The sequence below is a fragment of the Flavivirga rizhaonensis genome (assembly GCF_004791695.1).
In the GTDB taxonomy this organism is placed as follows: Bacteria; Bacteroidota; Bacteroidia; order Flavobacteriales; family Flavobacteriaceae; genus Flavivirga; species Flavivirga rizhaonensis.
In genome coordinates, this window is sequence record NZ_SRSO01000003.1 from 1 (window position 1) to 115,343 (window position 115,343).

Genomic DNA, 115,343 nt, shown 5'->3' on the forward strand with positions numbered 1-115,343 from the left:
CACCTTGTCCCCATTAAGCCCAATAGATCTAATCATAGAAATAAAACAAAACGAATCACCAAAAAGCATAAAGTAACTAAAAATCAACGAGATGCTATTTGATGAATCCTTAACTTAATAGCATTGAGCCTAAGTTACGGTTTCTTTTTCTATTGAAGTAGAAGGTGAAAAAGGGTGTTTTATTACGGTTATTTCATATGAGAATTGGTATAATGTGGTTCACAATTAATCTTGACAATTAGTCTTGATCCTTGATCCTTCACTTCTCATTGCTTTCTTCTTAAAACAAAAAAATCCTAAAGCAAATACTTTAGGATTTTGTGGGCGCGAAGGGATTCGAACCCCTGACCCCTTGGGTGTAAACCAAGTGCTCTGAACCAACTGAGCTACGCGCCCTCGTAATTGGACTGCAAATATAAAGGAGTTTTTAAAACTGCAAAAACTTTTTCAATAAAAATTTAAATTATTTCTGCTACAACAAATGTACTACCTCCAATAAAGATAAAATCATTCTTATTAGACTTTTTAAGAGCATTTTTATACGCCTCATTAACAGAACTGTAAACCTCCCCTATCAATCTATACTTAGAAAAAAGGCGTTTTAACACATTAGCATTTAAACCTCGTGGAATATTAGGTTTACAAAAATAATAAGTAGCTTTTTTGGGAAATAAGTCTATAATAGTACTTAAATCTTTATCATTAACAACACCTAAGACAATATGTAGGTCATTATATTTCTCATTATGTATTTGATTTATAACATAACTCAAGCCTTCTCTATTATGTCCTGTATCACAAACTACCTTAGGAGTTTCATTTATTACTTGCCATCTACCTAATAGCCCCGTATTATTAACTGTTTTGAGCAAACCCTCTTTTAAGCATTGTTCAGAGACTTTAAACTCTTTAATTCTTAATTCTTTAATAGCTTGAATAACCGTTTTAACATTTTTAGATTGATACATTCCTAATAGGTCGGTATCATACACTTTAATAATCTCTTGGTCTGCAAATACAATCTTAGAATTGTTCTTACGTGCCAAACCTTTAAAAACAGAAGCCGTTTCCTCCTGAGTTTCTCCAATTACAACAGGTATATTACGCTTTATAATACCTCCTTTTTCAAATGCAATAGCTTCGAGCGTATTTCCTAAAAACTGCGTATGATCTAATCCTATATTAGTAATTACTGAAACTTCCGGAATTATAATATTTGTGGAATCTAAACGACCACCCAAACCAACTTCTATAACAGCAATATCAACTTTTTCTCTTGAAAAATATTCAAAAGCCATGCCTACGGTCATTTCAAAAAACGATAAAGAATTCACCTCAAAGAATACTTTATTTCGCTTTATGAAGCCCGTTACAAATTGTTTACTTACAACATTGCCATTGATTCTAATACGCTCTCGAAAGTCTTTTAAATGTGGAGATGTATACAAGCCAACTTTATACCCTGCTTCCTCTAAAACGGATGCTAGCATATGACTTGTAGAACCTTTTCCATTGGTCCCCGCAACATGAATAGATTTAAAACGCCGCTCTGGATTATTTAAATAATCTGCTAATATTAAAGTATTCGATAAATCTTCTTTGAATGCTGCTTTACCTTGCCGCTGATACATTGGTAGTTGAGAAAACATCCAATCTAGTGTATCTTGATACGTCATTTGCTACTGCCCTAGTTTGAAGTTTACTTTCACAAAACCGATCTGCTTTGCTGGTGCCTTAGAATCTGATCGCCACTTATGGGATAACGCTATTTTTTTTGCAGGTTCTAATAAACATGATGCTGTATTAGTAGTGCCTTTAACACCTGGAACCGCTTGAATAACATTTCCACTTTGATTAACAATAATCTTAACTATAACAAGCCCAGATTCATTACAATCTTGTTTAAGTTTTTTATATGATGCCGTACCTCGTCCATTTAAACCATAACCAACACCCCCGCTACCGGTTCCTCGTCCTCCAAAATAACTTGGAGCATAAGGATTACCATCTAACTGACCTTTATCTCCTGCTCTATCATCGTTGCCTTCACTACCAGTCTCACTTCCTTCAGATTTACTGACACCTCCTATTAAAGCATCTAACTTTCTTTTTTTCTCTTCTTGTTCTCGCTTTGCTTTTGCAATCCTTTCTGCTTCTGCCTTTGCCTTAGCTTCTGCAATAGCATCTGCTTTAGCTTTGGCATCTGCAACGGCTTTCGCTTTTGCCTCCGCTTCTTTTTGTTTTTTAATAGCTATAGATTCATCATTATCTTGAGTCAAGACCTCTTCTTTTGTTTCAGAAGCTTTTGCTTTTGTAGGCTCGGCTTTAGAAACATCCGGTTGATCTGGTTGATCTATTTTTCGAGGTTCCGATTTAACGGGCTTTAAAGGCTGTACTTTCCCTTTGCCAAAATTTGTATTTCCAAAATTTACAGCAACACCATACTCCTCTGGAGGATCCATATAAGGTGTTCCTACCACAAACAACAATAACAGCAAAATAACAGCAATTAATGTTGTTAATTTTGCTGAATTTTTTTCATGTTTGGTTTTGAAGTATGTCTTCATTAAATAAGCTTATTTTTATTTAGGTTTAACTGCTAATATGACTTTGAATTTATTTCTATTAGCTATATCCATAACCTTAACCACATTTTCTACAGGAACCGATTTCTCAGCTCTTAAAACAATCGTTGGTTTTTCTTTTGAAGACAATGCTGCTAGTAATTCATTTTCTAAAACACTCTCTCCAACTCGCTTCTGGTCTATATAATAAGTTAAATCCTTTTTTATACTTACTGCTACAGATTTTTTATTCTCGGTCTTCCCACTTGCTTTTGGCAATACAATATCAATAGCATTAGTTGTTACTAACGTGGAAGCTATCATAAAAAATATGAGAAGCAAGAATACAATATCTGTCATTGAAGACATATTGAATTCTGGCGTTACTTTATTTCTCCCTCTAAAATTCATATTATGTAGGTTCGTTTAAGTGATCTAAGAATTCTAAAGAATTAGCTTCCATTTGATAAACTACTTTATCTGTTTTCACTACCAAGTGATTATATGCTATATAAGCAACAATACCTACAATTAACCCTGCTACAGTTGTTGTCATAGCTGTATATAACCCACTTGCTAAAACATCCATTTGTATGGTTCCTCCAGCATTAGCAAGTTCAAATATTGCTAATATCATACCAATAACCGTTCCAAGAAACCCAATCATAGGACCAGCTCCTGAGATCGTAGCCAAAATGCTTACATTCTTTTCTAAACCATAAATCTCTAAACGTCCAGCATTCTCTATAGCTGTATTAATATCTGCTAGTGGTTTTCCTATTCTTGAAATTCCTTTACCTATTAATCTTGAAACTGGAGAATTAACCTGAGCACATAACATTTGAGCCGAATCAATTTTTCCATTACTAACATGGTCTTTAATTTGATTCATAAAATTTGAATCTACTTGAGAGGCAGCTTTAATAGCAAAAATGCGTTCAAAATAAATATAAATGGCTCCAACAAGCAATATAAAAAGTACTCCTATTATAAATTGTCCTGCGGCACCTCCGCTACTTATTAATTCAATAATTGAAAGCGTTTTTTCAACTGACTCTTCATCGGTAAGTACTTCCGCTCCCTCTTGCGTGGTTTGTAATAATGTGTTAAGCATATAATTTAAATTTATTGCAAATGTATAACGTTACTTTTTCTACTAAAGTATGCAAAATACTTTTTGCACAGATTCTAACTTTACTTATTTGTATTTATTTCAAATAAATATTTACAAATTTTAGATGTCATAAAAATGATAATTTTAGGGGCATCCTTTTTTATTAAAATAATGTTCTGGTTACCATAAATGCCAACGAACCTACAAGGAAGCCTATTAAAGCTAACCATGATATCTTTTTTAAGTACCAGAAAAAATCTATTTTTTCCATTCCCATAGCTACAACACCTGCTGCAGATCCAATAATTAACATACTCCCTCCTGTTCCTGCTGAAAAGGCAATAAAATGCCATAATTCATGATCTAATGGCTCTGAGAACATTCCTAAACTGGCAGCCACTAATGGTACATTATCTATAACTGCAGATCCTACACCTAATAATAGCACAACTAAATCTGACACACCTCCTGGATGTATTTCAGTTCCTAATTGAGGCATAGATTCTTGTAATGACGATGCAAACCCAAACAAAATCCCTAAAGATTCTAAAGCTGCCACTGCCATTAATATACCTAAAAAGAATAAAATACTTGGTAATTCTATTTTTGATAAGGAATAATGAACTGGGCTGTGATGTGCATGTGCATCGCTTTCTTCAGAGTCAAGCTCTGTCATACTGAATTTAGAACTGCTATATATTTCAGCAAAAATAGCGACCACACCCAGCGATAACATCATACCAACATATGGAGGTAAATGGGTAACCATCTTAAATATTGGTACAAATACAATGGCTCCTAGTCCCAAATAAAGCATCGTACTACTAAACCTTGATTTCTTTTTCTCTTCAACCTCTTCGATATCTAAATCACCTTTAAATGCTGGTAAAAATGATGCTATTAATGATGGCACAGCCATACACAAGAGAGAAGGGACAAACAAATACCCTATTAAGTGGCCTGTAGTTACTTTTTTACCAATCCATAACATCGTCGTAGTTACATCTCCAATAGGTGACCAAGCACCTCCGGCATTGGCAGCTATAATAATTAAACCTGCAAACCAAATACGCACATTTCTGTCTTTTACAATTTTTTGAAGTATTGAGATAAGTACAATAGTGGCCGTAAGATTATCTATTATAGCGGAAAGAATAAACGCCAAAATAGAGAAAATCCATAAAATTTTTGTTTTCTTTTTGGTCTTTATAAAATCTTTAATAGTAGAAAAACCATCAAAATAATCAATAATTTCAACAATGGTCATAGCACCTAAAAGAAACACTAATATTTCTGATGTCTTACCTAAATGATGCAGTAAGGTTTCTTCCATAAGATGTGTCTTTTCTTCTGAAGAAAATGTTCCAAAGCCATCTAATAAAGCGTGTTTTGATGAATCAAACCATTCCGGGAAGCTTTCTAAACCTAATGCAATTAATGCCCAACAAATAGCCATCATCACTAATGCAGGTATAAGTTTATCAATTTTAATACTGTGTTCTAAAGTAATAGCTAAATAGCCCATTACAAATACTAGAATAATTGTTGCTTCCATAAATAAAATATTATATTAATTGAGTGAGTGCAATTTCATATGCTGTTGCACTGATCTCTGTTTTTAGTTTATTTTTATTGTACACTTTCTGGAGTGCCTCTTTTATTATATTTGATGTATCTTTAAATATGGCTTCATCCGTCATTTGCACTTTACGTTCCATAAAATAGGCAAAGACACGAGCCATCCCGCAATTAGAAATAAAATCTGGGATTAAGCTTACTCTATAATCGGTATGTTCCATAATAGGTCCAAAGAAGATTTCCTTATCTGCAAAAGGCACATTGGCCCCACAAGAAATAACTTCTAAGCCACTATCAATCATTTGATCTATTTGATGAAGTGTAATTAAACGTGATGCTGCACAAGGTGCAAAAATTTCTGTTTCTATAGACCAGATTATTTCATTAACTTCTTCAAAAGGAATTAAATCATTACTAACTAATGTATTCCCTTTTTTTGCAAGAAATAAACTCGTAATTTCTTCAAAAGTAAATCCTTCCTCATTAATTAAACCTCCTGCGGCATCTATAATTCCAACGATTTTAGCTCCCATTTGCGACAAGTAAAAAGCTGCAGCTGCACCCACATTTCCAAACCCTTGAATCACGGCTCGCTTTCCTTTAACAGAACCGCCATAGATATCATAATACTGTTTTACAGCTTCGGCAACACCAAAACCAGTAATCATATCTGCTACTGTATATTTTCTTAAAACATCGGGGGAATATTCAGGGCTTTCTATGACTTTAATAACGCCATGTCTCAACTGTCCTATTCTATTTATCTTATCTGCTTCGCTTGGTTTAAAATGCCCATTAAACACACCTTCCTGAGGGTGCCAGACACCGCTTTCTTCTGTAATTGGAATAACCTCATGTATTTCATCTACATTTAAATCACCTCCTGTACCATAATAGCTTTTTAACAATGGAGAAACAGCAGCATACCAGCGTTCCAGCACCTCTTTTTTTCGAGGGTCTTTAGGATCGAAATTTATTCCTGATTTCGCACCTCCAATGGCAGGCCCGGAAACTGTAAATTTAATCTCCATGGTTTTGGCCAAGGATAAAACTTCATTCATATCCAAACCATTTCGCATACGTGTTCCGCCTCCAGCAGCTCCTCCACGTAATGAATTTATAACAGTCCAGCCTTCGGCATATGTTTCTGGATCTTTCCAATTAAAAACAATTTCTGGTTCTTTATTTTCGTACTTTTTTAATAATTCTTTCATTTCTATTTTTAAGTTGATTCATATTTAGCTTACATCTAATTTTCCAGAGGGTTTTATTAAGCGTAGCTAAAGCTGATTCATGATAAAAATGATTTAAATTATTATTGCAACAAATATAAAAAACAAAAATCCTTTAGGATTAATTTTTCATTATTTTTAAGGTAGATATATTTTGCCCGAACTATGATTTTTTGAAGACCCAGTAACACTTTGTAAGCAATTAACTTCATCTCTTAATTTGAGCACTCCTAAAAGCCCGAAAATCAGCGCTTCTTTAAATTCCACAACCGTATTTGAAGGTATTATAATGTTATGCTGCGAATACTGTTTTAGCCTGTCCACTAAATAATTATTATAGACTCCACCACCAGTAGCGAGTACAGAAGCTTGTTTTTTTTTGTTTATTTCTTTTGCTATTTGAATGGAAATATGCTCTATAAATGTTTTTAGAATGTCTTTTGTCTCTAATTGAAAAGCATCAATTAAGGGAAAAATGTTTTTATTGACCCATTCTAGCCCCAAAGATTTAGGGTAATCTTCTTTATAAAAAGAGAGCGTATTTAATTTGTTTAATAGCTCATTGATCACAGTTCCCGTTTCTGCTATTTTACCTCCATCGTCATAATCAAACCCAATTAATTTAGTATAATGATTTAAAACAATGTTCACAGGACAAACATCGTAAGCGATTCTTTCATCATTTAACTCAGTCGAAATATTTGCAAATCCACCCAAGTTCAAACAAAAATCATATTCAGAAAATAATAATTTATCTCCTATCGGAACTAAAGGCGCTCCTTGCCCTCCAAGTTCAACATCTTGAACTCTAAAATCGCAAACCACCATTTTATTCAACAGCGCAGCCATCGTAGGCTTATTTCCTATTTGATATGTAATTCCGGTATCTGGCTGATGTAAAGCAGTATGCCCATGCGAACAAATAGCATCTATAATTTTTATATTATTTTTACTGATGAAGTTTTTAATTATACTCGCCAGGTAATTCGTGTAATCTTCATCTATTTGTTGTAATTCAGTAACATTATATGAAACTAAATTACGAAGTATATTTTCCCAACTTGAATTATAAGAAACCGTTTCTGAATGTACAATTTTAAAATGCCAGACACCATTATCTAACTCAAATTGTGAATAAACGACATCTATTCCATCTAATGATGTTCCTGACATAACGCCAACCACACGATACTTGTCTTTTATCATATTATGTAAAAATAATAATACTTATTAAAAATTTCACACCAAAAAGCTATATTTGTACATATTTTTTATCAAATCAACAATAAATCGAAGAATTATGGATTTTAATCTTTCAGAAGAACATATCATGATACGCGATGCTGCTCGCGATTTTGCACAAACCGAATTACTCCCTGGCGTTATTGAACGCGATAATAAACAAAAATTTCCAAAGGAACTAGTAAAAAAAATGGGAGCATTAGGTTTTATGGGCATCATGGTAGACCCAAAATATGGAGGTAGTGGTATGGATGCTATCTCGTATGTTCTTATTATGGAAGAGTTATCAAAAATTGACGCGTCAGCATCTGTAATGGTTTCTGTAAACAATTCGTTGGTTTGTTATGGATTAGAAACATATGGATCTGAAGAACAAAAACAAAAATATTTAACAAAATTAGCAACCGGTGAGTTTCTTGGTGCTTTTTGCCTAAGTGAGCCAGAGGCAGGTAGCGATGCTACTTCACAAAGAACTACTGCCATCAAAAAAGGGGATCATTACATTATTAATGGTACTAAAAACTGGATTACAAATGGTGGATCTGCTGATGTATATTTAGTAATAGCGCAAACCGATAGAGATAAAGGCTCTCATGGTATTAATGCCTTTATTCTTGAAAAAAGTATGGAAGGGTTTCATGTTGGACCAAAAGAAGACAAATTAGGTATTCGTGGAAGTGATACACATACACTACAATTTAATGATGTAAAAGTTCCTAAAGAAAATAGAATAGGAGCTAATGGTTCTGGGTTCAGGTTCGCGATGAAAACGTTGTCTGGTGGACGTATTGGAATTGCTTCACAAGCTTTAGGAATTGCATCTGGGGCTTATGAGTTAGCATTAAAATATTCTAAAGAACGAAAAGCTTTTGGCACAGAAATTTGCAACCATCAGGCTATTGCTTTTAAATTAGCCGATATGTATACAGAAATTGAAGCTGCACGCTATTTGGTTATGAAAGCTGCTTGGGATAAAGATCAGGGCAATAATTATGACAAATCTAGTGCCATGGCAAAACTTTACGCTTCTAAAGTTGCTATGGAACATACTGTTGAAGCCGTACAAATACATGGCGGGAATGGTTTTGTAAAAGAATATCATGTTGAACGCCTTATGCGTGATGCAAAAATTACACAGATTTACGAAGGAACTTCAGAAATCCAAAAAATTGTAATTTCAAGAAGTCTTTTAAGAGATTAAAATACTTTTTACTTAAAAGACTGACTCTCAAAAGGTTTTATTTCTTTTTTTACATGCAACCAATACATTAAGATTATATGGTTCAACTATTATTTTGGTAAAAATTAATAGTTGAACTTTTTTTGTTAAGTATTTTTTAATTTTCCGACATAACTTCAATAGATTTTTATCTTTAGTAAAAATTAAATTTTATGCAAAAAACATATTACGACCCAGCAGATCTTAAAAAATTTGGGAAAATAAGTGAATGGAATCAAGAACTAGGTGATAAATTTTTTGAATACTACGGAAAAGTTTTTGAAGAAGGCACACTAACTGCTCGTGAAAAATCTTTAATTGCATTAGCTGTTTCTCATACAGAACAATGCCCTTACTGCATTGATGCTTACACAAAAGACGGATTACAACGCGGGATTACTAAAGAAGAAATGATGGAAGCACTTCATGTTGGAGCTGCCATAAAAAGTGGTGCAACATTAGTGCATGGTGTACAGATGATGAATAAAGTGAATAAATTAGAAATGTAAGCAGAGAACCAGTTTTGATTTTCAAAATTGTGTGAATCGTTTACCCTGAGCGCAGTCGAAGGGTCTATTTATAAATTAGAACAAATTAATGGCAACACAATCATTACACAAACGCGAAAGCGATTTGGCACAAAGTAACCGCCAACTTGAAATTTTATCGAATGGTATATTTCAAAATGGGGAATTACCAACGTTTAAAAGTAAAATTTCTGAAACAAATCAATTTCCTTTAAAAGCTAAGAAACTAGAAATTCTTCAGATAAATATAGGATATATGTGCAATCAGGTTTGCGAACATTGCCATGTTGATGCGGGTCCCGATCGCAAGGAAATTATGACCAGAGAGACTATGCAGCAATGTTTGGATGTTATTAAAAATACAGGAGCTCACACTTTAGATTTAACAGGTGGCGCTCCAGAAATGAATCCAGACTTTAGATGGTTTGTAGAAGAAGCTGCAAAAGCTGGTATTAAAGACTTTATTGTTCGCTCTAACTTAACCATCATAAGAGCAAATAAAAAATATTACGACTTGCCTGAATTCTTTAAAAAACATAATGTACACGTCGTATCATCAATGCCACATTGGACCCGTGGAAAAACAGACAAGCAACGTGGAGATGGCGTTTTTGACAAATCTATAAAAGCATTGCTAGAATTAAATGCTATTGGTTATGGTATGCCAGATAGCGGTCTTCGATTAGATTTAGTATATAATCCATCCGGTGCTTTTTTACCAGGAGATCAAGCTTCTATGGAAAAGGATTTTAAAAAAGCTCTAAAAGAAGATTTTGACATTCAGTTTCACAATTTATTTGCTATTACAAATTTACCAATTAGTCGGTTTTTAGATTACTTAATAGCTTCCGAAAATTATGAAGATTACATGTATGCTTTAGTAGAAGCATACAATCCCGCCGCAGTAGCCAATGTTATGTGTACAAATACACTATCTGTTAGCTGGGATGGTTATTTATTTGATTGTGATTTCAATCAAATGTTAGAATTACCCGTAAATAGTAGAGTAAAACATATATCAGAATATAACGAGGAACTACTTGAAGGTCGTAATATTGTTATTTCTCAACACTGCTATGGTTGTACTGCCGGAGCGGGAAGTAGTTGTCAAGGCATTGTAGCTTGATCTATGAATAGATTATTTTTTTACATATTTATATGTTTTGCTGCTTCGGGCTTTTCTCAAAACAACCTTAAATCTTTATTAAAAAAATATAATAAAGAGCAAGTTCCTTATATTTATGTAAAAGAATTAAAAAAACAAATAATACAACCCATACTTTTAGATGCCAGAGAACTATCTGAATACAACGTAAGTCATCTAAAAAACGCTATTTATGTTGGTTATAACAAATTCAAAATAGAAAATATTCAGAAAAAAATCCCAAATAAAGACACCAAAATAGTTGTTTACTGCTCCTTAGGAATTCGCTCAGATTCTATTGCAAATAATCTTAAAAAAGCAGGTTATAATAATGTGGAAAATTTATACGGTAGTATTTTTGAATGGAAAAATAATAATTTACCTGTTTACAGTGCTGCAGAAAAAATAACAGATAGTATTCATGCTTTTTCTAAAGCATGGAGTAAATGGGTAAAAAAAGGTGTAAAAGTATATGACTAAAGAACTCATTATTGTTTTTGTTAAAAATATAAAACTAGGCAAAGTAAAAACAAGGCTAGCCAAAACAATTGGTAATTATGGTGCTTTTGAAGTTTATAGTGAGTTAGTTAAAGTTACCGAACTTGCTACTAAAAATATGACAACAGATAAGCGAATCTATTTTTCTGATGTTATAATTAGCACCAAATGGAAAAACGATTACAAAACAGTACAAGTAGGCGAAAACTTAGGCGAGCGTATGAAAAATGCTTTCATAAAAGGATTTGAAGATGGCTACGAACGCATTTTACTTATAGGTTCCGATTTACCCGATATTAGTTCAGAACATATCAAAAGCGGACTAAATGCTTTAAATAATAACGAGGTTGTTTTTGGCCCTGCAATTGATGGTGGCTACTACTTAGTTGGAATGACAAAAATGCATCATTTTATATTCAACAATAAACCTTGGAGCAAGTCTCATTTATTAGAAGTAACGCTTGAAGAATTAGATCAAGAAAACATATCTTATACTTTATTAGAAGCATTAAATGACATAGACACCTTTGAAGATTTAGAAGCATCAGAATTTTATAAATCTAATTTAGAATTACAAGAAAAAATCAAGCAATTAAGTCTATAAATAATTATTTTTTAAGATAAATTGAAATTATTTCTAAATGGTAGCGACTTAGTAATGAAATTAGATTCATTATTAAACAATGAACTCATTTAGACTTTTTCAATTTGCTAAAAAATTGCTGTTTTCAGCTCTGTTTTTGTCTTTTTTTCCTTCCGTAGCTCTGCTATGCAACTCAAAAAAGTCTTCAACATAGGCAAAAACTTCTAATTTTCGCTTAAATCCAAAAAGTCTAAATGAGTTCAATACTAAAATCGTCATGAAAAAACTTTTACTATTATTCATTTTATCTTTAATAACCCAAACAGGCATTTCTCAGTGTACTACATCCGCAAGTAGTTTTGGAAATAACACTAATATTACGTCTTATAATGTATCTGGTGATGTTACCGTAACTCTCAATAACAACAATACAGTCACCTTAGATTTAGGTACAAATTTTCAAACAGCCGGAGGTCCAGATATTAGAGCTTATCTAGTTAACTCAAATGGTGCTTCTGATACAGCTTTAAGAAACTCTAAAATTGCAGATTTAGATAATATTGAATTTGGATTAGTTGGATGCACAGGATGTATCCCCGCTATACCTTCAAACGGAGCAAAGTCATTTACTGTTAATATTCCCAACGGAAAAAATATTGAAGATTTTGATAGGGTATTCTTTTATTGCCTGGCATTCGATCAATTCTGGGATTTTGGTAGTTTTGCTTCTTTTAATGCAACTAATTGTAGTAGTGTTTTAAACATTGAAGAAAATGCGTTTAACAAAACCTCTATTTTTCCAAATCCTGCAAGTAGTATAGTTAGAATTTCCAGTCCAACTGATGCATTAACTCAAATACGTATTTTTAATGCATTGGGGAAAGTTGTTCACCAAAGCGAAGTGAGATTAAATAATGATATAGATGTATCAAACCTTAAGTCCGGAATTTATATTTTATCTGCAATTTCAGATAGACAAAGCATTTCTAAAAAGCTGGTAATTAAATAAGGAGTTTTTATATAAAAATCATATATTTTTGAAAGAATAAAACTTATATTCCTCAATTATTAATTCCAAAAGCATAACATGATAAAATATATAAACGAAACCACTAAATATCTACAAGACAAAGGTTTTGAAAGTCCTGAAATTGGCATTATACTAGGCACAGGATTAGGACAACTCATCAACGAAATAGACATTATAAAAGAAGTTAGTTATAATCATATTCCTAATTTCCCAACAGCAACAGTTGAGTTTCATAAAGGAAAGCTGATTTATGGCGAACTTGCCGGTAAAAAGATTATAGTCATGCAAGGTCGTTTTCATTTATATGAAGGCTACACATTACAAGATGTTACCTACCCTGTTCGCATTATGGAAAAGTTAGGCATCAAGACATTACTAGTTTCTAATGCAGCTGGGGCCATTAATTTAGACTTTAAAAAAGGAGAATTGATGCTTATTGAAGATCACATTAATTTACAAGGTAGCTCGCCTTTAGCATTCAAAGGTGTTGAAGAATTGGGAGAACGCTTTACAGATATGAGTGCGCCTTACGATGCTGAAATCAATTCAAAATTTGAAAGCATTGCAAAAGCGAATACTATCAAATTGCACAAAGGTGTTTACGCAAGTGTTGTAGGACCGCAATTAGAAACAAAAGCGGAGTACCGGATGCTAAAAATTATTGGGTCGGACGCAGTTGGCATGAGCACAGTACCTGAAATTATTGTGGCAAATCATTTAAAATTAAAAGTAGCAGCCGTGTCAGTTTTAACAGATGAATGCGACCCAGATAGCTTAGAACCTGTTAACATATCTGATATCATTGAAAATGCAGCAAAAGCAGAACCCGATATGATAACCTTATTTAAAGAACTTATTAAGACCTTATAATTATGAGTAATTATTTAGAAACCACTCACGATGTATATAAAGAAGCAGCTATAACACCCGATGTTGGATTGTGTTGCACGACAAATCCAATTTGGGAACTACCTGGTTTAAAAATACCAAAAATCATGCAAGAGATGAATTATGGCTGTGGAAGCACAGTTCATGCTCGTGATTTAACCAACAACCCAAAAATGCTTTATGTTGGTGTTGGTGGCGGTATGGAATTGTTACAATTCGCTTATTTTAATCGTCAAAAAGGAGGTGTTGTAGGTGTTGACATTGTTGACGAAATGTTAGAAGCATCACGCAAAAATTTCATTGAAGCTGAAACTCAAAATGATTGGTTTAAAAGTGAATTTGTAGACCTTAAAAAGGGAGATGCCATGAATCTTCCTGTAGAAGATAATAGCATTGACGTGGCTGCCCAAAACTGTTTATTTAATATTTTTAAAGCAGACGATCTTAAAAAAGCCATTGCAGAAATGTATCGCGTTTTAAAGCCTCATGGTAGATTAGTTATGAGTGACCCAACATGCGAGCAACCTATGAATGATACGTTACGTAATGATGAAAGACTACGTGCTTTATGCTTAAGTGGTAGTTTACCAATTGCAGAATATGTAAAGGCATTAACGGATGCAGGTTTCGGTACTATCGAAATTAGAGCAAGAAAACCCTATAGAATACTAGACCCTAAAAATTACCCAACAGATGAGTTAATTTATATAGAATCTGTTGAAGTTGCCGCCATAAAAGACCCTATGCCAGCTGATGGACCTTGTATATTTACTGGCAAAGCAGCTATTTATTATGGCGATGAAGATTATTTTGATGATAACGCTGGCCATGTATTATTAAAAAATCAGCCTTTAGCTATTTGTGATAAAACAGCAGGAGCACTAAAAGCATTGAATAGAGATGATATTTATTTTTCAGAATCCACATACCATTATGATGGTGGTGGATGTTGTTAATCAAATTTTTCAAAAAAAGGAGGCTGTCTAAAAAGTGGTTAATCTTGTCATTCAGAGCAACGCGAAGAATTTTATTTCACTCATAATCAGAGTCATATATTTTAAAGAGATTCTTCATTCCATTCAGAATGACACTTTTTAGACAGCCTCCTTTTTTTTATTGTAAATCTTCTTTTAAACATTTTAGGATACTTTCTCAAAAACAGGTATCTCCCTACCTCCTTATCTTTTTATACAACACCCTGAAAGATAACACCTTTCAATATGTTTTTCTTTTAACAATTTCTTTCAGAATAACAATATCATTTATTAATAACACCTAATTAATCCCTCTCAGATAATTTTTTATCCCTTAGAGACAACTTTTTTTTTCGAATTTCGCTCATTCATTAAATTGCCCCAAATCTGATTAAAACAATGTTAGAGCTCTTACTTTCACAAAGTAAAACCAATATAAAATTCACAAGATTCCTACAGCAGAATAGTACAAACCTTCTTATTAAGCAGATAAATTTAGTAACCCCTTATACGGGTTAGACGATCTACCCCTTATTACCTTAAATAATAGTGTAATTTGTGAGTAGTGGCGTTAAGGATTACTATATACAGCCCCCAAAAAGCCTGAGCAATATCTTTTTAAATTTTAGAATTTAAAAAAAGTGAGCTTAGGCTTTTTCTTTAAACCAGTTAAAACGCGAGACTTACTCACTAAGCAACAAATCACCACAAAACATTTAATTACCCTTTAAATATAAAATTTACTACGTGCATATTAAATCACTAACAATAAACTTTGCATTCTTTTATAATTAGTCAAGATTTATTAGAAACAAATAGTGATTCATTCTCTATTCATTTTTGTTTTACTTTACAAGACATAAAATCTCATTAACTGGACTTTTAAAAAAAGAGCCTTTAAAACATGAATACGCTTCTTTTTAGTATTAAAATTTACATTTTTCAGTAAGAACTTCCAATTTATAACGTCAAAATGATAATACAAAAAATATGATATGATCATTTTAATTCTTTTATTCCTTTCTGCTTGTTTTTTAGGTTATAGTAACGGTGCTAATGATAATTTTAAAGGTGTGGCTACGCTTTTTGGTAGTGGTACTACTAGCTACAAAAAAGCTATTAGCTGGGCTACGGCAACCACTTTTTTAGGATCTGTAGCCGCTATTTTTTTAGCTAATGAACTTGTAAAAAACTTTTCAGGAAAAGGATTAGTCCCCAATGAATTAATAACAATGCCCATATTTGCAATTTCAATTGCGTCTGGAGCTGCTTTAACTGTTTTTATTGCCACAAAAATAGGCATGCCAATTTCTACAACACATAGTTTAGTTGGAGGACTATTTGGAGCAGGTGTCATGGCCGTTGGCTCTCAATTTAATTTCGAAAAATTAGGTAGCACTTTTCTAATGCCTTTAATAGTGAGTCCTTTAATGGCAGCGATAGCTAGTTTTTTTGCATATCTTATTTTTAGATTCTTCAGAGAAAAGTTAGGTATTACTAAAAAAACACATTTACATATTCACGAAAAACAAACACCAGATATTGCTTCGTTAAATATGGATCATGCAACTTTAAAAACCAAAACAACTATGGAAGCTACAGTTAACAATAAAGTAAACACCTATGAGGGGGAGATTTTAGGACTGAGTTCTCAAAAAGTGTTAGATGCCTTACATTACCTAAGTGCCGGTATAGTAAGTTTTGCCCGAGGTTTAAACGATACTCCTAAAATTGTAGGTTTGTTATTAATAATTAACGTAATAGATATAAAGTTAAGTATGATTATTGTTGCTATTATTATGGCAGCTGGAGGACTAATAAATGCAAAAAAAGTTGGTGTAACTATGAGTAAAAAAATTACTCCAATGAATTCAGGCCAAGGGTTTACGGCTAATTTAATTACTGGGTTATTAGTAACAACCGCAAGTGTTCATGGGCTACCAGTCTCCACAACACATGTGTCGGTAGGTTCAATCTTTGGTATTGGAACTGTTACAAAAAAAGCAGATTACAAAATGATAGGCAAAATACTACTATCTTGGTTGCTTACATTACCAATAGCAGCCATTATAAGTGCTCTAATATTTAAACTATTAGAAACTTTTTCATAATATTAAGCATTCAAAAATACTATAATGAAGTATCTTATAATTTTATTAGCCCTCATTACTTTATCATCTTGTTCTGGTGCAAAACGTATTACGGAAAACATGCCAATAAAAGATAAGCAAGTTGATTCAGTAAAAACTGATGAAATTATTCATCAAAAAACAGACACCATAACTCTTCAAAAGAAAAAAACTGAAGAAGAGAAAAAAGAAGATTTAGAAAAAATAAAGTCGACAAAAACTTTTAATCATTCCACCTGGAATACCCTTTTACAAAAACACGTTTCAAATAAAGGCCATGTTAACTACAAGACCTTTAAATCTGATCGAAACGAATTAGTAAATTATATTACTTACTTAGGCAAGCAAACACCACAAGATTCTTGGGCAAAAGAAGCTAAGCTTGCCTATTGGATTAATGCCTATAATGCTATGACCATCGATTTAATTTTACGTTATTATCCCGTTAAAAGTATTAAAGACATAAAAAAACCCTGGGAACAACGTTTTTGGAAACTTGGTGAAAAATGGTATAATTTAAACGAAATTGAACATCAGATTTTACGTAAAATGGGGGAACCACGTATTCATTTTGCTATTGTTTGCGCTTCTTTTTCCTGTCCTAAATTACAAAACAACGCTTACACTGCATCAAGCATTAATAAACAACTAACTAATGCCACCAAAGAGTTTCTAAATGATCCTGAAAGAAATACTATTTCTGAAAATACGCTTGGGCTTTCGAAAATATTTCAATGGTTTGCTAAAGATTTTAAACAAACAGGTACGTTAACCGATTTTCTTAATCAATACTCAGACATCACTATTTCTGACAAAGCAAAAAAGAATTTTAAAGACTATAACTGGGATTTAAATGAGTAAAATATCGATAATTATTCCTATGCTAAACGAAGCAGATCATATTGGGAATCTGCTCACCCATCTTTTAGATAATTCATATAAAGAAAACATAGCTGAAATAATTATTGCAGATGGCGGTAGCACTGACGAATCTCTGGACATCATTTCAAAATTTAAATCCGAATCCGTAAAAATAAATCTTCATAATTCATCAAAAGGTCGTGCCAAACAAATGAATCTAGGAGCAAAATATGCTACAGGCAGTATTCTTTACTTTTTACATGCCGATTCATTTCCTCCTAAAAACTTTGACACTCTAATTATAAACGAAATTAAAAAAGATAATAACGCCGGCTGTTTTAGAATGAAATTTAACAGCAATCATTTGTGGCTTAAACTCGCTGGTCAACTAACTCGTTTATCTTGGAAAGCTTGTCGAGGAGGCGATCAAAGCCAATTTATAACAACGACACTTTTTAATGAGATAGGAGGTTATAATGAAGATTTTACTATTTACGAAGACAATGATTTAATTGCTAAACTATACGATCGCAAACAATTTGTTGTTATTCAAAAATGGCTAACAACCTCAGCGAGATGTTACTGCAAAAATGGTGTATGGAAATTGCAATATTATTATTGGAGAATCCATCTAAAAAAATGGATGGGAGCCGATGCTGGTGAACTAAATCGCTATTATAAAAAGCATGTCTGTTAAACGCGACTATTATTACTCGTTCTTGTCATTCCTGCGACTTCTGCTGAACTTGTTTCAGTAAGGCAGGAATTCGAGTTTCAATTTATGAGATCCCTGCTTTCGCAGGGATGACAACATCAATTCTTATTTCTTCCCTTTTCATCAGGATACAGGCCCGGTAAATTATCACTTTGAAAAACGGTTTTTGAACTTAAATCCATGGCAGATAACCTTCCTTTAAATGCCGCACCCGTATCGACATTCCAAACATTAGCAGCGTGCATTGGAATATCTGAATTAAAATTAGTAGTTGGTGTATGTCCAATAAATATTTCTTTATAATGCTTTAAACGATTAGGGTATAAAACAGAATCCTTTTCTATATTATTATCCATCGTTAAAGCCATTTCCCATAGTGTTCTATCAAAATAAAACGTTTCTTTAAACACTTCTTTCTCTACACCATGCATCGATGTAAAACCTGCATGAACAAACAAACGATTTTCACTATCAATATGATATAACGGCATGTTTTCAAAAAATTCTAAATGTTGCTTCTTTTCATCCGCAGAAAAATGAGCATAACTTTCAATAGTTTCTTTTCCTCCGTGTATATACCAAATGGGATTTACATCCTCAGATTTCAACCAATTTTCACACCATACATCGTGATTTCCTTTTATGAAAATACAATGTATCTTTTGAGATAATTCTAGTAAAAACTGAATTACCTGTGCCGATTCACTCCATCCATCCACATAATCACCCATAAAAATGAGTGTATCTTTATCTTTAACTTCAATTTTATTTAATACTTGAATTAAAGCTTTTAAACCACCATGAATGTCTCCGACTGCAAATGTTCTCATTGAGTATTTTTGGGGGTAAAAGTAATTTTTTTTAAAGGTTTATAAAATATATCACCTAAAAATTCTCGCCTATTTTTCTATTATTGATTTAACACGCGAATTAAGCACTCAACAATTTAACATCTTGAACTTTTAAAGCTTCAAATAAAAATTATACAATTAATAGGTAAATCAACTTTTTATTATCAATTGTGCAAAAAAAATCTTATTCACTCACAATAATTCATTAAGTTTATAACCTATTGTAACTTGTAATTATCTATATAAATGAAAATCAAAAAAGTACTGGTTGCTAATCGTGGCGAAATTGCTATAAGAATTTTTAGAGCTTGCTCAGAAATAGGAGTAAGAACCATTGGTATTTACACCTACGAAGACAGATATTCTCTTCACAGACACAAATCTGATGAAGCTTATCAAATAGGTGAAGATAATGCCCCTTTAAAACCATACTTAAACATAAATATTATCATAAAAATTGCATTAGAAAGTGGTGCTGATGCTATTCATCCTGGTTATGGGTTTCTTTCTGAAAATGCAGATTTTGCACAAGCATGTAAGGATAATGACATTATTTTCATTGGTCCAAAAATATCCGTTTTACAATCTCTAGGCGATAAGATTACTGCTAAAAAAGTAGCTATCAATAATAACATACCTATAATAGAAAGTAATACTAGCCCTTTAAACAATATAAAGACCGCATTAAGTGAAGCTAAAAAAATAGGCTATCCAGTAATGCTTAAAGCAGCCTCCGGTGGTGGCGGTAGAGGCATGCGTGTTATAAGAAAAGAAGAAGAACTTAAAAGTGCTTTTAATGAAAGTAAGCGCGAAGCTTTAAATGCTTTTGGAGACGATACCGTTTTTTTAGAAAAATTTGTTGAAAACCCAAAACATATAGAAATACAAATCGTTGCGGACAATTATGGTAATACAGTACATTTATATGAAAGAGATTGTTCTGTACAACGACGCTATCAAAAAGTCATAGAATTTGCCCCTTCTTATGGTTTAAAAGAAGAAACAAAAACAGCTTTGTATGAGTATGCCATTAAAATCTGCAAAGCTGTAGATTATAATAATATTGGCACCGTGGAGTTTTTAGTCGATGACGATGGTTCGATTTACTTCATCGAAGTTAACCCAAGAATTCAGGTCGAACACACTGTGACAGAAGTTGTTACTAATATTGATTTAGTTAAAACTCAATTATTTGTAGCTGGCGGTTATAAACTATCGGATCAGCAAATAAAAATAGAAAATCAGGAAACCATAAAAATAACAGGATACGCTTTGCAATGTAGGATAACTACTGAAGATCCTCAAAACGATTTTAAACCTGATTATGGAACTATCTCGGCATACAGAAGTGCTTCAGGTTTTGGTATCCGATTAGATGCTGGAAGTATTTATCAAGGCGTTACGATTTCTCCTTTTTTCGATTCCATGCTTGTAAAAGTCACTGCTAACAGTAGAACTTTAGATGGAGCTAGTAGAAAAGTAAGACGTGCTCTAGCCGAATTTAGAATTCGTGGTGTAAAAACGAACATTCCTTTTTTAATTAATATTCTAAAACACGACACTTTTAAGAAAGGGAAAGTTACCGTAAACTTTATTAAATCAAATCCAGATTTATTTAATTTTAAGGAGTCTAGAAATAGAGCCACAAAACTCATTACTTATTTGGGTGACACTATTATTAATGGGAATGATGACGTAAAAAAACTAGATCCGTCAAAAACCTTTGTAAAGCCTAAAATTCCAAAATTCGATATCACAGCTAATTACCCTAATGGCACAAAAGACTTATTAACAAAACTTGGTCCGGAAAAGTTTTCTGAATGGTTAAAAAATGAAAAAAAGATTCATTTTACAGATACCACGATGCGTGATGCACATCAAAGTTTATTGGCAACCCGCATGCGTACTTTTGATATGATAAAAGTTGCAGAAGGTTATGCAAAAAATCACCCAGAAATATTTAGTATGGAAGTTTGGGGTGGCGCCACTTTTGATGTTTGTATGCGTTTTTTACAAGAAAACCCTTGGGAACGTCTTCAAATGCTTCGTAAAGCCATGCCAAACATTTTATTACAAATGCTTATTAGAGGCTCAAATGGAGTAGGCTACAAAGCTTATTCAGATAACTTAATAGAAAAATTTGTAGAGCAATCTTGGGAACATGGTGTTGATATCTTTAGAATTTTCGATTCACTAAACTGGATGAAATCCATAGCTCCATGTATAGAGCATGTACGAAACAAAACAAAAGGACTTGCTGAAGGTTCCATATGTTATACTGGGGATATTTTAAACCCAGAAAATACAAAATACAACTTAAAATACTATACAAAACTTGCTAAGGACATTGAAAATGCCGGTGCTCATATTCTAGCCATTAAAGATATGGCCGGTTTATTAAAACCGTATGCCGCTTTCGAACTTGTTTCAGCATTAAAACAGGAAGTAAATATCCCTGTTCATTTACATACTCATGATACTTCGTCCATTCAGCCAGCAACTTATTTAAAAGCTATAGAGGCAGGTGTTGATGTGGTGGATGTAGCGTTAGGTGGCTTATCTGGTTTAACATCGCAGCCTAATTTTAATTCCATAGTAGAAATGTTGAGATTTAATGAAAGAGAGCCTTCTATAAATATAGATTCTTTAAATGACTATTCAAACTATTGGGGATCTGTTAGAGAGTATTATTATCCATTTGAATCTGGTTTAAAGGCTGGATCTGGAGAAGTCTTTAAACATGAAATTCCCGGTGGTCAATATTCTAATTTAAAACCACAAGCACAGGCTTTAGGTTTAGAAGATCGTTTTCATGAAATAACAGATATGTACAGCCAGGTAAATCAGCTTTTTGGTGATATTATAAAAGTAACACCCAGTTCAAAAGTTGTTGGGGATATGGCCCAATATCTAGTGAGTAATAATTTAACTATTGATGATGTGTTACAACGTGGAGATACCATCTCATTTCCACAATCTGTTGTAAGTTTCTTTAAAGGAGATTTAGGACAACCCGTTGGAGGTTTTCCAAAAAAGCTTCAAAAGTTAATTTTAAAAGGTCAAAAATCATACTCAGATAGGCCAAACGCTCATATTCCACCTGTAGATCTTGAAGAAGACTATAAATCCTTTAAAAAAACATTTGAAAAAGGTTTAGGCAGACCGATAGACATTACTGACTTTTTATCTTATAATCTTTATCCAAAAGTATTTACAGATGCTTATAACAAGCATTTAAAATATGGTAATCTCATGCATTTACCTACTAAAAACTTCTTTTATGGTATGGACATAGGCGAAGATATTATAGTAACATTAGATAAAGGGAAATCCATACTCATTACCTTGGAATCTGTGGGAGAACCGAATGCAAATGGCATGGTTACGGTATACTTTAGAGTAAATGGGCAAGGCCGTAGTGTTGAAATTAAGAACACATCCATCAAAATAGATAAGGTTGAACATGTTAAGGTAGATAAAGCCGATGAGAAACAAATTGGTGCACCTTTACAGGGCATGTTATCTACTATTTTGGTAAAAAAAGGAGAGCAGGTTGTAAAAAATCAACCCTTATTTATTATTGAAGCTATGAAAATGGAAACTACCATTACTGCCGTTGAAAATGCAACCGTAAAACAAATTGCTTTAAAAACCGGTACGATGGTGAATTCTGATGATTTGGTATTGCTGTTAAATTAGCATGAGTTCTATATTGAAAAACAATTAAAAATATTGTCCAATACCAAACACAAAACCTCTGGTAGCATCTTTTGTAATACCATACCCATAATCAATTCTAAAAATGGCATTGTATATTTTTTTATGAATAAAACGGAATCCTAAACCAGGATATACTTTAACGTTATCATCTTTACTGAAATCACCAAAATCACCTCCTGGATTTCTCCAGGTGCCTGAATCTATAAAAGCATTTCCTTGCAAAACAAACCAGTCTTTTTCATATAAAGTGTGGCGGTATTCTGTATTAAGCACAATAACACCTGTACCCCTATCTATAGTATTACCAACACCTCTAACATTTAAATTATTATCTACAGAAAAAGGAGCAAATGGTGTATTATCATTAGTTGATAAGCCCATTCTTAATCTATTTGCCCAATTACCTCGTTCTCCAATACGTTTAAAATAAAAGAAATCATTCCAACCAATAAAAAAGTCTGGCAGCATATTATTATTAGATGTTACATACTGAAAGTTAAACTGACTTCTAAACCCAGATATGTACTGGTAATAATAGTCTAAATTATTATATTCATAAATGCCTTTCACTAACCATTTATGTACTTTTAACTCTGGTCTATTATTAATATTGTCTCCTTTAAATTTATAATCTTCAGTAAAATAATTCAGACCCAGTTCAAATCTATTTTTAAAGTTAATTTCATATAACCCTAAAACTTCAAGAGATTTATTATTATACTTATAATCAGCCGTTTCTTCTTCAAAAAAAACAGGTTCCTGGGTAGTTAAATCCTGATGATTTATTGCTAATCCAAATTTATTAGAAAACAAATAAGGTGCTCTAAAATTTACAGCGTAGGAACTATAAATATCTTTTTGATAAAAGCCTCCAACAGTTATATTCCTACCTAGTGCATTAAATTCATAGAGACCTGCTCGGTATGCAAACTCATCATTATTAGTGGTGTAAATATTTAAAGATGGAATGAGTGTAAAATTTTCTTCAATATTATAAAATACGTTGTATTGATTGTCTTCAGATGGAAATACTTGATAATAAGCATGAGAAACTGAAGGTAAACGCTTTAAGCGTAAAATATCTTGTTCTATAATTAAGGTGTCTAATTTACTTCCGGATTTGGTGGTAGATATGCTTTTTATAAATGAGGTCTTTAATTTTTTATTACCCTGAACTTTAAGATCATGAACTATTTTCTCTTGCCCATAAGAATATAAACCTGAAATAAGTAATAAAAATATAATGATTCTTTTAAACATATAAAAGGCAAAATTAGGCATTAAAAATAAAACTTTTAAACATTAAAAGTATTGTCCAATTCCAAAAACAATTCCGTTGGTAGCGTCATCTCCTATTCCATAGCCATAATCTAACCTGAAAACGGCATTAAAAATTCTTTTGTGTATAAACCTGAACCCTAATCCTGGATAAAATTTAATCGTACTACCATCAAACAACTCTCCTAAATCACCACCAGGAGTCCTCCAAGACCCTGTATCAACAAAAGCATTGCCCTGTAAAACAAACCAGCCTTTTTCATATAGCGTCTGTCGGTATTCGGTATTGAGAACTATTGATGCAGTTCCTCTATCTATGGTATTACCTGCTCCCCTGATATTTAATTGATTATCTACTGCAAAAGGAGCAAAAGGAGTTTCATCATTAGATGCATAGGCTAACCGCAATCTATTAGCCCAATTACCTCTTTCTCCTACTCTTTTGAAATACTCAAAATCATTACGCCCAATAAAAAAATTCCTCAAAAGATTATCTTCTCCACTATTTCCTGTAACAAATCTATACGTTAGAATACTCCTAAAACCATTTTGATACTGATAAAATATGTTGATATTATTATATTCATATTCACCAATAACAGATACTTTACTAGCATTTAGTTGTGTGGGAATTCCACTTGGCAAATTTCCCTCTAAAAAACTATAATCTTCTGAATCAATATTCAAACCCAACTCTAATCGGTTATGAAAATTTGGTTCATACTGAAGTTTAATTTCAAATGCTTTGTAATTAAACTTATAATTTACATCACTACCATTATTAAAAAAAACAGGTTCCTGGGACACCAGATTTTGATAATTCACGCCTATTCCTAGTTTCCGAGTGAATAAGTTTGGTGCCTCCCAAAAAGCGCCATACGAATTAAATACATCTCTGCTGTAAAACCCGCCTATTATTTGATTTCTACCTAAGAAATTAAAATCGAATATTGAAGTTCTATAAGCAAACTCCCCATTGTTATCTGTTGATATATTTAACCCGGGAATGATAGCAAAATTCTCTACTATAATATAGGTTAAATGATATTTGCCTTTATCTAAAGACTCTAATTTATATTCAGCATTTGCTACAGATGGTAATAATTTTAAACGTCTTACATCTGAAGTTATCTTGGCCGAATCTAAAACAGAACCTTCTTTTACAAAAGCTAATCTTTTTAAGAATGCTGTCCTAGTTCTTTTGTTTCCTTCTATATCAACTTTGTAAATACTATTTTCCTGTGCGTATGAAAATGCAAAAAAGAATATTAAGACTAATGTTATTACTCTTTTCACTCTGCGATAAAGTTTTTGCTAATTACTAAATTCACCCAATTATCTTCACTTACATCCATTAAAGTAAAATTATAAGTATCATTTAAGGTCAAGGTTGGAGGGGTTTCTGTGGTTATATTTAAGACTACATTATCAGTTTTATAATATTGAAAATAGTTTTCATAAGTATATGTACCAGACAACAACTCGTTTTGAGCAGTAGAAATTACTTGAAAATAAATGGCATTGTCTCTCACAGGATTATCAATCCATGTAAACTTCGGCATCCCTGATTCATCCTGATTTATATTAACATCTTCACTCCAAACCGTAGGCTTTGAAATTTGTTTGGTTCTAATAGGATTAGATATTTTTATTTCTCCTTCCAATTCAAACGTAACAACAATCCATCTTTCAGTAGAAGCTGCTGCTTGTGTAAACTTGCCTAAATAGCCATTAAAAAAAGGATCGCTATTTAATAATACTCTGGAATAATTTGAGAAATTACTATTATCAACATTCGCATTATTAGTTTGATAAAACCGTACATTGGTTGCTCCAGGTTCTGGATAATAAAACGTTAAAATATCATCACTAATTTCATCACTAGCCGCACATGCAATAACGGCTCCTGTTTCGATTGTTGTTCCTTCAATATAAGCTGATAATGTTGATATTATTTCGTCATCATCATTTGAGCAAGAAACTAAAATCAAAAAACATATAATGATGTATTTTATATTATTCATTTTAAATGATATTGTTTTCGTATTAAAGCCTCAACAGGCTTATTTTGAGGCGTAAATTGTGAGTTATTATCTCCTCCGGATTTACTATGATTATGAAACCATTTCCAAATGAATCCACCAGCAAACCAATCTTCTTTCCAAAATGTTTCAAAAAGCGCCTTTGTTGTATTTGTTTGTGCTTCAAAATTTACTTGATACATACTTCTATCACTTTTCCAAGGTTCTTTTCCAGAATAATCGACACTTCTATATCCAAATTCCGTAAATAAAATTGGTTTTTTGTTTTTATTTGAAATTTCTGATATCGTTTGTACATGTGTTTTCCAACCTTTTAAACACTCATTAAACGTTGGTGTTTTACTATGACTCACTGGAAAATAGGCATCAACGCCTATATAATCTAAATCATTCCAAAAAGGCGTGCGTCTAAACTCATTCCAATTGGCTGCATAGGTCAATTTACCTTTATATATCTTCTTTACTTTAACTATTAATTTTTTCCAATAATTAGGTCTATTTTCAATAAACTTTTCGAGTTCAGTTCCAATACAAAATATATCAACTTTCATCTCTTGTGCCAATTGAGCATATTCCAAAATAAACTTTGAATATGATGTTTCTAGGACACTCCAATCTGTTTTATTCTTCATTTCTATATAACCCGTAAATTCTCCATGCCAAACCCAAATTTGAGGTTTTAGCATCACTTTTATATTCGATTTATAAAGTTCTTCGATATACTGTTTTGCTCCTTCTTTGGTTTCTCCAAACCATTGTCTGTTTGTATTAAATACTATGTCTGGATGGTTCAGATTTTTAATAAACCCAAAAGGCATTACTGCTGCATAATTTGCATTTAAATTAACAACAGGTTTAATATGACTTTGATTGACTGCTTCTCTTGAGGCCACAAAACTAATACCGTTAATTTTTTTAGATTGTGAAGTACAGGATTGAAGAAGTAAAACCGAAAATACAATTAGGAGTTTATTAATTTTCATTTAGCATAAATTTTATAAACTCCTAAATTACTATAATCATTAAAACAATGCTCTTAGACCTATGTTAAATGTTTGACCTAAACCTGTATCATTCCCGCGAACAAAGTTCGTATATAATGTTTCAATATTTAAAACATCTGTCAACTGGTATTTTATACCACCTCCTAAAGCAGTAAAATCTTGTTCGAAATCATTACCTGTATCAATCAACTGAGAATGTTGTACTAAAGCTAAAATGGTAAATTTAGAGCTTGGAAAATAACTTAAAAACACACCTGGAGTTAAGCGTAAACTATTGTTTGCAAAACTATCTTCTTTCTTTCCAAAGTTATACTCCGTATTCAACTCTGAAAATAATTGCCAATCGCCTCCTGCAAAACTATAATCGTAGAAAAATCTATTTTGGAATATAAATCCATTTTGATCTAAAAATACACCGTTACCATTATTTACTGATAAAAAATCTTCAGATTCATTATCAACTAAAGGAATATGAAAGGCCGTTTGAACAGTAAAATTTGAAACACTTTTAATAGGATTAAACTTTATCGCTGGAGCAATGGATGTAAATCCTGAACGTGCTGTACCTCGTTCCCCATCAAAAGAGAATACATCCAAAGCATCTCTACCTGCTACAACATTAGAACGAAACTCAAGTAATACCCCTACATTAAAGTTGTTTTTACTTGAAACTCCTGTAAAAATATCTACTGTTGATGTAAAATATGTTTCTCGAGCTTTATCACTTTTAACACCATTAAATTTACTTTTAGTTTCTGTATATAAATTATTAAACCACTTTATATCCCATTGTCCTTTCTTTAAAAGTTTTGATGGTGTATATGTTTGAATAACACTTCCTTGGTTTTCTTGATCTTCCTGTGAAATACCAGAAAATGATATGCTTGTTATTACTAGTAATGTTAATATGATTCTTTTCATCTTATTCTATTTTTTGGTTTGATATTTGTTCTTGTTTTTATTGTTTATTTACAGTCCAATTATATGGAAAGTAACTTAATTTAAAGTTATTAGGTATTTTTTCTGTTCTATAGGTATTAATAAAGTCTATTTCCGTTTTACCCTTCATCGTAAAATCTTTTTTATACCACTCCATTATTTGTGATACTTGGACACGTTTCTTTTTAGTATTAACCTTTAAAAAATCACCATTTAATGCTTTCTTAGTTTGTACATCCATTTGTGCATTTAATGTGCTTGGTAAGTATGCTTTATTAATTAGAGGAGGACATCCTAACGCACCGCACACTAATACAAAATGGAAACGGGCATCATTAAATTGTGCTCTTAATAGTTTATGTTCAATATCATTTAAAGTGATTTTCTTACCGCCTAAGCTGTAAGTTGTTTTATCAAAAAAACCAGCATTGTCTAAAGGTGATTTTGTTGGATAATTGTTTATAATACCTTTAATAACTGACAAATTATAAGCATTAATCCAAAATGCCTGATAGTTGTTAGCATCGCTTTTTGATACTGAAATTGTTTCAGCTAATTTCAAAACCTCATTGAGAGCTTCTTTATTAGAGTTAATTTTTGAGTATGCCACTTTACCGTTTGCAACATGAGCTTTAAAAAAACTATCCGCCTTTTCAAAAAAAGTATTTAAATCTTGCGCTGAAAGCGACAGGCTTCCAAAAAACATTAATACTATAATCGTTATATTCTTCATTTTTATATGTTTATTGATTTTTAACGTTGCTTCAGTCTGAACCATCTTAACAAACTTTCAAAAAAAACGTAAAATTTTTCGCGTCTGAATTTCATTTTAAAACTTACAATTAAAAATAATTTATATTTATTCTAAATATGTCCACTCGCATTAAGTTCTTATCTTTAGTTTCGACATAAACCTCAACGCAATTAGAATTCATAAAATGCTATCTGCCAAATAAACTCAGATAACCAATTGTGTTTTTTGGCTAATTACATTTCACAATATAAAACAAATAACGACTAACAGATGGAACACATTGTTATTATTGGAAACGGAATTTCGGGCGTAACTGCTGCGAGACATATTCGTAAATTATCAGATAAACAAATTACCATTGTATCAGCAGAAACAGATTATTTCTTTTCACGTACTGCGCTTATGTACGTATACATGGGACATATGAAATTTGAACACACACAACCTTATGAAAACTGGTTTTGGGAAAAAAATAGAATTAATCTTAAAAAAGGTTATGTTAAAGATGTTGAAACTAAAAGCAAGACATTACACTTTGCAGATGGTGATTCTTTACAATATGACAAACTCATAATTGCCACAGGAAGTAAACCAAACAAATTTGGATGGCCTGGTCAGGATTTAGATGGTGTTATGGGCATGTATCACAAACAAGATTTAGAGAATTTAGAGAGATATGCACCCAATAATAAAGTATGTAAACGAGCTGTAATAGTTGGAGGTGGCCTAATAGGTATCGAACTTGCTGAGATGCTAAACAGTCGTAATATTCCTGTTACCTTTTTAGTAAGAGAAGATAGTTTTTGGAATGGTGTTTTACCAGAAGGAGAATCAGCTATGATTAACAGACATATAAAAAATCATCATATAGATTTAAGATTAGGAAATAATTTAAAAGAGATCATTTCTGATGAAAATGGTAAAGTAAAATCTGTCATTATACAAGAAACCGGTGAAGAAATTGCATGTGATGTTGTTGGACTTACTGCAGGAGTGTCCCCTAATATTAATTTTATTAAAGAATCTGACATCGAAACCGGACGCGGTGTTAAAGTGAATCGATTTTTAGAAACCAACATCCCAAATGTATATGCTATTGGTGATTGTGCCGAACAACATGAAGGCATTAATGGCCGTCGCCCTATTGAAGCTGTGTGGTACACAGGCCGTATGATGGGGGAAACAGTAGCGCAAACTATCTGCGATAATCGTATTCAATACAATCCTGGACATTGGTTTAACTCTGCCAAGTTTTTAGATATCGAATATCAAACTTACGGATGGGTATTTGCACAACCCAGAGAAAACGAAGCTCATTTTCACTGGAAACATGCAGACGATACTAAATGTATTACAGTTTGTTATGATAAAAACACTAATGAATTTTTAGGCATAAATACCTTTGGTATTAGAATGCGACACGACATATTTGATACATGGCTTACAGAGAAAAGAGATGTTGATTATGTTATAGAACATTTAGCAGAAGCCAATTTTGATCCAGAGTTTTATAAAACTTATGAAGCTGATATTTATTCTGCATTTAAAAACGAATTACAAACTGTATAAAAATATATCATGAGCAATAAAATAAATCATAGCATGTCTTTAGCAAAACCAGATGCTGTAGATATTTCGAACAAACAAAAAGTAGCTTTAGCAATTGGTATTTTAGGATTATTCATATTAGCACTCGCTTTATTTAATACTAATTTCCCTAACAAAGGATTATTCTTAACCTTATCGTTAGGTTTAATTTCTATAGGTATCATAATATATTCAAGAGATGCTTATTTTACCAAATTAGAAGGGATAAAAAACGATGGTGTTTGGTTTAAGTCCATATCATCCCGAGGTGTTTGGGGTTGGGTTCTGGGCGTTATTCTAACAGCATTTTACATTGTATTATATTTTTATCCGCAGTATTTAGGATTAGGTAAAGATGGTGCTTCGAACACAGGCTTAATTTCACTTTTTGATCCTTTAAGCAACTTATTAAGTGGAAGAAATGCCAGTCAATGGTTTGTTTATGGCACATTATACACGGTAGCTATTCTGGCTTTTGGGTATAAATTCATGCTTAAATACAGACATAATAGGTATCAACAGTTGCGAACAGCTTCTGTTATGTTTTTCCAATTAGGTTTTGCTTTTTTGATTCCGGAATTTATGTATGTCATGAATTCAGACCTACCTTATTATGATTTAAAAAGTGTATGGCCTCTTAATTATTATATTTTTGATGAATGGTCTGTTAAAGGATTTCTTTCTAACGGAAATATTGGTTTAGGGCTCATATTATTTGGCATCATTTCCATTTTTGTCATAACTCCTATTTTAACCTATAAATATGGAAAACGCTGGTATTGCTCCTGGGTTTGTGGTTGTGGTGGATTAGCCGAAACTGCTGGAGATTCTTTTAGACAATTATCTTCTAAAAAAATGTCTGCCTGGAAATTAGAGCGCTGGTTAATTCATACAGTTCTCGTATTTTCTGTAGTCATGACAGTTGCCATGGTATATACCTATTTAGGTTATGATCATAATGCTTTTTGGTTAACTAAAAGCCTATTTATAAGTTTAGTTATAGGATTCCTAACTTTAGTTTTTGCTGGCGTTATGTATTTTAAACGCAAAGAACTTGGTAAAGATGCTAAATATGGAGCTATTGGTTATTTTGTCGTGATTGCTTTATTGGTCATTATGCACTTTACCGGTACAACAGAAAATGTTTTCTTTATAAAAGGAAGTGCCTTACGTTCTGCATATGGAATCTATATAGGTTCTATTTTCTCTGGGGTTATTGGTACAGGGTTTTATCCTATTTTAGGAAGTAGATCTTGGTGTCGTTTTGGATGCCCAATGGCTGCTATCTTAGGTTTTCAGCAACGCTTATTCTCTAAATTTAGAATTACAACCAACGGCGGACAATGCATTTCATGTGGAAATTGTTCAAACAGTTGTGAAATGGGAATTGATGTTCGTGCTTATGCTCAAAAAGGAGAAAACATTGTGCGTTCCAGTTGTGTAGGCTGTGGTATTTGTAGTGCGGTATGCCCAAGAGGCGTTTTAAAACTAGAAAATGATGCTATGGAAGGGCGTATCAACCCAACAGAAATATTATTAGGAAACGATGTTGATTTAATGGATTTAGTTAATAAGAAATAAGTAACAGTTTGCAGTATTCAGTTGTAGTATTCAGTTTAGCTTTATTAATCAGTATAAATATTAACGCTCAAAAGTCGTATAAGAAAACATATTACGATAATGGTAATTTAAAATCTGAAGGATGGATACAAAATAATAAGAAAATTAAATATTGGACGTTTTATTATGAAAATGGTCATATTGAAAAAGAAGGTCACTTTCAACAAGATAAACCTATAAAATATTGGTACTTTTACGGCACAAATGGTAATAAAAAAACAGAAGGTCATTTTGTTGACGGTAAAAAAAATAGTTGGTGGCTATTTTATGATGATATGGAAAAAATCATTCATAAGTGCCAATTAAAAGACAATCAAAAAAATGGTTATTGTTTGATGTATAAAAACGAAAAATTGGTTGCTGCAAGAAAATATAAAGCTGGTAAAAGAATTAAAGAATGGACGGATTACAAATCCTTCAGGAAAGAAAACAACCTATCTGATCTTCAATGACTCATATAAAAGTTATCATACCTGCTTATAACGAAGCAGAATCAATTGTCAATGTAATTAATGATATTCCAACTACTGTCGATGAAGTTATCGTAGTAAGTAACAACTCTACTGATGACACTGGGGTTAATGCAAAAAAAGCTGGTGCAACAGTTTTAAATGAAGTAAATAAAGGTTATGGTTATGCTTGTTTAAAGGGGATGGATTACATCACAAATCAAGAAAAAAAACCAGATATCATCGTATTTTTAGATGGTGATTATAGCGATTACCCTGAAGAGCTAACCAAAATTGTCTCTCCTATTATAAATGATGATATAGATTTTGTAATCGGTGCACGAGTAAAGCGACTTAGAGAACAAGGATCCATGACTGGACCTCAAATTTTTGGTAATTGGTTAGCGACTACTTTAATGACATTATTTTTTAGAGCAAAATTTACAGATTTAGGTCCTTTTAGAGCCATTAAATATGATAAACTATTAGCGCTTAATATGGAAGACAAAACCTATGGCTGGACGGTAGAAATGCAACTAAAAGTACTAAAACAAAAATTTACATACGTCGAAATCCCAGTTAATTATAGAAACAGAATAGGTGTTTCAAAAGTTTCTGGTACGGTAAAAGGTGCTATATTTGCAGGCATAAAAATTTTAGGTTGGATTTTTAAATACAGTATTAAAAAATGATTTCTCATACTATTGTTATCATAATATATACCACTGCACTTCTGCTTATATTTTTATATGCATTAGCTCAATTAAATTTACTTTTTAATTATATAAGTGCTCAAAAGAAGTGTGATGATTGTTCTAAATTTGATCTTACTAACTCGGATGAAATTCCATATGTAACCATACAACTGCCTGTTTATAACGAAATGTACGTTATGGAACGTCTGTTGGATAATATTGCAGAGATAGATTATCCTAAAGATAAATTAGAGATACAAGTCTTAGATGATTCCACCGATGAAACTGTAGATACCACATGTCAACAAATAGAAAAATTAAAAGCAACTGGATTAGATATTAGACACATCACCAGAACAGATCGTAGTGGTTTTAAAGCGGGAGCTCTCAAAGAAGGGTTAGAAATTGCCAAAGGCGAATTTATTGCCATTTTTGATTCTGATTTTCTTCCTAAAAAAGATTGGTTAAAACGTACTATCCCTTATTTTAAAGATGACAATATTGGTGTCGTACAAACACGTTGGGGGCATATTAACCGTAACTATTCTATTCTTACAAGAATTCAAGCTTTTGCTTTAGATGCGCATTTTACGTTAGAACAAGTTGGTAGAAACAGTAAAGGGCATTTCATTAACTTTAATGGTACTGCTGGGGTATGGCGTAAAGCATGTATTATAGATGCTGGTAATTGGGAAGGAGATACACTAACCGAAGATCTCGATTTGAGCTATCGTGCCCAATTAAAGAACTGGAAATTCAAATATCTTGAAGATGTAGAAACACCTGCCGAACTTCCTGTGGTTATAAGTGCAGCGCGCTCACAACAATTTAGATGGAATAAAGGAGGAGCAGAAAACTTTAGAAAAATGATGTGGAAAGTTCTAAAAAACGAAAACATATCAGCTAAAACAAAAGTACATGGGTTATTGCATTTACTTAATAGCACCATGTTTTTAAACATCTTAATAGTAGCTATATTAAGTATTCCGATGTTATATATAAAAAATGAATATGCTCACTTAAAGCCCTATTTTTATGTAATGAGCTTCTTTGTACTTAGTACCCTGATATTTTTTGTTTGTTACTGGATTATGTATAAAAACATCTATGGCAGTGGCGTAAAAAACTTTATAGGCTACACAGGTATGTTCTTTGTCTTTTTCTCAATAGCTATGGGTTTTTCATTTCATAATTCTATTGCTGTATTAGAAGGGCATTTAGGTAAAAAGAGTGAATTTATACGCACACCAAAATTCAATATCAACACATTAAAAGATAGTTGGAAGAAAAACAAATATATTAAAAAGACAGTATCTGTTCACGTTATCTTCGAAGGTTTACTTATGGCTTATTTTGGTTTTGGTATGTACAGCGCTTTTATTGTAGGTGACCAAGGTGGTGATTTCGGGCTTTTCCCTTTTCACCTGATGTTGTTTTTAGGCTTTGGCTATGTATTTATTACGTCTTTGACTTCTAAGGTTTAAAATTTTTTCTCTATTAATTATAAAAACAGTGTCATTCTGAATGCTTCCAGTGCCACTATAGGATTCCAAAGATCTATATATTTGACAATTTCTCTATCATTATTCATCAGTTACAATCGATACATATTTTTGATCATAAGGCTTTCTTGTAGGGAGCGCTATGCCTTTACATTCATATTATACCAATTCTCATTTGAAATAACCTTAATAAAACACCCTTTTTCGCCTTCTACTTCAATAGAAAAAGAAACCGTAACTTATTAGCTATGCTTTATTTTTATATTTTGTATAAAGCAAAAAATCATTATTTTATTTTACAGTAATTCCAAACAAGAAATGTTATTATGCAATTATTAAGTTAGGGTCAGCTGTAGGACGAAAATACAAGCTACTAAATTCCACCTTAAAATATTCAGGAAAACCTTTCATATACTCATGTAATGCTTCTTTTCCTTCTACTTTATTAGGGAACCCTTTTGGAGCGTACAGAATTTCCAAAACTCCAGTTTTTGTAAACAGATTCATCCATTTTAATAAACTACAATTAATTTTTCAAAGTAATAGTTCCTAGCTCAATAACCTCAAAATTATCTAAGGTTACCTGTTTTAACTTTTTAAGATCATCATTATCCCATTTTTCATGAGGCGCTCCTGTTATAAACATATCTGACCCTACATCGGCAAGCATTAATCCATATTTTTTCATAGCGGTAAGAATGATTTGATTTGTTTCGGAAAAACCACTAATATCATAATCAGCTTTTAGGCGCAACCTACCTCCAAAAGGTAATAATTCATCACTTGTATTTCCAGAAACAAGATGTCTAGCAGGATGTACATAACCTTCATATATCTTACTTCTTGTTATGGTAAAACGTATAGGGTGATCTATAACGCCTTTTTCTATCTCTGGATATCTTACTAATAATGGAAATATAGGTAAACCTGCAGCATCTGCTGATGTCCACCCATCTGGTCTAAATTCTGTTTTCTTTAAATCAAAGACAGCAGCCGAAGAAGCCTCAAATCCATCACCTTCTTGTGAAGCATTATATAACTCGTATAACATGCCATTCTCTACATCAACAGAAATAACATGGCTATCGCCTGCTCCGTTGCCCTCAATAGGAGCATTTAAAGGAATAGGAAACGATCCTTGATCACTCTCGCCTCCATAATTTTCATCATAGTTATTAGCCCTAAAAGTTATTGATACTTTCGATTGACTACCATCAACACTAACATAAGGAATTCCAATAGGAGCCCCTTCCCACTCACCACTACCAAAATCTGGAAAAAGCCCTTTGTTAATACCAATATTATTAATTATTAAATCTGAGTTAACATCAACAGGGCCACTAGATATATCCATATTTAAAGGATGGGCTACTGGAAAAATTTGAATGTTTTCGACAGAGCCTATATCTCCTGTTAGGTCTGGGTCATCAACTTTATTATTAGAATCATCTGATGAACATGAGACTATAAAAATTAAGGCAAGACCAAACAGGGCTAAATTAAAGATTGAAGTTTTCATAAGTAGGTTAATTTTTTATTTTGTTAACGTTTTATCTTTTCAAATATTTTATTGTACCATAAAGTAAACTAATCCATCTTAAAACCGACCAACAAATAATATTATATTTGACTATGCTTTTTAGCTCAGCTTTTTTTAAACTAAACAAAACACCATTACTCCTCGTCATGGCATGTTTGTTATTTTACTTATCCTTTGCTTATAATTTAACCAGAACAGATTATACAAAGCTAATAACGCTATATATGGCTTTGTTTTTTTTGTTTTATAAACTGGTACAAATTCTAAAACACAATATATGGGCTTTAACATGGATTTCTTTTGTATTTCGGGCTATTTTCATATTAGCCATACCTAATTTATCACAAGACTTTTATCGTTTTATATGGGATGGTCGTATGATTGTAGAAGGCTTTAACCCATACTTACATACTGTTGAATCCTTTATGAGCAAAGACCAATTTCCTGTTGCGCAAGCCCAAGAATTATATACTGGTATGGGCCTTTTAAACGCCAGTCATTATACTAATTACCCACCTATAAATCAACTTTGCTTTGTATTTGCTGGTCTGTTTGCTGGGAAAAGTATTTTGGGATCAGCCATCGTGATGCGCTTACTTATTATTTCTGCCGATTTTGGCACACTTTACTTTGGTAAAAAACTACTTAAAAAACTACATATCCCTGCTTATAACATCTTTTGGTATGTTTTAAACCCATTTATTATTATTGAACTCACAGGAAACTTGCACTTTGAGGGTGTTATGATATTTTTCCTTATTTGGAGCTTATATTTATTATACTCGGGTAAATGGCAATGGGCGGCTATCGTTTTAGCTCTATCGGTTTCGGTTAAATTAATTCCACTAATATTTTTGCCTTTGTTTTTTCAGTGGTTTATGAAACGTGATGTCATTTCGACAGAGCGCAGAGACGAGAAACCTTATGATGATGAACAGGTTACCAATCCATTAGCTCCTCGCAATGATGTACTTAAGAGAATGATAAGGCTAATTGGGTTTTACGCTATAGTTTTAATAACTATTATAGTACTCTTTGCTCCTTTTTACTCCTCAGAATTTATAAATAACTATGCTCAAACTGTTGGTTTATGGTTCCAAAATTTTGAGTTTAATGCCAGTATTTATTATGTAGCCAGGGAAATTGGATACTCATTTAGAGGCTATAACGAAATTGCCATTATAGGTAAGGTAACGCCCATTATTGTAATTCTGTTTGTTTTAATTATAACATTTTTCAGAAAAAATAAAACAATCATTGAACTTATAACTGCTATGCTTTTAGCATTATCTTTTTACTATTTTACCACTACCACTGTACATCCATGGTACGTAGCCACGCTTTTAATACTATCTGTATTTACCAAATATAAATTCCCATTAATTTGGAGTTTTGTTATTATACTAAGCTACTTAGCCTATATAAATCTTAATAAAGCAGATAAATCTGAAAACTTGTGGGTTATTGGTTTAGAATACATTATCGTTTACGGAGTTTTTTTATGGGAAGTTTTTATAAAAAAAGAACAGGCTCAAATTAGTTCTAAACGCTGTATTCTATAAAGTGCTTGATCCCTATCATCAAATACTTCTATGAAGGATAGCTTAAAAGACTTACCGACATAAGAATTATCATTTTTTAAATCGTAATGATAAAGTGCTTTAGGGTGAATTTCTTCAAAATCTAGTTGCACACCATCATCAAACAAAAACGTATAATAACCGTCTTTATACTGTTGAAAAATTGCTATTTCCATTTATTTACAAATAATTTACTAGATACCTATTATTCTTCTTGATCAAAATTTGCATCTGGTACTGGCAGGCCTATATTAGGGGTATCTTCTTCATCTCCAAAATCTGCCATAGCTTTTGCTAAATACGTCCCTACTTTTACTAGGTAAATGGTATCCTCTGTTTTCACTTCAACAGCTTCAATGAGATCGTTGTGCGCATTTCTAAATGAAATGATGTCATCATCATCATAACCATCAGGGAATTTCTCAACCAAAAGATTTAAAATATCTTTATTAAGTTTCTGATAATCTACAATAATTCGTTTCATTTTCTTATAATTGGTTAAGTTTTAATATATTTTGGTAGTGTTAATATACAAATTAATTTCTGAATTTTATCAATACAAATTCTAAATAAACACACTTTAAGATGATGCAAATCTGTATCTATATGGGATAGATATTTTGAAATAAAGGAAGGTAGCTTTAAAGTTCGGTTACCTTTTTTATAAACTGCTTTTGAGTTTGACTTACCAATTTTCAAAAGCCCAAATACATAAACATATTTCATAATGCTCAGCTAAGTGCTTATACAAATGAAATATAAAAAATTTAATTTAATGTTTTTTTAAAATTATTTTTTACATAAAAAAATTGAATTCATTTGAAAGTTATTCTGTAGATTGAGCTATTCGTTTCTTTTTGTGCTTAGTGATGCTATGTCTTTCAAAAAATACACATATAAACAAATTTTACTCCATTTTTGGTTAAAAACAAAAAGCCCAGATATGTTCAATGTTTTTTAGAGACGTATTTATAACTAAACCACCGAAATATAAATAACGTCAGTTCGATTTAATTTTTTCATAAAAAATAATATTAAATCAATGATTTTCAAATGTTTGCCATTTCGACAGAGCGAAGCATGAGTGACGAGAAATCTCATAAGGATGGGATTCCTCCTCAATAGCTACGCTATATACGTTCAAGTAAAATATATTTTACTCTCCGTAGCGTCTGGAATGACATAGTTTCTTTATTAAAACAATTAAACAACTGATTGTTAAGTTTTAATATATCGAGCTCACGTTAAAATAATAAATATTGTAAAACTGAATTGGTGTGAATTCGTATCAAAGGTTCATAGAAACTGAAAGCAAAAAGTACTAAAACACTTAGTTTTAGCTACATTTGAGACCAATAAAAAAGGCCACCCAAAAGGTAGCCTAAATTATATACTTATTATTGCTGTTTACAGCTTTTCCAGTTTGGTAATCGTATTAACTTCTGTTTCTACGTCATTACCCTCTGCATCTTTGGTGACTGCAATTTCAGTTGTATAAGTCACCTTAAAAACCACACCAACTAAAGCTTCAGAACTCAAATCGAAATCACTTAAAACAGTATCATCAACACTCTGAAACAACAACTTATATGTTTCACCATTACTTTGGGCTGTAAAACTATATGCACTACCGTCATAACCACCATAAACGGCATCTACTTCCTTAGAATCTTGAATAATGAATTGTACTTCATTTAAAGGCGCTTCTGTTTTAAAACTTGATAATGTAAAAAACAGCATCATAAAACTACATAACATAAATAAAAACTTTGTTCTCATTTTGATAAAATTTAAAAATTAAAATAAAACAATTTACAGGAATTAACCTGTCGGTTAAGTTCATAACACATCAATAGCTTCACGTCTAAAACTATTGGCAGTTATTATATTATTAATTACGCAGCAATATTTTTTTTAGATTTCAAAAAATGGTTTTTAACTAAAGATTAACAAAAGACTGTTCAAAATGTTTTACAAAACGCTTCTTGCTTAATGTTTTATATATCTGTTTGTCTATTTAAAACAATTAGAAAAACAACTATAAGGAGATAATGATGAAGTAAATGATTTATACCAATTCTCATTTGAAATAACCGTAATAAAACACCCTTTTTCGCCTTCTACTTCAATAGAAAAAGAAACCGTAACTTAGGCTATGCTTTATTTTTATATTTTGTATAAAGCAAATAATCATTATTTTATTTTACAGTAATTCCAAACAAGAAATAGTATTATTATATGTTTTCAGCTCAGAAAAGCTAACTAGTTATTATTACTGTATTTATTTAAGATAACCTAAAAACTATTCAAGCGAAAATTATTCTAGATTAAAATGACTACAGCATCTTCAAAGTATTCAATTCCTGCTCAGTAAGATGCTTCCATGAGCCACGAGGAATATCCTTTTTGGTAAGGTGACCAATGGCAACACAGTCTAGGCTTTCAATCTCATACTTTAAATAATCGAATATGGTACGAATGATTGTGTTTCCTGTATTTTTAACTTTAAGGCCTATTTCTTTTTTTGAAGCACCGTCTATATAGCTAATTTCTTCTACAGTTATTAATTTTCCTTCTACTTTAAAACCAGCCTGAATCTTTTTTAAATCTTCCAGCTTTAAGTTTTTATTCAATTCTATATGAAATAAACGAGCTACACCGTTTTTAGAATTTGTAAACTTATCTACAATAACATCATCATTGGTAAATAACAATAAGCCTTTAGAATTTCTACCTAAACGCCCTATAGGTTTTATTCGAGAGGTCGTTGCATTAGCAACTAAGTCCATAACTGTTCTACCCTTCCCTTCGCTCGTTGTCGTTGCAAACCCCTTTGGTTTATTAAGCAAGACATAGGCTTTCTTTTCTGGATTAATACGAGCACCGTCATAACGAACTTCATCACCTATTTTAACTTTATACCCCATTTCTGTAACGACTTTACCGTTCACTGAAACTAAGCCTGTAGCAATATGAACATCGGCTTCTCTACGAGAACATATTCCAGAATTAGCTACATATTTATTCAATCTAATTTCGTCAGGATTGGATGGTTTTTTATTTTGTTGACCATCGTTCTTTCTAAAAGGCGCATTTCCTTTCACATAACTTTTCTTGAAGTCTTTTCTAGAAGCTCCAGGAGAAGTCTTTCCTTTTCTTTGTCCGCCTTGTTGTTTACTCATAACTCTAAATTTTTTGCAAAGATATAGCTAAATTTACGATTGACGATTTAAGAATGCTAATTTGTTTTAATCCTTGAATACGACTGTAGATTGACGTGTTCTATTAACACTAAGCTTAGTAACATCTGGTCTGGAATAATGCCCAACGGGGTCAAAATTTTGACGTTCTTCTAACACACGATTAAAATCGATTGTTTGTATAATCAAACCTTCTTTATGTAAAACAGGTTCAACAATCCATTCCCCATCTGGTCCTGCAATACAGCTACCGCCATTAGCTAAAATATCTGGAGCCTTTTCTATAATCTGATTTAAATGTGGCGTCTCTTTTGGGAAATCACCTTTAGCCATCAAGCTAGATGCAGATATGACAAACGAACGCGATTCTCGAGCTATAAACCTTGTAATATCCTTAGTATTATGATCACCTCCCGGCCATACAGCAATATGTAAATCTTCACCTAAACCATACAAAGCTGCCCTTGGTAAAGGCATCCAATTTTCCCAACAATTTAATCCGCCAACTGTGAATTTCTTTAACGGATGTACTTGCAAGCCGTTTCCATCTCCTGGAGACCATGTTAAACGTTCGTCATAAGTTGGTTGTAACTTTCTATGCACCGATTGAATGCTTCCTTCCTGATTTATATATACTAAAGAAGCATATATGCTATGACCTCCTCTATCTAAGGGGCGTTCTATAATGCCTAAATAAATAGCCATCTTGTGCTTTTTTGATAGCCCACAAATAGATTCTAAATCGTCTTTTTCTATACAAATGGCATTAGATACGTAATGCGCATGTAATTCTTTATTTACGGTTTTATCCCATTCGGCACCTCCTGTTAGCGCTAGCCAAAACGGATAACCTGGCACTAAACCTTCACCAAAAACAATTAATTCCACAGCTTCTTTAGAGACATCTATAATACATTGTTTTACTTTTTTTAAGGTATCGATTTTGTTTAGCCAAACAGGTGAGATTTGCGCAAGTGCTACTTTGAGTCTATTTTCTTCCATTAAATTCTATGTAAAACGATTGTAATATCAATCAACAAAATACTAAAAACCCCCAATACAATAATAAATTTTAACGTATTATGAAGAATAAGGTAGTGCGTCTTTGTTTTAGACCTCCAAAGTAATACCTGAAACCCAAGTAATAATAACGTACTTAAGTAAAAATATAAATACATATGACCTATTTCATACTTAAACAACAACAAATAAGTCGGAATTAAAGTTAAAGCACACAATATGGTTAACATCAACTTAGAAACTCTTTCACCATAAGCGATTGGAATGGTTTTATAGTTCTGAACCAAATCGCCTTTTATATTTTCTAAATCTTTGGTGAGTTCCCGCATAGAAATAATTAAAAACAAAAACATAGCGTGCACAAAAATCACTGTTTCGAAATTTTTATAATACATGAAAATGGCAAAAAATGGTGTAATCGTTAAAATAGCAGATGTTAGATTACCAACAAATGGGAGCTTCTTTAACTTATGGGAATAAAACCAAATACCAAAAATGTAAATAGAAAAGAACACAACTGCTTTAAAGGATACATAGCTAGCCATAATGGCTGCTAAAAAATTTAAAACAAAATAAAAAGAGAGTTTTGTGTTTTGACTTACTAATCTGTCTAATCTCGATTTTATGGGCCTGTTGATTAAATCTTTCTCTGAATCATAAAAGTTATTTATAATATATCCTCCTGCTATAGTAACCGAAGAAGCTAAAACAATCATAAATAAATTAAGATCAAAAACAACCTGTTTTAATGGTTTATTATGAGCTAGGATGTAGATAGATGTTAAGTATTGCGCAATAACAATAATTAAAATATTATAACCTCTTACAACAGAAAATAAGCTAAAAAACTTAAGTAGGATATGTTTTTGCTTTCTGTTTAACATAAAAACTCAATATTGAAAATCCTGAAATACATTCAGAATGATAATCGTGAAGTTTAGAAGTTATAAACGACTTCTAATTTATAGTCACTAAGTGCTTGCTTTGCTCTATCGATATCTTCGGTGAAACCTAGAATATAACCACCGCCACCAGAACCGCAAAGCTTTAAATAATATTCATTTGTTTCAATACCTTTTTTCCAAAGTTCATGAAATTGCTGCGGAATCATAGGCTTAAAATTGCTTAAAACTACTTTCGACAGGCTCTTTGTATTCTTAAATAACGATTTTATATTTCCATTTAAAAAATCATCAATACACGCGTCGGTATGTTTTATAAATTGATCTTTAAGCATATTACGGAAACCTTCTTGCTTCATATTCTCCATAAAAATACTCACCATAGGTGCCGTTTCTCCAATGATACCACTATCTAATAAAAACACCGCATTTTTACCTTCATTTTTTTGAGAAGGTATTCCCGTAGCTTCAATATTATCTTTAGAATTGATAAGGATTGGAATACTTAAATAACTATTTAACGGGTCCAATCCAGAAGATTTTCCATGGAAGAAAGACTCCATTGCTGAAAAAATTGCTTTTAATTTCAACAGCTTATCACGTGTTAAATTCTCTAGAACCGTGATTTTATTCTGAGCATATTTATCATAAATAGCCGCAACTAAAGCGCCACTACTTCCAACACCATAACCTTGAGGGATAGAAGAATCGAAATACATACCAGCGTTAACATGTTGTTTTATCAATGCTATATCAAACGTTACTAATTCAGAGTCAATATTCTCCAAATAATCAACAAAACGCTTTAAACTTTCATTTGATTCAATGGCTGTATCTGAAGGATTTTCATCAGTCTTTAAAGCACCATTATAGAAATTATAAGGGATGGACAACCCTTTAGAATCTTTAATGATTCCATACTCTCCAAAGAGTAATATTTTTGAGTAAAATAAGGGTCCTTTCATAAGTTACTTTTGATTTGGCTCTTCAAAATTACAATTGTTTTGCTCCAAATCCAATTTTATCGTTAATATACTGACCTTTTTGACAAAATGCAACTAATTCATTCTTAACAAATTCACAAACTTGTTCACATTCATTTTCAGGATACAAAAGATGTACATTGGCACCTGCATCCAGTGTAAAACAGACTTTTGAGTTTGTTGCTTGCCTAAATGACCAAATTTTATTTATAATTTCTAAGGTATTTGGTTTCATTAAAATAAAATACGGCATGCTAGTCATCATCATGGCATGAAGCGTTAATGCCTCACCTTCAACGATTTCTATAAAGGTGTCTAAATCGCCTTCTTTAAAGACCTCTATTAAATTTGATAAATTTTTATGAGCTTGTTTAAAGCGTTCTTGGGCAAACGGGTGACCGTACATTAAATTATGACCGACAGTACTGCTTACTTGTTTTTCTCCTTTATCAACCAACAAAATAGTGTCTTGGTAATTTTTAAAATTTTCATGTACTTTAAATGGATACTTTATACCAAATAAATCTGAACTCCCATCAATCTCGCTATGTTTTCCCCAAACTACTAAATCACCTTCCAAACTTCTACAGGCGCTTCCTGAGCCTAAACGCGCTAAAAAAGATGCTTTTTGAATGAAAAAATCGTCAGTTAAAGACCTTTCGGCTTTAATCAAAGTACCATAAGGCTCCATCAATAATTTCTCTATACTCATTAGGCACATAGTCAATGCACTCATACCACTTGCAGAAGAGGCTATACCCGAACTATGTGGAAACGTATTAGAGGTTTCAATCTTAAAATGGTAATTTCTTAAAAATGGTAAATAAACTTCAATTCGTTTAAAAAAGGTTTCAATTTTTGGTTTAAAATCATCTTTTTTATCACCATCTAAAAAAACATCGAAAGAGAAATCATCTTGGTTTTCTTTTTTAGTAAAACCCAAAGTTGTAGTTGTTTTACAATTATCGAGCGTAAAACTGACAGATGGATTCTCTGGAATTTGATGTTCTTTTTTACCCCAATATTTAATTAAAGCAATATTACTTGGTGATGACCATGTAAAACTTCCTTTTTCAATAGAATTTGTATAGGTTTTGGGGATAAATTGTACTTCTTGCATTCTATTTTAAATCCGCCGACAAAGTCTGTTTTAAACAGGCTTCTATAAATCGATCATTAATATTTGCAAAAATAGGAAATATCAAATTGGTCACCTATTTGTTAATTATAATTTGACGCAACCAAACAAACACTTTTGTATCTTCTAGTAAACCATGAAAATATACTATGAAAAAAATGATCCTCCTTTTTGCCTTTATTGGATTGATTTCGTCTTGCTCGAATGATGATGACAACACAAACAAAGACACCTTAAATGGAACTTGGAACCTAATAGATGTTACCTGCGAATGTAAGCCTGTCGATTTTCAGAAAGGGGAACATGTTTGGAATTTTGATTTATCTAATAATAAGATAAATGTTGTTAACAATCCTGATGAAAATTTACAAATTCTGGATACTGGAAGTTATGTTTTTTCACTAAAAGAAGGCAAGATAACTATTCTATCTGTTGAATATGATTACTATTTCAAAAATGGAAAACTGTTCTTATCTGATCATCCCGAAGTGGACGGTCCTTTAATGGAGTTCATAAGAAACTAAAGATTTTTTTGAAACCAATAATACTCTAGGCAACTATATAATATATAAACTGGTTTAATTTAACCATTGTGAAAAAATTCTTTATTTAGATTCCCGTTTTTCACGGGAATGACAATTTCAGCGGAAACCTCGACGCACAACATCAAGGAATTCTTTTCGATTAAGACGCATTTGAAGACAATTCTAAAAGCTTTAGCATCGTTTTATAATTTCTTGCTGTTGATGTTGTTTTTAGTTTACGTTCAAAAAAATTATTACTGTATTTAGCCTTTCCGTAACCTGTAGAGCAGTAAAAATAAATACAGTTATTCATTATAACGAACTCTTCATTTGGGTATGATAATTTTGCAGCTTCTTTTACTAAATCTTTATCTGGAATGGTATATAATAATGTAAAATAGCTATTTGTTTTTTTCTCTTCTGGAAATGGACAATCATCAAAGACCTTCTGCAAACCTTCTGGGGTTTTAATAAGAATCGGGACTTCAAAACCAAAATGCATTTTGATAGCCTCGTGTATTTTTAATTCCAATTTTTGAATGTCTTGTTCTAGTGATCTAAAAATCACATTCCCGCTTTGGATATAGGTCTGTACATTTTCTAATCCGGAATTAGTAAGTAGCTCTCGTAGCTCCACCATGGGGATTTTCTTTTGTCCGCTAACGTTAATACCTCTTAAAAGTGCGATGTATGTTTTCATTTAAAAATTTTGTTTTTGATTGAGAAATCTATAGACCAATATCCCATAAGGCTTTTTAACATAATGAATGGAATAATTAAAATTTTCTAAGGAAACAACCCGAATATTCTTGTAGCATACTTGAAAAGCTTCAGGATAATCAACAATTAAATGTAATTGTCTATCAACATCTAGCCAAAACTCGGCTTCTTTATTTTTAAACTCCATAAAACATTTGGCTTTATGAAATTCAATTCTTGCTTCCTCAGAAAACTCAATATATTTATTTGCCATATTGTGCTTTTATAGCCTCCCAAGATTGCGTCCTTAAAATTCCTTCATTATCCTTTTTAATCATATCGTCCATCATTGCTTTATAAGCTTCTGAAGGCTCAGCAAAGCGAGCTGCCGTATCTTCTAACATATATTCAATATAATTTTTAAGCGAACGCTTCTGGATTTTTGCCTGCTTTTCAAGAATTTCAATTGCTTTATCATCTAATTCTATTAATTTTTTTGTTTTTCCCATAATATATAAATTATATATATCTAATATATAAAATAAATACTGAATAGATATTTATTTTGACTAATCTTTTAGTTTTTAGAAAGCCATACAAATCATTTTTTACAATAAACCGATATCATGTTGAGTGAGGAACAATTGAAATATTACACCCTAATAGCTTTTATGTTATTCTGATTATGTGATTTCTCCTATCGTCGAAATGACTCGAAACTCAAAATAACAACTAACTAACAATCGATTTTGCTGCAATATAAGCTCCAGTCCAGGCATTCTGAAAATTAAACCCTCCTGTAATAGCATCTATATTTAAAATTTCACCAGCAAAGTATATACCTTCACAAAGTTTACTTTCGAAGGTTTTAAAATTAACTTCTTTTAAATCAATGCCTCCGGCAGTAACAAATTCTTCTTTAAAAGTACTTTTACCTGTCACTTTAAATACAGCCTCTGTTAGCTGCAATGCTAAAGCTTCCAGTTGTTGTTTGTTTATATCTGCCCAAGTCGTAGTCATTGAAATATGTGATGCTAATACTAACTGTTGCCATAACCTTTTAGGCAGTTCGTATTGCGTAAATTTAAATACGGTCTTTTTTGCGAACTCTTGTTTGAATTCCTTTAAATCGTCTAAACATTCTTTAAAGGCTAGTTTTATAAAATTGATTTTAATTTGAAACTTATAATCACATTTTGCCAATTCTAAAGCTCCAAATGCTGAAAGTTTTAAAATTGCTGGAGCACTCATTCCCACATGCGTAATGAGTAATGGACCTTCTGATTCTAAATGGCTATCAACAACTTTAATTTCTACATTTTGAGCCACAACCCCAGGGATATCTTTAATTCGAGTATCTTTGATATCGAAAGTAAAAAGTGAAGGAACTGGTTGTGAAATAGAATGTCCTAAGTCTTCCAAAAGATTCCATATTTTTGGATTGCTACCTGTTGCTATTAGTACTTTTTTTGAAGTAAATTGACCTTCTGTTGTTTCTAACTCCCATAAGTCTTGTTTCTTTTTAATAAATTTTACCGAATGATTGTATAAGACTTCTACACGATTTTCTTGCGCCTCCTTCAAAAAACAATCAATAATGGTTTGTGATGAGTTTGATTCTGGGAACATCCGACCATCCTCTTCAATTTTTAATGGGACGCCACGCTTTTCGAACCACTCCATGGTATCACCTGTCATAAACTGATGAAAAGGTCCTAATAATTCTTTTTCACCTCTTGGATAATTCTGCACTAATTCTGAAGGTATAAACTCTGCATGCGTTACATTACATCGGCCGCCTCCAGATATTTTAACCTTTTGAAGCCCCTCTTTTCCACGTTCTAAAATCGCTACTTTTAAACTAGGGTTTAACTCAGTAATAGTAATGGCTGCAAAAAAACCTGCTGCGCCTCCTCCAACAATAATAACGTCGTATGTCCTCATATCAAAAATTACTGCGTAAATTTAGCATTATAAATGATGGCAGCCTAAATGAATAAATTTCTTTTATCAGCAATACTATTAACAGCATCGTGTAACCCAGAAAATAAAAATGTGATTGCTGATTTACCTAAAGCACTACACGAAGTTTCCGGAACAGAAACAGTACCAAATTCAGATGTAATCTGGATGTTAAACGATGGTGGAAACGCTTCTAAAATTTATGGTTTAAATAGAAAAGGAGCTATTGTAAAAACATTAAAAATTAATGCAAAAAATCGTGATTGGGAAGATTTAACAGCAGACAAAGCTGGTAATCTTTATATAGGTGATTTTGGAAATAATATTAACGACCGTAAAAACCTGAGTATTTTAAAGGTGAATGCAAACGCTTTAAAAAGTTCGAAAAAAATTGATGTTGAACGGATCTCTTTTACATATTCAAACCAGAAAAAATTTCCTCCAAAAAAGAAAAAATTATATTTTGATTGTGAAGCATTCTTCTATTATAATGACAGCCTTTATTTGTTTACCAAAAGCCGTGTAAAAAACGATTTCGGCAAAACTCATTTATATAAAATCCCTGCTAAAAAAGGTAATCATATAGCAGAATTAGTTAGTACGTTTAGCTTCTGTGACGATTTACATTGTTGGGTGACCTCAGCAGATATAAGTGATGATGGCAAACAAATGGTTTTATTAACCCAAAAATCATTTTTGGTTTTTACCGATTTCAAGTCTGATGATTTCTTTAGCGGTACGCTTAAAACTTATGATTTTAAGAACATATCTCAAAAGGAAAGTATTTGTTTTAAAGATAAAAACACCATTTATATTACTGATGAAAAAGCACATGGAGACGGTGGGAACTTGTATGAATTTAAATTGGAATAACCTTTTATTTGTCTCCTCGAGCGCAGTCGAGAGGTTGTTAATTTTAAATAAACTAAATAAGTAGGTCTCGACTACGCTTGACCGGACACAACTTTCAATTAACGTATTAAATTTGGGCAAATCTGGAATAAGTTCTATACAAAAGTTCAGGATGATGAGTTAAAACCCAAAGCCCATTTTAAAAGCTAAACGCAGACCATCATCACTATTAAATGCCGATAGGTTTAGGGTAACCATATCTGCTGCATTAGCAAAAATACCACCACCAATAGACGTATTCCAATTATCTGAATGGTCATTTGGATTTAATAAAAAGTCATCATCAACCCAAATGCGTCCATAGTCTACTCCGCCATAAAATCCGATATTTAAAGGTAATAATCCTGTTTTTACTTTGCGTAAATTTAATCGAATATCGGTACTTTGTACAAAAGAACTTTTACCTGTAAATCGTTCGTTCCTATACCCTCTTAAACCATTATTAGCTCCAATATTAGCGCCTTGATAAAATTCAAATTCATCTCCAAAATTAATATGCCCTTTCAACTTTGTTGCTAACACTAATTGCCCGCTAGGTATTAACTTATAATCGAAGGCTATTTCCGGAATTAGATATGCAAAACCTTTAGATTCATCCAGATTATTTTTATATCCTGTTTGAAGTGCTATCATCATGCCTAATGTTGGAAATGCTTCATTATCGTAATTCTCATAATGATATTTAGCATCAATACCGTAATAGTCATTATCAATTTCTGTATTATCTCCAATAAATTGATCGTTTATAAACCGTCCTTCAGTTTCTTCTACTTCATAAGATTCATATAATAATCCAATTTTAAAACTAGCGCCTAAACGACCTCTCCAAACTAAAGATGGTGAAAATTTTAGAGTTTCCAATTTTACACGATTATAATCTAAACCCACATCTAAACCATCATTTTCGTCTGCTTCCGGGTTTGGTGTGTTATTACCGAATCCGAAAAAGTTAATAGCATAATTAGGGCTTGTAAATTGAGCCTGCAAATTTAAATTCATATTCCCAACAACTTTTGCAAATTCCCCGTTATATCCAAAATCAAATCCTTGTGTTGCAAAATAATAGGCTCCGGAAACAATGTGTTTAGATGTAAAAGGATTACGCATAAAACCGTAATTAGTTAAGGTATTAGAAAACCCTATTTTAAGTCCATCGTCTGGATTAGACCCTAAAGTAGGCATTAATTGATTGCTGCTGTTTTTCAGCTTTTTATAATCATAAACATTTGTTTCATAGTCATCTGTAAGTTGTTTTCGCCCTTTATTTGTAGCAAATGTGTTCTCTTTAGATTTGTAATCATAAATATTGACACGCTTACCGTTTTTGATATTATAAGTATCATTATTCTGGCCTCCTATCAATCGTATTTTTATAAGCTTATTACCTGTTCCAAAAATTTCGAATGTATCGTCATCATCTAATCCATAAATCCATATTTCTTTAGTGTTAATACAGGTATACATTCTTTGATGAAATACATCTGCTTTTTTCCCATCTTTAATTCTATAAGCTGTTACTTTAGTATTTCCCTGAGGCATACGTTCTATTTGAAACCAATCGTCTTTATCTGTGCCTTTAATAACGGCGAACTTACTAATATGATCGTAATATGTATCAGAAATCGTTTGTAGGTTAGAACGTCTTCCTTTAAGTTTACGCTTAATGTCTTTTATACTTTCCTTGCTAACTTCGGGTGGGAAATTTAAAAATGCTTTGTCAATTATGGCATCCGATAGATTCTCTACAATATACTTTACCTGAGCATCCCAAACACTTTTATCAGATTCATTGATTAAAGTCATATCTAAAGGGTAAGGTTCTAAATTGAACCATTTTGGGCTTTTTAATTCTTCTTCGTAACTCTGTAATAAACGTAACGAAGGTACTATAGTCGTTGCTAAACCAAGTAAAATACCGTCTGCCATAATAGAAAATGCTTGATCACGATCTCTTGGTACTGGGCGATACATTCTTTTATCTTCTTCTTTAAATTCTGCCCAACGCCATTGATCTTCGTGTCTATCCCAATCACCAATCAGCATATCAAATAAGCGTGCTCTTATGTAAGCGGCTTCATCTAAAACATGATCTTCGTCTTCTTTTAATTCCTTTAGTAAATCGTCTGTGCTTATGAGTTCATCCGAAAAACCAAAACTAGCTTTATCGCCATGACCAGAACTAGCACGTTCTTCAATCATATAAAGTTCGTTTCCAAACTCACTATTAAATTGACCTAGGGTCGATTGCTTTGGCACATAATAAAGCACTGGATTTGTATGGTAAACGCCAACGGCATCAGATAACGTTCCTATTGTAAAAGGCGCATAAGGGTGAGATCCTGTAAAAACATCGAGCAGAAGTCCTTCTGTATAAGAATCATTAAATTGGCCTTCTATAAATTGATCTTTAAATCCCACTGCTTGTATATATTGAATGGCATTTTTACGAAGTGCTCTCATAACATACTCCCTCCCCTTAGCATCTTTCAATCGTAAAGATTTTGATTGATGTCCACCTCCTTTTCTAACTGGGGTTAATCCACCAAAAAGAGTATCGAGTCTTACTGCAGGTGCTTTAACTTTGGTACTAAATTCATCTCGGTAGCGTTTACCCCAAAACATTTTATAAGCACCTCCTTTAGTGGTTTCTTCTTCAGAATAAACAGAGGCCACTACTTCTTTTTCAGTATTATCTTTGTAATCTTTAATCGTTTTTATTTCTTCTGCTTCTAAAACCTGTGTTTGAAACACAATAGTATTACCTTCTGCTGAATAAAAGCGAACATGGGATGAACCATCTTTAAACACATCTAGTCTTGCATACCCTTGAGTACTATAGGAAAATTGACCATTTCCCACATTACGAACGGCCATTTCTTTAGAGCCAGATCCGCTTACAATTTGAGGTAAATTATCTTGAACGATGTATTGTAAGTTATGATCGTGTCCAGATACAAAAACAACTTTATTATTTTCCTGAGATAATGTAATGATGCGTTTTCTAAATTCATTATACATCTTATTTTGCACATCTACAATCGTTACTCCTCCTGTTTTACGGATTAAGTTTTTAAGAGTCCCTAAAACAGGAATAGGTTTCATATGGCTTTTAAAAGAATACTGTCCGCCATGGGAACCATTAGTAAACATAGGATGATGTATAGCTACAATGGTTGTTTTTCCTCTTGCTTTCTTTATTTCACTTTCAAATTCATCAAAAAACTTGGTTCTGGTTTTTATTTCGCAATCATCGTTTATTGTCGGGTGCTTGTTCCAGTCTGTTAAATACCACTCCGAATCGACCACAATCATAACGATATCATCAGATATCTTTACTTTTTCAATAGGGCACCCATTTTCTGGTAGAAATGTATTCTTACCTAGTTTTTTTTCAACGTATTTTTCTTGTCTTTTAAGTCCTTTTAACCCATTGTTGTACCAATCATGGTTTCCTGGAATAAAAACCGTTTTCCCTTTAAAACCTTCTACTGCTGCTGTTTGAATATTTAGTTGATGTTCTGCAAATGCTCTCCCTTCATCTTCTTTTTTTGGTAAACCTTTTGGGTAGATATTATCTCCTAAAAAAAGTGCTGTGCTATTTTTTGAAGCTTTACTTAAGGCTTCCTTAAATGATTGTAGTGCTTTCGAAGATGTTCCTAAAGATGAATTACCAGCATCTCCAATTAAATAAAACGAATGCATAATTTCCTTATCTGGAAAAGAAGAATTTGTATTTGCAGTATTAAATTGTGGTTTATATGTAGCGCAAGCGCTGAATATAAACATGACGACTAAAGTTAGGACTATTCTATATTTAGTATCCATAATGAGGGTTTTATGAAGCATTAAAGGTAATAATTTAAATACCATTTAATCATTTACGATTGTTGTATTAAAAACGACTTCGCTGGCAATGGTTTTGTGCACCGGACATTTTGAAGCTATTTCTTTTAGGCGTTCTTTTTGTTTTTCATCTAAGTTGCCAACAAATTTCAGCTTTTTACTAATATGATCCAAGTAAGTCGGAGTTTCTATTTCTAGGCCTAAATCGTCACTATGCTTTCTGGAATGTGTTACATATACAAATACTTCTTGTAAATCCCATTGCTTACGCTGTGCATACATTTTCAAGGTCATAGCAGTACAAGCAACCAGACCTGCATTGAGATATTCATACGGAGAAGGTCCAAAATCATCACCTCCAACAGAACTAGGTTCATCTGCAATCATGGTATGCTTTTTAGTTTGAATAGAGGTTGTAAAATTATCTTCAACTAAATTTAAATGTCCTACTAATTGCTCACCTTTAGTTTCTAGCATTTTATTTTCTTTAAGTTCAAAATATCGCTGAACCCAAGTACCAATTACATTTCCTGCATATTTACTATCATTGGGGTTAGATAATAAATGATCTGCATCATCAAGCGTTACAAAACTTTTTGGGTGATGTGCATGATGGTATAACTGTTCTGCATTTTTAATACCCACAACGGTGTCTGTGGGCGCATGCAGAATTAATAATGGTTTCCGTAATGTCTTTACAATGGCAGGCAAATCTGTTTTATCAAAATCTTCTACAAAGTCTTTATTAATTTTAAAAGGACGTCCTCCAATATTAACTTCTACTTCACCCTTTGTTTTAACCTCATCAATACCATGAGAAAATAAATGGGTAACATGACCTACTGTTGCAGGTGCTCCAATGGTTGCTATGGCTTTAATATTATCCAATTGGGAAGCTGCCGACAATACAGCAGCTCCTCCTAACGAATGGCCAACTAATAGTGATGGTGCTTCATAATGAGTGTCCATATAATTACTTACGGCTATTAAATCCTCAACATTAGCAGAAAAATGACTTTCTGCAAACTCGCCTTCGCTTCTGCCCAAGCCTGTAAAATCGAATCTTACAACTCCAAAACCATGATTTGTTAATGCGCGACTAATATTTTTTACGGCACTTAATGAGCTAGTACATGTAAAACAGTGTGCAAAAATGGCAAAGTAATTTGGTTTTTGATTTGCTGGTAATTCTAAATATGCCTGAAGTTTTAAGCCTTTGTTATTTTGGATATTTAGTTTTGAACTTTTCATCTATAAAATCTTTATACTGTAGTCGTAACTAAATGTGCTACTTTACTTTGGTTAATTTGACAAGAAAATTTTTGCATTAAGTATTTTAACTTGGGGTCGATAAATGTTTTACAAAAAGGTTTATTAGGATTCTTTTGATAGTAATTTTGAATAGCTTCTCTTGAGGCTTTGAAGGACTGAAAAGGATATACTTTAGTGATTAACTTATACTCAAAATCTTTCTGAAAACTTTTAATAATATCTTCTGATTCCTTTTTTTGTTCTTCTGAAAATGCATAAACAGCAGACCTGTATTTACTTCGCATAGAGTGATTACTTGTACTTTTATGTGTATGCAAATGAATTTCAATAAGTGTTTTTAATGACATTTCATCCCTATTGAAATGTACAATGATAGCTTCTGAAAAGTTACTATTTTCTTCTACTGAAGCCACATAACCTTGCTCAACTTTCACGACCCCTTTTAACGATTGAAATACAGCTTCTGTACACCAATGGCAACCACCTCCCAGGGCTATTTTACTTAGTTTACTGTCCATGTAAATTTGCAATACGTTTGTTCAATTCTTTATCAGATGGATTTCTTAGTTTCTTTTTACCAATTGTTATTGTTGGAAAATTAAGTTTCCTATTTTCATATAAACCTCGCAATTCTTCAGTGAAAGCATCATTAGTTTCTACATCAAGAAACACGTAATTTAAATTACGTGTTTCAAAAAATGCCTTATAATATTGCGTTTTATGGCACCTAGCTGCACCATAAAGTTTAATGACTTTTTTCATTTAATCAATCGTTTTCAAAAAATTGATTGCTGCATCTGGATTCAAATGAAAATCTGAAAAGACTACATTATCATGTTTGTCAATAAAAATAAACCAAGGGGTTCCTCCTGTTTGATAGTTAGTCATCATATTTGATCGTGACTTGCCATCATCTCCCGCATCATGCCCAAATGGTATTTTTAAATCATACTTTTTCTGCGTTTCTAAAATTTTCTGATAGGTATTGTCATGATGGCCTTCAAAAACAGTTTGTATAGCCAAAAAAGTAATATTTGGACATTCTTTTAAAGCTTCTACCATTTTTTTAAGATCTGGTAATCCTTTACTATGACATCCTGGGCACCAACTTTGAAAACAGTATACTATTTTAAGTTTACCTTTAAAATCTGAAAGTTTTATGGCTTCCGTTTTATTCCCATTAGCGTCAATCCAATCATTGATATGGAATTCCGGAGCATTAAACACTTGTTCTTGCTCTGTATGACTTGACATTAAAATGGCCCTTTCTTTTTTAATTATTTTAATTTATCTGCATGAAGTTTACGCAGTTTTGCCAATTTAGGCGTAATTACAAAGCTACAATATCCTTGTTCCTGATTATTTCTATAGTAATCTTGATGATAGTCTTCTGCTTCATAAAACACATCTAAAGGGCTAATTTCTGTAACTACTGGATTTTCATAATAAGGAGCTACTTCTTTTAAAACAATCTCTGCAATGTCTTTTTGCTTTTCATTATGATAATAAATCACCGATCGGTATTGTGTGCCTTTATCTGCTCCTTGTCTGTTCAAAGTTGTGGGATCATGAGTTGTCATAAAAATAACTAATATCTCCTCATAAGAAATTACATGAGCATCAAATGTTACTTGAACGACTTCAGCATGTCCTGTTAAACCTGAGCAAATCTCACGATAAGTTGGATGTCCGGGGGCATCACCTCCTGAATATCCAGACACCACTTTTTCAACGCCTTTAACTTCTAGAAATACAGCTTCTGTACACCAAAAACAACCACCTCCAAATGTGGCTAACTGCATATTTTTATTTGTCATTCTTTATCCTTCCGTCTAAATATTTAGAAATTAAATGTCACGTTGAGCGCAGTCGAAACGATTTCAAGACGGATCTTAATCAACCCTTCGACTGCGCTCAGGGAGACAGTAGAACTATCATTTTCAATTACGCCTTTTCATCCGCTAGTTAAAAAATTTAACAAAGGTCTCGAACTGACATCCAAATACTATTTAGACTATCTCAATTTATTAAACTTTAAATTTTTATTTGTCATTAATGGCCTCCTTTTCTAATTGCATAGATTCAGAATTGATACAATAACGCAAACCGCTAGGCTCTGGTCCATCTGGAAATACATGTCCTAAATGAGCGTCACAAGTATTACACATCACCTCTACACGTACCATTCCAAATGCTGTATCTTTTTCATACTTAATGGCATTAGCTTTTATAGGCTGTGTAAAGCTGGGCCAGCCTGTTCCTGAACTAAATTTAATAGTAGAATCGAACAAAGGTGTATCACAACAGACACAGTTATACTTACCTGCCTCATGTGTACTACAAAGCGCACCACTATGTGGACGCTCTGTTCCTTTTTGTCTGGTGATTCTAAATTGCTCCAGGGTTAATTGAGCGCGCCATTCTTCATCTGTCTTTTCAACACGTTTATCTGGAGTAGGGTTTCCTTTTACAGAAAAATTAATGATGTCCTTCCAAGTTAGCATAGTAATGTTCCTTTCTTTATTAATTAAATACTCGAAATGAGTCCAGTATTAATATGCTTTTTATCTTAATACTAGTCTAAATTAAGTTTAATTCCTTACAGTTTCATTTATCTAAATATCCATGTAAAGTATCATTGAAATATACGACAAAATATAGCGTTTACTTTGCATTAATTAAAGTTTAGTATTTTTACTAAAAATCATTTCTTTTCTATGGACAATCTTATTGCTGAAGCAGAAAAATATGTTATTAAATATTTAAACGATAACCTTGATAACAAATTTATTTATCATAATTTATCTCATACACAAAGTGTAGTAAAAAAAGCGAATGAACTGGCCGAGCTTTCAAATTTAAAAGAAACTGACAAATCACTTTTACTATTAAGTGCCTGGTTTCATGATACTGGCTACACCAAAAGCATAGATAATCATGAAGTTGAAAGTGTAAAAATTGCGGAGGCTTTTCTAAAAGATCGTAGTGTACCTGAAAATGATATAAAAACTATATCTGACTTGATTTTAGCTACTAAAATGAAATACGTACCTAAAAATCAGCTAGAAAAGATAATAAGGGACGCTGATTGTGCTCATATAGGAAGTAAAAGGTTTATTGACATTACTGAGTTACTTAGAAAAGAATGGGAGATTGCCTGTAATAAAACACTTAGTGAAGAAGAATGGTTAAGCATGAACATTGATTTTTTATCTAATGATCATAGGTTTTACACTAATGAAGCTTCTGCAAAATGGGACAAAATGAAGAGTAAAAACCTCTCGCAATTATTGAAAGCTCAAAATAAATTAAAGCAAGACAATACAAAACTCAAGCATAAGAAAGAGGAATTACATTTTAAAAAGAATAAAGTGGCACTCCCAGAGCGTGGTATTGAAACCATGTTTAGGGTGACCCTTAAAAATCACATTACTTTAAGTAATATTGCCGACACGAAGGCTAATATTTTATTATCGGTTAATGCTATAATTGTCTCCTTAGTCCTTTCTAATTTAGTTTCAAAACTAGACAATGCTTCAAATCAATATTTAATTGTTCCCACGATTATTTTTGTATTGTTTACAGTTGTATCTATAGTATTGTCTATTTTAGCTACGCGCCCAAATGTTACAAGTGGCAAGTTTACCAAAGAGGATGTTGCTAATAAAAAAGTAAACTTATTATTTTTTGGTAACTTTCATAAAATGAGCCTTAAAGATTTTGAATGGGCCATGGGAGAAATGATGCAGGATAGAGACTACCTGTATTCTTCTATGAAAAAAGATTTATATTTTCTTGGATTGGTTTTAGATAAAAAATATAAAATACTTCGTCTAACTTATAGCGTATTTATGATAGGCATTATAGTGAGTGTTCTTTCTTTTGCTATTGCTTTTCAGTTTTTTTCTGGTGCTGCTTTTACTTCATTATAAAATTTTGAAATAGATTGATGATTGAAAATAAAGGCTTTGATAATCTAAATTATTCCGAAATACCTTTAGATAAAGGGGAATATGAAGATTGTAGATTTACTAACTGTAATTTTGTGAATGCTGATTTATCAAATATATCTCTTACCGATTGCCAGTTTATCGATTGTCATTTTAGCTTAACTAATATAAATCGCTCGGTGCTTAATGATGTCTCTTTTTCTAATTGTAAGTTATTAGGTATTCATTTTAATAACTGTGATGATTTATTTTTATCTGTTTCTTTTGATAATTGCAACATGGAACTATCTGTATTTTATAGCTTAACTTTAAAAAAGACACTTTTTAAAGACTGTAATTTAACGAGTGTGGATTTTACCGAAACTGATTTATCTCGCAGTACTTTTCAAAATTGTAATTTAAAGCATGTTCTTTTTCAAAATACGATCCTGGAACATGTTGATTTTAAAACATCATATAATCTATCTCTAGATCCTGAAAATAATAAAATAAAACATGCTAAATTTTCAAAAGAAAATGTTGCTGGATTACTTGGGAAGTATCAAATTAAAATAGCGTGATTTCTAGGGGTTTAAAACTACTTTATTTTTATTAATCTACCAGCCATAAGTCATTTCGACGCAAGGAGAAATCATATAATCTGTAATATATAATTTGAGTGATGGGATATCTCAACCATAACTCATTTCGATATGACTCAGAGTCATAATTTAATCTTTTGAATGATGATATATCTGCTACAACTAATTTATAGTTATAGATCAACAAAGTTATACTGGGATTAAAATTGAAAATTAAGCTCTTATTTCCTTCATTAAGTCATCATAAGTATAAAACGCTTTATCGTTTTCATCTTTATGATATAGCACGCTTACTCGAATGGCTTTAAGACCTGTAACAGCTTGTAAATCCTGAAGTTCAACTATTTCAACATCCGTATCTAAATAGTGTCTAGACTGTAAAAATTTAATATATCTTAAATACTCTTTTTCATCTTGTTTTTGAGAGTATACAATACTTATTTTTCCTTTTTGGGTAACACGCTCTGTGGTTCCTTTTATATATGCTTTATCAACTCGTTTTTTTACAATTTCGTAACGGGCATTATATGTTCCATCCACATCAAATTGTTTTTCATCCATTCTGAAACTTATAGATAATGGCTGATTAAATACTAATATCATAGATGCCACATCTAACGATACCGGAAAATCTGATTGCATTTGGTAGTATGAATTTTCCATTTCACACATCACTTGTAATTGCCACAAACGTAAGTTATATAAATAGATAAGATTAAAGCTATCTTCTCTAGTAATGGATTCACCAACATACATATTATGCTCTACACCATCTGTTTTAAAACGCTCAAAATAGTGCGGATACATTTGTTGCGCCTCAACTTGTTTTGCATCTAAAAGAGATGCCATTTCTTTATTGATCAACGCAATGGTATCGTCATAGTCTTTTCTATGTCTATAAAGCATATTTACTTTATCATCAATACTATCAAAATAGGCATTAATTTGTTCTTTTAACTCATCTATTGTATATAAGTGTTTAAGAATTGGTTCTATCTCTTTCCTAAAAAAATCAGATATTTGTTGTTCGCTGTCTACCTGAAAATGAGCACTTAACCCTTTCAAATAATTATCTGTCTGGTATATAAATTGATCATAAATTGGTAAACTTTCTATTTCTGAAGCTTTTTCTAATATTTTTTTAATGGCCGATAATTGCAACGTTAAATCTTGTTGCGTGGCTTTATTTCGCGCTTCCGAAGATCCTTTAATATCAATCTGACCATAAAGCGGATAAATATTTTCAAAAGCTATCTTTTTAAAGACAGCTTGTTCACCATTCATTTCAGACTTAATAAAATTCTTTGCTTCTCTTTCAAATCGCCAATGTACACTTGGGTGAATTGAAGTACATTCTTTTTGTATAATCGCTTCTATTAAATTCTCTTCATCGCTTTTGGATCGCTCAACTGCCGATACAATAAACGGCATAACATCTATTAATTTATTGGCATTTATACTATTAAGCACTTGCGGTTTATTAGACACTATTTCTAATATCCCCATTAAACCTTTATCATTAGCTATAGGTGCAAAAATGGCACTTTTTATACCTTGTTCATGTAATGAGGCAATGTGTGGTGCTTTACCTTTAGATAGTTCAAACATTTTATCTACATCTGAAACAGAGAAATATTTATTTTCATTTAACAACCTATTATGTGACCAACCACATAAAGCGCCTTCACAACAAATTTTTTCTGATTTGTTAAGTAAAAAGCTATTCATGCCTACACCATAAACACGTTCAAATGTTTCTTCTTCTTCATTATAAATTGAAAAACCAACTTTTAGATCGTTTATTCCTAAAAGCGATCTAAAAACTTCATGAAATTCTTCGATAAAACCTTCGTCTTTTCGCTTGTCTTCACCAATAAGGTTAGACTTTATATTGGATATGGATTGATCGTCTGTAACATCAAAAATATTAGATATGACGAATCCTCTGAATATATAACTATTAGGAGGGAATTTCTCTTTCCAAAGATCTATGTTTTCAAAATTATCTAGTAACTCATTATAGTCTTCTTGGGTGATTTTTTTAGCAGCTTCTGTCGGAACGATTTCACAAAAATCTGCATTATATAATATTTTATAATAACGAAGTATCCCATTAGCGTCAGGTATTTCGTAATAAAACGGTCTTTTGAAATTTAAATTATAGCCATAACAAAAATTTAAAATGATAGTACATGCTATGATATATCTATCATCCTCTGGCATATTTTTTATTTGAAGTTCAAAATTATCACCCGCCGTTTTAATAATACTTCTAAATCGTTCTGATGAATTAAATATTAAATTATGAAAAGGAACTGACGCTGTTTTTATTTCATTTTTAGTTAAAACGGGACTAAATGAATCTTCAAGAATAATTGCTATTTCCTTTTCTCTTTCTTTTAATATTGAAACATCACTAAAACCTTCTTCTAACTCTGGATATGCACGAGCCATATCTAAAATACGCTTCGCTCTGGCCGCAACAAATTCATCATCATTTTTAGCCAAAGCTTTATAATGTTTAAGCATGACATTAAAACTCACTTTTAAATTTAAAGGTGATTCGATGTTATCATTAATATCCATAATATTAGATCTATTAGAATACAAAGTTACAAATTATTGGTTTAGTCGATATAAAATAGACTTGATAACATCAAAAATGTTACAAGTTAAAACGTTAAATTTACTATTGATTTTATCTATTTAAAAGCCTTTTCTCTATAAACAAACTGGATATAATTATACATATTAGGCTCCTGTTTTTATTCAATATGCCATTTTTTACATACATTTATCTGAATATTAACCAATTAAAACTAATATTATGTTTTCAAAAACAAATTTAATTTCGACAATTATTACCACTATTTGGGGGTTTCTTGGTGGATGGTTACTTTGGGGAATTATAGGGGATCCTATGTTAGCAGACCATACTGTTTCTTCTGGTCTGATGAAAGAAGTACCAGATATGGCTTTACTAACTATTGGTTGCCTTGTTGTTGGCTTTGCTTTTTCAACTATGTATTCGAAATGGGCTAGAGGTTCACATGGAATTTTCCAAGGTGTTCAATTTGGTATCTGGATTGGTATTTTAATAGGCCTAGGAAGTGGATTGATTGATTACTCAACATCTAACCTTTTGGATTTAAGCGGAACTATTATAAATGCCGCTATTTATATTGTTCACTATTCAATAATGGGCATTCTTGCAAGTCTAATTTATGGAAAATCTACCGTAGAAGGATAAAAGCATATACACATATTAATTCAAACAAAAAGCGTCTCAAAATTTTTTGAGACGCTTTTTAAATTATAAGATTAAAAAGAAAATTATTGATTTCCTTTTTTATAGTCTTCTAAAAATTTAGCCAAACCAATATCAGTTAATGGGTGCTTAAGCAATCCTTTAATTGAAGATAATGGTCCTGTCATAACATCAGATCCTAATTTAGCGCAATCTATTACGTGCATTGTATGACGTACAGACGCTGCTAAGATTTGAGTATCAAAAGCATAATTATCATAAATCTGTCTAATTTCAGCTATTAAATTCAAGCCATCGGTAGAAATATCGTCTAATCTACCAATAAAAGGAGACACATAAGTAGCTCCTGCTTTTGCTGCCAACAACGCTTGTCCAGCAGAAAAAACTAAGGTTACATTTGTTCTTATTCCTTTATCAGAAAAATATTTACAGGCTTTTATACCATCTGCTATTAATGGTAATTTCACAACTATTTGTGGGTGTAAAGCTGCTAATTTTTCTCCTTCTTCTACCATACCTTCAAAGTCGGTAGAAATCACTTCAGCACTTACATCGCCATCAACTAAATCACAAATTTTCTGGTAATGTGCTAAAATATTTTCAGCACCAGTAATACCTTCTTTTGCCATTAATGATGGGTTTGTTGTAACACCATCTAAAACACCTAAAGCCTGTGCTTCTGCAATATCACCTAGGTTGGCTGTATCTATAAAAAATTTCATTCGCTTGTATTTATTGTTTTATCTGTTTTGATTCTAAGGTTAGATTCCATCCATTTAATCATTACAAATGATTAAATTTTAGCCATAGATGTTTCATTTAAATATTCGATTACATTTTGGCAAACTTTTTCTCCTGTAAAACCAAATTTTTCATCTAACACACCTGCTGGAGCTGAATAACCAAAATGATCTACTCCAAAAACCTTACCACTTTCACCTACAAGTCCTTCTAAGTTTACTGGCAAACCTGCTGTTAAGCCATATAAAGGTTTGTTTTTTGGAATAACATTTTCTTGATAGTCTTTAGGTTGAAGTCTAAACACGCCTTCAGAAATTATTGAAGCTATATTTACCTTAATATTTTCTTTTTCTTCCAGTAGTTTTGCCGCTTCAATCAAGGTTGAAACTTCTGATCCATTAGCAACTAAAACAACATCTGGATTCTCAACTTCTTTTACTAAATACCCCCCTTTTTCTGCTGCTAAAGCTTCTTGATATCTAGATGATCCATTAGCAGGAATATCTTTAATCCCTTGTCTAGATAATATTAAACCTGATGGTGTATTGCTATTTTCTAAAGCCATTTTCCATGCTACAGCTGTTTCTGCTGAATCTGCTGGACGTAATGCCAAGAAACTATTTTTACCACTATGGTTTTTAAGTTTTTCTAATAATCTTATTTGTGCTTCTTGTTCAATTGGTTGGTGTGTAGGACCATCTTCTCCTACTCTAAAAGCGTCATGCGTCCAAACGTATTTCACGCCTAATTCTTGAATACCACTTAAACGAATCGCTGGTTTCATATAATCTGAAAACACAAAGAATGTTGCGACTACTGGAATAATACCGCCATGAAGCGCGATACCGTTTGCAATACATGCCATCGTTAACTCAGCAACACCTGCTTGTAAAAATGATCCACTAAAGTCTCCTTTTTGTAAGGCTTGTGTTTTCTTTAAGAACCCATCTGTTTTATCACTATTAGATAAATCTGCCGATGATACGATCATGTTCTCTACATGCTCAGCTAAATACCCAAGCACATTAGAAGATGCGGCTCTTGTAGCTAGTCCTGCTTTATGCTCAATAGATTCAAAATCTAAATCAGGGAGTTCTCCTGACAAGAAGTGATCTAATTTATCTGAAAGCACTTTATTATCTTGTCTCCAAGTTTCAATAACAGCTTTCTTTTCTGCTGCCTTAGCTATTTTTTCTTTTAATAGTGTTTCGTAAAACGCACTTACATCTTCGTACTTATCAAAAGGGCTTTCAGGATTTGCGCCTAAATTTAATAAGGTTTTTGTATAATCTGCTCCTGTATGACCAATAGGTTGCCCATGTAATTCACAGTGTCCTTCAAACATACTTCCGTCTGCGGCTACACAACCTTTACCCATGATAGTTTTACCTATTATTAAAGTTGGTTTTTCTATTTCGTTATTTGCATCTGTTAATGCTTTTCTTATCTCATCATGGTTATGACCATCGATAGTCACTACGTTCCAACCCCAAGCTTCATACTTCATAGCTGTATCTTCAGTAGTTACTTCATCTGTTGATGTTGATAACTGAATATCGTTAGAGTCGAAAAACATTATAAAATTGCTTAATCCTAAATGGCCAGCAATTCTACCTGCTCCTTGTGATATCTCTTCTTGAATGCCTCCGTCTGAAATGAAACCATATATTTTATGGTTCATCCAGTCTCCGAATCTGGCTTGTAAAAATTTAGCTGCAATGGCTGCTCCAACACCCATGGTATGTCCCTGCCCTAAAGGTCCGGATGTATTTTCTATACCTCTGGAAACATCAACTTCCGGGTGACCAGGTGTTATAGACCCCCATTGTCTGAAATTTTCAATATCTTTTTTCTCATAATTCCCTAAAAGATAGTATTGTGCATACATTAATGTAGATAAATGCCCAGCATCCATAAAAAATCGATCTCTAAAAGGCCAAGTCATATCCGATGGGTCGTAATTAAAGAATTCCGAGTATAAGATGTGCATAAAATCTGCGCCTCCCATCGGTCCACCTGGATGTCCTGAATTCGCTTTTTCTACCATGGCTACAGCTAATGCTCTAATATTATCTGCTGCCTGTTGATCGATTTTTTTATTCATTTTAAAATTATGGTTAATGTTTAATAGCTTTAACTAATCTTTAATTATTTTAAATACATTTTTCTGAATCAAATCAAGACAATTAACTAAAGTTTTATTAGTAAACTACCCTTTAAATAATGTAGAAATATATATTTTGCAAATATATAATCTTTAACTTGTTAGGTATTATTAAAATTCAAATATTTTAATAACAACTGTTAACATCTTCATTCCATCTATAATTCTCTCTTTTATTTTAGTTTCACTCTAGCTATTCTATAAAAAAACAGAAAGTACCTCATGGTTTTTAAACTATTTTCTTCAACATTTTCACATGCTTATCCTCTCCTTAATTGTTTTATCTAAATATTTCTGAAATTCCGATCAAATAAAAACGGGTTCAATATATATGTTTAAACCATTGCCTCCCTACTTATGTATATTCGCGACAATTTGAATATTACAGAGGAATATAATGTTTATAATGGTATAAAATTAATATGCTTAAATTATAAATCAGAGAGAATATTATACGTTGTCTATCCATTTCACTCACCATTAAATCTATCAGAAATTTTGCTTTAACGTTATTTTTTAGATAAGAGATATTATTGTTGAGTATTTGGAAAAAAATACTCATTGTCAGGAGAACAGTTTTTGAAACTAATAAGATCAAGCAAAACTATTCCTTCATGGTTTTCTTTGTTATTGATTGCCTCCACCAATTGAAGTGACATTGGTAAGCTTATAAACTATCTCTGGAGGTATGACATTCGCGTTACAAATTAGACTTTTAATTGTTTCTTGGTCAACTTGCATATCAAATTTAATCCTTGTGTTTTCAGTGTTAAATTCTGCAGGAACAATCACAGCAACAACACCAAAACCGTCTACATCAACATTAAAAACACCATTACAGCCTGAATTGCCGAGAACTGTTCCTTCTAAATTTAGTTTGTTATCGCTAGCATCATCATCATTAGTGCAAGCCAATAGAACAGCACAAGATATCGCCAGAAAAAATTTAAATAAGGTGGTTAGAGAGATTGTCGAAACTATTTGTCTTGTTTTCATTTTGTTTGGTGTTACAATTATATATTTTGTAGATACAATTAATCACAGATGGTTGCGCATGTCTAACTAAATTAATTAGTAATAAATCACACATAATTTAATAAATAAAAATGATTATAAATATGTGGTTTACCTGTAATTTTTTATAATAAATCACTACAAAATGTAATAGTGATGTGATTCTGGGAGTTGTTCTATACCAACTAAACCATTAGGTACTGGAATCCTTGAACATAGACTTTTGATACGTATTGATATGAATTTGTAACAATCTGAATTATGCGTAAAAAAACCGAATGTTATACTTTTGTTATTCTAAAACAGAAAAAGCCTCTCAAAATTGAGAGGCTTTCAACATATTTTTAAAGTTTTAAAAAGTGCGGGCGGGGAGACTCGAACTCCCACACCTCGCGGCACTAGATCCTAAGTCTAGCGTGTCTACCAATTCCACCACGCCCGCAATTAAGGACTGCAAATATAAACAAGATTTTTAAATTGCAAACTCGATATTCCAATTTAATTAAAAATAAATTTATTTATTCGCATTCATTTTTTAATCAAATTAGTATTAACCATTTAAAACATTCTTTTTTTATATTTTTGAATGAATTATACAATCACTTCACTTCATGAATAACATTCAATCTTATATAAAAGAAAACAAAGACCGGTTTCTAAATGAATTAATAGAACTCCTTAAAATACCATCTATAAGTGCAGATTCCACTTATAAAAATGATGTTTTAAAAACGGCTGAAACCATAAAAACTAATTTAAAAAAAGCAGGATGTGACATGGTTGAAATTTGCAAAACAGATGGATACCCTATTGTTTATGGCGAAAAAATTATTGATAAAAATCTACCAACCGTATTGGTTTATGGACATTATGATGTACAGCCACCAGACCCTTTAAATCTTTGGAATTCGCCACCTTTTGAGCCTGTAATTAAAAAAACAGCATTACATCCAGAAGGCGCTATTTTTGCTCGTGGTGCGTGCGATGATAAAGGGCAAATGTATATGCATGTAAAAGCTTTGGAATTTATGACATCCACAGACCAACTACCGTGTAATGTGAAATTTATGATTGAAGGTGAAGAAGAAGTAGGTAGCTCTAACCTTGCTATTTTTGTAAAAAATAATCAGGAAAAACTAAAAAACGACGTCATTCTTATTTCTGATACTGGTATGATTGCTCAAGACGTTCCTTCTATTACGACTGGTTTACGCGGATTAAGCTATGTAGAGGTTGAAGTTACGGGACCTAATCGTGATTTACACTCTGGACTTTATGGGGGTGCGGTAGCTAACCCTATAAACGTTTTAACCAAAATGATTGCGTCATTTCATGATGAAAACAACCATATTACTATTCCAGGGTTTTATGACAAAGTAGAAGAGTTATCTAAGAAAGAACGTGCAGAAATGTCTAAAGCACCATTTAATTTAGATAGTTATAAAAAGGCTTTAGACATAAATGCTGTTTACGGAGAAACTGGATATACCACCAACGAACGTAATTCTATCCGTCCTACTTTAGATGTTAACGGTATTTGGGGAGGCTACACCGGCGAAGGCGCTAAGACTGTTATTGCAAGCAAAGCCTTTGCAAAAATCTCTATGCGTTTAGTGCCTCATCAGGATTGGGAGGAAATCACACAATTATTTAAAAATCATTTTGAAAGTATCGCTCCAGAAGGGGTTACTGTAAAAATAACACCACACCATGGAGGCCAAGGTTATGTTACTCCAATAAATAGTATTGGTTACCAAGCAGCAAGCAAAGCATATCAAGATACTTTTGGTAAAACTCCTATACCACAACGTAGTGGTGGCAGTATTCCTATTGTGTCTCTTTTTGAGCAAGAACTAAAAAGCAAAACCATACTCATGGGCTTTGGTTTAGATAGTGATGCTATTCATTCACCAAACGAACATTTTGGGATTTTCAATTATTTTAAAGGCATTGAAACCATTCCTTTATTCTATAAATATTTTACCGAGCTATCGAAATAATTTGGATGTTATCGTATCCCTCTACTGTACTCAGGGCAAAACAGTCATGACGTAAATTTATATAGAAGCCTAGTCAAAGGCTACAACTTTTTAGTTTGTACCTTAAAAAAGAATTCATTAATCACAATATAATGACAGACTTATTTATATGAAATTTAAAACAAATAATAAGCCTTTTTAGAAGCTCCAAAATCTTAGCTAATTTAGCTATGTCCTTTAAATTTGAAATATCAAAATATTATCGAATTAGGACTAGGATAGTATTGTTAAAAAGTATGTCTTTAAAAGAGTGAATCCTCTTTCTAAGATTTACTCTTTTGAAATTAATAAAGATTTTGTTTTTAACTGAATTAAATTAAGGATAGCAAAGGAATAGGATTATTAATGACTACATCTCTTAAATTTAGAGTATATAATATTTACCTTAGTAACTATTTACTTAGATCTAAAATAAGCATTCCAGATTGCGGAACTTTTAATGTATGAGTGCCTTTATTTAGTGTGATTTCTTTTTCAAATATTTTTTTTCCTGTACAATCCAAGACGTTTAAGGTTCCTTTAAAATTTGATTGTAATTGAAACGTTATACCTGTTGTTGCTTTTGCATTTATAATATCCAATCGTTCAAGATCATTATTAGCAGTAACAACAATATCTTCATAAACTGTCGTGATTTGATGTTTATTATTTATAGCTGTTAATGACGGATAATTTGCTCCGGGATTTGAAGGCATAAATTCACCATCTATTAATATATCCTGGTTATTGTTCCAATAGTTAAACCAATAACGAATCATATTCAAATGATCTTTCGGAATGTCTTGTAACTTTACAGATAACTGAGGTACACTATATAAAATATTTAAAATCTGAAGTGCCGCTTGCTCTACGGTTTCTTCCGGTCTCCAAATAAACATATCGCTATGCACTGCTGTATTTTGAGCCATAATACGCAAATTGGTTACTTCAACCTTATTAGCTACGGCATTGTTTGGCGCATCAACTCCTCTAAACATATTACCATACTTACGCATTAATGGGCCTATATAGGGTTGTCTAAACTCAATTAAGATATCTGGTTTTAATGCTGTTAATTTTGCTGTAATTTCAGTCATTAACGCATCCGTTGCAGTATTGACACTGGCGAAATCCCGACCATCTGCTTTTGTTAATTCGGTCTCTTTTGTAGCAGTGAACCACCCTATAAAATCAAGTTTAAAGCCATCTAGTTTCCATTCTTGCATAGCTTTAATATATGTGTTAATCATATATTCCCGTACTTCTGGATATCTTGGATCTAAAACATAAGTGCCTTGACTTTTCCAATGGCGTAAATATTTTCCTTTAAATTTTGGATAGTTTTTCGCTTTTTCTCCCATAAATGGCAAAGAATACCATAATAGAAATTTCATATCTTCTTTATGTACAGCCTCTACAAATCCCTTCATGTCTGGAATTCGGTCTGGATTCCAATCGCCAGTATACGCATAACCTCTATTGCCATCTTTCGTTTGCCAGCCATCATCTACAATAACAGCTCCACACCCTAAGGTTTTTGCTATTTTACATTCTGCAACAATCTCTTCGGCAGTTATACTCTGATGGTAGCTATACCAAGTAGAATACATTGGCTTTTTAGCATCATTCGGTACTTGCATAGGCTTATACATTGGATTATTAGCCCACCAACTCGCTACATCGTCTATTGATTTATAATACGGAATGGCTCGTGTGTCTATTCTCAATTGAATTTCGTATGCTCTTGTTTTCGGCATCTTTTCTCCAAAGAGTTTTATTTTTGGATAAAAATGAACGTCTTCTTCTTTTAGGTTACTTGCAAAATCTGACATATTCAAAGCGTCTGACAATGCCATGGTTATACGATTATTTAATGCATGGTCATAAAAAGCTAATACTGGTGCATTTCTTGATGCTTTGGCTGAAAAACCACTGTAATAATAATTTACTTTATCGATAGCAATTTTAGGGTTCCAATACCCATTGACAGCTAACGATGGAAAACTAAATTTTATAGTAACTGGTTGTAATTCTGAAGGTGTGTCTGCCGAAAATTTAAAAGTGATTAACTGCACACCTTTAACTTCTGTTGTAATAACTTTATCTACTTTAAAATCACCTAAATTGCCTTCAACTTTTATACTATCTTTAATAATTTCCAAAGGTTGAACAGCTTCAATTCCAGCTAAAGTATAGTTTAATTTTTCAGATTTATTACAAGAACAAAACACTAGAGTTAATAGTAATAAACTTGTTACTTTTTGAAATGCCGTGTATTTCATTTATAATGTATTAATTAACTTCTAACAGTAAAAAGTCGCCTTCGGCTGCTCCCATTAGCATGTTTTGTACTAATAGATTCCAACCAACAAAACCAGTAAAAACACCGCCTTTAGACTGATCTGCTGTTGGTGCCAAAGGAGCACCTGTGTCTGCGTGATAATTCTCGTGCATAGAGCCATACGCTGCTATATCTTTTAATACGAGTGTTCCTAATGTGGATGCCAATTGTTTACATTCTTCTGTAAAGCCATAATTTTTAAGAGCAATATAATACATATAGTTTCCTACTGGCCAAACTGGTCCTTGCCAATTAGAATAAGGTACGATAATGTTTTCGTTATTGTAATCTGGGTCTTGTTTGGATAGTGAACGTAATCCATAAGGTGCTAATAGATGGTCTTCGTTCCATAGATAACGTTTTATCATTTCACGTCCATTCTCCTGACTTACCAAATCCGTATGCATTAAGGCTATAAAGTTAGAGTAGCTTACTCGTTTGTATGGTCTTCCTGTTCTATACATATTCCAAAAACTTTTAGCATCGTCATCCCAAAGGTATTTTGTAATATTTGCTTTTAATACTTTTGCTTTTTCAGCATAGCTATTGGCGTCTTCTACCTGCCCCAGTTTGGTCGCTACATTTTTCATTGCCAAATACTCTCGATACATAAAAGCAGATAAGTCTACTGCTAAAATGGCACCTGGTTGGTTTTTATCATTGGTTAATACGACATTGTTATCTCCTCCGCTAGACATGGCATCATCCCAATAAAACAAGCCATATTTTTCGTCTAAACTTATTTTTTCACGATAGTTAATAATGCTTTTTATTTGTTTGTATACTTCTGGTGAAATCCAAGCATAATCATTTAATTTTTCTGATGCTAAATAAGTTCCTTGTCCTATAAATGGTTTCATTGCAAATTTTCCAAATAATGGTCTTGGTCCTTTTGTTGTAACACATCCTGGTACGTAACCTTCTTTATCTGCTGCTACCGCAAAATTTAAAACCCAATATTTTAAATATTTTGGTTGTCCAATACTCATTAAGTGTGTACCAATATAAAAGCCATCCCAATCCCACATTTGTTTATAAAATCCTGCTGGAATTAAATAGTCGTACTTTATAAAGCCTTCTGCAGGACGAATGGATTGTGGTCTTAATTTCGAAAATGCTTTCTTCACTTCGTTATTTAAAGAATCTAAATATGTTTTAGATGTATTTGGAACCATGCGATCACTTTTAGTAATAGTTTCTATAGGTATCGCAACATTTTTATTATGGTTACAAGAAAAAAACAAATTCATGGCTAAGCATACTAATATTACAGATATGGATTTCATTCAATTAAATTTTACACTGTTTAGATTTTTTATATGTTCAATTTTAACAATTAATAGTATAGAGCGTTTTTTGATTTAAACTAAATAAATAATGATTTTTTTTTAAACTAAAAAGCAATCACTTATATTAACATCTGATTGAACACAGTTAAATTCTATAAAAAACTATCAATTTTCAAGACCTTTCGACTTACTCGAGCCAACAAGCAACAATACTTACAGCTTTTGTCCTACAAATTAATACCTTTATTTATACTCTTTTAAATTTCCTTCTCTATTTCTTCTAATGTCTTGCCTTTAGTTTCAGGTAATTTTTTTAATATAAACAGAAAACCTAAAACACATATACCACTATAAATCCAGAAGGTTCCGTAGGCTCCTAAAGCTTCATTTAAAAGTGGGAATGTAAAAGTAAGTATGAAACAGGCTACCCACAATGATAGTGTTGCTAAAGACATGGCAATTCCTCTTAACCTATTTGGAAAAATCTCGGATAAAACGACCCAAGTGATTGGTGCTAATGACATGGAATAAATACCTATGGCTATTATAACCAGCACTAAAACTGGTAATCCTTTGAATTCAAAATAATAAGCACCACCTAAAATAGCATACACAATAGCTAATCCCAATGCTCCAAAAAGCATTAATTTTCGACGTCCCCAACTATCAACGGTACGCATAGCTACTAACGTAAATATTAGATTAACACTACCTGTGATCACAATATTAAACAGCATATCTCCTACGCTATACCCAGCCGAAGTAAAAATCTCCTGCGCATAATTAAATATAATGTTAATCCCACACCATTGCTGAAAAACTGCTAGAACAAAGCCTATAGTTAGCACGCCTATTACCTTCGGGTTTTTAAATTCTGAAAATGATACTTTTTCTTTAAATGTATTTTGAAATGTTGATTTAATATTTTGAAGTTCTTTCTGGGCATATGCCATACCTCCTATTTTTTGTAAAACATGAAGGGCCTTTAATTCGTTATCTACTTTTACTAAAAACCGTGGACTTTTAGGTATTAAAAACATACATATAAAAAACAGTAGTGCTGGCACTAACTCTGCCCAAAACATGACTCTCCAGCCAGTTTGCCCATTCCATGATGTCAATATTTCTTCTGCCGATACAGACTCCACCATAGGATCTGCAATTATCCAATTAGCAATTTGAGCTGTTAAAATACCTACAACAATTGAAAGTTGGTTTATAGAAACAAATCTACCTCTATATTTGGCAGGAGCTACTTCGGCAATATACATCGGGGATAGCGTAGATGCTAATCCAATACCTACGCCCCCAATTAAACGATAAATAATAAATAAGGTAAAATCGTTTGCAAAACCTGTTCCTAAAGCAGATACCGTAAATAATATAGAAGCAATAATGAGAGACTTTTTTCTTCCTAAAATATCAGAAATAAAACCTGAAAGCACAGCTCCAAAAATACAACCAATTAGAGCACTACTCATAGCCCAACCCTGCATAGATGGGTTATCTGCTATATGGAAAAACTGTTCGTAAAAAGGTTTTGCGCCTCCAATCACAACCCAATCGTAACCGAATAAAAGTCCACCTAATGCAGAAACGATAGATATCCCTGCTATATACTTTAAATTAAATCTTATATTCTCCATGTTAAAATCTATTTTTATATTTCATTATGAACCTTTATCGATGAACTGGTAAGAAACTCCAATACACATACCAAACGTTCAATAGTATTACGTATTGATGATCAAGATTTAGTAAAACTTCTATTTTTTACTCTGCTAAATTCTTATATTTTAAATCTCCAGAAACTATTTTAAATACCGTCGCATAAGGTGATACTATATCTCCAGAGGGTATTTTAATGTTTAGACCTGCTTCTAATACTTCATATTCTATTTTCAATTTAGACCCCAATAGTTCAATACTTTCAATTTCATAGTCATATAAAGGAGAATCTTTTTTCAATGCTTTAATCAAGACTTGTTCTTTAGGTACTCCTAAACATATTATAAAAAAATCTTTTCCTCTTTGGGTGAATCTAAAATCGGAATCACTAAAAACAAGCCCAGCATTTTTACGCTCAGACATATGTGTAACATTCAAATCTTCTAATGTAGGTCCTTCTCCAAAAATTTTCCAAGGGCGAGACTCATAAATTGATTCACCATTAATAGCTAGCCAATTCCCCAATTCAGAAAGAACATATTTTTGATTTTCTGGTATTGTACCATCTGCTTTAGGTGAAACATTTAAAAGTAAATTTCCATTCTTACTTACAATATCAATCAAGCCGTCAATAACAACATTTGGAGATTTTACAATCATTTTTTCGGTATAACCCCAATTAAATACTCCTAAAGCGGTATCGGTCTGCCAAGGTTCTTTTCTAATGTCATTTAATTTCCCTCTTTCAATATCTAATACGGCACAACCGTCTGGCCAAATATGTCGAGAATTGTTTTTATAGTTAAAAACCACTTCTTTTTTCAAATCCAAGGCATGATTATAATAATATGATAATAACTCCAATTTCGTAGGCATACCTTCATGAGCATTCAATGCGCCATCAAACCAAAGTAAATCTGGTTCATAAAGATTAATCATGTCTTTTGTTCTATCTTCAAAAAGTTTTAGAAACTGCTTATCTGCTGGTTGCCCCTCTGGATGTGGACGCCCATATAAACCAAAATTTTCAGGATCGGAAGTATCAAATTTTTCATCATGCTTATAATAATACCAATTTTCAGAAAAATGTGATGAAATCCCAAACTTTAGTCCACGTGCTCTTGTTTCTTTAGCCAACTCTCCTGCAATATCTCGTTTAGGCCCCATGTTTAATGAATTCCATTTAGTTATATTAGAGGCGTACATAGCAAAACCATCATGATGTTCTCCCACTGGTACTATATATTTTGCCCCTGATTGTTCAAAAACATCAAGCCATTCTTTTGGATCAAATTTCTCTGCCTTAAACATGGGAATAAAATCTTTATATCCAAATTTTTTCTGGTCTCCATAAGTTTCTTTATGATGTTTATATACGTTCCAAGACAAGTCTCCATGCTTGCGAGTGTATGTCGAATCATACATTCTATTAGGATACCATTCATTACAATATGCTGGTACCGCATAAGGTCCCCAATGAATAAAAATCCCCAGTTTAGCATCATTAAACCATTTAGGCACCTCATATTTTTGTACAGATTGCCAATCTGGACGATAATTTTCTTGTAAGTCTACAATTTGTTCATTCTTTTCTTTACAAGCAGATAAAAAAAATAGTATGCATATTGTTGTAATTAATATATTAATTTTAATCATTTAAAGTGTGATTTTAATTTTGATAGTTGCCAAACAATCCATTTAATTAGTTTGAAAAACACCTATTTTGAACTTCTATTTTCTATTTTTTATTAACAACTATAGCCGAGAGTGAATTTGCTGGTACTTCAACAACTGTTTTTTCACCAGCTACATGACATTCAAAATATTCTACCTCATTTTTTTCATTTTGAACCAATAGATAAATTTCGCCATTATTTTCAACAGAAATTATATCAGAACGACAGAAACTAGCAATACGCTTTGCTCCAGGTTGTAAAAATTTACTCATCAAATATATCACTGCATAATCAGGATTATATGTAATTGTTTTTTCATCTCTGTTTATATTAATCAATGAGTTCTGTTTCCAGTCCCATCCGCTCTTTCCTGTTTCATTTAGAATCATATTCCAATAACAGTAATTAGGAGATCCATGATTAATATAGCCAGCGACTTCACTTAATCTTGTTCTGGCTTGTTCCATCGAATTTTTACCATTAAAACACTTACCTTCTGTATGCATCATATTTACTCCCGGAAATAGTGATTGCATATCATTGATATATCTTGTCTTGGTGTATTGAATACCTATGCCATCCACAGAATTTCGCATTTTTTTATCTGCCACAAATTCAATGGCATCTAATTGTTGTGCAGTACGAAACGTTCCTGCCCATACTCCAGTTTTAACCTTGTTTTTTTGAAAAGTGGGGCGTAAATATTCTTTAGAAAAATGTGCCATTTGTTCTGGTGGCATAACACAAGACGGGTATTTTGTATGAACATCTGGTTCATTTTGAATGATAATCCTATCAATAACAACTCCATTTTTAGCATAATTCTTTACATATTTTAAAAAGTAAAGGGCATATGCTGCATAAACTTCAGGGTTATCTTTCAAATGATTTTTTTCTGGAAATTCAACCCCCCTATCCATATAACCCGAACCTTTCATCCAACCGGGCGGGCTCCATGGGGACGCAAAAATTCTAAGGTTTTTATTAAATTTATGGGCTTTCTGTATATATGGCAATACAGCTTCTTTTTCTCGCTTAAAAGAAAAATTCTCCATTTTATAATCTCCTTCTACTTCACTATAACTATAAGCATCAATACCAAAATCACTCGCTCCAATTGCTGTTCTACAAAAAGAAAAACCACTTCCATCGTTTTTACTAAATAAATTTTGCATCAACTTATTTTGCATCCTATTTGGTAAACTAAACAAAGCTTCTCCCCCTATTTCATTAAACGCTCCTCCAATACCTTCTAAGGTTTGAAATTGAATATCTGGATAAACAGTAATTTTTTTTCCAGAATTCTTCGAAGATTTGGGTGTGTATTTCTGAATTGGATTTTCAGAAATTGTTTTATCATCGCTAATATCTACATAATAAACACTTGTACTTAATTGTGCCTTTGCTAGTAATGAACTAATAAATATTAGGAATACTATACCTTTTTTCATTTTATAATCTTATTATATATTATTTTAATCAATTTTCACACTGCAGTATTTAATAAACATCAATCATTCCAATGTTTATCGATAATTTCTTGTAAATGCGGAAATTCTTGATCTTCCTCATTTAAGGTTTTTCTAGTTTCCAGTAATTCTTTTTTCATATTTTCAATGACATCTTTATACTTTGGATTCTCATAAAGATTATTCATTTCTTTCGGATCATTTTTCAAATCATAAAACTCCCAGGCTGCAGGTGTAGGAAGTACTTTATTGGAATGGTTTTCATCGTTCCAATACATAGAAAGTGTTCCTTCTTTTTCGAGATTATGGTAACGACCATAAAAGAAAATCAACTTGTAATCTTTACTTCTCAATCCAAAATGAGCAGGAATATCATGATGTACCATATGCATCCAATAACGATAATATGTCGACGTGCGCCAATCTTTTGGAGTCTCTCCTTCAAGCGCCTTCTTCATGCTTTTACCTTGCATATAATCTGGGACTTTACCTCCCGCCAACTCGATTAAAGTTGGTGCAAAATCCGTATTATTTATAATGATATCTGACCGTGTTCCTTCTTTTATTTTCTTAGGATAATGTGCTATAAAAGGCATGTGTATAGATTCTTCATACATCCATCGCTTGTCTTCAAAATCATGCTCTCCAAGCATCATTCCTTGATCTGAGGTATATACAATAATGGTATTTTCCCATAAACCATTATCTTTTAAGTATTTAAAAAACCGCCCTAAATTATCATCCACTCCTTTTACACAACGTAAATATCTTTTTAAATATTCCTGATATGCTGCACTAGTAGCTTCCTTTTCTGTGGGTCTATCGCCAGTTTTAAAAATATCAACATAACTACGATTGGGGTGCCTCGTAGAAATTGAGGAACCTATAACATTAATTAAGCTATCATTGCTCCCACGCGTAGCTTCAGATCCCCAATTTGGTTGATTGTATAAACTTTCTGGCTCAGGAATTTTAACATCCTGCAGATAATCTGCATACTTAGGATTAAATTGAAACATATCATGTGGCGCTTTGAAATGATACATAAGAAAAAAAGGTTTTTTAGTCTCTTTTCTATGACCTAACCAATCTAACACTTGATCTGTAATAACATCTGAGCTATGTCCTTCGTACTTAACAAAATTATCTGGCCATTTGCCTTTTCCTTTTACTCTAAATTCTGGGTTGAAATACTTTCCTTGAGATTGAAGCACTTTATAATAATCAAATGCTACAGGTTCATTATGTAAATGCCATTTTCCAATCATTGCGGTTTCATATCCCAACTTCTTCATTTCTTCTGGAAGGTATTGTTTCGTTGTAGACAAGTCCCCCCATAAATCAAGTACCCCATTAGTTTGACTATACTGCCCTGTAAGAATAGATGCCCGACTTGGTGTGCAAATTGAATTGGTGACAAAACAATTTTCAAATATCATACCTTCTCTTGCTAATTCATCTAAATGAGGTGTTGGGTTTAAACTTGCTAGCCTTCCTCCATATATTCCCGTAGCATTTGTCGCATGATCATCCGTCATGATGTATATAATATTTGGTTTTATCTTTTTATCATCTTTGCAGGAATATAAAAAAACTGATGCTGTTAGTAAGAGAAAAAAAAGCTTCATATCATATATTTTTTAACGGTAATAATTGGCAATAAATCATAAGAAATTATGTTTTTAACGTTCATTTAAAAAAATTGTTTTAAATACGATACTTACTCTGTTTTAAAATTCCAAACCTGGCCTATTGTTACGCCTCCTTTATCATCTCTCGCCAAGACTTTCCAATAATAGGTTGTATTTGCTGCTAATGATGAAGCCACATAGCTCTTTTCTGTATGGCTTGTGACCGCTGTGGCAACTGGGGGATTGTTAGTGTCCAAATATACATCAAAGACCAAGGCATCGTTATCTACATCTGTAGCTCCCCAAGATAATGATACGGAATTACCTTGAGTCGTTGAGCCTAAAGAAGGCTGAATAAGTTTAGGTGAAAATGGTAAATGGTTTTCTTCGCCTATCCCCTCAGTATAAAGTTGAAAAATCGATGAGAATTCACTAGAGGCATTCTTACTGTCGTTTGCTTTTACTCGCCAATAATATGCCACTGCTTTATCTAATAAAACGGTTTTAGTTGTAGAAGTTAAATTCGAAAAGCTATGGGTTATTTGTGTAAACTCAATATTCTTTGAGATCTCTATGGTATATTTTACCGCATCCCCATCTGGATCTGTTGAAGCCTCCCAATTAAAAACAAGATTGTTGTCTATACATAACAGATTGTCTGTGGGATCTGTTAAAGTTGGTACTGTTGGTGATGTATTTCCATTTGGGCCTGGATCAGGATTTGGATTTGGTGCTGGATCGTCACCACCTCCGCTACATGAAACAACTGCTATACTAGCTGCTATAAGTAATAAATATTTTTTCATTATTTCTTCATTATTTTAAGAACCTTAGGCTTCTTGTCCAATTGAACAACTGCAAAATATATGCCTGCCGGTTTATTGTTTATATCTAATTGAATTTTCCTATTGTTTACTTTATAACTCTTTGTGGAAATTAACTGCGAGTACACATTGTATAGTTCTACGGTTACAACTTTTAAGGGCATAGATAATTCTATTTCGAAATTACCATCTGTTGGATTTGGAGACGAAGTAATAATGCCATCCATGGTTTTGGTTAAAGCACCTTCACAGGCTACGCTTGTTTTAACTTCTATTGAGTCGCCATAATTGGCCACTACAGAAAATGATTTTGATGAGGTCTGTAAAACCATTTCACCATTTACCAATACATCAAAAGGTGCTGTTCCATCGGTTATATCTATAGTTACCTTGTTTGATTTTATGCTTGTTTTTCCTGTAACACTTGTACCTTCTTCTATTTCTACACTATAACATTGCTGCAAACTGGTAGCTGTATTGGTGATACATAAATCATAAGTTCCCGGTGCTATATCCTCTATTGTCCATTCATTAGTGAAATTAATATCTGCTGTTCCATTAAAATTGGCTACATAACTTCCAACATTTTTTGCTACGATCTTTATTTGTCCGTTATTCTTATCCGGACAGGTCTCTCCTGTTGTTTTAATAGTATAACTATCATCACCTATCTCTTCAGTAGCTCCTAAACATGGTGCTAATTTATAAATCATCTCCCCAGAGTTATAGTATAACTGATCATTAATGGTATCGTAATTATATGTAGCATCATTAACGTGACTAGCTTGTCCATCAAATCGCTGTTTCATTTTTTGACGATATACGTCCTTATCAGGCACAGTACATCTGTATTCATCGAGAAATAATCCAATATTTTCAAATGGAATATCTGGAGCATAACCAGGTCTTGGTTCTTTGAATTTAAAATTAAGAGCGTTAGGATTCACGAAAATATCTAAACCTATATCTTGGCTTCCTTGAACAGGTTCTATTCCTCCACTTAAAACATTTTGAGTATTTCCATAAAACATATTATCTGTATAATCACATTCATAAGGTCTAAATTGGTCATTATCATTATACGCTTGGAAAAGTGTTTTCATTTTCGGATAACGCTGATACCAAAAATCATCTACTCTATCTGTAAAATTATCAGCAGTTAAATTGGTTTCCCAACCACTAGTCCCTGTAATTTTTAACATTTTCCCTATGTAATTGTCTTTATCATTTGATGTTGGGTTCGTACCCAAGTAATTCATAACCTTGTTATATAAACTAGCTTTACTACTACCGTTTCTAATACCTCTATAGCACTCCAATACTACATTTCTTGAAACAGAATGTGCCCCACCTTGATTCATTTTAAGTGCTTCCCAGCCTCCTTTGTATACAATGTTTTCATAAACTTCTTCTCCTGAATCTAAATCATCAGAGAAAAAAGAAGCTCTCCCTAATAACTTAGGCACACTCATAATATGATGCACAAAATTGTGTCGAATTTTATTCCCAAAAGACCACAAGGCCGCACCCGTATAAAAAGCACCACCATCGCCTTCTTCAATACCAACATTAAATGCTTCATTGAGTTCTATAACATGATCTACTCCTGTATGTGTAACAGGTTGTCCGTTCATATTGTGAATTAAATTATTTTTAAATGCATTACCTGCTCCACTCATTCCACAAGCCTTACCATAAAAGTCTTTTGAGTATACTTGTGTAAAATGACAGTTTTCTATAGAATTATTACCATGTTCTATAGATGTAGATGTCATCTTCCCACCATATAACCTAGTACTATTAGGAATATCATAAAAATCACAACTTAATACACGACAATTTCTTACATCGTGCCATAAGTTAACAGCTAATATGGGGCTTGAAATATATCTAAATGTTACCCCTGCAATTAAAACATTATTACTGCTACCTGTTACATTAATAGCTCCATCGCCGTTGCTCCCTCTACCAACATTTTGGATGGTCATTTTTTTTATCTGTACATCTTGAGCATCTTTAATTTCAAAACATTGAGGACCAGCCCAAGCTCCTATTTCTGTATCTTGGCTTATAGGTGCATAAGGCCAAATATATAATCGGGAATCATCACTATCAAAATACCACTCTCCTGGTTCGTCCAATTCACATAAAAGATGGTAAACAAACAAACGATTAGGGTGTCCTCCTAATTTTATGTCATATCTAGTACCATCAGTAAGTCTTATATCTCCACCACTACTAACTGAATTAACAGAAAGGTCTTCTTTATAAAAATCTGCAGAGAAATATCCTTTAACTCTTGCCTTCTTTATTCTTGATAGCTCCGCATTCCATTTAGAACTGTTTATAGGTTCTATTAATTTAAATAGGGCACCTTTAGGGTCTTCATCAGTTCCTTCAACTCTAACTTGATTTCCACTTACTGTACCATTATTCATATGGGCATATCCATTATTGGGAAATCTTGCAACAGTAGCCATTTTATTATCTATAGAAATCTGAGAAGTCGGTTTATTTAGAAATTCTTTTAAAGCGACATCTGTAATAACCTGTGAGTATACTTTTCCGATGGCATTGCTGTGCAATTTAGCTGACAAATCACCATCAGCTACCAATTGGAATTGCCCTGGGTCAATAAATTCACTCCCATCAAATATTACTTTTTCATCTTGATAACCAGTAAATATAATTCCTGAATCCTGTCCATCCAGATTACAAGTCGTGTCAAAATTATATCGACCTCCACGGATATATATCGTTTTTATCCCAGTGCTTCTGGCCTTGTCTCTTGCTCCAATTAAAGTCGCTAAAGGCTCATCAATTGTTCCAGTATTACTGTCATTACCATTTGTGGATATATAAATTTGTGCATTGAGACCAATAGAAAATAAAAACCCTATTAAAATTAACTTAAATTGTATTTTTTTTACATTCTTCATGGTTTTTTAAATTGAATATTACTAAAACATTTTTTGAATTAATTATGGGCTGCCCCATAGAATTTTTCCATATTATATGTAGGAGCACCAACCTTTTTTCTCCAGGAAATCATTCTTTTTTTTAATTTCTTTACTATTTTTGGAAATTTTTCTGCAAGATTATATGTTTCTGAAGGATCTTCTTTTAAATTATATAGTTCAAAATGCGCTTTATAATTATCTGGCATTTCAAAAAATTGCATCAACTTCCAATCATCTCTAATAATTGTTTGAACACATCTGTTTTTATCAGCAACAGGATATTTTAAATGAATGAGAGAAATATATTTTAACCAATTTAAATCCCTGTCTTTTATAGTCGCACGTCTGTCTTTAAGCAGATTTGAAAAATCTATTCCATCAATATTTTTATTGTGTTTTGCATTACCTTCAACATTTGCCATAGATAATAGTGTTGGGTAGTAATCAAATCCAATAATGCGCTCATGCCTAACACTATTTGTTTTTACTACAGTAGGCCATTTTACTAATAAGGGCACTCTAATGCCTCCCTCATAAGAAGATCCTTTACCTGCACGCAACGGATAATTATCAGTGATCCCCATCCCTACTTCACCGCCATTATCACTTGTAAAAACAACTATAGTATTCTCTTCTAACCCATTTTTTTTCAAGGCTTCAAGGACACTTCCAACAGCATCATCCAGATGCTCTACTAAAGCAGCATATACAGCGTGTTTGTGCTTTGTATTAGGCTTTATTAAAGACTTGTATTTTTTTATTTTCTCTTTTTTTGCCGTTAAAGGTGTGTGAACTGCATAAAAAGATAAATTCAAAAAGAAAGGTTTACTACTATCTTGAGAGTCTATAAATTTAACAGCTTCTTCAGCTAAAGCATCCGTTAAATGGTCCCCTTCTTTTCTGTCTTCTAAATCTGGGATTTTGGATACTCGTTTTTGTTTTTCATTGTTAGATTCATAAGGGTAAAAATAACTGCCTGGACAACAAAATTCATTCGAAGCGATATCTACATCAAAACCACGAGTATGGGGATTGTTATCCCCTTTGCCTATATGCCATTTGCCTATGTGAGCCGTATTATAGCCACCATCTTTAAGCGCTTGAGCTATAGTTACCTCTCCTAAGGGCAATGAATTATCTCCAGAAGCAACTCCATGAAATTTCCCATGACTTACAGCTCCAATTCTTGCAGGATATTTACCTGTCATTAATGAAAGACGGCTTGGAAGACATGTAGGGTGAGAAGAATAGGCCTGATCAAAATAAACACTTTCTGAAGCCAATTTATCTATATTTGGTGTTAAATGGGAATCACTCCCTGTAAAACCTAAATCGGCAAAACCCAAATCATCTGCAAAAATAAAAACAATGTTGGGGTGTTTAGAATTTTGAGCATCTATTAGCTCCACCAGAAATAACATTACGAGTATAAACGTATTTCTTTTCTTCATAGATTCAACTTATAATTTATATACTCAAAACTAATTGTTATTCTCTTTTTTTATGTAGACATATCTGTCTCTATAGGAAGTCAAATTGTTCTTACTTTATTATTTTACAAACCTAAACGTTTTGTTTTCTTAACATAAACCGTTTATCTATCTAATACGTAAATACTTTTTTGTTTACTTCTTAACATTATTTTTAAACACTACATCTTGGTATCTAAAAAAGCTATTTGTTTCAGATAAGTTTATTTGTGAATTTTTGATGACACTAAATCGTAGAAATAAAACGAGCTTAAAGCAAGGAAATTGGAATGAATTTTTCTTAACCTATTCAATGCTTTCCCATTCGTGTTTTCAATTCTTGTAATGGTTTTATCCATTTTTCAGGAATTTTTCCAATTCTATCAGAAGGAACATTTAACAGGAAATTAACTCGATTATCTAAACATGCTTAAGGTTTTGTGACTAGTTCTCTTTCATTGGTTTCAATTTATCATCATCATTCCAAAACCATTCATTTCCTATGGCATGTTTGATTCTACCGGAACATAATACGCTTTTCCAGAGATATTTAATATCGAAGTGTATTTTTCTTCTGGTGATATCAATCCAAAACTGGGTTAATGGACTATATTTCTCTAGGAGTTCCCTATTTGAGCAGTCATAAAATTTTGATATAAATGAGATGTAAATGGCACTCCTTTAGCTGTATTAGCTTCAGTAAGAATACTCAAAGTGCCATTATAATTTTCACTTTAATCCGGCGTTAGACTCACAAAAATATGATAATTATCCCAAGATAAAAAAGTTACATTTTAAAGAACTTTTATTATTCCTCTTAAATGATTTCCCATCTGTCTCTGTACAAAAATTATTTTAAATAACTTGGTTTCGGGTATCGAGCATTCACAACTTCTGCACTATAACGACCTCCTTTTTCATTTTTAAATCTCTTATATACGGCACTACGGTACTCCCTTTTATTTGGTGTTTTTGTTCTAAAATCATCGTTAACAAGTCCGATTTTTTCAAACGGAATTGGCTTAAAATCTACCATGGGTTTAAAACTTTTTTTGAAACGAAAATCAAGTGCTTCTACATCTACAAAAGCGTCAAGTGCAATCTGCTCAGGCAATTCAAAATGTCCTTCTTTTGGCAAATCTATAAAACGACCAACCTCCTTACTTTCCATCCCTTCAACTGTCCCTGAGCCACCATGGATATGAAAAGGTTCCCTAACTTTATAAATATAGTTGAGATCAACATTTCCAAATGTCTGTGCCCAAGGGTTTATTTCTATCATGGCTTTTAATTCTGGAAAAGCATCTTTCCAGGGATTCTTCATCCAGGCCTTTTCTCCTATCACATTTTCAGTGATGTAGAGATAATCTCCTTTATCACCTTTAGGTAAATCTCGTCCAAAACGAGAAAGATCATCCCATTTTTTCTGAATACCTTCTTGCTCAATTGGCTTTTTTAGTGTCCACCATAAAACATTACAATCTAAAGTAATATTATTTTGAAAATCGTTGAGAGGCCCATCAAATTGTGCACTTGCCCTACCTGGACGATAAAATACATTTCCATATAATTTAAGTCCTGCTCCATTATCATCGTTTCTAAATGCTGCAACCGGGTGTCCACCTGGTTCAATCAAGTGATGTACAAAATTGTACCGTACAACATTATTCATAGTATACCACTGCGCACCACAATAAGCGACATTAAAATCGCCCATTTCGTAACCAATGTTATAAAATTCGTTATATTCCATCAATAAATTAACGGTCTTATACATAACGGCTCCATTCATACTATGCAATAGGTTATTAGCAAAATAAAGCCCTACACCATTTAATGAAACAACTCCATAACCTCTTAAGCGGCAATCTCTAATTACATTGTTTGTTGCAAAATTATAAGAATGCTCAAGAGAAGCAAAATCACCTCCCTTTATGCTAAAAGCTGAATATAAATTATAAAAGTCACATCCTGTAATTCCGTTATATTTACCTCCGTCAATTTCAACCCCCTTACCAGCACCATTTCTCACAATGCTTCCTGCCAAAATATTATATTTACCTCCTGAAATTATAAACGCTATATCTCCGGTATTTTCAATAATAAAATCACGAAAAGTAACATATGAGGTATTCTCTAATTTAACAAGCGGATGCTTTTTACTTTTATCGATCGATGCTTTTTGATTTCCAATAACTGTTAAATTTGATTTACCTGCCTCAAACCCTTCTATTGGCCAAACATAAAGGCGTTGTTCCTTTTTATCATAATACCATTCTCCAGGCTCATCAAGTTCTGCAAGCACATTAAAAAGGCGAACACGACGTGGTATAGACTTTATTTTGTCTACAATACCATATCGAGTATGATGTAATAGTTTAATCTGGCTTGACTCAATTTTACCAATAGATTCATCTTGAAAATACCAATCGTTATGAAAATATCCTTGCGCTTGTATATCTCCTGTGCGTTCAAACTCTTCCTGTATAGCTGATGAAAGTTCTTCTTTTAATATGAATTTACCACCAGTTGGGTTTTCTTCACTATAAGGCATCGGTTTTTCACCTGGTTTTAGCCAACGTGTTGTTGGACCTTCATCAATAATTTTATCGATATGGTTGTATCCGCGATTGGGCCATTGTGCTAATTGAAGCATATGCCCATCCATAGCAATCTGCCCATATTTTCCTTCTCCGGGAAAGTATTGAGAAAGATCATCGGAAGACAAATCTATACTCATGACCTTACCGCGAGCTTTTACATGTAAGCGGTTAAGTAATTCTTTCTTATCAACTAATCTAAAACGTTCTGTATCAATCTCAATACCATCAGTTAAAATTACTTTACCATTTTCTGCGGCTCGATATACAATGGGAGCTTGAAACGTTCCTCCATCTTCTGATGTAAGTGAAATAGTCTCACTAATTGAATATGTTCCATTAAGTAATATAACATGTATGCCTCCTTTTGGTAAACCTGAAGACTCTTTTAATTTCCTTATGGCATCTCTAGCTGACTCTATACTTTTAAAAGGTGATTTTTTAGTGCCTTTATTTTTATTGGATCCATCAACAGACACATAAAACCTTTTCCCTGGTTTAGTAATTGGTGCTAGCTGATTTTCAGTATACTTATCACTGTACTCATTAAAAGAATGAATGGGTTGTTTAATCCTTTGAGCTTCTAAAACATAAGGAGCTAAGAATATAATAGCTATTAAAATAAAGTAATTATACTTTTGTACTTTCATTTTTATGTTTTTATATTTTTTTAGTTTAATTATTAGATTTCTTTTTTAAACTCATCTACATACAATCCTGATTTTATCAAAAGAAATCATACTTTCAATGTTTTTTATAAACTTTTTGAATAAAAATTTCTTAAAACCGACTATCCCCGAGACAAACCATAGGGGTATTTCGCCAGTTTCATACCCAATCAAGTTGAGCACAGGTTTTGACCTCTGGGTCAAAAATCGAAATTTTGTATTTTACCTCACCCAGAACTGCCAAAAAAGCAGTTCTGACCTCTCCGAAGGAAAGGTGAAGAGGAACCCCCGACCCAAGGGTCGGAGAATTTTTTGATTTAATACTTACTCTGTTTTAAAACTCCAAATCTGGCCTAATGTTACGCCTCCTTTATCATCTTTTGCTACTACTTTCCAATAATAGGTTGTGTTCGCTGCTAATGAAGAGGCTACATAGCTTTTTTCTGTATGGCTTGTGACTGCTGTGGTAACTGGAGGATTGTTAGTATCCAAATATACATCAAAGACCAAGGCATCGTTATCTACGTCTGTAGCTCCCCAAGATAATGACACGGAATTACCTTGAGTCGTTGAACCTAAAGAAGGCTGAATAAGTTTAGGTGAAAATGGTAAATGATTTTCTTCGCCTATACCCTCTGTATAAAGTTGAAAAATCGATGAGAATTCACTAGAGGCGTTCTTACTGTCGTTTGCTTTTACTCGCCAATAATATGCCACTGCTTTATCTAATAAAACGGTTTTAGTTGTAGAAGTTAAATTCGAAAAGCTATGGGTTATTTGAGTGAACTCAATATTCTTTGAGATCTCTATGGTATATTTTACCGCATCTCCATCTGGATCTGTTGAAGCTTCCCAATTAAAAACAAGATTGTTGTCTATACATAACAGATTATCTGTGGGATCTGTTAAAGTAGGTGTTGTTGGCACTTTATTTCCACTTGGGTCTGGATCAGGGTCTGGATTTGGTGCTGGATCGTCACCACCTCCGCTACATGAAACAATTGCTATACTAGCTGCTATAAGTAATAAATATTTTTTCATTATTTCTTCATTATTTTAAGAACCTTAGGTTTCTTGTCCAATTGAACAACTGCAAAATATATGCCTGCCGGTTTATTGTTTATATCTAATTGAATTTTCCCATTGTTTACTTTATAAGTCTTTGTTGAAATTAACTGCGAGTACACATTGTATAGTTCTACGGTTACATCCTTTAGGGGGATAGATAACTCTATTTCGAAATCTCCGTTGGTTGGATTCGGGCTTACTGTAACTATACCGTCCATGGTTTTCGTTAAAGCACCTTCACAGGCTACGCTTGTTTTAACTTCTATTGAGTCGCCATAATTGGCCACTACTGAAAATGATTTTGATGAGGTCTGTAAAACCATTTCACCATTTACCGACACATCAAAAGGTGCCGTTCCATCGGTTATATCTATAGCCACCTTGTTTGATTTTATGCTTGTTTTTCCTGTAACACTTGTACCTTCTTCTATTTGCAAACTATAACATTGTTCTACACTAGTAGCTGTGTTGGTGATACATAAATCATAAGTTCCCGGTGCTATATCCTCTATTGTCCATTCATTAGTGAAATTAATATCTGCTCCTCCATTAAAGTTGGCTACATAACTTCCAACATTTTTTGCTACGATCTTTATTTGTCCGTTATCCTCATCCGGACAGGTCTCTCCTGTTGTCTTAATAGTATAACTGTCATCACTAACATCTGATTTTCTTGTTAGTTTTATCCAATTAATATTAAAGCCTCCTTTTTCAGCATAAAAACGCATCACATACTTTCCTGCATCTAGAGAAATATTTTCGCTAACGGTAGTCCAATTTTGCAATCCTCCTGTAGACGGAACAGCTATAGCTCCCGTTTTATCGATACTATCAAACATAATTAAAAATTGCCCCGTAGCATTAGAAGAGGCTACTCTTGCCTCCAACTCATACTCATCTGTACTTTCTACACTTACTGTATAATCCATCCATTCACCATCATTAATATATCCAACATGGTATGTTCCATTAGTATCAGAAGTATTTTCTATATCAACTGCGTTAGAGCGGTACTGACCGCCTTTATTTGCCTCATCAACATCATAAAAAGCAACGCCATTACATCCTTCATCATAGCTTTCTGCTTCAATAATTCCTGGTATTTTATTTTTAGACGAAGTTAACACCTCAAAATACGCAGGATCGGGATAACGAAGGTTTATTTTTGCCAAATCTAAGGCACCTCCTGTTGATGGAACATTGTTATATTTTGTTAACACTTTATTTCTGTATTCGCTTTTATCAGGTGTTGTTTTCCTATAAGAATCAATCACCAAACCTACTCTTTCAAAATCCCATTTTTCAAAGCCACTCATTGGTGTAAAAGAACTTTTAAATCTAAAATCTAAGGCTGAAGGGTTTTCAAAAGCATCATTAGGATTAAAAGCAACAGGAGCCTCTATTTCAGCAGTAGTAGGCATATTATTAATAATATCTCCTATTGTTTTATTCGGATTATGACCATGATAGTTTACATATGGAATTTTACCTCCTGAAATATAATTATTTTTTAATGTAGAATATGACTGCGTCCATGGATGAGATTCAGGATCGGTTAAATCGAATATTTTAGAAAAATTTGGGTATTTAGCTATCCATATATTATTATTTTTCCATCCCTCTGTTCCAAATACAAGCTCTGCTCTTCCTAAGTAATTATTTTTTTCATTTACCGATAGTGTTCCTGCAGCAATCTCTTGCTGCATACGTTCATGTTCTTCTACAAAATTTATAAGGTTTTGTTCTTTAGATATTGCCTCATAAGGACTTTGAAAAGTACTCCATATAAATTGAATATCTATACCCACATTTCCTTCCACATGAACATCTGGTCCCGAGCCATCTGCGCCACCTCTTCCTGTTTTATAAAAAATATTATTATTCATTGATAAACCTGAACAACCGTCATCTCCACGAACGGCTGTAATAGGATGCGCACCTGGTGTTTCTGGAAAATGGTGAAAAAAATTATATTGTACTTTATTACCGAAATAAGAGAGGTTTCCACCAAAATAAATGGAATTCCAATCTCCCATAGCAAAACCAGAATTGTAAATCTCATTATATTCAATCACGTGATCATTTCCATTAAAGGAAAGACCTCCATTAACATTATGGATTAAATTATTTGCAAAATAGCCTCCTATCCCTCCAAAACCAACTAAACCGTAACCTTTAATACTGCAATTATAAATATGGTTATTAGTAGCTACATTATGTTCCTCTATTAAATTAAGAAAATTTTCCTCTCGCCCATCAATTGCGAAAGCATTAAAAAGGTCGAAGAAATTGCATCCATTAATAGTAGCATGCATATTCCTTTTAAGGTTTACTCCTCGACCATTTTGTGATGAAGAAAAACTACACCCTTTTATAGAAATATATTCTGAATTATTAATATCAATAGCAGCAAAACCAAAACCGCTAAAATTTATTTTTTCAAAATTGATGTGTTTTACATTACTCCCTTTAAATAAAGTAATATTATTTACTTGTACTATAGGAGTATTTTCATTTATAGGTTGTATTGGCCAAATAAAGAATAGTTTACTTTTTTTATCATAATACCATTCACCTGGCATATCTAATTGTGATATGGCATTGAATAATTTAAATCGACGAGGTAAAGTATGCTCATCTCTCACTCCATATCGGGTATGTTTAAGGAGTTGCATTTCTTTAGTATCCACATTTACACGTGCTAAAAAATTACGGTCGTAATACCAATCGTTAGTAAAATAGCCTTCCAATGCAATATCTTCAGAATTTTGTAAATCCTCATTCAATAAAGTTAAATCCATTGCACAGCTATTTTCCATAATAAATTTACCTCCTGAAGGGCTTTCAAAACTATATGGAGGTGGAGATTCTCCTGGTTTTAAAAACCTTGTAAACGGTCCTTCTTCTACAATGGTTTCCATATAACCAAATCCTTTATTAGGCCATTGTGCTACAGGAAGAGAATAACCATTCCATGAAATAACCCCGTATTTCCCTTCATCAAGATTCTGAAAAAAGTTTGATCCAGATAGATTTGCTACATATATTTCACTCTGTGAATTAACAGGTACTTTACTTATTACTTGGGAAGACATCTCTTCCAACTTCTTAAAAGATTCAAAAGGAATTACAGTGTTAGAACTAAATGTGACTTTTTCATCTTGATAAGCTTTTATTATTAATGGATTATTCAATTCTCCCGAATGATCACTATTTAATTCAATACTTTTATCAAAGTTATAAGTACCAGCTCTAAAGTTAATCTCTCTTATCGAATTGTTAGAAGCAACTTCTCCAAATGCCTTTTCTAATGTTTTATATGGTGAAGATATGCTTCCCGAATTTGAATCGTTTCCATTTGGGCTTACATAAATAACTTGCCCTAAAGCAGTTTTACAATAACTCATAGCCATCATAACTACTATAAACATGCAATATTTAAATTTTTTCATAGTTTTTTAATATTTACTTTTCTTTCGTCTCTTAATTTCATTAATGATTTTATTCATTATTTTGGAATTTATTCTATTAAATCTAGGTACATTTAACACAAAGATTCGCTTTGTAAAACAGACTTAAAACTTCAATATTCCATTGACAAACATTTGTTGTTTGCTATTTCTTTATCTCAAAACCCCGCTAGCACTAACTGAACTAATTGGGATCTCTTGTTTAAACCAATCAGAATATTTGTGCATTAAGCTCAACAGAAAATAATAATCCCATATGGTATTAACTTAAATTGTATTTTTTTTACATTCTTCATAGATTTTTTAATTTTGAATATATATAAGTCTCAAAATTAGTTATTATTCTTTTTTTTTATGTAGACATATCTTTCTCAATAGGAAACCAAATTGTTCGAAATTGGCTGTTCATCGTTTATTTTAATATTTTATGTGGATCATCTTAATATTTATATATACTTAAATAATAATTCCTTTATTTCTTATTAACAGCATTAAACTGGTAAACAATCTTGCTTTGCTTATTAAAAAATGATTTACTTCTCTGTGATGTGATAGGATTATGCGTGAAATTTGAGTACCATAAATTATGGTAATAAACCGAATGTAGAAATAATTGATTTTAGTATCCTTTAAAAATTTAATTGACACGTATGAGAATACTTTAATACAAATAATATGTTTATTCTATTTGATTTTCCATTCGTTCTTTTAATTCTTTTAATGGCGTTATCCATTTTTCAGGAATCTGGCCTGACCTATCTGGTGGAACATTTAATAAGAAATTTACCCTATTATCCAGACAAGCTTGAAATTTAGACACCAACTCATCCATCGGTTTTACTTTATCATCATCTTCCCAAAACCATTCATTTCCTATGGGCATATTGGATTCTGCTGGGACATAATACTCTTGTCCAGAGATATTTAATATCGAAGTGTATTTTTCTTCTGGTGAAAACCGCTCTAATGTCAGCACATCGGTAGGCCAAGCTTTATGCTCTAAAAACACTAATTTATTCCCTGTTTTCTTTTTACCATGATTCATTATCACTAACATATCCGGATATTTTTCCGATATGTGGTCGTAAATAAATTTTCGATAACCATCGCCTAATATGATAGGGATATCAATCCAAAACTGAGTTAATGGGCTATATTTTTCTAATAACTCATCTATTTGAGCGGTCATGAAATTTTGATACAAATGCGTTGTAAAAGGAGCTCCCTCTGCTGGGTTTGCCTCTGTTGGAATTACTAAAGCGCCGTTATAATTTTCACTTTTATCTGGTGTAAGGCTTCCAAATGTATGGTGATTATCCCAAGCACAATAATAAATACCAGGAGCTATTCCCTGTTTTCTACATGCTTTCACAAATTCGCCAACCACATCTGTTGTATCCTCATTATTACTAACATCGTAACCCGTATATTTAGAAGGCCAAAGACAATGCCCTGCTACATGTTTAGCCGTTAATACCGCATAATTCATCCCTGCTTCTTTTGCTACTTTTACCCATTGACCAACATCAAGATTTGTTGGATTATAAGCATTTATAGGGGCTTTACCATCTGGTAACTCTTCACCTAAAAAAGTGCTCATCCCATAATGAATAAACATGCCATACTTTAAATCTTGCCACTGTTCTAATTTTTTTTTAGACAGGCGTTGGTTAAGTTGATTAATTGAGACGTCTTTAATATCAGCGATATTTTTTTCTTTGCATTGTATCGTCATACTTAAAAATAAACAACCGACCACTGCTTTTACAATCCAAGAAATTATTTTGTTAGTTCTCATTTCTTTTTCTATTTATTATACGTTTTATTTAGAATCGAGCTAATAATCCAAATTATTTTAATTTTCAACTTTTAACCAAGGACCTGCTTCAATAACCTTAGACGTATTAATACGTTTTTTGGTTCCTGGATGACTACTGGAAATATCCTTGAAAAATTCTTTTAAAGCTTTTCGATATGCTTCTTTTTCCGGCATTTGCTTTCTATATTCATCCAATTGTAATCCCATTTTATCAAATGGAATTTTGGGAAAATTTGTTCCATCCTTAAACATGAAATCCATGTTTTCATAATTAACAAAATCATTCTTGGATAGCAATTCATTGTCTTTAACACTAGATCTCGCTACCACCTCAGGCTCTACTCTAGAGTCTATTATTCTATCTATAGATTTTTTATTATTGTAATAAAAGTTGCTTTCTATTTTAATATGGGTGGGCCATAAACGTCCATAAATACTACTGTCACTTAAAATAGTGTTCATAAGTGGGTACTTATCTTTCCATGGCGATTTGGACCAACCATTAATGCCTGTATATTTTTCTACTCTTCCAATATAATCTTCTTTTGTTCCACGCCGATGGTGGTTTAAATCTTTTTGGATTTCTTTTTCGATTTTATACATTTTTTCTCCTAGACTTCGTACATAATAAGCACCTCTATCACCTTCTAAGAATACATTTTCTTTTAGCGTATGCCCTGAACCACCAAACATAAAAATGCCTTTTGAAGCAGATTTATAAAAAATATTTCCTATACAGGTTGCTCCCGATTGCCCATCATCTAAATGTAAACCTGCTCGTTCTACTTTTCCTGGCACATGCATTAAATGATGGAAAAAATTATATTTATAACTATTCCCATAGCCTCCCAAATCTGCACCTGAATATATGGCACCTCCATCACCTTCATCATACCCTATATTAAAAAGCTCATTAAACTCCACTATCTGATCATTTCCATAAACAATCATAGCCTGTCCTAAGGAATTGTGTATCAAATTATGCCTGAAACTATTCCCTACACCTTTCATAACAATATTCACCTTTTCATGTTCAAAATTCTTTTGATAAATATGGCAGTTCTCTACTGTATTGTTTCCAGCAGTTATTTCATTAGGTGAGCGTATTCCTCCATCCAATTTTACATGCACATCTAAATCGATAAGATCACATCCTTTTACTGCATTATTAGTTCCTAATACTTCTAAACCTGTAGCTATAGAGTTGGTGATTTTTGATGAAGCCACTAGGTTATGGTCTCCACCAATTTTGTAGACGCTACCACTTCCTACATTCTTTACAGATAGTCCTACCACTTCAACATAACTAGTTTCATCCAAGGCTAAAAAGCCATCTGCTACAGATAATGCAATTTGTGTTTTCTCTGTCATTGGTTTTGGTGGATAAACAAACAACCTATTGGTTAACGGATCGAAGTGCCATTCTCCAGGTTGATCTAATTCGCATAACAAACCAAAAACACGAAAAGACTTATCGGTTTTTCGCCACGCCCAACCATAACCCAATGCACGAGTTAGGTGCACAGATTTCGTTTCTGCACTAGCAGCATAAATAGGCTGAGAACTTAGTAACCAATTGGCTTCGATATAACCTGTAAGTTGGTTTCTTGTATTATTTCTATTTATTTCTTCTTGCCATTGTAACCATGAACCAGCCATGTCATCTACTTTATCTGAAATATTAACCTGTGCTCCTCGGGGTTCTTTCAGACTGCCTTTCCACCCCCTTGGCTTTCCTGGTTCTAAATAAGGCACATGACCCGCACGAATTCCATGTGCCTCTTTGCCCACTGGAATTGCTGGAGGAGACACTTCATCTACGACTACTTCCATTTTAAAACTAGCATAGCCTTCATTAGGAAAAGCTGAAGGCAAAAATTCTTCGCCGTCATAGCTTAAGTTTAACATAAGGCTTTCGTTAAATCTTTCAACCATCTCCGTACTAGTAATAGTCGCCACTTTAATTTTATCTACTGCAGAACTAGCTAGTCTTGCTTTTTCTTCAGGGTTTTCAACATACCCAAAGCTTTCGGGAGCTATCAACATACTTCCATCAAAAAGTGCATGGGCACCTTCTTCTACATGAATTTTAATAGGTTGGTCTGGGGTTCCCTTAAATTCTGGCCCTAATATGATTTTTTTGTTAAATCGATATATACCTCCCATAACAGTAATTTTTAATCCGTTTTTAGGAAGTCCTTCTTCTTTTAACAGTTTCGATGCTTTTTTTATAGCTGCTTCAAATGACATTGGGTCTGATTTTGAACCAGAATTATTTACGCCTCCTTTGGGAGAAACATAAATTTCGAAAGTATTACAGCTAGTAAAAAGCAAGAACAAGGCTAACAGAAAGTAAATGTTATTAAACGTCTTCATTTTACATACCATTAATTTTCTTTTCTATAATCGTTGCCTACCTCTAGTAGCGTGATACTAAAATTTGGACTAGAAAATCTAGATTGACAACAATATTATTTATTATTTTTAGATTCCAATCTGTATTGTTATCTGCAATTCTGTACTTTAACTATTTAATCCTCATATGCACTAGAATTTCAAAATAAAGGTTGGAAATGCAATAAAATCTAGTATTCACTTAATTTCAGCATAGCAATGCTATGGTTAAATTAAAAATACAGCAAGCGATAATTTTGCAATAGTTTTAATCTACAATAGGTTTTCTCAGAATATATGTTTAATTTATTTTCCTTTTACAATCACTTCAGCAATCCTTAAAAAACCTTCTTTTTGCTTTTTAATTTTCACATATTGCCCTTTTATTCCATCCATTGTTATCGTAATTGATGGATCTGGATACTCTTTTATATTTTTTGACCAAACCTCCTTTTCATTCTTATCCAAAATAGAAACGGTAAAATTGGTCATTAAAGACTTACTTGCCTCATCAGTTGCATTATAAATACTAATTTCTTTAATCTTATGTGATTTTTGTAAATCTACCATCCACCATGGATTCACTTGTTGTTTAGTACCAGATGTTTGTTCCATCTCCCAAATTCCTTCTGTTACACCATCAACAGCAATATCTGCTCGCGGATACGCTCTTTTATCATTTATATATGGATGTGTAGTAGATTGCCAACAAGGTTTTAGAAACGCCAAATTATCAGTAACATCATAATTAAAACCCCAGTTAGCGCCAGATTCTTTTAAAGGTTCTGGTTTTTTCCATTTAGCTGCAGTTTTCTTTAATCTAGAAATAACATCCTCATCTATTCGACCTTGAGGATTTGGAGATAAATTCAATATATAAACGGAATTATGGGAGTTATAACTATCTAATTGCTTTAAGAGATAGTCAACACTTTTCGAAACCTGAAAGCCGTTATTATCATCCCACCACCATCCGCGCTGGATAAAATCTGAAGCTGCAGTAGGTCTCATATAATCTTTTGGGTACGGATAGGCTCTACCAGCAGCATCTGCAAAAGGCACTTCTGAATGTGCTAAATTTGATTCATATGTATGACTAATAATCAAACAATTAGGCTGAATGGATTTTACCAATTCATAAATTTCTCCATAAGGCATATCGTCAAAATCAGGATTGGTAGGCCAAGTAGACCAACCATCAAAATTGATATAATCTATAGGACCGTAGTTAGTAAGTAACTCTCTTATTTGGTTTTTGGTAAATTCTATTTCTGCTCTTGAAGTACTTCCATTTTCCACTTCGTGGTGGTAGTCCAGTATAGAATAATATAGTCCAACTTTTAGCCCTGCTTTTCTAAAAGAATCAACAAATGCCCTAACAACATCGGTTTTTACATTGGACGATGCCACATCATAATCAGTATATTCACTGTCCCAAAGACAAAAACCACCATGGTGCTTAGTCGTTAACCAGCCTCCTTCCATTCTAGCATCTTTGCAAACTTGCGCCCACTGGTCTGTATCTAAACCTGTTGGAGCCCACATTGTTGCAGGTTCTGTACCTCTTGAGCGTCCAATTTTTTCCTCAGAATTTAGATTTTTGAAAGTAGCCATATTATAGTGAAAATAAGCTTGATATCTAGTATTCACAAAATCCAATTGAAGCTGTGTTAAAGGTATAATATAGGGGTTCTTTTTGATTGTTAGACCTTTATGATTTTGTTCATTTTCTTGCGCTTTTACATCCTTTGAAATAAAAAGCATAACCGCAAAAGAAGCGACTAAGGCATAATATTTTACTATTCGATTTTTATTCATAATATTTATTATAATGTCTTACTATTATTTGTAACTATTAATTATGTAAGTTTTAGTAATTATTTTAGTTAGTGTTTCACACCTGACATTTTAAATGTCCATGCATTTTCACATGGTACTTCAGATGGACTTAATGTTGGAACATCTATAATGACATTCGCCCCTTGCTGTTTCCAATTTAAAGCTCTATCGTCGTAGCCCAACAACTCCACTTTTGCTCCTGATTTTAATGTTACATTCTTTACAACCAATTGATCCTTTGGAAATACAGGGCAAATTGCATAAAGGGTTGTTCCTTTTTTAGTAAAAAAAGCTTCTTTAGTTGCAAAACCAGGTTCAGGTTTAACAGTTAATCTCATAATATCATATTTCACCTTGTATCTGCCTCGCTCTGCGTCTGCAACTTTACCTTTGGTCCACTGACATGTTTCTTTATGAAGTGTTGTTCCATAAATAGCTTCTCCATTTATTGCTAACCAATCTCCCATTTCTATTAAACGTTCTTGCATAATAACAGGAATACGACCATCTGCAGTTGGGCCTATATCTAAAAGAAAATTACCACCTCTACTTACTATATCTATAAGCATGTATAAAAGTTCTTGAGTTGAGTTATAATCTTCAATATTTTCTGTTTTACTGTATCCAAAAGAGTGTGCCATACCTCTATTTTCTTCCCATGGCACATCAGCATTAGGCATTCCAGAACCGTATTCTGTAGTATAATACCCCCCGTGTTTGTGACGCGTTTCTTTACCCCACCGATCATTAATTACAACATCTTCCTTACTGGCCGATTCATTATACAACCACGCAAGCAATTCCGTAGATTTCCATGTGGTATGAGGATAATCCCATTCGCCATCTGTAAAAATGATAGAAGGTGCATACTTTTCAACGACATCTTTAAATTGTGGAATCATGTGTTTATCTACATATAAATCTACATCTGAGTTATATAATGGATTAAACCATTCGTAAAGCGAATAATATATTCCCATTTTTAAATCTGTTTTTCTTACTGCTTCTGTAAGTTCTCCTAATAAATCTCTTCCTGGACCGGAATTAGTCGAACTCCATGGTCTTCCCCATGATTTATCAGATTCTTTGCTAGGCCAAAGCGTATAACCATCATGATGTTTGGACGTTAATACAACATATTTTGCTCCTGATTTTTGAAAAATATCTGCCCATTGATTTGGGTCATACATATTACAATTAAACATAGGTACAAAATCTGGATAAGTGAAGTTTTTACCATATACCCTATTATGAAATTCATTAGTCTCCCTATACCCTTGTCTTGTTCTTTCGGCATTTACAAGATTCATCCAATACCATTCTGAATATGCGCCAACCTTAGAAAATGCTGGCACAGAATAAGGTCCCCAATGAATAAAAATTCCAAACTTAGCGTCTGTATACCAAGATGGAATTGGACGACTATCTACAGATTTCCAATTGGCATCATATTTATTTTGTGAAACCGTTTTTAATGTCCCTATTAATGCTATGACTATAATTATATGCTTCATGCTATTTTATTCCTAAATATATTTTAAATTAAGTTATTTTTTTGTTTTTGAAATTTTCATACTGGTACTCAAAATCTGTAAATCATCAATAATTAAAGGTGCTGTTAATTTAATATCTTCAGATGAGCTACCAACCATTATTTTAAAAGATCCTGACTCTACTACAAATTCCATATTTTCATTATAAAGGGCAAAATCGTATGGTTTTAATGTAAAACTTACTTTTTTAGTTTCATTTGGTTCTAAGCTAACCCTCTCGAAACCTCGTAACTGTTTTTCATAAACCGTCACACTAGACACCTCATCAGAAAAATAAAGCTGCACCACTTCATCGCCTTTTACAGCTCCTGTATTAGTAATATCTACAGATACCTTTACGTCTCCTTTACCATTATTATTAATTGTCGAACTTACTAACAAATTGGAATATTTAAATGTCGTATAACTAAGTCCGTACCCAAAAGGATACAGAAAACCGCCCACACGTGTTTTTCCTGAGCCATTTGGTCCTTTTGAAGGCTGATTTGCTTGCGCTCCAGGTTTTGATGGAAAGTTCATAGGGATTTGTCCCACTGTTTTTGGAAAAGACACAGGCAATTTACCTCCTGGATTGTAATTTCCTACCAACACATCTGCTATAGCAGCACCTCCAAATTTACCTTGAAACCATCCTTCTACAACTGCTGGCACGTACTTATTAATCCAATTTATTGTTAAAGGACGCCCATTAATTAAAACCACTACTACTGGTGTTCCAGTATTATATATAGCTTCAACTAATTTTTGTTGATTTCCTGGAAGGTTTAAAGACGTTCTTGACCTAGATTCTCCCACGGTTTCTTCATCATCACCAACTACCACAATGGCTAACCCAACTGTTTTTGCAATTTCTACAGCTTTATCAATTTCTTTTTGTTCTGATTCTATTGGTGACATTGGAATAATTTCTGAATCTGGCCAGTTTTCATCAAAGAAGTCACAGCCTTTAGTATATTTTATCTCAACATCTTTTGGAAACTTTTCTTTAATCCCCTCATAAACCGAAACGACATCTATATTTGATGGTCCGTACCTACTTATAGAGTGATTAATGGCTTTAGCATTTGGACCTGTAATCAACACTGATTTGTATTTATTAAAATCTAAAGGCAATGTTTTTTTGTCGTTTTTCAACAAGACAATAGATTCTAAAGAGGCTTGATATGAGATTTTTTGAGACGCTATATTTCCAACGGTCTTATCTGCTTTAGCAAACTCCTTTCCATAAGGCGTATCAAAAAGGCCTTGCCAAAACTTGACTCTTAAAATATCACGCACACAATCATCAATAATTTCCATACCCAATTTACCCTCTTTTACTAATTCTCTTACGGGAATAATGTAATCTTCGGGCATCGTAAAATCTGTTCTTATATTCAATCCTGCTTTTACAGATTTTAAAACCGCTTCTTTATGGTCTTGTGCCACATGATGTTTATCTGAAATGAATTCCACTGCACGGCTATCTGATACCACATATCCTTTAAACCCCCATGATTTACGAAGAATATCTCTTAAAAAATAGCTTGAAGCTGTTACTGGCATACCGTTATAATCATTATAAGAACTCATAACACCTAAAGCTTCGGCATCTTTAATAGCTCTTTTGAAAGGATATAGGTATAATGAAAATAATTCTCTTTTAGTAATGTGTGCATCTGTTCTGGCATCTCCATCACGCCCCCCTTTTGGAGCACTATAAATAGCAAAATGTTTTGGAGTAGACACAACCTGCTCCTCTTGTATAGATTTAACCATACTATAACCAAGTTCTCCTGTTAAATAGGGATCTTCACTATAACATTCAACTGTTCTTCCCCACCTTGGGTCTCTCGCTATATCAAGAATAGGGGCATATACATTGGTATACCCTAATAGTCTAGCTTCTTTTCCTGTGATATGACCAATTTGACTCACTAGATTTTTATTCCAAGTGGATCCTACTCCTATTTGAGATGGAAAACTAGTTGCTTTTTCATGACATAATCCTCGTATACCTTCATTTGTAAAATCGACAGGAATACCTAAACGTGTTTTTTCTATAAAAAATCGTTGTATTTCATTTAATGCTTTAATATGGTTAGAAGGCGGCCATGCCTTATCTGTTTCCGAGTCTGGGTGATATGCTAAATTATTAAGTTGCTCATCTATATTACCAATACCGTCTTTCCAAATTTCATTTTTCCAATCTTTAGTAGGTAATTCATCTTTTAAAACCCGACCAAAACCATAAAGCGTTGCCATTTGACAGCTTTTCTCTTCTAATGTCATTATGGATAATAAATCTTCTATTCGTTTTTCTACAGGCTCCTTAACATCCTCATAAGGTTCCTTACTTCCATTCTTGTTGAAATCTATCCAATCCTTGTGATAAATTTTCTTATTTACTTGTCCAGATATTAGAACTGGTAATAAAAGACAACTTAAATAGATTAATCGTTTTAGCATTTTTATAATCTTTATTTTTTATTTTACCTCAAGTATATTCATCCGAACTAAAAATAATATCGAACTCATGTTATTTAGTTATAATATAGGGGTAACCAAATATTGAATAACTTGTGCTTTCTGTGTTTTAATAATTTAGGGCTAAAAACCAAAAACTATTTAGTTAAACTTGCTTTATATACTTCACCGTAAAATTTTTCCATATCATATTTGGGAGCATTTACATCTTCTCCCCACTTATCCATAGCGCTTTTAAGCGCTTCTAATTTTTCTGGGTTTTCTTTTGCAAGGTTTTTTGTTTCCGAAGGATCTTCGTTCAGATTGAATAAAAGAAATTGATGTCTATCAAGAGCATACGGCATATTGAAGTATTCTATTAGCTTCCAATCGTCTTTTATAATACTGCGCCCAGGCCAGTTTCTTTCTGTTTTATTTGCATAATGAATTAATGACACATACTTTATCCAATTAAATTGCCTATTTTCAAATTTCACGCTTGGGTCTTTCAGTAGTGGTGTTAAGTCAACTCCATCTATATTTTTATTACGTTCTACATCTTCTTTTACATTCGCCATAGTAAGTAATGTTGGATAGATATCCCACCCTGCAACACGTTCATTACTAATAGATCCTGGCGTCACAACACCTGGCCAATACACGAACATAGGGACGCGCGTACCACCTTCATAAAACATCCCTTTTCCGCCTCGAAGCGGATAATTTTTAGTAATACCAGATCTAAGTTCACCTCCATTGTCACCCATAAATATTATAATGGTATTATCAGCCATTCCATTATCCTCCAATGTTTTAATAATCGCACCTACACCATCATCTAAATGTTCAACTAGTGCGGCATAAGTAGCATGTTTATGCTTATGTTCAGGAGTAATTAACTTCTTATACTTTTCTATTTTAGCTTTATTAGCTTCCATAGGTGTATGCACCGCATAATACCACAAGTTGAGAAAAAACGGTTTTTTACTATCTTTTTGATTTTCTATAAACTTAGCTGCTTCTGCAGATAATGCTTCTGTTAAATGTGTTTGGGGCGAATACGATTCTAAATCAGGAATTGCCGATTTTTTAGTTTTTTCTGCATTAAGGGTTTTACTTTTGTACGGATAGTTGTAACTACCCGGACAACAAAATTCGTTAGACGCTATCTCTACATCAAAACCTCTATCTTTTGGTCCGTTATCTCCACTACCTATATGCCATTTACCTATATGAGCAGTTGTATATCCTACTTTTTGCAATACGTTACCATACGTGATTTCCTCTGATGTCATTTCTATTCCACTTCCAGTAACACCTCCCAAACTTCCGTGGCTTACGGCTCCCAATCTACTTGGAGTTTTACCTGTAATTAAAGAAATACGACTGGGTTGACATGTTGGATGTGAAGCATGAGCCTTAGTAAAATACATACTTTGACTCGCCAGTTTATCTATATTAGGCGTTTGATATAAATCACTACCTGTAAACCCTAAATCTGCAAAGCCTAAATCATCTGCCAAAATAAAAATGATGTTTGGTGGTGATTTCTTAGTAAATTTTTCTACCGTTTCTTCTCCCAGAACTTTGTTTCCCTTACAGCTTGAGAATAACAATAAGGACAACATGCATACTATTATATTTTTACTCATAATTAAATTGTTACAAGGCTTTTATATGAATTGCCAATCCGTTTTTATTTTTTATATTAAAAACTAAATCATCTTTTAAACTCACACGCCTTTTCTCAATACGAACTTTAGTGATCGATTTCATATTTTCATCGTCAGAGTAAATTGTAGCCTCATAGTTCTTACCTTCTTCTAAAAAGTCTAATGATAATTTAATGTCGCGAGATGTATTACCATTTAAGGCTCCTACAAACCAATCGTCACCACTTCTTCTTGCTATAATAGCATATTCACCTGGATACCCATCAATAACTTTGGTATTATCCCAAACGGTAGGAAGTGCATCATAAAATGCCAGTTCTGGAACTTCTTTAATAAATTCTTTGTTTCCTCCCGCACCTTCCTCACTAGCTACAGACCCTTCTGGTCTATCGTACCAGTACAAAAATTGCCAGGGACTATAAATACACACTGCTTTGGCTAACTGAGAAGCATGAGATCCCATCGTTTCTGTTACTCTGGGAGCAAAATAGCAATTCGTTTGGTCACCAGCCCCAGCAATCATTCTGGTAAAAATAGTATTAAGTACCATACTGTTTTCTGGAGATTCCTCATCACCTCTTATCCCTTCTTGGGTCATGAAATTTGGATATGTTCTAGAATATCCTGTTGGACGATATTCATCATGAACATCAATCATTAATTTATAATCGGCCGCTTTGCGCACAGCATCGTGTAACCAACTTGTCCATTGCTGTGATCCCACATTAACAAACCCATATTTAATACCACTAACGCCCCAAGAGCTAAGTAATGGTAGTACCTCATTCAATTGTTTTTCTAACGATCTTCTATTAACATATAGAATAACTCCAATGTTTTTACTCTTAGCATATTTTATGACTCCTAGTAAATCTAAAGGCCCTTTTGATCTTTTAGGGTCTACTGTAATTGTAGTAGCGTCTGATGCGTCATCGTATTCGTTACCATACCACCCTGCATCAAATTCTATAAATTGAAGATTGTGCTTTTCTGCAAAATCAACACAAGCCATTCCTCCCTGTGTTGTAAGCGTAGTTTCTCTAATAATTTTTCCTGGTTTAATCCAAGAGGTATCACTTAATTTATTAGGTTCATTCAAATTTAAAAGGAGATAGTTATGCTCCAGTAGCTTCCCAGGTTCTTTAGCTGCCATAACAAAACGCCATGGTGTTTTTAACAATGGTCCACTACTGACTTCACTGCTTAGTTCGGACACCAAAGTCCCAGAATGACCTTCTTTATTAACAAACTTCATACGAGCATAATCTACTAGAGCAGCTTCACCTATTGCCAGAAATGTTGAATCTTGTAATTCAACCAATAAAGGTCTCTCCACAGCTTTTTTTATGCTAGAAACAGGTCTCTTTAATATCTCTTTTTGAGCTTCTAAAGCTGTCCAAGCAGTTGCGTTAGGTGGTAAAGAAAATTCTGTATTCTCTTCATGTATATTTATCGTATCTCCTGCACTTTTTGTAAATTCATATCGAAAAGCGACACCTTCGTTATAAGCACGAACCCTTAGATTAAAAACGTCCTGATCCTCGTTATCACTAAACCTAAAAAGGGATTCATTATAGATTTCAGGATATTCATTCTTTTCACCATAAACAGGCTTCCAAGTAGTATCAACTGAAGCATTCTCAATTTGATTAATATTTGCAATTTGGTAGGGCTTATATTTTAGGTTCGATGTATTTAAAACAAAACCCAATTTAGAGTCACCTACAATACCTTTTTTCTTATAGCTAACAGAGTAAAACGGCAAAGACAAACTGTCATCAATTTTTATTACAAATTCAAAATCCAAATTTGGACTTTTTACCACAATCGTTTTATTCTTTTGGCCTGAACAAGCACTAAAAAAAACAGCAAAAAAACATAATTTAACAATCAGTATTTTATTCATCTATACGTTTTAAAATTTGACAATAACAATCTTTAATAATATCCAATAAAGAATAACCTCCCCTATAGAGCAAAACATTTAAACTCATGAGCTAGTCTTATTTTAGAAATCAAATTACTTGATTATTTGCATGTTTAAAGTCGATTTAATGCTATAAATAGTGAAGAAATTGTTCAGTTAATGGCAATGAGTAGACAAAATGTTCAAAAAATCAATATTTTGAACAATATATTAACGAAATTTCTTTCAAAATAGGTTCTTTTTCAAAATATCCAAAAATAGACAGAACCTTAATTTAACTCCATCCAATCTATACCATTCACTTCAAAAAAATTCTTCATTATCAGTTCAATCAATTTTGGATTTATAAAAATCTTTAAACTTTGAGACGTACCTGTGAATAAAGAATTAGAAGTAAAAAATAGAAAAGTTGATTTAGATATAGAAAAGTTGATTTAGATATTAATTTCGGAGAAAGCATTTAATTGTTTATATTTGAAATATAATTTCAAATATAAACAATTTTAACTAGTTTAAAACAGAAATTAAAACTAACTAAATCAATCATTATGAAAATTTAAAATCCTTGAAATCAATTATAATTTTAATAGTATTTATTGATATTACATAAAATATTCATATTTTTTAATTTTTTATTACCATTTTTGGCATAAATATAAGTATTAGGCAGTTTTATGCTAAAACATAAAATTTTTCATACATATTTAAACAAATTTATTAATCTCCTGCTACTCATAAAAGTAAGCACTAATATCCCTAAGGTATTTAATAATAATAATAGCAATGTTGTATAAAACTCTCATTTTAACCTTTTTTATTCTTAGTTACTGTCATGTGACAAATGCTCAATATATTGAAGATCAATCTGCATCTGATTTTTTATCTATAACAACAGAAAATGGATTGTCTCAAAACACAGTAAATACTATTTTAAAAGACAAATCTGGATACTTATGGTTTGGTACAGATGAGGGACTAAATAGATACAATAGTTATGACATTGAAGTTATAAATATAAACAAAAATAGGACTGAGGTTTTAATTGGAAAAAAGGTACTTGATTTATATGAAGATCATGAAAACCTATTATGGATTGCTACAGACAATGGACTTAAACTTTACAACCCTATTACTGAGACTGTGACCCAATGCAGTTTATTCGAAAACTTCAATAAACCTATTAGAGTAAATTGTATTGAAAAAGAGAATGATTCCCTTGTTTGGTTGGGCACTTCTGAAGGTCTTGTTTTATATGACCTTAAACTTGGAGTTATAGACAATCATAGACATGCAGCTAGCAAAACAAATTCATTATCAAATTCGGAAGTATTATCGTTAGTTAATGATAATACACACCTTTGGATAGGGACACAAAATGGTTTGAATCGACTTGATAAAAAAAGTAAGCGGTTTACCAATTATTTTTATAATGAAAATAATGAAAATTCTGTTGGAGGAAATACCATTACAGCACTTACTTTAAATAAAGAAGGAACACTTTGGGTCGGAACGCTCCAAGGGGGCATATCCTATTATAATAGAAAACATTTCAAAACATATCACACGGGGAATAGTTTATTGCCACATAATGAAATAAGTGACATTTTTTTAACTAAAGAGGGGAACCTTTGGGTTGCAACCAATGGTGGTGGCTTAACTAAAATGGACAAAACAACTCATACATTTACAACTTTAAACCATGATCCAGACCATATTCAAAGTTTAGTAACTAATTCAATATATTCTGTATACGAAGATAGAGAAGGTATTTTATGGGTAGGCACTTATGCAGGTGGTGTTTGTTTCAACACCTCTAAAAACAGTGTTTTTAAATTAATTAGACATCAAGCCCATGATAACAATAGTATTATAGAAAGTCGAATTAGAAGTGTTTTTCTTGATAGTAAAAATAATTTGTGGTTTGGAACTTGGGGTGGAATTAGCACATATAATTCGACAAATAAGCAATATACTTCTTATTGCAACGAGAAAAACAATCCTTCATCTTTAAGTTTCAACACGGTAACTTCAATTTTTGAAGATTCTAAATCCAACATGTGGTTTGGTACATACTCAGGAGGGTTAAATTTATTAGCTCCAAACAAAAAGAGTTTTTATCATTTCAAGCACAACTTCAACGATACGAATAGTATTAGTGATAATAAAATATATTGTTTTGCTGAAGATGCATCAAAAAATTTATGGATTGGTACTCAAACGGGATTAAATCTTTATAATCCAATTCAGAATAACTTCAAAAAATACAGTAACATTAATGTTAGAGATATAAAAGTCACAAAAAACAACAATCTTGTACTAGCCACTATAGGAGGTATTGCTATTTTTAATCCATCTACAGAAACATTTGAAGGTTTTTATAGTAATCAACTGGAATCTTTTCCCATAAGTCAAGTTTATTTTGAAAACGGTGAAGAACTCATTTGGTTCTGTTCTCAAGGGGGCGGAATGGGCTATTTAGATTTAAATAATCATGAATTTACTTTTTTCACTGAAGATAATGGATTACCCAGTAATTTTGTATCAAGTTTGGTCTCTACTGAAGACAATGCTTTTTGGGTAAGCACGTTTAAAGGTCTTGTTAAATTTGATAAAAAAACACAAACTTTCGAAAACTTTGGTGATAGCTATAAACTCCCTTCTAAACAATTTCAACCAAAAGCATCTATAGTTTTACCAGACAATTCCATTGGTTTTGGAGGCTCAAAAGGGTTGGTAATATTTCATCCCGATAGTATTTCAAAAAGCAAAAAAGGTCCTTCAATTGTATTTTCATCTTTAAAAATTGATAATAAAAGTGCCAATGTAAACACTACTAACTCGCCATTAAATAAAAGTATTTCAAAAACCGAACAAGTAAACCTTAAAGCCATACAAAACGATTTTTCAATTGATTTTGCTGCATTAGATTTTAATACACAAGGCAAAAACAAGTATGCTTATACCCTAGAAAATTATATGAATGATTGGGTAAATATTGGCGCTAATCGATCTGTGGGGTTTACAAACCTTAATCATGGGGATTATGTCTTTAAAGTGAAAGTAATTAATAGCGCTTCCAAGGGTAATGAAAAATCTCTAAAAATTTCCATTGCCCCCCCGTTCTATGCCACATGGTGGTTTAAGACCATTATGTTTCTTTCGTTTATTTTGTTATTATATTATTATAATAAGTATACTATTATAAGTACAAAACAAAAAAACGAAAATGAATTACAGCGAATGAAATTAAAGAATGAGGAAGATTTCAATCAAATGCGTTTTCGTTTCTTCACCTATATTTCCCATGAACTACGTACACCTTTAACTTTGATTTCTGATCCTATATCTCAACTTATAAAACTTAATAAAGAAGATAAAGACTCGCATTTATTACAGCTTGTAAATAAAAACGTGTTTCGTCTATTACGATTAGTAGATCAAATTTTAGACATAAGCAAACTGGAAGGTGATACTTTAAGTTTACAGGTTTCAGAACAAAACATTGTTAAATGTATAGAGGATACAACAAATGCATTTCATGAATTTGCCATTCAAAACGAAATAACATTCAAATTCCAACCACAGGAAAAAAATTTAATGGGCTGGATAGACGAAGATAAAATTGAAAAAATACTATATAACCTGTTGTCTAATGCATTTAAATTCACAATGAAGAAGGGTCATATTTCTATATTATTAGATTATACTGATACTTCAAAAGAATATATTATTATTAGTGTTATAGATGACGGTATTGGTATTGCTGAAGACAAATTAGCCAAAATATTTGAAGGATTCTATCAAATTAAATCTGCCAAATCATTAAACCCAAACGGTGCAGGTATTGGACTAGATTACGTAAATAGATTAATAAAATTACATAATGGTAATATTAAAGTTGAAAGCGAACTTAATAAAGGTTCTACATTTTCAGTTATAATTCCCATAAAAAAAGAATTTTATAAATCTAAAAACATAAGAAATTATGTTCCAGAAAGGCTTCCATTAAAACCAATAAACCTTTTAAAAGAAACTCCTGAAAATGAAATCATAACTAAAAATCATAATAAAAACACACCAAAAATATTAGTAGTTGAGGATGATTTCGACATTAGATCTTATATCGTAAATGCCTTATCGGAAAACTTTAGGGTTATTGAAGCTCCAAATGGAGAAAATGCCTTAGTTAAAGCTTTAAAACATATTCCTGATTTAATATTAAGTGACACTTTAATGCCAGTAATGGATGGTATTGAATTTTGTAAACGTATAAAGGATAATGAAAAAACGAGCCATATCCCATTTTTATTTTTAAGTGCCTGGACATCTGATGAATTTAAAATAAAAGGGTTGAGTATTGGAGCTATTGACTATATTAAGAAACCTTTTAGTATTCAAATACTTGAATCTAGAATTAAAAATATCATTGAAACAAACAAAAAAATATCTGAAAAATCTAAGACCAAAATAAATTTTATTCCAAAAAACAAAGACATAGATTCAACTGATGATTTATTTATTAAAAAGGCCTATGAGGTTTTAGATAAAAATTTTGACGATCCCGATTTTAACGCACACGAATTCCGAAAGAAAATGAACATGAGCCATTCTGGTCTTTATAGAAAATTAACACAATTAACAGAAAAGTCTTCAAATGAATTTATTCGTGATTATAGATTAAAACGAGCCACTCAAATTATAAAACAAAACTCGGGCTTATTAATCTCCGAGGTTTGTATTAGAACAGGTTTTAATGATCCCAAATATTTCAGTAAATGCTTTAAACAGGTTTATAGAGTAACACCAACAGAATTTGCTAAAAAGTTCACAGATAATAAGGAGTCTTTATAAATAAAACTACAATTAGCAGTTATTTATTTTTATTCACCAATTCATATTCCTTAGAGGTGATGACCATACAAGGTTTTGTTCCATTTATCTAGGGTTCGGGATTTCAAAACCTTTTATCTGGGATACTTATACCAATTCTCATTTGAAATAACCGTAATAAAACACCCTTTTTCGCCTTCTACTTCAATAGAAAAAGAAACCGTAACTTAGGCTATGCTTTATTTTTATATTTTGTATAAAACAAAAAATCATTATTTTATTTTACAGTAATTCCAAACAAGAAATGGTATTAAAACAATATCTTCAAGATTGCTTTCCAAATACAGTTTAAAACCACTATGCTCGGAGAGTATGCTACCGCTTTTGACTTATCTAAAGACCCAAGGGAGCTTGATCTGGGGTCAGTTTTATAGATTCAACACCTTTACCTTTAAGAGTGTATACAAATTATTCGACCAATGAAAAGAATACTGAACGTCCTTTTGGTAAAATTTTGTACTCTCCTTCAATTTTAATGACCTTACTTAACCTTATATCACTAGATGAAGACCCTATTTTAAAATCAAAGCTCCCACCCTCAACAATCCATTGTTGATTTTTATACTGAGCCAATTGTTCTGGCGATACTTTGAACGTCACAGTTTTTTCTTCTCCAGCTTTTAATTCTAAACGTTTGAAACCTTTTAATTGAGTAAACTTTAAACTTGAATTAGGGTCTTTTGGCGAAACATATAATTGTACAATTTCTGCACCGTCATATCCCCCTGTATTTTTTACCTTCAATGAAATGTTGAAGCGGTTATCATTTATGTTGACCTTTTTAGGACTTTTTATTTTGCTGTATTTAAAGGAAGTATATGAAAGACCATATCCGAAAGGATATTGCATTTTCACATCACCATAACCATTTTTGTAATTGGTTTCGATTTTACTTTCGGTGGCAGGATAACTTACGCATAATTTGCCTGATGGATTTACATTTCCAAGTAAAACATCAGCTATAGCATTTCCTCCTTCTTCTCCTGGAAACCAAGCTTGTACAATGGCAGCACACTTGTCTTCAAACTTACTAACCAACTGTTGTCGACCTCCAAAGATGACCAACACTAAAGGTTTTCCAGTATCTATTAGTTTTTGTACAAAGGCTTCCTGTTCTCCAGGTAAACGAATTCCTTTACGTTCTCTTCCTTCTCCACAAAGGTAGATGTTCTCTCCTACTGCAGCAACAATCACATCGCTTTTACTGGCAATTTGCACTGCTTTGTTTAAATCGGGTTGTGGTACACCCTTAATAGCAATCATTTTAACTTTAGCAAGGCGACTATCTCCCAAATTATCCATTTTTACTATGGATTCAAGAGGTGCACTCCAATCGCAACCACGCTCTTGCATTATTTCAACGTCCTTAGCAAGCTTTGATTTTAATCCTTCATGTAATGTAACTATTTTAGGATCATTGGGATTAAAGGAGTTACCCCACCAAAATGATTGCATTGATTGATAGGTATAATCCCCTAACATACAATGTACAGTTGAGCCATTAGGCCCTAATAGACCTATTTTTTTCACCTCTTTTTTTAGCGGTAAGATACCATTGTTCTTTAATAAAACGATAGACTGACAAGCCCCTTCATAGGCTAATTGCCGAAATGCTGGTGGGTCGAAATCCAAATCCTGGTCAACACCTATTTGTGGGTTTTTGTCCAATAAACCTAGCTTAGCTTTCATTATTAGTGATTTTCTTACTGCAGCATCTATTGTCTCCATCTGTATTAAGCCTTCATCTAAAGCTTCTGGAAGAAAAGGAAAAGCTATGGGCTTTGAAACTTCAATGTCAATACCAGCTTTTAGTGCCATAACTGCTGCTTCCTTAACAGATGTAGCCTGCTTATGCCCCGAATGGATCAAGCTTATTGCACCGTAATCACTAATCACTACGCCATCAAATTTAAGGTGAGTACGTAAAATATCGGTCAGCATTTCCTTGTTTGCTGCAACAGCCAACCCTTTGTACTTACCATACGAGGGCATGACACTTTTAGAACCAGCAACTTTCATAGCTGCTTCATGAGGCATGACATATTCCTCATAGAGTTCTTTGACATTGTCGTTTTGTGAGCCATAACCCGCAAAGTGCTTGGTAGTCGTAGCTACTCCTGTGCGAAAATCATCGCCTTGTAACCCCTTTATAAATGATACCCCTAAGAGAGATGTTAAATAAGCATCTTCACCATAACTTTCTTCAATCCGCTCCCAATGTGCTGTGCGGCTTATATCTAACATAGGAGATAAAGCATATGTTGCTCCAGCAGCACGCATATTTTGTCGGGTAGTATTAGCAATTTTTGTAATGAGCTCAGGATTCCATGTACACCCCATTCCTATTTGTTGAGGATATGTAGTGGCTCCCTGAGTGGCAAAACCAGTAATGGCTTCTTCATGAAAGATTGCTGGGATTTTGGTTTTTGTTTCAGTCATTAAATAATGCTGCACTTCACGAACAAAATCGCGTAGTTCGTTTGGACTCATGGCGAGTGATGATGAAAACTGACAAATATGCCCAATACCATGTGGTATCACTTCTCTAAACTTTTCTTCAGAAAATTTGCCATCTTCCATAATTAACATGGGTCGAATACCCTCAATTTGTGCCAATTTTTCCTGAAGTGTCATTTTACTCATGATAGCTTCAACCTTGGCATCGATTGGTGCTGTAGAAAAGGGTATGCTATTATCAGCATTTTGAGCTACTAGTGGAGGCTCAAGTATGAAAAATAAAAAAATGATAAAGCACAATAATGTTTTGTTAAAGGTCATGGTATATTTGTTTATCATAATGTTCAAATTGGTATTAAAAGCAGTTCTTGAATTATAAAAGTAAAAATAGTAAATTTATGTACTATTATTTTGAGGAGTGTAAGAACAAATTCCTTTTTTATCCAAAAAGGGTTTTTGTGTACCCGTTTTCGCGTGAAGGATAGCAGTGAAAATCCCACAGCCTGAGCTTTTTTAGCGAAGTGCGAGGAATTGTAACGGATAGCCTGACCCTTATGGTCACGCCTAAATCTTTTATAAGGGAATTTTGTTTTACACCAATTTTTGAGAATTTAGATTTTGATAATCTTAAATTATTATGTGTCAAGTAAAAAATTGTATCAAATCAATTTAAGAGGTTTTTAATTCAAACACGGAATTTCTTTAAACATTTTTCGAAATTCGACAGGAGATTTACCTACAAACCTACGGAATTGTCTATAAAAAAAAGACAGATTGTTGTAACCACATTCGTAGGCTATCTGGGAAACGGAACTGCTAACATCATCTATCAACATTTTACAAGCCATATTTATTTTATATTCATTAACAAACTGAAAAAATGGCTTATCCATAGCATTTTTAAAAAAGCGACAAAAAGCCTCTTCAGACATAGATATTTGGTAGGCAGCAGCTTTTAAATTAATTTTATTCATATAATTTTCTTTAACAAAATTATTAAGCGTACTAATTCTTTCACTATCTTCTATCGATACTTTATTTCGAAACCCTGGTTCAGCTAAAAGTTCTTGATGACTTTGATTAGCAAGTATGTTTAGTATATTTAAAAACTTTATTAGTTTTTTAAATGGAGAAAGAATAAGTAACTCTTCAAAATCCTTTTCTAATTTTTTGGCTACTTTTTGAGTAAATTTTATTCCCAAGGACGATGATTTCAACAATTTAGAAATGGCCTTGAATTCTTCTTTTTCTATCCAACCTTCACCCAATAAATCTTCTTCCCATTGTACCACGATAGCCCTAACATTCTTTTTTTGATTACCAATAGTTTTCCAACAATGGGGCAAGTTCTTACCTATAAGAACAAGGTCGCCTTCGCTAAAATTTTTTACACTATTTCCAACATATCTCATCCCTATACTTGATACTATAAGAGAAAGTTCATACTGAGGATGAAAATGCCATGCAGCAGGAAATTCTTTTGCTTCTAAAAGTTTTACCTTGAATGAATTCCCAGGCGTGCTAGATATATTTCTATATTGCGCTTTTAAAACCATTTATATCTTATATTATTTAGAATTATCATATTATAGTATAAATATACACAAAATAGTGTACACATATGCTAATATCGTAGTACTATAATTTATGAATTCAATCTATTTTTACAGTTCATGAATATTCCGTATAATTACTAATAGAAGACATAAAAGATTTGGAAGACTTAAAAATAGAAACAGTAAAGTTGTATCGCGCTAAAACAAAGTTGGATAAGCCTATTTCTGATGCAACACATACATTAACAGAAATATCGTTTATAATATTACGAATACAATTAGCAAATGGTATCATTGGTGAATCTTATTTATTATCATTTCAATATTCCCCGAATGCCATCGTAGGCACTTTAAAAGACATTATTCCTATAGTTAAAGGTTACAAAGTAAACGAAACAGGTTTAGTGTATGAAAGACTAGATGGCTTAGCCGAGTATTTTGGAAATCAAGGTATATTGAGATGGGCACAAGCTGCTATAAATATAGCAATGTGGGATGCTTGGGGCAAATATCTAAAAATGCCAATTCATAAGATTTTAGGGACACATCAAGAAAAAGTGAGTATTTATGGTAGTGGTGGTTGGATTTCATATTCAATTGATGAGTTGATCGCTGAAGTAACTGGTTATGCAGATAGAGGATTTAAAGCTGTGAAAATTAAAGTTGGCTCGCCAAAAGTAAGCACGGATATTGAACGATTAAGACTGGTACGAGAAGCTGTTGGTGACAAGGTAGATATTATGATGGACGCCAATCAAGGTATGGACTTACCCTCGGCTATGAAATTAGCGCATGCTGCCAGAGATTTAAATATAAATTGGTTTGAGGAACCCGTAAACCACCAGGATTTCCAATCGTATGAGATCTTGAAAAATCAAACAGGTATCTCTTTAGCTATGGGAGAACGGGAATACGATACCTTACCCCTTCGTGAATTAGTTACTAGAAACGCTCTCGATATCTGGCAACCAGATATTTTGAGAATTGGAGGTGTAGAAGCTTGGAGAGAAAGTGCTGCTTTAGCCAAAAGCTTTCACTTACCCGTATTACCACATTATTATAAGGATTACGATGTTCCATTGTTATGTACTATCTCAAATGGCGTTGGTGCAGAATCTTTTGATTGGGTAGATCCTTTAATTGATAATCCAATGATTGTACAAGATGGTTATGCCAAACCTCACGACCTTCCTGGATGGGGGTTTAGTTTTATTGACAAATATTTAACAGAAATTAAATAAATGAATCAAGACGTATTTTCGCTAAAAGGAAAATTAGCATTAGTAACTGGAGGAGGAACTGGCATTGGTCTTGGGATTTCAAAAGCATTAATTAATGCAGGGGCAACCGTTGTTATTACAGGAAGAAGAGAACATGTATTGCAAGATGCCATTACGGAACTTGGAAAAGACAATCATTATAGAGTAAGTGATATTACTGAAAAAGACAAGCTCCCTATTTTGGTTGCAGAGATAGAAAAAAATGTTGGTCCCATTGATATTTTGGTTAATAATGCTGGAATTCATCATAAGGCCATGGCGCAAGACACCACAGACGAAGATTTTGAGCGTATTATTCAAACCAATGTATTAAGTGTTTTTAGTCTT

88 protein-coding genes and 2 tRNA genes (1 of these 90 running past the window's edge) are annotated in these 115,343 nt (G+C 32.6%); 27 read left to right on the forward strand and 63 right to left on the reverse strand.

Going from position 1 to position 115,343, the window contains the following annotated elements; genetic code table 11:
• Positions 1-321 precede the first annotated feature (321 nt).
• The 8 genes from EM932_RS02905 to EM932_RS02940 all read right to left on the reverse strand — a co-directional run bounded on the left by EM932_RS02905 (position 322) and on the right by EM932_RS02940 (position 7,694).
• A tRNA-Val gene (locus tag EM932_RS02905) sits at positions 322-396 on the reverse strand.
• Between the two features lie 62 nt (positions 397-458).
• Positions 459-1,676 carry a bifunctional folylpolyglutamate synthase/dihydrofolate synthase gene (locus EM932_RS02910; RefSeq protein WP_135875319.1) on the reverse strand — a complete coding sequence of 406 codons (1,218 nt, stop codon included), beginning with the start codon at positions 1,674-1,676 and terminating at the stop codon, positions 459-461.
• Between the two features lie 3 nt (positions 1,677-1,679).
• Positions 1,680-2,567 (reverse strand): energy transducer TonB, encoded by an 888-nt coding sequence (locus EM932_RS02915; protein ID WP_135875321.1) that lies wholly within the window; start codon positions 2,565-2,567, stop codon positions 1,680-1,682.
• A gap of 15 nt (positions 2,568-2,582) precedes the next feature.
• Entirely contained in the window at positions 2,583-2,975 is a 393-nt protein-coding gene (locus EM932_RS02920; protein WP_135875322.1) for an ExbD/TolR family protein, read from the reverse strand.
• Position 2,976: 1 nt separating this feature from the next.
• Positions 2,977-3,678: a MotA/TolQ/ExbB proton channel family protein gene (locus EM932_RS02925; protein ID WP_135875324.1), complete on the reverse strand. Its 702-nt coding sequence runs from the start codon at positions 3,676-3,678 to the stop codon at positions 2,977-2,979.
• Positions 3,679-3,841: 163 nt separating this feature from the next.
• Complete coding sequence (nhaD, locus tag EM932_RS02930; protein ID WP_135875326.1) at positions 3,842-5,233, reverse strand: sodium:proton antiporter NhaD; 1,392 nt, start codon at positions 5,231-5,233, stop codon at positions 3,842-3,844.
• 10 nt (positions 5,234-5,243) lie between these two features.
• Positions 5,244-6,470 carry a Glu/Leu/Phe/Val dehydrogenase dimerization domain-containing protein gene (locus tag EM932_RS02935; RefSeq protein WP_135875329.1) on the reverse strand — a complete coding sequence of 409 codons (1,227 nt, stop codon included), beginning with the start codon at positions 6,468-6,470 and terminating at the stop codon, positions 5,244-5,246.
• A 156-nt stretch (positions 6,471-6,626) separates the two neighbouring features.
• Positions 6,627-7,694 (reverse strand): anhydro-N-acetylmuramic acid kinase, encoded by a 1,068-nt coding sequence (locus EM932_RS02940; RefSeq protein WP_135875331.1) that lies wholly within the window; start codon positions 7,692-7,694, stop codon positions 6,627-6,629.
• A gap of 94 nt (positions 7,695-7,788) precedes the next feature.
• On the opposite strand from EM932_RS02940, the gene EM932_RS02945 reads away from it, so the two are divergent.
• The 5 genes from EM932_RS02945 to EM932_RS02965 all read left to right on the forward strand — a co-directional run bounded on the left by EM932_RS02945 (position 7,789) and on the right by EM932_RS02965 (position 11,722).
• Complete coding sequence (locus tag EM932_RS02945; RefSeq protein ID WP_135875333.1) at positions 7,789-8,931, forward strand: acyl-CoA dehydrogenase; 1,143 nt, start codon at positions 7,789-7,791, stop codon at positions 8,929-8,931.
• Positions 8,932-9,122: 191 nt separating this feature from the next.
• Positions 9,123-9,458: an arsenosugar biosynthesis-associated peroxidase-like protein gene (locus EM932_RS02950; protein ID WP_135875335.1), complete on the forward strand. Its 336-nt coding sequence runs from the start codon at positions 9,123-9,125 to the stop codon at positions 9,456-9,458.
• A gap of 88 nt (positions 9,459-9,546) precedes the next feature.
• The gene (gene arsS / locus EM932_RS02955) at positions 9,547-10,602 is read left to right on the forward strand and encodes an arsenosugar biosynthesis radical SAM (seleno)protein ArsS (RefSeq protein ID WP_135875337.1); all 1,056 of its coding nucleotides are present in this window, start codon (positions 9,547-9,549) and stop codon (positions 10,600-10,602) included.
• Between the two features lie 3 nt (positions 10,603-10,605).
• Complete coding sequence (locus EM932_RS02960) at positions 10,606-11,100, forward strand: rhodanese-like domain-containing protein (RefSeq protein WP_135875338.1); 495 nt, start codon at positions 10,606-10,608, stop codon at positions 11,098-11,100.
• Positions 11,093-11,722, forward strand: a complete 630-nt coding sequence (locus EM932_RS02965; RefSeq protein ID WP_135875340.1) for a TIGR04282 family arsenosugar biosynthesis glycosyltransferase — start codon at positions 11,093-11,095, stop codon at positions 11,720-11,722. Before EM932_RS02960 ends, EM932_RS02965 begins: the two co-directional genes overlap by 8 nt.
• 99 nt (positions 11,723-11,821) lie before the next feature.
• Here EM932_RS02965 and EM932_RS20805 read toward each other — a convergent pair whose 3' ends face one another.
• Complete coding sequence (locus EM932_RS20805; protein ID WP_170179701.1) at positions 11,822-11,980, reverse strand: hypothetical protein; 159 nt, start codon at positions 11,978-11,980, stop codon at positions 11,822-11,824.
• Here EM932_RS20805 and EM932_RS02970 point away from each other — a divergent pair.
• The 6 genes from EM932_RS02970 to EM932_RS02995 all read left to right on the forward strand — a co-directional run bounded on the left by EM932_RS02970 (position 11,979) and on the right by EM932_RS02995 (position 18,280).
• Positions 11,979-12,710: a T9SS type A sorting domain-containing protein gene (locus EM932_RS02970; RefSeq protein ID WP_135875342.1), complete on the forward strand. Its 732-nt coding sequence runs from the start codon at positions 11,979-11,981 to the stop codon at positions 12,708-12,710. The genes EM932_RS20805 and EM932_RS02970 overlap by 2 nt on opposite strands.
• A 78-nt stretch (positions 12,711-12,788) precedes the next feature.
• Entirely contained in the window at positions 12,789-13,601 is an 813-nt protein-coding gene (locus EM932_RS02975) for a purine-nucleoside phosphorylase (RefSeq protein WP_135875344.1), read from the forward strand.
• Between the two features lie 2 nt (positions 13,602-13,603).
• A complete protein-coding gene (arsM, locus tag EM932_RS02980) occupies positions 13,604-14,575 on the forward strand; it encodes an arsenosugar biosynthesis arsenite methyltransferase ArsM (protein ID WP_135875346.1) in 972 nt (323 codons plus the stop codon).
• Positions 14,576-15,588: 1,013 nt separating this feature from the next.
• On the forward strand, positions 15,589-16,704 hold the full coding sequence (locus tag EM932_RS02985; protein WP_246040863.1) for an inorganic phosphate transporter: 1,116 nt from the start codon (positions 15,589-15,591) through the stop codon (positions 16,702-16,704).
• A 24-nt stretch (positions 16,705-16,728) separates the two neighbouring features.
• Positions 16,729-17,583, forward strand: a complete 855-nt coding sequence (locus tag EM932_RS02990) for a DUF547 domain-containing protein (RefSeq protein ID WP_135875348.1) — start codon at positions 16,729-16,731, stop codon at positions 17,581-17,583.
• A complete protein-coding gene (locus EM932_RS02995; RefSeq protein WP_135875350.1) occupies positions 17,576-18,280 on the forward strand; it encodes a TIGR04283 family arsenosugar biosynthesis glycosyltransferase in 705 nt (234 codons plus the stop codon). Before EM932_RS02990 ends, EM932_RS02995 begins: the two co-directional genes overlap by 8 nt.
• A gap of 116 nt (positions 18,281-18,396) precedes the next feature.
• Here the strand turns inward: EM932_RS02995 and EM932_RS03000 are convergent, their stop codons facing one another.
• The gene (locus EM932_RS03000; RefSeq protein ID WP_135875352.1) at positions 18,397-19,128 is read right to left on the reverse strand and encodes a metallophosphoesterase family protein; all 732 of its coding nucleotides are present in this window, start codon (positions 19,126-19,128) and stop codon (positions 18,397-18,399) included.
• Between the two features lie 267 nt (positions 19,129-19,395).
• Here EM932_RS03000 and EM932_RS03005 point away from each other — a divergent pair, with 267 nt between their 5' ends.
• Positions 19,396-22,848: a pyruvate carboxylase gene (locus EM932_RS03005; RefSeq protein ID WP_135875354.1), complete on the forward strand. Its 3,453-nt coding sequence runs from the start codon at positions 19,396-19,398 to the stop codon at positions 22,846-22,848.
• 24 nt (positions 22,849-22,872) lie between these two features.
• Here EM932_RS03005 and EM932_RS03010 read toward each other — a convergent pair whose 3' ends face one another.
• Genes EM932_RS03010 through EM932_RS03035 form a run of 6 tightly spaced genes read right to left on the reverse strand, consistent with a single transcriptional unit; the run spans position 22,873 to position 28,865 of the window.
• Positions 22,873-24,129 carry a BamA/TamA family outer membrane protein gene (locus tag EM932_RS03010; protein WP_135875356.1) on the reverse strand — a complete coding sequence of 419 codons (1,257 nt, stop codon included), beginning with the start codon at positions 24,127-24,129 and terminating at the stop codon, positions 22,873-22,875.
• 42 nt (positions 24,130-24,171) lie between these two features.
• The gene (locus EM932_RS03015; RefSeq protein ID WP_246040865.1) at positions 24,172-25,443 is read right to left on the reverse strand and encodes a POTRA domain-containing protein; all 1,272 of its coding nucleotides are present in this window, start codon (positions 25,441-25,443) and stop codon (positions 24,172-24,174) included.
• A complete protein-coding gene (locus tag EM932_RS03020) occupies positions 25,440-26,171 on the reverse strand; it encodes a hypothetical protein (RefSeq protein ID WP_135875359.1) in 732 nt (243 codons plus the stop codon). Before EM932_RS03020 ends, EM932_RS03015 begins: the two co-directional genes overlap by 4 nt.
• Positions 26,168-27,172, reverse strand: coding sequence for a glycoside hydrolase family 113 (locus tag EM932_RS03025; protein WP_135875361.1), 1,005 nt, complete (start codon positions 27,170-27,172; stop codon positions 26,168-26,170). Before EM932_RS03025 ends, EM932_RS03020 begins: the two co-directional genes overlap by 4 nt.
• Before the next feature lie 39 nt (positions 27,173-27,211).
• The gene (locus tag EM932_RS03030) at positions 27,212-28,114 is read right to left on the reverse strand and encodes a hypothetical protein (RefSeq protein ID WP_135875363.1); all 903 of its coding nucleotides are present in this window, start codon (positions 28,112-28,114) and stop codon (positions 27,212-27,214) included.
• A 37-nt stretch (positions 28,115-28,151) separates the two neighbouring features.
• Positions 28,152-28,865, reverse strand: a complete 714-nt coding sequence (locus EM932_RS03035) for a DUF547 domain-containing protein (RefSeq protein ID WP_135875365.1) — start codon at positions 28,863-28,865, stop codon at positions 28,152-28,154.
• A 291-nt stretch (positions 28,866-29,156) separates the two neighbouring features.
• Here EM932_RS03035 and EM932_RS03040 point away from each other — a divergent pair, with 291 nt between their 5' ends.
• Genes EM932_RS03040 through EM932_RS03060 form a run of 5 tightly spaced genes read left to right on the forward strand, consistent with a single transcriptional unit; the run spans position 29,157 to position 34,721 of the window.
• Positions 29,157-30,455 carry an NAD(P)/FAD-dependent oxidoreductase gene (locus EM932_RS03040; protein ID WP_135875367.1) on the forward strand — a complete coding sequence of 433 codons (1,299 nt, stop codon included), beginning with the start codon at positions 29,157-29,159 and terminating at the stop codon, positions 30,453-30,455.
• 9 nt (positions 30,456-30,464) lie between these two features.
• Entirely contained in the window at positions 30,465-32,054 is a 1,590-nt protein-coding gene (locus EM932_RS03045; protein ID WP_135875369.1) for a 4Fe-4S binding protein, read from the forward strand.
• 8 nt (positions 32,055-32,062) lie between these two features.
• Entirely contained in the window at positions 32,063-32,545 is a 483-nt protein-coding gene (locus EM932_RS03050; RefSeq protein WP_135875371.1) for a toxin-antitoxin system YwqK family antitoxin, read from the forward strand.
• Entirely contained in the window at positions 32,542-33,234 is a 693-nt protein-coding gene (locus EM932_RS03055) for a glycosyltransferase family 2 protein (RefSeq protein WP_135875373.1), read from the forward strand. Before EM932_RS03050 ends, EM932_RS03055 begins: the two co-directional genes overlap by 4 nt.
• Positions 33,231-34,721: a cellulose synthase family protein gene (locus tag EM932_RS03060; RefSeq protein ID WP_135875375.1), complete on the forward strand. Its 1,491-nt coding sequence runs from the start codon at positions 33,231-33,233 to the stop codon at positions 34,719-34,721. Before EM932_RS03055 ends, EM932_RS03060 begins: the two co-directional genes overlap by 4 nt.
• A 342-nt stretch (positions 34,722-35,063) precedes the next feature.
• Here the strand turns inward: EM932_RS03060 and EM932_RS03065 are convergent, their stop codons facing one another.
• Both EM932_RS03065 and EM932_RS03070 read right to left on the reverse strand, forming a co-directional pair.
• The gene (locus EM932_RS03065) at positions 35,064-35,219 is read right to left on the reverse strand and encodes a hypothetical protein (protein ID WP_211344250.1); all 156 of its coding nucleotides are present in this window, start codon (positions 35,217-35,219) and stop codon (positions 35,064-35,066) included.
• A gap of 46 nt (positions 35,220-35,265) precedes the next feature.
• Positions 35,266-36,258, reverse strand: a complete 993-nt coding sequence (locus EM932_RS03070) for a hypothetical protein (RefSeq protein WP_135875379.1) — start codon at positions 36,256-36,258, stop codon at positions 35,266-35,268.
• Positions 36,259-36,371: 113 nt separating this feature from the next.
• Between EM932_RS03070 and EM932_RS03075 the strand changes: the two genes are divergently transcribed.
• On the forward strand, positions 36,372-37,841 hold the full coding sequence (locus tag EM932_RS03075; protein WP_211344251.1) for a mannosyltransferase: 1,470 nt from the start codon (positions 36,372-36,374) through the stop codon (positions 37,839-37,841).
• Here EM932_RS03075 and EM932_RS03080 read toward each other — a convergent pair.
• From EM932_RS03080 to EM932_RS03115, 8 genes are all read right to left on the reverse strand, one after another.
• Positions 37,811-38,035, reverse strand: a complete 225-nt coding sequence (locus tag EM932_RS03080) for a hypothetical protein (protein ID WP_135875381.1) — start codon at positions 38,033-38,035, stop codon at positions 37,811-37,813. The two genes, EM932_RS03075 and EM932_RS03080, sit on opposite strands and share 31 nt — an antisense overlap.
• A gap of 29 nt (positions 38,036-38,064) precedes the next feature.
• Positions 38,065-38,343, reverse strand: coding sequence for a hypothetical protein (locus EM932_RS03085; protein ID WP_135875382.1), 279 nt, complete (start codon positions 38,341-38,343; stop codon positions 38,065-38,067).
• A 923-nt stretch (positions 38,344-39,266) separates the two neighbouring features.
• Positions 39,267-39,638, reverse strand: a complete 372-nt coding sequence (locus tag EM932_RS03090) for a hypothetical protein (RefSeq protein WP_135875384.1) — start codon at positions 39,636-39,638, stop codon at positions 39,267-39,269.
• 557 nt (positions 39,639-40,195) lie between these two features.
• Positions 40,196-41,041, reverse strand: coding sequence for a pseudouridine synthase (locus EM932_RS03095; protein ID WP_135875386.1), 846 nt, complete (start codon positions 41,039-41,041; stop codon positions 40,196-40,198).
• Positions 41,042-41,107: 66 nt separating this feature from the next.
• On the reverse strand, positions 41,108-42,061 hold the full coding sequence (locus EM932_RS03100; RefSeq protein ID WP_135875388.1) for a carbon-nitrogen hydrolase family protein: 954 nt from the start codon (positions 42,059-42,061) through the stop codon (positions 41,108-41,110).
• Entirely contained in the window at positions 42,061-42,963 is a 903-nt protein-coding gene (locus EM932_RS03105; RefSeq protein WP_135875390.1) for a geranylgeranylglycerol-phosphate geranylgeranyltransferase, read from the reverse strand. The genes EM932_RS03100 and EM932_RS03105 overlap by 1 nt, the downstream gene beginning before the upstream one ends.
• A 53-nt stretch (positions 42,964-43,016) precedes the next feature.
• Positions 43,017-43,946, reverse strand: coding sequence for a mevalonate kinase family protein (locus tag EM932_RS03110; RefSeq protein ID WP_135875392.1), 930 nt, complete (start codon positions 43,944-43,946; stop codon positions 43,017-43,019).
• 28 nt (positions 43,947-43,974) lie between these two features.
• Positions 43,975-45,084: a diphosphomevalonate/mevalonate 3,5-bisphosphate decarboxylase family protein gene (locus EM932_RS03115; protein ID WP_135875393.1), complete on the reverse strand. Its 1,110-nt coding sequence runs from the start codon at positions 45,082-45,084 to the stop codon at positions 43,975-43,977.
• A 167-nt stretch (positions 45,085-45,251) separates the two neighbouring features.
• On the opposite strand from EM932_RS03115, the gene EM932_RS03120 reads away from it, so the two are divergent.
• Complete coding sequence (locus tag EM932_RS03120) at positions 45,252-45,626, forward strand: hypothetical protein (protein WP_135875395.1); 375 nt, start codon at positions 45,252-45,254, stop codon at positions 45,624-45,626.
• 160 nt (positions 45,627-45,786) lie between these two features.
• Here EM932_RS03120 and EM932_RS03125 read toward each other — a convergent pair whose 3' ends face one another.
• From EM932_RS03125 to EM932_RS03140, 4 genes are all read right to left on the reverse strand, one after another.
• The gene (locus EM932_RS03125; protein ID WP_135875397.1) at positions 45,787-46,326 is read right to left on the reverse strand and encodes a DUF1697 domain-containing protein; all 540 of its coding nucleotides are present in this window, start codon (positions 46,324-46,326) and stop codon (positions 45,787-45,789) included.
• The gene (locus EM932_RS03130; RefSeq protein WP_135875399.1) at positions 46,327-46,599 is read right to left on the reverse strand and encodes a hypothetical protein; all 273 of its coding nucleotides are present in this window, start codon (positions 46,597-46,599) and stop codon (positions 46,327-46,329) included.
• Positions 46,589-46,834, reverse strand: coding sequence for a hypothetical protein (locus tag EM932_RS03135; protein WP_135875401.1), 246 nt, complete (start codon positions 46,832-46,834; stop codon positions 46,589-46,591). Before EM932_RS03135 ends, EM932_RS03130 begins: the two co-directional genes overlap by 11 nt.
• Before the next feature lie 223 nt (positions 46,835-47,057).
• Complete coding sequence (locus EM932_RS03140; protein WP_135875403.1) at positions 47,058-48,269, reverse strand: BaiN/RdsA family NAD(P)/FAD-dependent oxidoreductase; 1,212 nt, start codon at positions 48,267-48,269, stop codon at positions 47,058-47,060.
• Positions 48,270-48,317: 48 nt separating this feature from the next.
• Between EM932_RS03140 and EM932_RS03145 the strand changes: the two genes are divergently transcribed.
• The gene (locus tag EM932_RS03145) at positions 48,318-49,160 is read left to right on the forward strand and encodes a hypothetical protein (protein WP_246040867.1); all 843 of its coding nucleotides are present in this window, start codon (positions 48,318-48,320) and stop codon (positions 49,158-49,160) included.
• Between the two features lie 159 nt (positions 49,161-49,319).
• Here the strand turns inward: EM932_RS03145 and EM932_RS03150 are convergent, their stop codons facing one another.
• From EM932_RS03150 to msrB, 7 genes are all read right to left on the reverse strand, one after another.
• On the reverse strand, positions 49,320-53,024 hold the full coding sequence (locus tag EM932_RS03150) for a metallophosphoesterase (protein WP_135875404.1): 3,705 nt from the start codon (positions 53,022-53,024) through the stop codon (positions 49,320-49,322).
• A 45-nt stretch (positions 53,025-53,069) separates the two neighbouring features.
• A complete protein-coding gene (locus tag EM932_RS03155; RefSeq protein ID WP_135875406.1) occupies positions 53,070-54,293 on the reverse strand; it encodes a bifunctional alpha/beta hydrolase/OsmC family protein in 1,224 nt (407 codons plus the stop codon).
• An 11-nt stretch (positions 54,294-54,304) separates the two neighbouring features.
• Positions 54,305-54,832: a peptide-methionine (S)-S-oxide reductase gene (locus EM932_RS03160; protein WP_135875408.1), complete on the reverse strand. Its 528-nt coding sequence runs from the start codon at positions 54,830-54,832 to the stop codon at positions 54,305-54,307.
• Positions 54,822-55,076 (reverse strand): glutaredoxin family protein, encoded by a 255-nt coding sequence (locus EM932_RS03165; protein ID WP_135875410.1) that lies wholly within the window; start codon positions 55,074-55,076, stop codon positions 54,822-54,824. Before EM932_RS03165 ends, EM932_RS03160 begins: the two co-directional genes overlap by 11 nt.
• Positions 55,077-55,568, reverse strand: coding sequence for a TlpA family protein disulfide reductase (locus tag EM932_RS03170; protein WP_135875412.1), 492 nt, complete (start codon positions 55,566-55,568; stop codon positions 55,077-55,079).
• A 23-nt stretch (positions 55,569-55,591) separates the two neighbouring features.
• Positions 55,592-56,131, reverse strand: coding sequence for a peptide-methionine (S)-S-oxide reductase MsrA (msrA, locus tag EM932_RS03175; protein WP_135875414.1), 540 nt, complete (start codon positions 56,129-56,131; stop codon positions 55,592-55,594).
• Between the two features lie 225 nt (positions 56,132-56,356).
• Positions 56,357-56,818 carry a peptide-methionine (R)-S-oxide reductase MsrB gene (gene msrB, locus EM932_RS03180; RefSeq protein WP_135875416.1) on the reverse strand — a complete coding sequence of 154 codons (462 nt, stop codon included), beginning with the start codon at positions 56,816-56,818 and terminating at the stop codon, positions 56,357-56,359.
• A gap of 213 nt (positions 56,819-57,031) precedes the next feature.
• Here msrB and EM932_RS03185 point away from each other — a divergent pair, with 213 nt between their 5' ends.
• A complete protein-coding gene (locus EM932_RS03185) occupies positions 57,032-58,246 on the forward strand; it encodes a Pycsar system effector family protein (RefSeq protein WP_135875418.1) in 1,215 nt (404 codons plus the stop codon).
• Between the two features lie 17 nt (positions 58,247-58,263).
• Positions 58,264-58,824, forward strand: a complete 561-nt coding sequence (locus EM932_RS03190; protein WP_135875419.1) for a pentapeptide repeat-containing protein — start codon at positions 58,264-58,266, stop codon at positions 58,822-58,824.
• 234 nt (positions 58,825-59,058) lie between these two features.
• Here EM932_RS03190 and EM932_RS03195 read toward each other — a convergent pair whose 3' ends face one another.
• Positions 59,059-61,431 (reverse strand): GAF domain-containing protein, encoded by a 2,373-nt coding sequence (locus EM932_RS03195; RefSeq protein WP_135875421.1) that lies wholly within the window; start codon positions 61,429-61,431, stop codon positions 59,059-59,061.
• 241 nt (positions 61,432-61,672) lie between these two features.
• Between EM932_RS03195 and EM932_RS03200 the strand changes: the two genes are divergently transcribed.
• Positions 61,673-62,095: a hypothetical protein gene (locus tag EM932_RS03200; protein WP_135875423.1), complete on the forward strand. Its 423-nt coding sequence runs from the start codon at positions 61,673-61,675 to the stop codon at positions 62,093-62,095.
• Between the two features lie 83 nt (positions 62,096-62,178).
• Here EM932_RS03200 and fsa read toward each other — a convergent pair whose 3' ends face one another.
• The 4 genes from fsa to EM932_RS03220 all read right to left on the reverse strand — a co-directional run bounded on the left by fsa (position 62,179) and on the right by EM932_RS03220 (position 66,474).
• Entirely contained in the window at positions 62,179-62,835 is a 657-nt protein-coding gene (gene fsa / locus EM932_RS03205; RefSeq protein WP_135875425.1) for a fructose-6-phosphate aldolase, read from the reverse strand.
• 71 nt (positions 62,836-62,906) lie between these two features.
• A complete protein-coding gene (locus EM932_RS03210) occupies positions 62,907-64,958 on the reverse strand; it encodes a transketolase family protein (protein WP_135875427.1) in 2,052 nt (683 codons plus the stop codon).
• A 687-nt stretch (positions 64,959-65,645) separates the two neighbouring features.
• Positions 65,646-66,014 carry a hypothetical protein gene (locus EM932_RS03215; RefSeq protein WP_135875429.1) on the reverse strand — a complete coding sequence of 123 codons (369 nt, stop codon included), beginning with the start codon at positions 66,012-66,014 and terminating at the stop codon, positions 65,646-65,648.
• 378 nt (positions 66,015-66,392) lie between these two features.
• Positions 66,393-66,474 (reverse strand) — tRNA-Leu (locus tag EM932_RS03220).
• 169 nt (positions 66,475-66,643) lie between these two features.
• Between EM932_RS03220 and EM932_RS03225 the strand changes: the two genes are divergently transcribed.
• The gene (locus EM932_RS03225) at positions 66,644-68,032 is read left to right on the forward strand and encodes a dipeptidase (RefSeq protein WP_135875431.1); all 1,389 of its coding nucleotides are present in this window, start codon (positions 66,644-66,646) and stop codon (positions 68,030-68,032) included.
• Between the two features lie 431 nt (positions 68,033-68,463).
• Here the strand turns inward: EM932_RS03225 and EM932_RS03230 are convergent, their stop codons facing one another.
• The 19 genes from EM932_RS03230 to EM932_RS03320 all read right to left on the reverse strand — a co-directional run bounded on the left by EM932_RS03230 (position 68,464) and on the right by EM932_RS03320 (position 104,812).
• A complete protein-coding gene (locus tag EM932_RS03230; protein ID WP_135875433.1) occupies positions 68,464-70,332 on the reverse strand; it encodes a glycoside hydrolase family 36 protein in 1,869 nt (622 codons plus the stop codon).
• 10 nt (positions 70,333-70,342) lie between these two features.
• Positions 70,343-71,677 carry an MGH1-like glycoside hydrolase domain-containing protein gene (locus EM932_RS03235; protein WP_135875435.1) on the reverse strand — a complete coding sequence of 445 codons (1,335 nt, stop codon included), beginning with the start codon at positions 71,675-71,677 and terminating at the stop codon, positions 70,343-70,345.
• Between the two features lie 260 nt (positions 71,678-71,937).
• Positions 71,938-73,326: a sugar porter family MFS transporter gene (locus tag EM932_RS03240; protein WP_135875437.1), complete on the reverse strand. Its 1,389-nt coding sequence runs from the start codon at positions 73,324-73,326 to the stop codon at positions 71,938-71,940.
• Positions 73,327-73,453: 127 nt separating this feature from the next.
• Positions 73,454-75,004 carry an alpha-L-fucosidase gene (locus EM932_RS03245; RefSeq protein WP_135875439.1) on the reverse strand — a complete coding sequence of 517 codons (1,551 nt, stop codon included), beginning with the start codon at positions 75,002-75,004 and terminating at the stop codon, positions 73,454-73,456.
• A gap of 82 nt (positions 75,005-75,086) precedes the next feature.
• Complete coding sequence (locus EM932_RS03250) at positions 75,087-76,475, reverse strand: glycoside hydrolase family 30 protein (protein ID WP_135875442.1); 1,389 nt, start codon at positions 76,473-76,475, stop codon at positions 75,087-75,089.
• 59 nt (positions 76,476-76,534) lie between these two features.
• On the reverse strand, positions 76,535-78,121 hold the full coding sequence (locus tag EM932_RS03255) for a sulfatase family protein (protein WP_135875444.1): 1,587 nt from the start codon (positions 78,119-78,121) through the stop codon (positions 76,535-76,537).
• A 92-nt stretch (positions 78,122-78,213) separates the two neighbouring features.
• A complete protein-coding gene (locus tag EM932_RS03260; RefSeq protein ID WP_135875446.1) occupies positions 78,214-78,930 on the reverse strand; it encodes a fibronectin type III domain-containing protein in 717 nt (238 codons plus the stop codon).
• On the reverse strand, positions 78,930-81,887 hold the full coding sequence (locus tag EM932_RS03265) for a T9SS type A sorting domain-containing protein (protein ID WP_135875448.1): 2,958 nt from the start codon (positions 81,885-81,887) through the stop codon (positions 78,930-78,932). Before EM932_RS03265 ends, EM932_RS03260 begins: the two co-directional genes overlap by 1 nt.
• Positions 81,888-81,925: 38 nt before the next feature.
• On the reverse strand, positions 81,926-83,359 hold the full coding sequence (locus EM932_RS03270) for a sulfatase (protein WP_135875449.1): 1,434 nt from the start codon (positions 83,357-83,359) through the stop codon (positions 81,926-81,928).
• Between the two features lie 868 nt (positions 83,360-84,227).
• Entirely contained in the window at positions 84,228-86,627 is a 2,400-nt protein-coding gene (locus tag EM932_RS03275) for a right-handed parallel beta-helix repeat-containing protein (RefSeq protein ID WP_135875451.1), read from the reverse strand.
• Between the two features lie 342 nt (positions 86,628-86,969).
• Positions 86,970-87,686, reverse strand: a complete 717-nt coding sequence (locus EM932_RS03280) for a fibronectin type III domain-containing protein (protein ID WP_135875453.1) — start codon at positions 87,684-87,686, stop codon at positions 86,970-86,972.
• Entirely contained in the window at positions 87,686-91,165 is a 3,480-nt protein-coding gene (locus tag EM932_RS03285; RefSeq protein ID WP_135875455.1) for a carbohydrate-binding protein, read from the reverse strand. The genes EM932_RS03280 and EM932_RS03285 overlap by 1 nt, the downstream gene beginning before the upstream one ends.
• Positions 91,166-91,862: 697 nt before the next feature.
• Positions 91,863-92,981 carry an alpha-L-fucosidase gene (locus tag EM932_RS03290; RefSeq protein ID WP_135875457.1) on the reverse strand — a complete coding sequence of 373 codons (1,119 nt, stop codon included), beginning with the start codon at positions 92,979-92,981 and terminating at the stop codon, positions 91,863-91,865.
• Between the two features lie 57 nt (positions 92,982-93,038).
• Positions 93,039-95,378, reverse strand: coding sequence for a right-handed parallel beta-helix repeat-containing protein (locus tag EM932_RS03295; RefSeq protein ID WP_170179702.1), 2,340 nt, complete (start codon positions 95,376-95,378; stop codon positions 93,039-93,041).
• Between the two features lie 324 nt (positions 95,379-95,702).
• On the reverse strand, positions 95,703-97,214 hold the full coding sequence (locus EM932_RS03300; RefSeq protein ID WP_135875461.1) for an alpha-L-fucosidase: 1,512 nt from the start codon (positions 97,212-97,214) through the stop codon (positions 95,703-95,705).
• Between the two features lie 68 nt (positions 97,215-97,282).
• Positions 97,283-98,749 carry an alpha-L-fucosidase gene (locus tag EM932_RS03305; RefSeq protein WP_135875463.1) on the reverse strand — a complete coding sequence of 489 codons (1,467 nt, stop codon included), beginning with the start codon at positions 98,747-98,749 and terminating at the stop codon, positions 97,283-97,285.
• A 33-nt stretch (positions 98,750-98,782) separates the two neighbouring features.
• A complete protein-coding gene (locus tag EM932_RS03310) occupies positions 98,783-101,236 on the reverse strand; it encodes a glycoside hydrolase family 3 N-terminal domain-containing protein (RefSeq protein WP_135875465.1) in 2,454 nt (817 codons plus the stop codon).
• A 155-nt stretch (positions 101,237-101,391) separates the two neighbouring features.
• Positions 101,392-102,885 (reverse strand): sulfatase, encoded by a 1,494-nt coding sequence (locus EM932_RS03315; protein ID WP_135875467.1) that lies wholly within the window; start codon positions 102,883-102,885, stop codon positions 101,392-101,394.
• Between the two features lie 10 nt (positions 102,886-102,895).
• Entirely contained in the window at positions 102,896-104,812 is a 1,917-nt protein-coding gene (locus EM932_RS03320; RefSeq protein WP_135875469.1) for a glycoside hydrolase family 97 protein, read from the reverse strand.
• Between the two features lie 804 nt (positions 104,813-105,616).
• On the opposite strand from EM932_RS03320, the gene EM932_RS03325 reads away from it, so the two are divergent.
• Positions 105,617-109,684 (forward strand): hybrid sensor histidine kinase/response regulator transcription factor, encoded by a 4,068-nt coding sequence (locus tag EM932_RS03325; RefSeq protein ID WP_135875471.1) that lies wholly within the window; start codon positions 105,617-105,619, stop codon positions 109,682-109,684.
• A gap of 447 nt (positions 109,685-110,131) precedes the next feature.
• Here EM932_RS03325 and EM932_RS03330 read toward each other — a convergent pair whose 3' ends face one another.
• Together EM932_RS03330 and EM932_RS03335 are read right to left on the reverse strand one after the other, a co-directional pair.
• Positions 110,132-112,519 (reverse strand): glycoside hydrolase family 3 N-terminal domain-containing protein, encoded by a 2,388-nt coding sequence (locus tag EM932_RS03330; RefSeq protein WP_135875473.1) that lies wholly within the window; start codon positions 112,517-112,519, stop codon positions 110,132-110,134.
• Positions 112,520-112,860: 341 nt separating this feature from the next.
• Positions 112,861-113,736, reverse strand: coding sequence for an AraC family transcriptional regulator (locus EM932_RS03335; RefSeq protein ID WP_135875475.1), 876 nt, complete (start codon positions 113,734-113,736; stop codon positions 112,861-112,863).
• Between the two features lie 158 nt (positions 113,737-113,894).
• Here EM932_RS03335 and EM932_RS03340 point away from each other — a divergent pair, with 158 nt between their 5' ends.
• The gene (locus EM932_RS03340; protein ID WP_135875477.1) at positions 113,895-114,977 is read left to right on the forward strand and encodes a mandelate racemase/muconate lactonizing enzyme family protein; all 1,083 of its coding nucleotides are present in this window, start codon (positions 113,895-113,897) and stop codon (positions 114,975-114,977) included.
• Positions 114,978-115,343, forward strand: partial view of an SDR family NAD(P)-dependent oxidoreductase gene (locus EM932_RS03345; RefSeq protein WP_135875479.1) — the beginning only. It continues 396 nt past the right edge of the window; only the first 366 of its 762 coding nucleotides appear in the window; its start codon is at positions 114,978-114,980; the stop codon falls past the right edge of the window.

What these genes read in the sequence shown, in the direction of transcription:
- EM932_RS02910 (WP_135875319.1), bottom strand. Translation starts at nt 1,676, where the DNA reads ATGACGTATCAAGATACACTAGATTGGATGTTTTCTCAACTACCAATG.
- EM932_RS02915 (WP_135875321.1), bottom strand. Translation starts at nt 2,567, where the DNA reads ATGAAGACATACTTCAAAACCAAACATGAAAAAAATTCAGCAAAATTA.
- EM932_RS02920 (WP_135875322.1), bottom strand. Translation starts at nt 2,975, where the DNA reads ATGAATTTTAGAGGGAGAAATAAAGTAACGCCAGAATTCAATATGTCT.
- EM932_RS02925 (WP_135875324.1), bottom strand. Translation starts at nt 3,678, where the DNA reads ATGCTTAACACATTATTACAAACCACGCAAGAGGGAGCGGAAGTACTT.
- nhaD (WP_135875326.1), bottom strand. Translation starts at nt 5,233, where the DNA reads ATGGAAGCAACAATTATTCTAGTATTTGTAATGGGCTATTTAGCTATT.
- EM932_RS02935 (WP_135875329.1), bottom strand. Translation starts at nt 6,470, where the DNA reads ATGAAAGAATTATTAAAAAAGTACGAAAATAAAGAACCAGAAATTGTT.
- EM932_RS02940 (WP_135875331.1), bottom strand. Translation starts at nt 7,694, where the DNA reads ATGATAAAAGACAAGTATCGTGTGGTTGGCGTTATGTCAGGAACATCA.
- EM932_RS02945 (WP_135875333.1), top strand. Translation starts at nt 7,789, where the DNA reads ATGGATTTTAATCTTTCAGAAGAACATATCATGATACGCGATGCTGCT.
- EM932_RS02950 (WP_135875335.1), top strand. Translation starts at nt 9,123, where the DNA reads ATGCAAAAAACATATTACGACCCAGCAGATCTTAAAAAATTTGGGAAA.
- arsS (WP_135875337.1), top strand. Translation starts at nt 9,547, where the DNA reads ATGGCAACACAATCATTACACAAACGCGAAAGCGATTTGGCACAAAGT.
- EM932_RS02960 (WP_135875338.1), top strand. Translation starts at nt 10,606, where the DNA reads ATGAATAGATTATTTTTTTACATATTTATATGTTTTGCTGCTTCGGGC.
- EM932_RS02965 (WP_135875340.1), top strand. Translation starts at nt 11,093, where the DNA reads ATGACTAAAGAACTCATTATTGTTTTTGTTAAAAATATAAAACTAGGC.
- EM932_RS02970 (WP_135875342.1), top strand. Translation starts at nt 11,979, where the DNA reads ATGAAAAAACTTTTACTATTATTCATTTTATCTTTAATAACCCAAACA.
- EM932_RS20805 (WP_170179701.1), bottom strand. Translation starts at nt 11,980, where the DNA reads ATGACGATTTTAGTATTGAACTCATTTAGACTTTTTGGATTTAAGCGA.
- EM932_RS02975 (WP_135875344.1), top strand. Translation starts at nt 12,789, where the DNA reads ATGATAAAATATATAAACGAAACCACTAAATATCTACAAGACAAAGGT.
- arsM (WP_135875346.1), top strand. Translation starts at nt 13,604, where the DNA reads ATGAGTAATTATTTAGAAACCACTCACGATGTATATAAAGAAGCAGCT.
- EM932_RS02985 (WP_246040863.1), top strand. Translation starts at nt 15,589, where the DNA reads ATGATCATTTTAATTCTTTTATTCCTTTCTGCTTGTTTTTTAGGTTAT.
- EM932_RS02990 (WP_135875348.1), top strand. Translation starts at nt 16,729, where the DNA reads ATGAAGTATCTTATAATTTTATTAGCCCTCATTACTTTATCATCTTGT.
- EM932_RS02995 (WP_135875350.1), top strand. Translation starts at nt 17,576, where the DNA reads ATGAGTAAAATATCGATAATTATTCCTATGCTAAACGAAGCAGATCAT.
- EM932_RS03000 (WP_135875352.1), bottom strand. Translation starts at nt 19,128, where the DNA reads ATGAGAACATTTGCAGTCGGAGACATTCATGGTGGTTTAAAAGCTTTA.
- EM932_RS03005 (WP_135875354.1), top strand. Translation starts at nt 19,396, where the DNA reads ATGAAAATCAAAAAAGTACTGGTTGCTAATCGTGGCGAAATTGCTATA.
- EM932_RS03010 (WP_135875356.1), bottom strand. Translation starts at nt 24,129, where the DNA reads ATGTTTAAAAGAATCATTATATTTTTATTACTTATTTCAGGTTTATAT.
- EM932_RS03020 (WP_135875359.1), bottom strand. Translation starts at nt 26,171, where the DNA reads ATGAATAATATAAAATACATCATTATATGTTTTTTGATTTTAGTTTCT.
- EM932_RS03025 (WP_135875361.1), bottom strand. Translation starts at nt 27,172, where the DNA reads ATGAAAATTAATAAACTCCTAATTGTATTTTCGGTTTTACTTCTTCAA.
- EM932_RS03030 (WP_135875363.1), bottom strand. Translation starts at nt 28,114, where the DNA reads ATGAAAAGAATCATATTAACATTACTAGTAATAACAAGCATATCATTT.
- EM932_RS03035 (WP_135875365.1), bottom strand. Translation starts at nt 28,865, where the DNA reads ATGAAGAATATAACGATTATAGTATTAATGTTTTTTGGAAGCCTGTCG.
- EM932_RS03040 (WP_135875367.1), top strand. Translation starts at nt 29,157, where the DNA reads ATGGAACACATTGTTATTATTGGAAACGGAATTTCGGGCGTAACTGCT.
- EM932_RS03045 (WP_135875369.1), top strand. Translation starts at nt 30,465, where the DNA reads ATGAGCAATAAAATAAATCATAGCATGTCTTTAGCAAAACCAGATGCT.
- EM932_RS03055 (WP_135875373.1), top strand. Translation starts at nt 32,542, where the DNA reads ATGACTCATATAAAAGTTATCATACCTGCTTATAACGAAGCAGAATCA.
- EM932_RS03060 (WP_135875375.1), top strand. Translation starts at nt 33,231, where the DNA reads ATGATTTCTCATACTATTGTTATCATAATATATACCACTGCACTTCTG.
- EM932_RS03070 (WP_135875379.1), bottom strand. Translation starts at nt 36,258, where the DNA reads ATGAAAACTTCAATCTTTAATTTAGCCCTGTTTGGTCTTGCCTTAATT.
- EM932_RS03075 (WP_211344251.1), top strand. Translation starts at nt 36,372, where the DNA reads ATGCTTTTTAGCTCAGCTTTTTTTAAACTAAACAAAACACCATTACTC.
- EM932_RS03080 (WP_135875381.1), bottom strand. Translation starts at nt 38,035, where the DNA reads ATGGAAATAGCAATTTTTCAACAGTATAAAGACGGTTATTATACGTTT.
- EM932_RS03085 (WP_135875382.1), bottom strand. Translation starts at nt 38,343, where the DNA reads ATGAAACGAATTATTGTAGATTATCAGAAACTTAATAAAGATATTTTA.
- EM932_RS03090 (WP_135875384.1), bottom strand. Translation starts at nt 39,638, where the DNA reads ATGAGAACAAAGTTTTTATTTATGTTATGTAGTTTTATGATGCTGTTT.
- EM932_RS03095 (WP_135875386.1), bottom strand. Translation starts at nt 41,041, where the DNA reads ATGAGTAAACAACAAGGCGGACAAAGAAAAGGAAAGACTTCTCCTGGA.
- EM932_RS03100 (WP_135875388.1), bottom strand. Translation starts at nt 42,061, where the DNA reads ATGGAAGAAAATAGACTCAAAGTAGCACTTGCGCAAATCTCACCTGTT.
- EM932_RS03105 (WP_135875390.1), bottom strand. Translation starts at nt 42,963, where the DNA reads ATGTTAAACAGAAAGCAAAAACATATCCTACTTAAGTTTTTTAGCTTA.
- EM932_RS03110 (WP_135875392.1), bottom strand. Translation starts at nt 43,946, where the DNA reads ATGAAAGGACCCTTATTTTACTCAAAAATATTACTCTTTGGAGAGTAT.
- EM932_RS03115 (WP_135875393.1), bottom strand. Translation starts at nt 45,084, where the DNA reads ATGCAAGAAGTACAATTTATCCCCAAAACCTATACAAATTCTATTGAA.
- EM932_RS03120 (WP_135875395.1), top strand. Translation starts at nt 45,252, where the DNA reads ATGAAAAAAATGATCCTCCTTTTTGCCTTTATTGGATTGATTTCGTCT.
- EM932_RS03125 (WP_135875397.1), bottom strand. Translation starts at nt 46,326, where the DNA reads ATGAAAACATACATCGCACTTTTAAGAGGTATTAACGTTAGCGGACAA.
- EM932_RS03130 (WP_135875399.1), bottom strand. Translation starts at nt 46,599, where the DNA reads ATGGCAAATAAATATATTGAGTTTTCTGAGGAAGCAAGAATTGAATTT.
- EM932_RS03135 (WP_135875401.1), bottom strand. Translation starts at nt 46,834, where the DNA reads ATGGGAAAAACAAAAAAATTAATAGAATTAGATGATAAAGCAATTGAA.
- EM932_RS03140 (WP_135875403.1), bottom strand. Translation starts at nt 48,269, where the DNA reads ATGAGGACATACGACGTTATTATTGTTGGAGGAGGCGCAGCAGGTTTT.
- EM932_RS03145 (WP_246040867.1), top strand. Translation starts at nt 48,318, where the DNA reads ATGAATAAATTTCTTTTATCAGCAATACTATTAACAGCATCGTGTAAC.
- EM932_RS03150 (WP_135875404.1), bottom strand. Translation starts at nt 53,024, where the DNA reads ATGGATACTAAATATAGAATAGTCCTAACTTTAGTCGTCATGTTTATA.
- EM932_RS03155 (WP_135875406.1), bottom strand. Translation starts at nt 54,293, where the DNA reads ATGAAAAGTTCAAAACTAAATATCCAAAATAACAAAGGCTTAAAACTT.
- EM932_RS03160 (WP_135875408.1), bottom strand. Translation starts at nt 54,832, where the DNA reads ATGGACAGTAAACTAAGTAAAATAGCCCTGGGAGGTGGTTGCCATTGG.
- EM932_RS03165 (WP_135875410.1), bottom strand. Translation starts at nt 55,076, where the DNA reads ATGAAAAAAGTCATTAAACTTTATGGTGCAGCTAGGTGCCATAAAACG.
- EM932_RS03170 (WP_135875412.1), bottom strand. Translation starts at nt 55,568, where the DNA reads ATGTCAAGTCATACAGAGCAAGAACAAGTGTTTAATGCTCCGGAATTC.
- msrA (WP_135875414.1), bottom strand. Translation starts at nt 56,131, where the DNA reads ATGACAAATAAAAATATGCAGTTAGCCACATTTGGAGGTGGTTGTTTT.
- msrB (WP_135875416.1), bottom strand. Translation starts at nt 56,818, where the DNA reads ATGCTAACTTGGAAGGACATCATTAATTTTTCTGTAAAAGGAAACCCT.
- EM932_RS03185 (WP_135875418.1), top strand. Translation starts at nt 57,032, where the DNA reads ATGGACAATCTTATTGCTGAAGCAGAAAAATATGTTATTAAATATTTA.
- EM932_RS03190 (WP_135875419.1), top strand. Translation starts at nt 58,264, where the DNA reads ATGATTGAAAATAAAGGCTTTGATAATCTAAATTATTCCGAAATACCT.
- EM932_RS03195 (WP_135875421.1), bottom strand. Translation starts at nt 61,431, where the DNA reads ATGGATATTAATGATAACATCGAATCACCTTTAAATTTAAAAGTGAGT.
- EM932_RS03200 (WP_135875423.1), top strand. Translation starts at nt 61,673, where the DNA reads ATGTTTTCAAAAACAAATTTAATTTCGACAATTATTACCACTATTTGG.
- fsa (WP_135875425.1), bottom strand. Translation starts at nt 62,835, where the DNA reads ATGAAATTTTTTATAGATACAGCCAACCTAGGTGATATTGCAGAAGCA.
- EM932_RS03210 (WP_135875427.1), bottom strand. Translation starts at nt 64,958, where the DNA reads ATGAATAAAAAAATCGATCAACAGGCAGCAGATAATATTAGAGCATTA.
- EM932_RS03215 (WP_135875429.1), bottom strand. Translation starts at nt 66,014, where the DNA reads ATGAAAACAAGACAAATAGTTTCGACAATCTCTCTAACCACCTTATTT.
- EM932_RS03225 (WP_135875431.1), top strand. Translation starts at nt 66,644, where the DNA reads ATGAATAACATTCAATCTTATATAAAAGAAAACAAAGACCGGTTTCTA.
- EM932_RS03230 (WP_135875433.1), bottom strand. Translation starts at nt 70,332, where the DNA reads ATGAAATACACGGCATTTCAAAAAGTAACAAGTTTATTACTATTAACT.
- EM932_RS03235 (WP_135875435.1), bottom strand. Translation starts at nt 71,677, where the DNA reads ATGAAATCCATATCTGTAATATTAGTATGCTTAGCCATGAATTTGTTT.
- EM932_RS03240 (WP_135875437.1), bottom strand. Translation starts at nt 73,326, where the DNA reads ATGGAGAATATAAGATTTAATTTAAAGTATATAGCAGGGATATCTATC.
- EM932_RS03245 (WP_135875439.1), bottom strand. Translation starts at nt 75,004, where the DNA reads ATGATTAAAATTAATATATTAATTACAACAATATGCATACTATTTTTT.
- EM932_RS03250 (WP_135875442.1), bottom strand. Translation starts at nt 76,475, where the DNA reads ATGAAAAAAGGTATAGTATTCCTAATATTTATTAGTTCATTACTAGCA.
- EM932_RS03255 (WP_135875444.1), bottom strand. Translation starts at nt 78,121, where the DNA reads ATGAAGCTTTTTTTTCTCTTACTAACAGCATCAGTTTTTTTATATTCC.
- EM932_RS03260 (WP_135875446.1), bottom strand. Translation starts at nt 78,930, where the DNA reads ATGAAAAAATATTTATTACTTATAGCAGCTAGTATAGCAGTTGTTTCA.
- EM932_RS03265 (WP_135875448.1), bottom strand. Translation starts at nt 81,887, where the DNA reads ATGAAGAATGTAAAAAAAATACAATTTAAGTTAATTTTAATAGGGTTT.
- EM932_RS03270 (WP_135875449.1), bottom strand. Translation starts at nt 83,359, where the DNA reads ATGAAGAAAAGAAATACGTTTATACTCGTAATGTTATTTCTGGTGGAG.
- EM932_RS03275 (WP_135875451.1), bottom strand. Translation starts at nt 86,627, where the DNA reads ATGAAAGTACAAAAGTATAATTACTTTATTTTAATAGCTATTATATTC.
- EM932_RS03280 (WP_135875453.1), bottom strand. Translation starts at nt 87,686, where the DNA reads ATGAAAAAATATTTATTACTTATAGCAGCTAGTATAGCAATTGTTTCA.
- EM932_RS03285 (WP_135875455.1), bottom strand. Translation starts at nt 91,165, where the DNA reads ATGAAAAAATTTAAATATTGCATGTTTATAGTAGTTATGATGGCTATG.
- EM932_RS03290 (WP_135875457.1), bottom strand. Translation starts at nt 92,981, where the DNA reads ATGAGAACTAACAAAATAATTTCTTGGATTGTAAAAGCAGTGGTCGGT.
- EM932_RS03295 (WP_170179702.1), bottom strand. Translation starts at nt 95,378, where the DNA reads ATGAAGACGTTTAATAACATTTACTTTCTGTTAGCCTTGTTCTTGCTT.
- EM932_RS03300 (WP_135875461.1), bottom strand. Translation starts at nt 97,214, where the DNA reads ATGAATAAAAATCGAATAGTAAAATATTATGCCTTAGTCGCTTCTTTT.
- EM932_RS03305 (WP_135875463.1), bottom strand. Translation starts at nt 98,749, where the DNA reads ATGAAGCATATAATTATAGTCATAGCATTAATAGGGACATTAAAAACG.
- EM932_RS03310 (WP_135875465.1), bottom strand. Translation starts at nt 101,236, where the DNA reads ATGCTAAAACGATTAATCTATTTAAGTTGTCTTTTATTACCAGTTCTA.
- EM932_RS03315 (WP_135875467.1), bottom strand. Translation starts at nt 102,885, where the DNA reads ATGAGTAAAAATATAATAGTATGCATGTTGTCCTTATTGTTATTCTCA.
- EM932_RS03320 (WP_135875469.1), bottom strand. Translation starts at nt 104,812, where the DNA reads ATGAATAAAATACTGATTGTTAAATTATGTTTTTTTGCTGTTTTTTTT.
- EM932_RS03325 (WP_135875471.1), top strand. Translation starts at nt 105,617, where the DNA reads ATGTTGTATAAAACTCTCATTTTAACCTTTTTTATTCTTAGTTACTGT.
- EM932_RS03330 (WP_135875473.1), bottom strand. Translation starts at nt 112,519, where the DNA reads ATGATAAACAAATATACCATGACCTTTAACAAAACATTATTGTGCTTT.
- EM932_RS03335 (WP_135875475.1), bottom strand. Translation starts at nt 113,736, where the DNA reads ATGGTTTTAAAAGCGCAATATAGAAATATATCTAGCACGCCTGGGAAT.